General features: G+C 42.1%; 90 protein-coding genes and 3 tRNA genes (2 of these 93 running past the window's edge). 25 read left to right on the forward strand and 68 right to left on the reverse strand.

Features of this window, described 5'->3' with window-relative positions; translation table 11 throughout:
* From ABVC65_RS00555 to hpt, 4 genes are all read right to left on the reverse strand, one after another.
* Nucleotides 1-258: the 5' portion of a DUF3180 domain-containing protein gene (locus ABVC65_RS00555; protein ID WP_004122989.1), read on the reverse strand. The gene continues 252 nt to the left of window position 1, outside the view; 258 of the gene's 510 nt are visible here — the first part of the coding sequence; its start codon is at nt 256-258; its stop codon lies beyond the left edge, outside the window.
* Nucleotides 258-1,319, reverse strand: coding sequence for a dihydroneopterin aldolase (locus ABVC65_RS00560; protein ID WP_353582329.1), 1,062 nt, complete (start codon nt 1,317-1,319; stop codon nt 258-260). The genes ABVC65_RS00555 and ABVC65_RS00560 overlap by 1 nt, the downstream gene beginning before the upstream one ends.
* 96 nt (nt 1,320-1,415) lie before the next feature.
* Nucleotides 1,416-3,686 (reverse strand): ATP-dependent zinc metalloprotease FtsH, encoded by a 2,271-nt coding sequence (ftsH, locus tag ABVC65_RS00565; RefSeq protein WP_004125448.1) that lies wholly within the window; start codon nt 3,684-3,686, stop codon nt 1,416-1,418.
* Between the two features lie 191 nt (nt 3,687-3,877).
* Nucleotides 3,878-4,432, reverse strand: coding sequence for a hypoxanthine phosphoribosyltransferase (gene hpt / locus ABVC65_RS00570; protein ID WP_004112234.1), 555 nt, complete (start codon nt 4,430-4,432; stop codon nt 3,878-3,880).
* A 69-nt stretch (nt 4,433-4,501) separates the two neighbouring features.
* Between hpt and tilS the strand changes: the two genes are divergently transcribed.
* Nucleotides 4,502-5,614: a tRNA lysidine(34) synthetase TilS gene (gene tilS / locus ABVC65_RS00575; RefSeq protein WP_353582330.1), complete on the forward strand. Its 1,113-nt coding sequence runs from the start codon at nt 4,502-4,504 to the stop codon at nt 5,612-5,614.
* A 101-nt stretch (nt 5,615-5,715) separates the two neighbouring features.
* On the opposite strand, the gene ABVC65_RS00580 is transcribed toward tilS, so the two are convergent.
* The 5 genes from ABVC65_RS00580 to ABVC65_RS00600 all read right to left on the reverse strand — a co-directional run bounded on the left by ABVC65_RS00580 (nt 5,716) and on the right by ABVC65_RS00600 (nt 13,238).
* Nucleotides 5,716-7,500, reverse strand: coding sequence for a D-alanyl-D-alanine carboxypeptidase/D-alanyl-D-alanine-endopeptidase (locus tag ABVC65_RS00580; protein WP_353582331.1), 1,785 nt, complete (start codon nt 7,498-7,500; stop codon nt 5,716-5,718).
* A 133-nt stretch (nt 7,501-7,633) separates the two neighbouring features.
* A complete protein-coding gene (locus ABVC65_RS00585) occupies nt 7,634-9,286 on the reverse strand; it encodes a hypothetical protein (RefSeq protein ID WP_180964944.1) in 1,653 nt (550 codons plus the stop codon).
* Nucleotides 9,287-9,305: 19 nt separating this feature from the next.
* Nucleotides 9,306-10,178 (reverse strand): ABC transporter ATP-binding protein, encoded by an 873-nt coding sequence (locus ABVC65_RS00590; RefSeq protein ID WP_102720923.1) that lies wholly within the window; start codon nt 10,176-10,178, stop codon nt 9,306-9,308.
* Between the two features lie 244 nt (nt 10,179-10,422).
* Entirely contained in the window at nt 10,423-11,649 is a 1,227-nt protein-coding gene (locus tag ABVC65_RS00595) for a glycosyltransferase family 2 protein (RefSeq protein WP_016819220.1), read from the reverse strand.
* Nucleotides 11,646-13,238, reverse strand: coding sequence for an AI-2E family transporter (locus ABVC65_RS00600; protein WP_353582332.1), 1,593 nt, complete (start codon nt 13,236-13,238; stop codon nt 11,646-11,648). The genes ABVC65_RS00595 and ABVC65_RS00600 overlap by 4 nt, the downstream gene beginning before the upstream one ends.
* A gap of 177 nt (nt 13,239-13,415) precedes the next feature.
* Between ABVC65_RS00600 and glnA the strand changes: the two genes are divergently transcribed.
* Nucleotides 13,416-14,852 (forward strand): type I glutamate--ammonia ligase, encoded by a 1,437-nt coding sequence (gene glnA / locus ABVC65_RS00605; protein WP_016819218.1) that lies wholly within the window; start codon nt 13,416-13,418, stop codon nt 14,850-14,852.
* Nucleotides 14,853-14,921: 69 nt separating this feature from the next.
* Here glnA and ABVC65_RS00610 read toward each other — a convergent pair whose 3' ends face one another.
* From ABVC65_RS00610 to nrdD, 10 genes are all read right to left on the reverse strand, one after another.
* Nucleotides 14,922-15,575: a peptide deformylase gene (locus ABVC65_RS00610; RefSeq protein WP_004112219.1), complete on the reverse strand. Its 654-nt coding sequence runs from the start codon at nt 15,573-15,575 to the stop codon at nt 14,922-14,924.
* Between the two features lie 200 nt (nt 15,576-15,775).
* The gene (glmM, locus tag ABVC65_RS00615; RefSeq protein WP_353582333.1) at nt 15,776-17,188 is read right to left on the reverse strand and encodes a phosphoglucosamine mutase; all 1,413 of its coding nucleotides are present in this window, start codon (nt 17,186-17,188) and stop codon (nt 15,776-15,778) included.
* Between the two features lie 270 nt (nt 17,189-17,458).
* Nucleotides 17,459-17,530 (reverse strand) — tRNA-Glu (locus ABVC65_RS00620).
* A gap of 74 nt (nt 17,531-17,604) precedes the next feature.
* Nucleotides 17,605-18,513, reverse strand: a complete 909-nt coding sequence (trmB, locus tag ABVC65_RS00625; protein WP_353582334.1) for a tRNA (guanosine(46)-N7)-methyltransferase TrmB — start codon at nt 18,511-18,513, stop codon at nt 17,605-17,607.
* A 167-nt stretch (nt 18,514-18,680) separates the two neighbouring features.
* Nucleotides 18,681-18,753: transfer RNA gene (locus ABVC65_RS00630), tRNA-Phe, on the reverse strand.
* Between the two features lie 43 nt (nt 18,754-18,796).
* A tRNA-Asp gene (locus ABVC65_RS00635) sits at nt 18,797-18,870 on the reverse strand.
* 102 nt (nt 18,871-18,972) lie between these two features.
* Nucleotides 18,973-21,024 (reverse strand): ABC transporter ATP-binding protein, encoded by a 2,052-nt coding sequence (locus ABVC65_RS00640; RefSeq protein ID WP_353582335.1) that lies wholly within the window; start codon nt 21,022-21,024, stop codon nt 18,973-18,975.
* A gap of 2 nt (nt 21,025-21,026) precedes the next feature.
* The gene (locus ABVC65_RS00645; RefSeq protein ID WP_353582336.1) at nt 21,027-22,877 is read right to left on the reverse strand and encodes an ABC transporter ATP-binding protein; all 1,851 of its coding nucleotides are present in this window, start codon (nt 22,875-22,877) and stop codon (nt 21,027-21,029) included.
* Nucleotides 22,878-23,734: 857 nt separating this feature from the next.
* Nucleotides 23,735-24,442 (reverse strand): anaerobic ribonucleoside-triphosphate reductase activating protein, encoded by a 708-nt coding sequence (gene nrdG / locus ABVC65_RS00650; RefSeq protein WP_020761939.1) that lies wholly within the window; start codon nt 24,440-24,442, stop codon nt 23,735-23,737.
* Between the two features lie 216 nt (nt 24,443-24,658).
* Nucleotides 24,659-27,112: an anaerobic ribonucleoside-triphosphate reductase gene (nrdD, locus tag ABVC65_RS00655; RefSeq protein WP_004112200.1), complete on the reverse strand. Its 2,454-nt coding sequence runs from the start codon at nt 27,110-27,112 to the stop codon at nt 24,659-24,661.
* A gap of 283 nt (nt 27,113-27,395) precedes the next feature.
* Here nrdD and ABVC65_RS00660 point away from each other — a divergent pair, with 283 nt between their 5' ends.
* Nucleotides 27,396-27,818, forward strand: a complete 423-nt coding sequence (locus tag ABVC65_RS00660; protein ID WP_004112197.1) for a DUF3052 domain-containing protein — start codon at nt 27,396-27,398, stop codon at nt 27,816-27,818.
* 180 nt (nt 27,819-27,998) lie between these two features.
* Here the strand turns inward: ABVC65_RS00660 and ABVC65_RS00665 are convergent, their stop codons facing one another.
* The 5 genes from ABVC65_RS00665 to trxA all read right to left on the reverse strand — a co-directional run bounded on the left by ABVC65_RS00665 (nt 27,999) and on the right by trxA (nt 35,030).
* Entirely contained in the window at nt 27,999-29,852 is a 1,854-nt protein-coding gene (locus tag ABVC65_RS00665) for a DEAD/DEAH box helicase (RefSeq protein WP_353582337.1), read from the reverse strand.
* A gap of 270 nt (nt 29,853-30,122) precedes the next feature.
* A complete protein-coding gene (locus ABVC65_RS00670) occupies nt 30,123-30,923 on the reverse strand; it encodes a DeoR/GlpR family DNA-binding transcription regulator (RefSeq protein ID WP_004112186.1) in 801 nt (266 codons plus the stop codon).
* A 722-nt stretch (nt 30,924-31,645) separates the two neighbouring features.
* Nucleotides 31,646-33,304 carry an MDR family MFS transporter gene (locus tag ABVC65_RS00675; RefSeq protein WP_353582338.1) on the reverse strand — a complete coding sequence of 553 codons (1,659 nt, stop codon included), beginning with the start codon at nt 33,302-33,304 and terminating at the stop codon, nt 31,646-31,648.
* A gap of 201 nt (nt 33,305-33,505) precedes the next feature.
* A complete protein-coding gene (locus ABVC65_RS00680) occupies nt 33,506-34,510 on the reverse strand; it encodes a G5 domain-containing protein (RefSeq protein ID WP_004125533.1) in 1,005 nt (334 codons plus the stop codon).
* Nucleotides 34,511-34,643: 133 nt separating this feature from the next.
* A complete protein-coding gene (trxA, locus tag ABVC65_RS00685) occupies nt 34,644-35,030 on the reverse strand; it encodes a thioredoxin (protein ID WP_019261321.1) in 387 nt (128 codons plus the stop codon).
* A 78-nt stretch (nt 35,031-35,108) separates the two neighbouring features.
* Here trxA and serS point away from each other — a divergent pair, with 78 nt between their 5' ends.
* Entirely contained in the window at nt 35,109-36,395 is a 1,287-nt protein-coding gene (serS, locus tag ABVC65_RS00690) for a serine--tRNA ligase (protein ID WP_004574367.1), read from the forward strand.
* 205 nt (nt 36,396-36,600) lie between these two features.
* On the opposite strand, the gene ABVC65_RS00695 is transcribed toward serS, so the two are convergent.
* From ABVC65_RS00695 to ABVC65_RS00725, 7 genes are all read right to left on the reverse strand, one after another.
* Complete coding sequence (locus ABVC65_RS00695; RefSeq protein WP_353582904.1) at nt 36,601-37,827, reverse strand: UDP-galactopyranose/dTDP-fucopyranose mutase family protein; 1,227 nt, start codon at nt 37,825-37,827, stop codon at nt 36,601-36,603.
* 56 nt (nt 37,828-37,883) lie between these two features.
* Nucleotides 37,884-39,026, reverse strand: a complete 1,143-nt coding sequence (locus tag ABVC65_RS00700) for a glycosyltransferase family 2 protein (RefSeq protein WP_353582905.1) — start codon at nt 39,024-39,026, stop codon at nt 37,884-37,886.
* A 19-nt stretch (nt 39,027-39,045) separates the two neighbouring features.
* Nucleotides 39,046-39,942: a glycosyltransferase gene (locus ABVC65_RS00705; RefSeq protein ID WP_353582339.1), complete on the reverse strand. Its 897-nt coding sequence runs from the start codon at nt 39,940-39,942 to the stop codon at nt 39,046-39,048.
* A 1-nt stretch (nt 39,943) separates the two neighbouring features.
* Entirely contained in the window at nt 39,944-41,041 is a 1,098-nt protein-coding gene (locus ABVC65_RS00710) for an acyltransferase family protein (RefSeq protein ID WP_353582340.1), read from the reverse strand.
* Complete coding sequence (locus tag ABVC65_RS00715) at nt 41,034-42,947, reverse strand: rhamnan synthesis F family protein (protein ID WP_353582341.1); 1,914 nt, start codon at nt 42,945-42,947, stop codon at nt 41,034-41,036. The genes ABVC65_RS00710 and ABVC65_RS00715 overlap by 8 nt, the downstream gene beginning before the upstream one ends.
* Nucleotides 42,948-43,035: 88 nt before the next feature.
* On the reverse strand, nt 43,036-44,322 hold the full coding sequence (locus ABVC65_RS00720; protein WP_353582342.1) for a glycosyltransferase family 2 protein: 1,287 nt from the start codon (nt 44,320-44,322) through the stop codon (nt 43,036-43,038).
* Between the two features lie 198 nt (nt 44,323-44,520).
* Entirely contained in the window at nt 44,521-45,357 is an 837-nt protein-coding gene (locus tag ABVC65_RS00725; RefSeq protein ID WP_004125561.1) for an NAD-dependent epimerase/dehydratase family protein, read from the reverse strand.
* A gap of 290 nt (nt 45,358-45,647) precedes the next feature.
* Here ABVC65_RS00725 and ABVC65_RS00730 point away from each other — a divergent pair, with 290 nt between their 5' ends.
* The 5 genes from ABVC65_RS00730 to rfbA all read left to right on the forward strand — a co-directional run bounded on the left by ABVC65_RS00730 (nt 45,648) and on the right by rfbA (nt 50,900).
* Nucleotides 45,648-46,511: an ABC transporter permease gene (locus ABVC65_RS00730; protein WP_016828537.1), complete on the forward strand. Its 864-nt coding sequence runs from the start codon at nt 45,648-45,650 to the stop codon at nt 46,509-46,511.
* 47 nt (nt 46,512-46,558) lie between these two features.
* Entirely contained in the window at nt 46,559-47,332 is a 774-nt protein-coding gene (locus tag ABVC65_RS00735; protein WP_016828538.1) for an ABC transporter ATP-binding protein, read from the forward strand.
* 67 nt (nt 47,333-47,399) lie between these two features.
* Nucleotides 47,400-48,434 carry a dTDP-glucose 4,6-dehydratase gene (gene rfbB, locus ABVC65_RS00740; RefSeq protein ID WP_004125576.1) on the forward strand — a complete coding sequence of 345 codons (1,035 nt, stop codon included), beginning with the start codon at nt 47,400-47,402 and terminating at the stop codon, nt 48,432-48,434.
* A gap of 109 nt (nt 48,435-48,543) precedes the next feature.
* Nucleotides 48,544-49,986 (forward strand): bifunctional dTDP-4-dehydrorhamnose 3,5-epimerase family protein/NAD(P)-dependent oxidoreductase, encoded by a 1,443-nt coding sequence (locus ABVC65_RS00745; RefSeq protein ID WP_353582343.1) that lies wholly within the window; start codon nt 48,544-48,546, stop codon nt 49,984-49,986.
* 14 nt (nt 49,987-50,000) lie between these two features.
* On the forward strand, nt 50,001-50,900 hold the full coding sequence (rfbA, locus tag ABVC65_RS00750) for a glucose-1-phosphate thymidylyltransferase RfbA (protein ID WP_004112125.1): 900 nt from the start codon (nt 50,001-50,003) through the stop codon (nt 50,898-50,900).
* Nucleotides 50,901-50,957: 57 nt separating this feature from the next.
* Here rfbA and ABVC65_RS00755 read toward each other — a convergent pair whose 3' ends face one another.
* The 3 genes from ABVC65_RS00755 to ABVC65_RS00765 all read right to left on the reverse strand — a co-directional run bounded on the left by ABVC65_RS00755 (nt 50,958) and on the right by ABVC65_RS00765 (nt 54,531).
* The gene (locus ABVC65_RS00755; protein WP_353582344.1) at nt 50,958-51,650 is read right to left on the reverse strand and encodes a non-canonical purine NTP pyrophosphatase; all 693 of its coding nucleotides are present in this window, start codon (nt 51,648-51,650) and stop codon (nt 50,958-50,960) included.
* A 48-nt stretch (nt 51,651-51,698) separates the two neighbouring features.
* Nucleotides 51,699-52,463, reverse strand: a complete 765-nt coding sequence (rph, locus tag ABVC65_RS00760) for a ribonuclease PH (protein ID WP_004123212.1) — start codon at nt 52,461-52,463, stop codon at nt 51,699-51,701.
* Between the two features lie 79 nt (nt 52,464-52,542).
* A complete protein-coding gene (locus ABVC65_RS00765) occupies nt 52,543-54,531 on the reverse strand; it encodes an ABC-F family ATP-binding cassette domain-containing protein (protein ID WP_353582345.1) in 1,989 nt (662 codons plus the stop codon).
* 96 nt (nt 54,532-54,627) lie between these two features.
* Here ABVC65_RS00765 and ABVC65_RS00770 point away from each other — a divergent pair, with 96 nt between their 5' ends.
* Nucleotides 54,628-55,782, forward strand: coding sequence for a quinone-dependent dihydroorotate dehydrogenase (locus ABVC65_RS00770; RefSeq protein ID WP_353582346.1), 1,155 nt, complete (start codon nt 54,628-54,630; stop codon nt 55,780-55,782).
* A gap of 118 nt (nt 55,783-55,900) precedes the next feature.
* On the opposite strand, the gene ABVC65_RS00775 is transcribed toward ABVC65_RS00770, so the two are convergent.
* The 5 genes from ABVC65_RS00775 to ABVC65_RS00795 all read right to left on the reverse strand — a co-directional run bounded on the left by ABVC65_RS00775 (nt 55,901) and on the right by ABVC65_RS00795 (nt 64,637).
* Nucleotides 55,901-58,291: a transglycosylase domain-containing protein gene (locus ABVC65_RS00775; protein WP_064622908.1), complete on the reverse strand. Its 2,391-nt coding sequence runs from the start codon at nt 58,289-58,291 to the stop codon at nt 55,901-55,903.
* A gap of 52 nt (nt 58,292-58,343) precedes the next feature.
* Nucleotides 58,344-59,063, reverse strand: a complete 720-nt coding sequence (locus ABVC65_RS00780) for a Crp/Fnr family transcriptional regulator (RefSeq protein WP_004112109.1) — start codon at nt 59,061-59,063, stop codon at nt 58,344-58,346.
* Nucleotides 59,064-59,093: 30 nt separating this feature from the next.
* The gene (locus ABVC65_RS00785) at nt 59,094-61,595 is read right to left on the reverse strand and encodes a S9 family peptidase (RefSeq protein WP_353582347.1); all 2,502 of its coding nucleotides are present in this window, start codon (nt 61,593-61,595) and stop codon (nt 59,094-59,096) included.
* A gap of 68 nt (nt 61,596-61,663) precedes the next feature.
* On the reverse strand, nt 61,664-62,983 hold the full coding sequence (locus ABVC65_RS00790) for an App1 family protein (protein ID WP_353582348.1): 1,320 nt from the start codon (nt 62,981-62,983) through the stop codon (nt 61,664-61,666).
* A gap of 64 nt (nt 62,984-63,047) precedes the next feature.
* Nucleotides 63,048-64,637 (reverse strand): L,D-transpeptidase, encoded by a 1,590-nt coding sequence (locus ABVC65_RS00795; RefSeq protein ID WP_353582349.1) that lies wholly within the window; start codon nt 64,635-64,637, stop codon nt 63,048-63,050.
* A 263-nt stretch (nt 64,638-64,900) separates the two neighbouring features.
* On the opposite strand from ABVC65_RS00795, the gene ABVC65_RS00800 reads away from it, so the two are divergent.
* The 4 genes from ABVC65_RS00800 (at nt 64,901) to rpiA (ending at nt 69,665) form a co-directional block, all read left to right on the forward strand.
* On the forward strand, nt 64,901-66,034 hold the full coding sequence (locus ABVC65_RS00800) for a diacylglycerol/lipid kinase family protein (RefSeq protein ID WP_353582350.1): 1,134 nt from the start codon (nt 64,901-64,903) through the stop codon (nt 66,032-66,034).
* Nucleotides 66,035-66,064: 30 nt separating this feature from the next.
* Nucleotides 66,065-67,738, forward strand: coding sequence for a phosphoglucomutase (alpha-D-glucose-1,6-bisphosphate-dependent) (pgm, locus tag ABVC65_RS00805; RefSeq protein ID WP_353582351.1), 1,674 nt, complete (start codon nt 66,065-66,067; stop codon nt 67,736-67,738).
* Nucleotides 67,739-67,772: 34 nt separating this feature from the next.
* Nucleotides 67,773-68,849 (forward strand): ribonuclease H family protein, encoded by a 1,077-nt coding sequence (locus tag ABVC65_RS00810; RefSeq protein WP_032812457.1) that lies wholly within the window; start codon nt 67,773-67,775, stop codon nt 68,847-68,849.
* 117 nt (nt 68,850-68,966) lie between these two features.
* Nucleotides 68,967-69,665 carry a ribose-5-phosphate isomerase RpiA gene (gene rpiA, locus ABVC65_RS00815; RefSeq protein WP_019261899.1) on the forward strand — a complete coding sequence of 233 codons (699 nt, stop codon included), beginning with the start codon at nt 68,967-68,969 and terminating at the stop codon, nt 69,663-69,665.
* Between the two features lie 191 nt (nt 69,666-69,856).
* Here the strand turns inward: rpiA and ABVC65_RS00820 are convergent, their stop codons facing one another.
* Both ABVC65_RS00820 and ABVC65_RS00825 read right to left on the reverse strand, forming a co-directional pair.
* Nucleotides 69,857-69,946, reverse strand: a complete 90-nt coding sequence (locus ABVC65_RS00820; protein WP_004268639.1) for a 30S ribosomal protein bS22 — start codon at nt 69,944-69,946, stop codon at nt 69,857-69,859.
* Nucleotides 69,947-70,072: 126 nt separating this feature from the next.
* Nucleotides 70,073-70,702 carry a hypothetical protein gene (locus tag ABVC65_RS00825; RefSeq protein ID WP_353582352.1) on the reverse strand — a complete coding sequence of 210 codons (630 nt, stop codon included), beginning with the start codon at nt 70,700-70,702 and terminating at the stop codon, nt 70,073-70,075.
* A 93-nt stretch (nt 70,703-70,795) separates the two neighbouring features.
* Between ABVC65_RS00825 and radA the strand changes: the two genes are divergently transcribed.
* From radA to ABVC65_RS00845, 4 genes are all read left to right on the forward strand, one after another.
* Nucleotides 70,796-72,262 (forward strand): DNA repair protein RadA, encoded by a 1,467-nt coding sequence (gene radA, locus ABVC65_RS00830; protein ID WP_353582353.1) that lies wholly within the window; start codon nt 70,796-70,798, stop codon nt 72,260-72,262.
* A 33-nt stretch (nt 72,263-72,295) separates the two neighbouring features.
* Nucleotides 72,296-73,810: an adenosylhomocysteinase gene (locus ABVC65_RS00835; protein ID WP_353582354.1), complete on the forward strand. Its 1,515-nt coding sequence runs from the start codon at nt 72,296-72,298 to the stop codon at nt 73,808-73,810.
* Nucleotides 73,811-73,902: 92 nt separating this feature from the next.
* The gene (locus ABVC65_RS00840; protein WP_353582355.1) at nt 73,903-75,324 is read left to right on the forward strand and encodes an amidohydrolase family protein; all 1,422 of its coding nucleotides are present in this window, start codon (nt 73,903-73,905) and stop codon (nt 75,322-75,324) included.
* 86 nt (nt 75,325-75,410) lie between these two features.
* Nucleotides 75,411-75,959, forward strand: a complete 549-nt coding sequence (locus ABVC65_RS00845; RefSeq protein ID WP_353582356.1) for a cupin domain-containing protein — start codon at nt 75,411-75,413, stop codon at nt 75,957-75,959.
* Nucleotides 75,960-75,971: 12 nt separating this feature from the next.
* Here the strand turns inward: ABVC65_RS00845 and ABVC65_RS00850 are convergent, their stop codons facing one another.
* On the reverse strand, nt 75,972-76,838 hold the full coding sequence (locus tag ABVC65_RS00850) for a 5'-methylthioadenosine/S-adenosylhomocysteine nucleosidase (RefSeq protein ID WP_353582357.1): 867 nt from the start codon (nt 76,836-76,838) through the stop codon (nt 75,972-75,974).
* Between the two features lie 266 nt (nt 76,839-77,104).
* Here ABVC65_RS00850 and ABVC65_RS00855 point away from each other — a divergent pair, with 266 nt between their 5' ends.
* From ABVC65_RS00855 to ABVC65_RS00865, 3 genes are all read left to right on the forward strand, one after another.
* Nucleotides 77,105-77,974, forward strand: coding sequence for an ABC transporter substrate-binding protein (locus ABVC65_RS00855; protein ID WP_116692528.1), 870 nt, complete (start codon nt 77,105-77,107; stop codon nt 77,972-77,974).
* 154 nt (nt 77,975-78,128) lie between these two features.
* Nucleotides 78,129-79,079: an amino acid ABC transporter permease gene (locus tag ABVC65_RS00860; protein ID WP_004121439.1), complete on the forward strand. Its 951-nt coding sequence runs from the start codon at nt 78,129-78,131 to the stop codon at nt 79,077-79,079.
* Nucleotides 79,079-79,903 carry an amino acid ABC transporter ATP-binding protein gene (locus ABVC65_RS00865; protein ID WP_353582358.1) on the forward strand — a complete coding sequence of 275 codons (825 nt, stop codon included), beginning with the start codon at nt 79,079-79,081 and terminating at the stop codon, nt 79,901-79,903. The genes ABVC65_RS00860 and ABVC65_RS00865 overlap by 1 nt, the downstream gene beginning before the upstream one ends.
* A gap of 241 nt (nt 79,904-80,144) precedes the next feature.
* On the opposite strand, the gene ABVC65_RS00870 is transcribed toward ABVC65_RS00865, so the two are convergent.
* The 8 genes from ABVC65_RS00870 to ABVC65_RS00905 all read right to left on the reverse strand — a co-directional run bounded on the left by ABVC65_RS00870 (nt 80,145) and on the right by ABVC65_RS00905 (nt 89,527).
* Nucleotides 80,145-81,005 carry an aldo/keto reductase gene (locus ABVC65_RS00870; protein ID WP_353582359.1) on the reverse strand — a complete coding sequence of 287 codons (861 nt, stop codon included), beginning with the start codon at nt 81,003-81,005 and terminating at the stop codon, nt 80,145-80,147.
* Between the two features lie 91 nt (nt 81,006-81,096).
* The gene (gene araA / locus ABVC65_RS00875; protein ID WP_004125629.1) at nt 81,097-82,611 is read right to left on the reverse strand and encodes an L-arabinose isomerase; all 1,515 of its coding nucleotides are present in this window, start codon (nt 82,609-82,611) and stop codon (nt 81,097-81,099) included.
* A gap of 50 nt (nt 82,612-82,661) precedes the next feature.
* Nucleotides 82,662-83,354, reverse strand: coding sequence for an L-ribulose-5-phosphate 4-epimerase (locus tag ABVC65_RS00880; RefSeq protein ID WP_016817141.1), 693 nt, complete (start codon nt 83,352-83,354; stop codon nt 82,662-82,664).
* A 90-nt stretch (nt 83,355-83,444) separates the two neighbouring features.
* Nucleotides 83,445-85,058, reverse strand: coding sequence for a xylulokinase (locus ABVC65_RS00885; protein ID WP_353582360.1), 1,614 nt, complete (start codon nt 85,056-85,058; stop codon nt 83,445-83,447).
* A gap of 73 nt (nt 85,059-85,131) precedes the next feature.
* Nucleotides 85,132-85,362, reverse strand: a complete 231-nt coding sequence (locus ABVC65_RS00890) for a CDP-diacylglycerol--glycerol-3-phosphate 3-phosphatidyltransferase (RefSeq protein WP_004575083.1) — start codon at nt 85,360-85,362, stop codon at nt 85,132-85,134.
* A 138-nt stretch (nt 85,363-85,500) separates the two neighbouring features.
* The gene (mmsB, locus tag ABVC65_RS00895; RefSeq protein ID WP_004112039.1) at nt 85,501-86,721 is read right to left on the reverse strand and encodes a multiple monosaccharide ABC transporter permease; all 1,221 of its coding nucleotides are present in this window, start codon (nt 86,719-86,721) and stop codon (nt 85,501-85,503) included.
* Between the two features lie 7 nt (nt 86,722-86,728).
* Nucleotides 86,729-88,273 carry a sugar ABC transporter ATP-binding protein gene (locus ABVC65_RS00900; RefSeq protein WP_032836653.1) on the reverse strand — a complete coding sequence of 515 codons (1,545 nt, stop codon included), beginning with the start codon at nt 88,271-88,273 and terminating at the stop codon, nt 86,729-86,731.
* A 99-nt stretch (nt 88,274-88,372) separates the two neighbouring features.
* The gene (locus ABVC65_RS00905) at nt 88,373-89,527 is read right to left on the reverse strand and encodes a substrate-binding domain-containing protein (protein ID WP_004112036.1); all 1,155 of its coding nucleotides are present in this window, start codon (nt 89,525-89,527) and stop codon (nt 88,373-88,375) included.
* Between the two features lie 271 nt (nt 89,528-89,798).
* Here ABVC65_RS00905 and ABVC65_RS00910 point away from each other — a divergent pair, with 271 nt between their 5' ends.
* Nucleotides 89,799-90,977, forward strand: a complete 1,179-nt coding sequence (locus ABVC65_RS00910) for an ROK family transcriptional regulator (protein WP_032812467.1) — start codon at nt 89,799-89,801, stop codon at nt 90,975-90,977.
* Nucleotides 90,978-91,032: 55 nt separating this feature from the next.
* On the forward strand, nt 91,033-91,872 hold the full coding sequence (locus tag ABVC65_RS00915) for an ATP-binding cassette domain-containing protein (protein WP_016817146.1): 840 nt from the start codon (nt 91,033-91,035) through the stop codon (nt 91,870-91,872).
* A gap of 512 nt (nt 91,873-92,384) precedes the next feature.
* Here the strand turns inward: ABVC65_RS00915 and ABVC65_RS00920 are convergent.
* Both ABVC65_RS00920 and ABVC65_RS00925 read right to left on the reverse strand, forming a co-directional pair.
* Nucleotides 92,385-93,647 (reverse strand): hypothetical protein, encoded by a 1,263-nt coding sequence (locus tag ABVC65_RS00920; RefSeq protein ID WP_353582361.1) that lies wholly within the window; start codon nt 93,645-93,647, stop codon nt 92,385-92,387.
* Between the two features lie 742 nt (nt 93,648-94,389).
* Complete coding sequence (locus ABVC65_RS00925) at nt 94,390-95,406, reverse strand: biotin--[acetyl-CoA-carboxylase] ligase (protein WP_353582362.1); 1,017 nt, start codon at nt 95,404-95,406, stop codon at nt 94,390-94,392.
* Between the two features lie 109 nt (nt 95,407-95,515).
* Here ABVC65_RS00925 and ABVC65_RS00930 point away from each other — a divergent pair, with 109 nt between their 5' ends.
* Both ABVC65_RS00930 and ABVC65_RS00935 read left to right on the forward strand, forming a co-directional pair.
* The gene (locus ABVC65_RS00930; RefSeq protein ID WP_353582363.1) at nt 95,516-97,723 is read left to right on the forward strand and encodes a DUF6020 family protein; all 2,208 of its coding nucleotides are present in this window, start codon (nt 95,516-95,518) and stop codon (nt 97,721-97,723) included.
* A complete protein-coding gene (locus ABVC65_RS00935; protein ID WP_353582364.1) occupies nt 97,720-99,009 on the forward strand; it encodes a helix-turn-helix domain-containing protein in 1,290 nt (429 codons plus the stop codon). The genes ABVC65_RS00930 and ABVC65_RS00935 overlap by 4 nt, the downstream gene beginning before the upstream one ends.
* Before the next feature lie 103 nt (nt 99,010-99,112).
* Here ABVC65_RS00935 and rplA read toward each other — a convergent pair whose 3' ends face one another.
* The 16 genes from rplA to infB form a co-directional block, all read right to left on the reverse strand.
* The gene (gene rplA / locus ABVC65_RS00940) at nt 99,113-99,808 is read right to left on the reverse strand and encodes a 50S ribosomal protein L1 (protein ID WP_004112012.1); all 696 of its coding nucleotides are present in this window, start codon (nt 99,806-99,808) and stop codon (nt 99,113-99,115) included.
* A gap of 15 nt (nt 99,809-99,823) precedes the next feature.
* Nucleotides 99,824-100,255, reverse strand: a complete 432-nt coding sequence (gene rplK, locus ABVC65_RS00945) for a 50S ribosomal protein L11 (protein ID WP_004112010.1) — start codon at nt 100,253-100,255, stop codon at nt 99,824-99,826.
* A 540-nt stretch (nt 100,256-100,795) separates the two neighbouring features.
* On the reverse strand, nt 100,796-101,179 hold the full coding sequence (gene rplL / locus ABVC65_RS00950) for a 50S ribosomal protein L7/L12 (protein WP_004112006.1): 384 nt from the start codon (nt 101,177-101,179) through the stop codon (nt 100,796-100,798).
* 96 nt (nt 101,180-101,275) lie between these two features.
* A complete protein-coding gene (rplJ, locus tag ABVC65_RS00955; protein WP_004112001.1) occupies nt 101,276-101,797 on the reverse strand; it encodes a 50S ribosomal protein L10 in 522 nt (173 codons plus the stop codon).
* A gap of 451 nt (nt 101,798-102,248) precedes the next feature.
* Nucleotides 102,249-103,643 (reverse strand): NCS2 family permease, encoded by a 1,395-nt coding sequence (locus tag ABVC65_RS00960; protein ID WP_004118365.1) that lies wholly within the window; start codon nt 103,641-103,643, stop codon nt 102,249-102,251.
* 304 nt (nt 103,644-103,947) lie between these two features.
* Entirely contained in the window at nt 103,948-104,727 is a 780-nt protein-coding gene (gene pstB, locus ABVC65_RS00965) for a phosphate ABC transporter ATP-binding protein PstB (RefSeq protein ID WP_101888058.1), read from the reverse strand.
* A 51-nt stretch (nt 104,728-104,778) separates the two neighbouring features.
* A complete protein-coding gene (gene pstA, locus ABVC65_RS00970; RefSeq protein WP_353582365.1) occupies nt 104,779-105,813 on the reverse strand; it encodes a phosphate ABC transporter permease PstA in 1,035 nt (344 codons plus the stop codon).
* On the reverse strand, nt 105,810-106,772 hold the full coding sequence (gene pstC, locus ABVC65_RS00975; RefSeq protein WP_353582366.1) for a phosphate ABC transporter permease subunit PstC: 963 nt from the start codon (nt 106,770-106,772) through the stop codon (nt 105,810-105,812). The genes pstA and pstC overlap by 4 nt, the downstream gene beginning before the upstream one ends.
* Nucleotides 106,773-106,854: 82 nt before the next feature.
* Entirely contained in the window at nt 106,855-108,033 is a 1,179-nt protein-coding gene (pstS, locus tag ABVC65_RS00980) for a phosphate ABC transporter substrate-binding protein PstS (RefSeq protein WP_353582367.1), read from the reverse strand.
* 283 nt (nt 108,034-108,316) lie between these two features.
* Complete coding sequence (gene mtnN, locus ABVC65_RS00985) at nt 108,317-109,018, reverse strand: 5'-methylthioadenosine/S-adenosylhomocysteine nucleosidase (protein WP_353582368.1); 702 nt, start codon at nt 109,016-109,018, stop codon at nt 108,317-108,319.
* A gap of 8 nt (nt 109,019-109,026) precedes the next feature.
* On the reverse strand, nt 109,027-109,503 hold the full coding sequence (locus ABVC65_RS00990) for a hypothetical protein (RefSeq protein ID WP_353582369.1): 477 nt from the start codon (nt 109,501-109,503) through the stop codon (nt 109,027-109,029).
* 689 nt (nt 109,504-110,192) lie between these two features.
* Entirely contained in the window at nt 110,193-111,452 is a 1,260-nt protein-coding gene (locus ABVC65_RS00995) for a 3-deoxy-7-phosphoheptulonate synthase (RefSeq protein ID WP_353582370.1), read from the reverse strand.
* 113 nt (nt 111,453-111,565) lie between these two features.
* On the reverse strand, nt 111,566-112,903 hold the full coding sequence (locus tag ABVC65_RS01000) for a riboflavin kinase (RefSeq protein WP_353582906.1): 1,338 nt from the start codon (nt 112,901-112,903) through the stop codon (nt 111,566-111,568).
* 89 nt (nt 112,904-112,992) lie between these two features.
* Nucleotides 112,993-114,195, reverse strand: coding sequence for a tRNA pseudouridine(55) synthase TruB (gene truB, locus ABVC65_RS01005; protein ID WP_353582371.1), 1,203 nt, complete (start codon nt 114,193-114,195; stop codon nt 112,993-112,995).
* A gap of 36 nt (nt 114,196-114,231) precedes the next feature.
* Nucleotides 114,232-114,822, reverse strand: coding sequence for a 30S ribosome-binding factor RbfA (gene rbfA, locus ABVC65_RS01010; protein ID WP_353582372.1), 591 nt, complete (start codon nt 114,820-114,822; stop codon nt 114,232-114,234).
* Nucleotides 114,823-114,824: 2 nt separating this feature from the next.
* Nucleotides 114,825-115,343 carry the end of a translation initiation factor IF-2 gene (gene infB / locus ABVC65_RS01015; protein WP_353582373.1) on the reverse strand. The gene runs 2,403 nt beyond the window's last position, so the window shows 519 of its 2,922 coding nt (coding positions 2,404-2,922); its start codon lies off the right edge, out of view — the gene reads right to left on this strand; the stop codon is at nt 114,825-114,827.

Consider the following 115,343-nt stretch of genomic DNA (forward strand, 5'->3'; position numbering starts at 1 on the left):
AAGCATAAGAGCTGCAACAGCAAGCTGCATATTTAAATGCTTATGCTCTTCTGGCTTTGCGGTAGCATACTGATGCGTTTGCCAAGTAAGAATAAAGGTAACTATTCCACCAATTGTCATAAACGCAAGAACAACCCACGGCGCACCAGAAAGCGATATTGCACTTGATTCCGTAATAGACACCAGGAATGCGCCGAATACAAATCCGAATAGCACCCCGAGTACAAAGTACCACCAAGGCGTGCGATAAGCTTTCATCAACACTCTCCCATAATCCAACGTTCTGAATAAATACCGACTCGCGCTGCATCTGGTGCAAACGCAAGTTTGTACGCAAGTGGTTCTCCATCAATTGAAGCATCTGGCTCAATTTGCATCCATGGCTCCAATTGTGCAGCATTTAGCGGTGAATCAAGCCTATCTGAATCCATGGTCTTTGTGTTTGAGCTATCAGATCCATATTGCCTCGTGCCTAAAATTCTCAATCGCAAATTTTGTTCTTGAGAAATCTGCATTTCCTTGATCTTACGCGCTAAATCATCTTCTACCATTGTACTAGATACCACTATTATTGCGGAATATTCTTCGCCTCTATCCGAGCTTACCTGATATAACGCAGAAACGCCGTCTAATTGAGTTGAAATAGGTTCTTTCGATTGCTCCAAACTAGTGATTACATCTAGCATTGCGAATTTTGTTGACTCTGATTTTTCTCCCTGCATTGACACTACTGCAGTTGTAACAATTGGATTATAGGCAGATTGGCTATAGACAGAATTTAAAGAAGAATTAGAATCGCTGGTTGCTGGCGACTTATCTGGCGACTCATCTTTCAACTTCTCATCTTGTAATTTTTCCTTCTGCCCAGCCGCAAAAAGCGACGCGTCCGTAGGATTCGCCAATCCAAAAATCTGCGATGTTTCCACGTCATCTGCAACCCTACGAATCGTAATAGACACGCCATCTGCGTTAGGTAAATCATAAGAAGCATCATTAAAATCAGCTTTAAACTGCGCATTAACAGTAATCTCTGCCTGTTTAACAAGCCAAGATTTCATAGCTGAATCCAGTAGCCTTCCAGCCGTAAGCTCCAAACAAATCGAAGAATTCTTAGCAATATCATCATCTTGAACACACGAGTCCAAAACGCGGCTAAGTCTTTTAGAAATCTGAGCAATATCAACCGTTTGGGTAGAGTCGCCAGCAACCGCTGCCCTCAAATCTAAACTCAAAACAGCGTCAACACTAAGGCGAGTATATAAGCCAATAAAAGCATCAGTATCACTTGGTTTAATACCACTTAACTTAATTGTGTCCATAATCGCCTCCCAAAATATTATACGCGCGATGCTTTGCATAATCGCTAAACACCGCGCGTAAAATTGTCAAATTAAATTATTATTTAAATTAAATTATTATTTTAGACTTTTATTTTCATCTGTAGAATCAGCTTGCGACTTATCCTCAGTATTATCCTTAGAAGAATTACCATCAGAGGCATCACCATCAGAGGCATCATCCTTAATAACACCAATATTTCGCTTCAAGCTTTCTGGAATCTCAACAGGAGGAAGAGGCGAATCTGGACGATCCGAATTAGAAAGCCACAAATCGCGCTCTGGAGCCTTACGAATCTTAGAGAAGATTTGCTCAAGCTCTTTCTCGTTAAGCGTTTCCTTAACAAGCAACTGACGAACCAACTCATCCAAAACATCACGATTATTATTAATAATCTCCCACGCCTCAGTGTGAGCCGTTTCAATAAGCTTATGAACTTCTTCATCAATCACTTCTGCAGTTTTATTAGAGAACTTACGCGATTGCAAAGAATCCAAAGAGCCAGATGAATCCTGATCAGCGTCCATCCACTTTACGGCACCAAGCTTAGAGGAGAAGCCATATTCAACAACCATCTTACGAGCGATTGCAGTGGCCTTCTCAATATCGTTAGAAGCTCCAGTAGTTGGATCATGGAACACAACCTCTTCCGCAGTACGGCCGCCCATAGCATACGCCATTTGATCGAGCAGCTGATTTCGAGACTGGGAATAGCGGTCGCTAGTTGGCATAACAGCCGTGTATCCAAGAGCGCGTCCGCGAGGCAAAATCGTAACCTTGGTAACAGGATCCGTATGGTGCAAAGCAGCAGCAACAAGCGCGTGACCACCCTCGTGATAAGCCGTGTTACGCAACTCATCCAAAGCCATGCCCTTAGACTTCTTTCTAGGGCCAGCCTGAACGCGATCAATCGCCTCATCGATAGCACGATTGTCAATAAGCTGAGCACCAGAGCGAGCGCAAAGCAAAGCCGCCTCATTAAGCACATTAGCCAAATCCGCGCCTGTAAATCCAGGAGTTCGAACAGCAACCATATGAAGATCAACGTCTGGAACAAAAGGCTTGCCCTTAGCGTGGACCTTAAGAATCGCCTCGCGGCCTTCCAAATCTGGAGCTTCCACAGCAACCTGACGATCAAATCGACCTGGGCGCAAAAGCGCAGAATCAAGCACATCTGGTCGGTTCGTAGCAGCAATAATAATCAAATTAGTGTCATTATCGAAGCCGTCCATCTCCACAAGCAGCTGATTAAGAGTTTGCTCACGCTCATCGTGTCCGCCAGTCATACCACTACCGCGGCGGCGACCAACGGCATCAATCTCATCAATAAAGATGATTGCTGGAGCGTTCTTCTTAGCCTCATCAAACAGCTCGCGCACACGAGAAGCACCAAGACCAACAAACATCTCAACAAAGTCCGAACCAGCCATAGCATAGAACGGCACACCAGCTTCGCCTGCAATAGCACGCGCAAGAAGAGTCTTACCAGTTCCTGGAGGGCCATAAAGCAGCACACCTCGCGGAATACGCGCACCCAAAGCCTTGTAGCGAGAAGGATCCTTAAGGAATTCCTTAATCTCCTCAACTTCTTCTACAGCAGACTGCTCGCCTGCAACATCCGCAAACTTAGTCTTAGGTGTTTGACCTTCCAAAAGCTTTCCGCGACCACGGCCGCCACCCATTCCAAGCATTCCGCCGCCAGCGCTTGCCATTCTGCCAAACATAAACCAAACAAGTCCAAGCAGAATCAAAATCGGCAGCATAGATGTGATCAGATAAGAAATTATGCTAGAAGACTGCATGCTAACAGTCCAGCCATTAACTGGCTTAGCTTTTTCAATATCCTGAACAACAGTCTTACTCTGAGCAATCGTATAGTAGAATTGCACGTCTTTTCCATAATCGTGCTTCTGCTTATCGCGCTTATCGAACTTAACATACTTCTTGTCAAGCGTAAGCTTTACAAGCTGTTTGTTGTCAATAACCTCTACATAATTTGCACTACGCTTATGAAGCAACTCCAAGCCATCTTGCGTATCAATTGTTTGTGTACTGTTATGCACAAACATCTGGAATCCTGCTACAGACAATATCACAAGAAGAACAATCCAAGTCCAAGGAGATTTAAAGAACTTACGACGAGAATCAGGATTATTATCATTCTGCGAATCATTACCATTCTGATTCTTATTGTCGTTCTTATTTTTATTGTTCTTATTATTCCCACTATTCCTATTTGGATTTTTCCCAAAATTAGGCGGAAGGAACGGGTTATTCCCATTACCTCCCAAAGGACTTTTCATAGGTCCACCCATAGGTCCGCGAGGCGACATTGGAGAAGCGCCCATATAATCAGGCTCCTTTCAGGATCCTTCTGAAGGCTCCTTACATAGAAATATGCTTAAAACTAGGATTAAATCCTACTATTTAGTTTCTATTATCCAGTACTTAATTATTCAAGATTACATAAAATTAATCAAGATTTTTTAAGACTAACCAAAGTTTCTTAAGATTACTACTCAAAATCAATAAAGAATACTTAAGATTCATACACAGATGGCTTAAGAACCGCGATAGAATCAAGATTCCTATACTTTTCGTCGTAATCCATTCCAAAACCAACTACAAAAGCATCTGGAATCTCGAATCCAACGTAAGTAATATCAACTTCAACTTCGCGACGAGCAGGTTTAGTTAGAAGTGCAAACACCTTTACACTCGCAGCACCCCTGCTCTTAAGCTCTTTAACAAGCCAATCCAAAGTCTTGCCAGAATCAACAATATCTTCAACAATAAGCACGTTCCGTCCGCGAACATCAGTAGTCAAGTCCTCACGAACCGTAATCTGACCACTGCTTTTAGTGCCACTGCCATAGCTAGAAAGACTCATGAAATCCATAGGAGCATTAAGACTAAGCTCCTGCGAGAAAACAGCAAGCGTGTTCACAGCACCTTTAAGCGCTGCAACAAGCAAAATATCGCGGTTCTCGTAGTCTTTACTAACCTGAGCCGCAACCTCACGAATACGCTTCATAAGTTCTTCGTGACTGATCAATTCGTAATCAATATCATCTCTTATATCAGCAATCTGCATGCTAACTATGATTGCATAAACGAATGACGGACGTGTTACAACTTACGCATTATGATTTAGACTATAAGCATGGTTTACTCACCTAGTTGGCGTAAAGGAATTGGCGAAGTAAAACGCTGCTTCGATAATCTTGGGCTAGAAGTGCAAGGTCCACAATTCTTGCAGCACGGGCAACATTTGGCTTTACCAAACGCACCAATTGTGCTAATAGCATGCTCTGGAGGACGCGATTCGCTAGCATTAACAGCGCTGGCAGTCAAAGTATGCGCGAGCAGAGGTATTCGATGTGCGGCGGTTATAGTGAACCACAACATGCAAGAAGGATCCGCAAAAGTTGCACAAAACGCTGCTAACACTGTTGCAAGTTTAGGAGTAGATAAATCACTTATATTCGTTAAGTCTGTGCAAGTTAAAGATGGCGAAAAAGGAGAAGAATCTGCAGCAAGAGACGCTAGATACACTGCTATTATTGGCGTGGCTAAGGATTTGGGTGCATCCGCAGTTCTTTTAGCGCACACAGCTGACGACCAAGCAGAAACAGTGATTATAGGTTTACGAGACTCTGCAGGTCTGGAAGCTGTAGCTGGAATGAAAAATATTACGGTTCGATGTGGAATACGTTTTGCTAGACCGCTAATTAATATTAGAAGGCTTGAAACAACTAATATTTGCAAAGATTTGGGAATTGAGTGGTGGGATGACCCAACAAACGGCGATTTAACACAAAGCGATGTTGAACTGCCAAAGTCATACCCTCTTCGCTCAAGAATAAGACATACTCTAATGCCTTATATTTCACGGTTTTTTGCTACAGACATGACTTTACTACTTGCCAAAGGTGCCAAATTTGCACAAGACGATTTAGATTACATCAATTCTCAGGTTGACGTAATAGAAAAAGAGACGATTTTAAAGCAAAATTATGATTCTTGCGCACACGAAGTAAAAATAGCAATATCACCTTTAGCAAAACAACACACTTCTATAAGACGCAGAATAATCGCCCGCGCGCTAACCGCCGCTGGAATACGCTTTTCGTCAAATCATATAGAATCAATCGACGAATTAATTACAAAATGGCATGGTCAAAAACCTGTAGCGCTGCCTGGCGGATATGCGGCAAGCAGGAAATCACAGACTATAACTATTTGCGCGCACACTCCAACCTGCCTGAGCGCTTAGAGCGCAGCGCGCGAACGGTTTTTCCGCATTTTGTACCAAAATCCACCCAAAACACGTACAAAACACGGGAAAATCGAAGTAGATTCGCGCGGCGAACGAGGCTAAAGATTAGTCAGCTCAGCCATCATCTTATTCACGCCTGTAAAGGTGTATCCAATGTCTCCAGGCGGATTCACAACAACAGCAAAAGTTAATGCTCCACCAGATCTTCTAGAAACATTGCCAACCATAGATGACACATCACCCAGAAAACCAGTTTTAACACGCAGTAAACCAGCTGCCGAAGGATCTGACAAACGATGGCGTGCCGAAGTGCACCATACACCAGGTAAAGCTAGGCCTTCTGCTGCAGCAGCACCTTTACCGATTTTAAGATTCTGAGCCTGAACTTGCACAAGAGTCACAGCGCGAACTGCGGACTTAGGTGAAAGCCCAGAACAATCAGACATGTGCAATCCGTTTACATCAACGCCTAAATCGCGCAAAACATCGCGTACAGCATCTGTGGCACCTTCTGGAGAATTACTTTTACGCATAGCGAGCGCAGTAAGACGACCAAATTCTTCCGCAATAGAATTGTCCGAATGCCTTAGCATATATGCCATAATTTCGTTAAGTGGAGCAGAAGAAACGCGGGCTATTTGCTTAAAATCAGAGGAAATCATCGGTTTTTTAGAGCTAACATATATGGATGATAATCCATCAATCTTGGAAGTTTTGCCAATTTTTACAGAATCAGTGCTCCAAGTTCTCACGTCAATACCAAATTTTTTGAGCAGATTCGCAAAAATTAATCCCGTACTTACAGCTGGATGCCGATCTAAAAGTGGATAATCATCTGGGTCATCAGCATCATTGCCAGCAGCCACCCATGCTGCAAAATTACGATCTCTGCCTTCATCAACAGCTAAAGACGATGTTGGCGCATAAAAACGTCCTTCTTCATCGTTTTCATGAATCAAATCAGGATAGCGTTTACCTCCAAACAAGGAATCATCAACAGCAAGCTCAACAACTTTTACACCTTGTTTTTTAAGCGAATTCACTGTATTAATAGCAAGGGTTTCAAGACCAGCTCTACCATTTACATGATTTGGATCATTGGTTGCAGCACCCATCAGCATATCGCCGCCGCCATGAAGAACGAGCCTAGCAAAACCATTTTTCACACCAGATACAGCAGAATCAGCATTTCTAGAGCTTCCAACATAGTTTGCATAAACTGTTGTAGAAAGAGTCGATCCCATGTCTAGAACATGCGAGGCAGCTAGAGCCGTAAGCGTTTTCATAGTAGACGCAGGCTGCAAAGCAAGATTTTCATTTTTACCAGCTATAATCTTTCCGTTTGCATCAGCAATAACAGCTGAAGCATTAGGACCAAGACCTGGATATTCAAAAAATTCCTGCAAAATCTTTTCCGCAGATGACTTGTCAACAGGCTTATTCTTATCCACCTGCTTGAGCAAGCTGGCATATTTAGCTAATCTCTTAGGTTTTGGGCTAGTTAACTTTTGAAAAGTCTTATGATCACGCGCAGCAATTTCAAGCTGATTAATAAAACGATTTTGCAAAAGATCTTTACAATCAAACAGAATATAGCCACCCATTAAAGAAATTACGCCAATTACCGATATTAAGCAAACTAGAAAACGGTTTTTTGACATAGAGCCATTGGTGTGGTTTTCTACACTAAGTTCGGTTGCTGGCGATTCGCCTAGCGCCTCAGTTTGCTTTTCTTGCGATACTGTTGGCGAGAATACTTTTTGCGATACTTCTTGCAAACTGGACTTAAAACCAGCTTTTTCCCTAGCCTCTTTCGACGTGAAAGCATCTTCTGGAATCTCGACTATGCTATCTAGATTCTTAAGGTCTTCATCGTCTTGCATGCGCACGCCGCCTATGTGTATGTACTTAAGTTAATTGCAATTCTTTACAACTATACAAACTATACACTTGCATATGCCGAGAGTAAGTTTGTGTGCATAATATAGTTTTTTATAGAGGCGTGCGCATTAATGCTCAAGCAGTAATCGACGCAAATCTGCGCAAGTTTTCTACAATGCGAATCATGCGCTTATCCATCACTTTGCCACCAATAATTACGCCAACAACCAACACAACAAATCCGTTTACTACAAACAGAATGAATGCAATCCACAGCAGTTGCGGCGCAAGAAGCAAAAACACAATCACAGCCGCAGCCGAAGGAATCATGCATACTGCAGAAAGAAGCGAAAAACCTATTGGAGCAAAGGATCTAGCGCCTGCAGAACCTTGCGGCCTAGAAAATGGCTTTTCGATTGATGCCACAGGGTACATTGCAATGCACGAAGAAATTAAGCCTATGCCTATGGTAGCAAAAGCTACTCCGATTGGAGAAAGAGTTTGGAACATAACTGCATTCACATTTTGGTGAACATTTGCTACGAAGAAAAGGAAAGCGTAAACCCCTATTCCAAGAATTGCAAAATACACAGCGCAAATCACGGACCAAACTATTGCGTTAGCTAAGCGATCGTGCAAACCTTTTACGCCAATAATCGCATGCATAGTAAAAGCTGTGCCATCGTATGCAATATTGTTTCCAACAACCATGCCCATAAGCAAAGCAGCATACATAAGCCAGCTAGAAACGCCTATGTCCTGTGCTATAGAACCAAATCCTTTAGCATTAAAACTAGTTCCTCCTGCAACTACCAGAATAAAAAGCGGCGTAAGAAGCAAAAATAGCTGGCGCATATCTCTTCTCATAACGCTAATAATTCGCGCAATAATCGCACCAACTATGTTGTCTGGAACAAGTGCAAACAAGCCGATTCCTTTAGTTTTAACAACTGTTTTTTGCTCACCGCGCAGTAACTTCGGCTCTAATTTTGCGCAAAATACAGAGATTGCAAAGCAAGCAGCAATCGTTACAACGCAAATAAGGAAGCGAATAGCAAGAGCAAGCCAATTGCCATTAATAGCGTCAAGTGGCAAAGCGATAGCCGCACTTAACGGCGTAAAAGCGGACGCAGCGCAGAAACTCGAGCCGAACACAATTTCATTTGATGAACTACCATGCCTGTTCATTGACGAAACAAAAATCATGTACGCTACGAAAATAACAATGTAAAAAATGTTTCTTGAACGTTTGTTTATTAAAATAGTATCCAAAAGTTCAATAAGCATTTTGCTTAAAGACACTATTGTGGCAACATAAAGCGGAGCTGCGATTACGCTTACTAAAACCGGCACGATTCCAAATTTTCTGTACGCTAAAGACCACAAAGCAAGCGCGATTGTGCAGCTTATTGAAAATGCTCCAAAAAGTGAGCCAAGAAGCATGCCAGCTTGCTGCTTTACGTGAGGAATGCCATAAAGCGCAAAACTGCGCGATTTTAGTGTTGTGTCGCTGCCGAGCATAAACAGGTTTATAAACAGCGTAAAAATTGACACAATCGACGCAATCATTATTGGAACAACTTGGAATTCCTGCCAATTTTTAGTATCTGCAATCATTCCTGGATCAAGATACTTTCCCGCTTGAAAACCAGCAAAACCAAGAGCGCATATAATCGCAAGCCCAAAAACAATGACTATACCAAAGCCAATTTTTTGCCACATTGACTTTCGCATAACGGAAAAAGTAAGCGCCCAGCGAAGGCGAACCATTGTAAAAATCATAGACATGATTACTTACCGCCTTTCGTTACGCGTTTTGGTCACTTGCGATTGGTGTTGCGCTATCGCCGCCGTTAAGCCAATCAATGCGCGCAGCCGCGTGACGCCCGCCAACAAGCTCCATAAAGCGATCTTCAAGATCTTTGCCCTGAGCCACCTCTTCAAGAGTGCCAGAAGCTGCAACATGACCTTCGTTAATAATCGCCACGTGCGAGCACATTTTTTCAACCAATTCCATAACGTGCGAAGAAATAATCACCGTCCCGCCAGTAGAAACATACTCGGCTAGAATATCCTTCAAATTTGCGCTAGAAACAGGATCCACTGCCTCAAAAGGCTCATCGAGCACAAGTACGCGAGGGCTGTGAATCATAGCTGTTGCAAGGCAAATCTTCTTCGTCATACCAGTTGAATAGTCCGAAACCATGGTGTTTGCAGCTTCTGTTAAGTCGAAAGCAGAAAGCAGGTCGTTTGCACGCTTTACGGATTCCGCGCGACTCATATCGCGAAGCATGCCAGCATAAGTTAAAAGCTGAAGGCCAGTAATCGTCTTAAAAATCTCGTCTGCTTGAGGCATTAAACCGATTGCACGCTTAGCGCGATTTACATCGCTCCAAACGTCATTGCCAAAAATCGAAGCCGAGCCAGCATCTGGCATAAGCAAGCCCGTAAGCATTTTAATCGTGGTAGTTTTGCCAGCACCGTTCGGGCCAACCAAGCCGTAGAAAGAACCTGCTGGAATGTCTAGTGAAAGATTATCTACAGCAACTTTTTTGCCAAAAGTCTTAACGAATCCGCGAATAGAAACAGCTGGAACTTCTTCACTATCAGCAGCGTAAGTGTTTGCGCCAAAAACTGGAACACTGCCAGACGCATTTGCAGAAGGAACAGAATCTACCATAGAAACCTCGCAATATACATAATACATATAAACGCACGTATTGCGCCACATTATTGCGCAATCGCACGTTTACACCACGGCTTCTATTATCTCATATCTTGCGTATAAACACACTACAGATTCGTTAGATTTGTATCACTCATGAGACATTTGTAACGCTTTTTAGCTGATTTTTGTTATATTTGCATCATTGATGAGACAAATCTAACGAATCTGAGACAAAGCAAAAAGGCAGGTTGGCGCGCTACCGCCCCGTGTGATGAATCGGCTTCCACTCGCTCTTAGAGAACACAGCTTGGAACGCAATCGGCACATACGAAAGCATAAAAATCGGGAAGCTAAGAGCGTACGCAAAAAGCTCTTTGTTAGTTGCTCCAAGCTTATCGTGTTCTACAAGAATGGTAAGCGAAACAAACACCATCATACCCAAAACGCTTGTAACAGTGGTGGTTATAAAGTTAAGCGTCGAGTCAATCTGGCTTGCCCAAGTGACGAATCCAAACGCGGCAAAAATAAATCCGAGTATAAGGCGAATAATCGCAAGCACCATAAACGGGCATAGCATAAGCGTAAAGTCAACTGACGAAAAATCGCGCTCTCGGATTCCGTGGCGTATAAGAGCTGCTCCGTAATAGCGGAACACTTGCAAGAAGCCTTTACTCCAACGCAGCCTCTGCCTCCAGCTTTGCCTAAACGATACTGGCTGCTCGTCGTAGAGAACCGCCGATCCGCAATAACCCACTTTGTCGCCGTGCAAAATCGAGTCCATTGTAAACTCAAGGTCTTCTGTAAGCAAATGGAATTTCCACCCGCGATTTCTGTGCATGATTTCGCGCGAAAACATGAATCCTGTTCCGCCTGCATGGCAGCTAGACCCAAAAAGCATGCGCGAATTGTTGGTAAATCGCGATTCGCGTATAAACCACAATGCCGACCCAGAAGACACCCAATTATCCGATAAATTCACTGAGTTTCGGTAGCTTGTTAGAATCTGGTATCCTGCATGGAATCCTTTGTTCATCTCTTCAAAATAGTGCAAATCCAGCTTATTATCGGCATCGAAAACAAAGTACGCGTCGTAGTCTTTGTCTTTTCCAAGCTCCATTATGTGGTCCAAAAGGTAGCTTAAAGCGTAGCCTTTGCCAATGTGCTGCTTATCGAATCGCTCTATAACATTGCACCCGTACTCTCTTCCAACTTGCGCCGTGCTGTCGGTGCAATTGTCGGCGACTAGCCAAATGTCGATTAATTTTTGATCGTAAGTTTGGGATTGTATGCATTTTATGAGGTTTCCTATTACAGCTTCCTCATTGCGCGCGGATATTAGAACAGCGTAATACTTGTCCATTGGTGCTTGCGGAAACACAATAGGCTTTGCTACAAGCGACGCGACTGCGCAAACGCCTTGATATACAACGCTACTTACGCCAATTATGATTACTAAAACGTCGAAAATAGACAGAAGAATCATTTATTCCACCCACTTCGTGGATTACTATTTGTGTTTGTTGCTTTTTTATTTTCGTTTTTATTTTCGTTTGGAATTGTACCAGATTTATTTGTTTTTGACTTTAGTTGTTCCTTATCTCGAGCGGTTGCTGGCGACTTATCCGAATCTGAATTTTCTGCGCGTTTTTTAGCAATATCCTTATTTACAGCGTCTAAAATATCGCGTGAAATTGCCATAGTTTCAACATACCCAGAATCGTCAACTGAATTTTCATTTTCAATAGTTTCGTCTGAAGAATTATAGGCTTGCTTATACCAATACATAATGTCTTCGTTAATAGATACTCGAGATGAAGAGCCTTTCATAACTCTAAGCACACTATCTTTAACAGGTTTAACAAAACTGTTTCTTATAGCTTCAACACTCGTAACCATAATTGATTTACGATTAGGCTTTGGATCGTCCATCAATGGTGAAGAAACTAGATTGTATTGTTTTGTACAAACTTTGAGAATTGCCTGCAAACTAGCGGTTACTGGAAGTGCTAAGAATGCACCGAGAGCACCAAACACGGCGCCCATAACCAACACCGATAAAAAGGCTACGGCAGGATTTAAGTCCATGGTTTTTTCAGAAATCTTAGGGGAAATCACCATGTTTTCAATCTGTTGATAAATTGTCACAAAAATCAAAACTGCTATAGCTGATCCAAAACCGTTAGATCCCCACGCAAATAAAATTGGCAGCGCTCCACCTAAATATGTTCCTATTGTAGGAACAAATTGCGAAACGATTCCACAAAACAGTGAAAGCGGAAGCCAATATGGAACATTCATGAATATTAGGAAAATCGCAGTACCTGTTGCGTTAATTGCTGCCAAAATTGTGCGCGAAAATAGGAAGCTTGATATTTGCTCCTGTACAACGGACCAGATAAATAAAAATCGCCTCTGAGACTTAGGATTCAACAGCCTGCACAAGCTTCTGCGCATAGAAGGACCTGCTGCAGAAATGTAATAGGTCACCATAAGAATAGTGAGCAAATCAAGCAAAACCGCCAATAATCCCCAAGTTGTATTAATTGCTTGTCCAGCAAAATCTACAACCCAAGATGTTTGGACGTGTTTAAGAATTTCCATGCCGAGTTGCTCAATGTTTGGCATTTTAAAACCAGTGGAATTTAGTACAAAATGTGCAAACTGGTTGTATAAATCAGGTAGACCTAAAACCATGGAAACTGCTTGTTGCACAAAAAGATTACCAAAAAGAACAAGAAGCAAAATCACTATTGCAAGCAGCCCAAACAAGCTTGCCAAAGATGCAAAAGCTCTACTCCACCCGTGTTTTATGAGCCGCACAACAAGAGGTTCAATTGCCAACGCTATAAAAATGGATACTACAACATCGAAGACTATAAAGGCGATATTTCCCCAAGCAAACCACACAAAAATCGCTACGAACGCTGCAATAACAGCATACATAAGCGCACGGCTAAGCCAATCTGGTGGGCGCCTATCATCCCCTTTGGCTGGAAAAATCGCGGCTAAATCAAGCTTTGCACTCGTGCTGTGATTATCTATGCTGCCTTCATGTTGTTCTTTGTTATTCATAAGATACATTGTACTTTATAGCGTGAGAGCACGAGCCGCATGCAATGTTTTTGTGCATACAAACACAAATAAAGTAGCGTGTAACACAATCGTAACCAGATAGTCGAGTCGCTGAAATCCAAAATCTTATGCAACAATCTAAACTATTTACTGAGATTTTTATGAAAGGATTGTGGCATGACCACTTTACAAACTAAAGAAGATGCCGAGGCTTTGATTAAGCAAGAAGGCATTGAATATGTATCCGTTCGATTTACAGATTTGATTGGCGTTCAGCAGCATTTTACTGTGCCTGCAAGCGAGTTCTTAAACAGCGCATTTACAGATGGAATGGCTTTCGATGGCTCTTCTATGCAAGGATTCCAAGCTATTAACGAGTCCGACATGAAGCTTATTCCAGACGTTGACACCGCTTACATTGATCCATTCCGTAAGCATAAGACTTTGAACGTTGCTTTTTCGATTGTGGATCCTGTAACAGATGAGCCTTATTCTAGGGATCCTCGTCAGGTGGCAATTAAAGCCGAAGCCTATTTAAAGGCAACTGGTATCGCAGATACCGCAAGTTTTGCTCCAGAAGCCGAGTTCTTTATTTTCGACAAGGTGCGTTTTGCAAACGACATGCAGCGTTCCTTCTACGAGGTTGATTCCAACGAAGCTCCATGGAATTCTGGCATTGATACCGAAGATGATGGCAGCAACAACATTGGTTTTAAGAATCGCGTGAAGCACGGCTACTTCCCTGTTCCACCTGTTGATCACAATCAAGACTTGCGTGACGACATGGTTTACAATTTGCAGAAGGTTGGCTTGATTCTTGAACGTTCTCACCACGAGGTTGGCGGCGCAGGTCAGCAGGAAATCAACTACCGTTACAATACGCTTGTTCACGCTGGCGACGACTTGATGAAGTACAAGTATGTTGTTCACGAGACTGCTGCTTTGGCTGGCAAGGCTGCAACATTCATGCCTAAGCCAATTGCTGGAGATAACGGCACTGGTATGCACTGCCATCAGTCGCTTTGGAAGGATGGCAAGCCATTGTTCTATGCGGAAACTGGTTACGCTCAGCTTTCCGATATTGCGCGCTGGTACATTGGCGGTTTGATTAAGCACGCTTCTTCTGTGCTTGCTTTTACGAACCCTTCGCTTAACTCTTACCATCGCTTGGTTCCAGGATACGAAGCTCCTGTAAACTTGGTTTATTCGGCTCGTAACCGTTCTGCAGCTATTCGTATTCCTCTTGCTGGAGAGGCTCCTGCTGCTAAGCGTATTGAGTTCCGCGCGCCGGATCCTTCTTGCAACCCGTTCTTGGCATTCTCTGCTCAGCTTATGGCTGGCTTAGATGGCATTATGAACCACATTGAGCCTCCTGCTCCTGTTGATAAAGATCTATACGAGCTTCCTCCAGAGGAGCACGATGGCATTAAGCAGGTTCCTTCTTCGCTTGGTGAAGCTTTGCAAGCTTTGGAAGAAGACCACGACTTCCTTATGCAAGGAGATGTGTTTACTAGCGACTTGATTGAAACTTGGCTTAATCTAAAGCATGAAGAGATGGATATGGCTCGTTTGGCTCCAACGCCACTTGAGTATGAGCTTTACTTCCATATCTGATATTTGTGATTAATAAAATCCCCCGCAAGAAAACTTGTGGGGGATTTTATTTTACATTAGTCTTTTATTTTAAATCGCAAAACCGAGTGTTCTAGCAGCTGTTACAGGAACAGCTTCATCTGCCCAATAATCCTCAAGATTTTCATCTGTAGAAAGCGAGCGCATCTCAGCACGATCGATATAAAGCTCTCCGCGTAAATGATCTGTTTCATGCTGGAAAATTCTCGCTGGCCAACCATGCAAGCGTTCAGAATGCTGCTTGCCATCTTCATCTTGCCATGTAGCTTGAATATCTAACCAACGCTGACGAACCGCTTGATATCCTGCAACACTCAAGCATCCTTCGTAAAAACTGCGTGTTTGTGTTCCAATTGGTTCATAGTGGGGATTTATAATCGCCCTAAATGGCAATTCTGCAATATCCCTAGGATCATCTGCATCGTCTCGAACATGATCTTCTACAACAGCAATTGCAAGACCTAAACCAATTTGTGGAGCAGCTAAGCCAACTCCTGGTGCATCTAACATAGTGCTGTGCATAAGCGAAATAAGCTTGTTAAGAGTAGCACGTGTTAGCTGACCATCGTAAGCCACTGTTCGTTGTCTTAACACAGGCTCTCCTGCTTGAACTATAGATAGCACGCCATCATCTGTAGCGGAATCTAAAAGGCGCTCCACCGCGCGGCTAAGCTTAGTATCAACACTTGCGTGATGCGTAAACATAGGGCTCCTTTACCAAGGCTAATTCTACAAAACTTCTAAAGTAATTTACAAAGCCAACTTTGACTATTGTTGCTAAATCACATACATTCAAACAACAATACCAAAAGGATTAGTATATCAAGGTTATCTGCTTTTTGTAGCGATTCACAGTGTGTCGAGATACAAAAAGCTGAAATTCTCGCGAGAATATCGCTTGCGCGCTACAGCTTAAGATTATCCGTTACAACTTGCGCGAGTCGTGCACAAACCTCATCTGCTTGCTCTTGCGTCGCGGCTTCACACATAACGCGCACAAGTGGTTCTGTTCCGCTTGGTCGAAGAAGAACGCGCCCTGTATCACCTAGAAGCGCGCTTTCTTTTTCTACCGCTTTAAGAACAGCAGCATTAGTTTTAGACGCCATCTTATCTACATTCGGCACATTGACTAAGCATTGCGGAAGCTGAGGGAAGTCGGCAGCCATTTGCGAAAGCTTCTTTCCTTCGCGCACAACCTCGCGACACAGCGTAAGTGCTGTAAGTGTGCCATCTCCCGTGGTTGCAAACTCGCGATTAATCACATGACCCGACTGCTCACCGCCAAGAGAATAATCACCTCTAAGCATCTCTTCTAGAACGTAGCGGTCTCCGACGCTTGTTTGAACAGTGGAAATACCCATGTCTTTTAGCGCAAGCTTTAATCCAAGATTGCTCATTACTGTAACAACAAGAGTATTGTGATTCAGCTTTCCTTCGGCTTTCTTAGAACGCGCAAGAATGCCCATAATTTGGTCGCCGTTAACCATGTTTCCATTTTCGTCTACAGCTAGGCAACGGTCTGCATCACCATCGAAGGCTACTCCTAAATCGGCCTTAGACGCCTTAACCATAGCTTGCAATTGTTCTGGATGTGTGGAACCTGCGTGATCGTTAATGTTGTATCCGTCTGGAGAAGCGTTAATTACTATTACTTCTGCGCCTGCTCTTCGCAATGCTTCTGGTGCTACTACAGACGTTGCACCATTTGCGCAGTCTGCCACAACTCTTAATCCCGAAAGAGGCTTTGGACGTGTTGATGTTTCGCTGTTTAATGGAGCAACAGAAGAAACAAGATGATCAATATAAAGATTTGTAGCTGTAGTAGTATCGTGGCTGATTCGTCCAACGCCGCTGCCTGTAGGACGCTGCCATTCTTTTCCTAAAACAGCCTCAATCTCGTCTTCTTTACTATCTGGAAGTTTAAAGCCTCCGCGTGCAAAGAACTTAATGCCGTTATCTGGCATTGGGTTATGCGAAGCAGAGATCACAGCTCCCATTTCTACATTGAGCACAGAAGTTAGAAAAGCCACGCCAGGAGTTGGTATTATGCCAGCATCGATCACATCAAAACCGCCCGCACTCATTCCAGCAGCCAAAGCCGATGCTAAAAAGTCTCCAGAAACTCTAGTATCTCGCCCAACCAACGCTCTGCGTCGAGCATGCATTTTCTTTCCTGCATCTTCGTTATGCGACTCGCTACTATGCGTTGCCTCGCCTAAAACACGTACTGCAGCATCGCCTAAATCTAATGCAAGCTGCGCGGTTAAATCTCGATTGGCTAATCCCCTAACACCATCTGTTCCGAACATATTTGGCATAACCAGCCTCTTTCGTCTAACTAATAGTCATTGCTATTTACACATTTTGTATATTATCTACAAATAATCTTGTAAACACACGCTGTTCATCATTTTACCCTGCATGCCACTAAACGCGCCACTGACCACTGGCATAATCTTATTTCTTATTTGCAATTAACTTTGGTTGAATTACGGGTAATCGGGGTAATCGCTACCCTGAAATCACTACTTGCAACAAGACATTGATAATCAAAAAGCCACTTAGCAAACTAAGTGGCTTAGAATTTGTACCCCCTAAGAGAGTCGAACTCTTGTTGTCAGATTGAAAGTCTGGTGTCCTAACCGTTAGACGAAGGGGGCTTTAACCAAACCATATGATATTAACACTCATAAACTCACATAGCAAATTACGGCGTGTTGAATCATTTTGTCACTCATTTAGCAACATAAGTCAAATCGTGAATTTTTCTACCTGCTTCTAATCCTTTACGCTCAAAATTCGTCAAAACCCTACCTTCAAATCTTACAGATTCCGCGAAATCAGCATGAGGCAAATCTTTAGCATCTTGAGCATTGCCCTTACCAACATGCTCAATCGGCAAACTTACTTGTAACTTTCCATTATTTTCAAAATCTTCTCGTTCATCCATAACTTCATGAACATGTAGTGCATAATCCTCAATATCCGTAGCGATTCTCCAAACGCCTTTATCAATAAGTGCATTATGCACCGCATCCGCCAAAGAAGGCTGTACAATCCTACGCTTGTGATGTCTCATTTTAGGCCATGGATCTGGGAAGAAAGTCCAAACTTCTTTCAAAACACCATTAGAGCATGAAGCTAGAAAATCAGGTGCATTAACTTGCGCTATTCTAAGATTTTCTACACCTTGTTTTCCAGCTAATAGCATTGTGTGTGCCACTCCTGGATCATAAACTTCTAGTGCAAGAAAATTAGTATTTGGATTTGATTCGGCTGCGGCTACAATATTTTCGCCCTGACCAGATCCTATTTCTACAATAAGAGGATTCGAATTACCCCAATTTTTAGCAACCCAGTTGGAGTCTACCAACAAATCGCTTTTTACGCGTAAAGACCCTAAACTATCTTCAACATTTAATAAATATTGGCTTGAATATCGCTCTTTTGCACGCTCAAGACGCGCGTCCAAACGAGCAGACCTTCTTACAAAAGAAAGAATTACTCTAGCAGAACCATTGTCTTTATTATCTTTATCGTCTTTATTATCTTTATGCTTATTCATACCATTCAATTCATCAGATTCCAAAATATTGGATTCCAATTCGTCAGATTGCAAATTTACTATTTGAGATTCTTCCACTTTATTCCACTTCTATTCACATAAAATTGTTCAACTACGACTCATAATATCAACTCATCGTATGGTATCAAAGCAGCAAAACAGGGTGAGGATGGATAATGTAGGTAAGACGCAAAAACAAAAAAGCGCTAGAAGCAATCAAACACTTCCAGCGCTTATTTTGACAGTGGCTCCGAGCGGGATCGATCCGCTGACCTAGCGATTTTCAGTCGCTCGCTCTACCAACTGAGCTACAGAGCCAAGATGAATAAAAAACCCGGCGAACCGGGTCTCCTACTAATCGCGACCCCGGCCGGACTTGAACCGGTGACCTCCGCCGTGACAGGGCGGCGCTCTAACCAACTGAGCTACGGGGCCGTGGCTTTGTTCTCTCGAACAGCCGAGTCACTATCTTACAGAATCCTTAGCAAAATGCAAGTGCCGCGCGTGTTCGGCGTGTTGCAGCACAAAATCAAGCTATTATTCAAGCTCAGCAGCTCCAGTGCAAAGCTGATAATATTCTCCACGCTTAGCCAACAGCTCCTCGTGCGAACCACGCTCAATAATCCTGCCATGATCTAATACCATAATCACATCCGCATTGCGCACTGTAGAAAGCCTGTGCGCAATTACAAACACAGTGCGCCCTTCCATCAAAGAATCCATTCCACGCTGAACTAATTCTTCAGTATGCGTGTCAATCGATGAAGTTGCTTCATCTAAAATAAGCACCGGAGGATTTGCAACAGCCGCGCGAGCAATCGCAATAAGCTGCTTTTGACCTTGAGAAAGCCCTTCACCGCCATTGTTAAGCTGCGTATTGTATCCGTCAGGAAGATGAGAAATAAACGCGTCAGCATGAGCCAATTTTGCAGCTTGAATACAATCTTCGTCGCTAGCATCAAGATTTCCATAACGAATATTGTCCATTATTGTGCCAGTAAATAAATTCACATCTTGCAAAACAGTGCCAATAGCGTGACGCAAATCCGTTTTGCAAATATCGCGCACGTCAATGCCATCATACAAAATTTGCCCATCATCAATGTCGTAAAAACGCGTAAGAAGGTTAGCAATAGTAGTTTTTCCAGCACCTGTAGCTCCAACAAGAGCAACTTTTTGACCAGGTTTTGCAAACCACGTAATATCGTGCAAAACTGGATGATCTTCTTTGTAGCCAAACACAACATCCGTAAAACGCACGTCGCCTCGAAGCAAAGTATAACGGCCATCCTTAGAAGTGCGAGCATCTCGCTTTGCATGGCACACAATCTCTTGAGCCATTTCACTTAAGTTTTGAGCGCACTTTTTAGCTTTAGTGCCATTATCTTGCTTTGACCTTTTCCAAGCCCAATAAATATTGTTTCCTTCAGATTGTTCGTCTACTTCTTCAAGCACATCAAATGCTGATTTTTCTCCAAGATCTTCAGCAGACTGAAGTACACGCACTTTAACTAATTGCACACTGCCAGAATCAAGTTCTGGCTTTTCATCAAGTAACTCAAAAATACGAGAAGCTCCTGCAAGAGCCATCATAAGTGCGTTAGCTTGCATTGTAATTTCGCCAATAGGGTTAATAAATGCGCGCGAAAGTGCCAGCAAAGATATAAGCGTACCTAATGTAAGAGTACTAGATACAGATAATCCCAGCGTTGGCAAACCAGCTGAAGCAGCCCACGCACCAAGTAAAGCAATTAATACATAAAGCAAATAGCTTGCATTACTAATAACAGGCATTACATTATTCGCATAAGAATTGGCACTTGCAGAAATTTTTTGCACTTTTTCTATGCAATTATCTAATTTTTCAATAGAATCTGTCTCATGATTAAAAATTTTAATCACTTTGCTGCCTGTTGCAGATTCTTCAACAAACTCATTTAACTCGCCTAATGCATGCTGGAATTGCTCAAATAAACTGCCAGATTTCTTTAGCATAAAACGCACTAAATAAAGCAACATTGCAGTAAATATAGCTACAAAAACTGCAACCGGAAGCGATAGGCACATAATAGATATAAACGCTGCCAAAATCGACATTAGTGCAGAAAAAGAGTCCGGAAATGCCCACGAAATTGCCTCACGAAGAACCTCAGTATCGTTTGTGTAACGGCTCATAATATCGCCGTAACCTTGAGAATCTAAGTAACGCAATGAAAGCTTCTGCTGATGCTTAAACATAGAATCTCGCAAATCACGCATAACACTTTCAGATATATTCGCAACAAGCCTGCTCCAAAGCCAAGAACAAAACACACCAACAGCGTAAACACTTGCCATCAGAATAATCATGCGAATAAGAGGCATCCAATCCTGATTATGTTTGCCGACAAGCGGAAGAATATACAAGTCAACAAGAGATTGCAAAAACACTGCACTTACAGCTTGCACAATTGCGCTAACTATTATTGATGCAATAATTACGCAAATTTTAACTCGATACACAAGCACATAAGAGGCAAGTCTGCTAAGAGTTTTCCAACTAATAGCTGAATCTTTTTTAGAAGAGTGAGCCGTTTTATTATTAGACATTGTCACTTAGCTCCTTCTTCTTTAGTTGCGCTAGTTATGCGACTTTTTTCTTGAGAAACTGCCATATTTCTGTAAATTTCACAAGACTTAAATAATTCATCATGCGAACCTTTAGCAACAACACGACCATCTTTAAGAACAACAATAATATCTGCATGTTCAATTGAAGATATGCGCTGAGCAACGATAATTTGCGTAGAATCAGGCATAAACTTTTTCAAGCCATCGCGAATTTTACTATCCGTTTTCATATCAACCGCACTCATCGAGTCGTCGAGGATTAAAATTTTCGGCTTCCTCAAAAGTGCGCGCGCAATGCACAAACGCTGTCGTTGGCCACCGGAAACATTCTTACCACCCTGGTCAATATGCGTATTGTAGCCGTCTGGTAAATCTTTAATAAACTCATCAGCACAAGCAATTTCGCAAGCTTGACGCAAGTCATCATCGCTTGCTTCCGCTCTACCCCAGCGAAGATTTTCTGCAATTGTGCCACTAAACAAAATATTTTTTTGTAGAACAACACCAACTTCTTCACGCAAACTAGAAGAATCATAATCGCGAATATCTTTTCCGCCTACAAAAAGAGCACCAGAAGTTACGTCATAAAGTCTTGCAATTAATTGCACTAAACTTGATTTTCCAGATCCCGTTGCACCAACAACGCCAACAGTTGCTCCAGAAGGAATAGATATATTTATATCATGTAAAATTTCCTGTTCTGCTGGAGTGGATTCATCTGTATTATCTGATTGAGGATAGCGTAACGAAACATTTTCAAAACGCACAGAAGCGTCAGAAAGCTTTGTAAGTGGATGCTTGGAAACAACTTCAGTATTTCGAGATTGCAAAACATGTGAAATACGATGCATCGAAGCTCGAGCTGTTAACGACATTACAAAAACTGCAACTAAATTCGCTAAAGCAAACAAAATTTGCAAAGCATACACTACTAATGCAGCAAGATTTCCCGTTGTTAAACCAAAAGCAGGATTATTTCCTGAAGCCACAATTTCGTGCGAAGCCAACCACGCAATAAGTAGCATGCCAGAATAAAAACATAAGTTAAACAAAGGAATACTACAATTTAACACATACTCAGCTTTAATAAAATAATCATAGATTTTATGTGAAATACGCGTAAAACGACTTATTTCATAATCAGAACGCACATAAGACTTTACGACGCGAATATTATGCAAATTCTCGCCAACTCTATTATTCATCTCGTCAATCATTCGATAAATTCGAGAAAATGCTGGAGCAACTATACTAGCTCCAACAGCGCCAATTGCACCAATAATAGGCACAAATGAAAGAAAAACCCACGAGATAGCAGGGCTAATTGAAAAAGTAAACCACCAAGCAGTGATGATAATCATAACGCTGCGAATACCAGAGCGAATAATCATTTGGTAAGCAAATTGCACATTTGACACATCACTAGTCATACGCGTAACAACAGTACCGCTAGAAAACTTATCTAAATCAGAAAAACTTAAACTTTGTAAGCGTGAAAACATGTTGTGACGTAAATTTTTACCAAAACCAGCACTAGAATGAGCGCAACAAATACCAGAAATAACGCCTGCAATCATTGCAATTGCAGCAAAAATAAGCAATTGCAAACCATAATATTGCACAGCTTCTTGAGAACGTGACATAATACCAAAATCAATAAGATTTGACATTACTGTAGGGATCTCAATTTGCATAGCAGCTTCAACGAGAATAGTAACAGCCGTTAAAACGCCAAGAAAACGGTACTTTTTTAAAGATGACAGAATCGTACGCAATGCGCGAGGAGGATTATTGCTAATTTTTCGTGAATTGTTCTTCGGCTTCTCTGCCATTGCATCCCTCCACCTACATAACGTCATGTGTAGGTTTAATAATATCACTTCTTCAAATACATATTTGAATTATTGCGCATGACGCATTCCCGTATTGAGTTACTTCATTACCAAATGCATAAATAGATGAATCTTTGACATAGTAGTATACAGACAAATCACATACGAAAAAGTGCTTCTACACATTCAAATTATAAACAACGATTGATTTCATCTTATAAAAATTATACAATGAAAGAATGTATATTCGCATGTATAAAGAGGTACTGTCATGAATATAAAAAAGCTATTAATAGAATACTTACTTGCTCAGTAGCATTATCCATGTCTTTTTACTACCATTGCAAGTTCAAGCCAACACCCAAGAAGAAACTTATGAGTAACACAAGGATAGTTGGCGCTGTAGCACAGCAGAAAGGCATTCGTGTCGACTTGCAGTGAGAATTTCCACATTAATATCAACAATTATGTGAGGAACAATATGAACAGCAAACACGTAGTTCTACTGCCAATAACGCTGCTTTGTTATATTTCGTCAGCTATTTATTTCTTTAAACAATTGAAGGACTTAAAAGACGATAACACTTGTATTAATACTGTTAGTCTCACCATTCAAGCATTCGTCCTATTAATATTACTAATCTATCTTTTATATTTATGCAAAGAAAAAACATACCCAACTGTATATCGTTTAGTTACAGTATTTATGAGCATAGTTAGCATAATTCTTTTGACAGTTTGCAATACAGACGTTACTAGGTTAATTATATTTAGCTTAACATGTGTATATGTATGCATTCTTATAATCGTCCGCAAACATTGTTAAATATATCGTATGAGTGGCGCATTCAATAGGATTACGAAGCGTCACCTTCACCAACTGCTCGATCCTTGCCGTAGATTGATGGAATAAAACGCTCTTGATCGTGAAGCTTTTCCCAGATTACAGGCGGATTTTGTGGATTTTCCAGCGACTTTGGCACGTCGATAATTCGCTGATTACTAGAGCCGCGGAATTGCAATAGCGAATCGTGAAGATTCTTCATATATCGCCCGTCAACAAGAATGTCAATGTATCGCAATAACTCAAGCTTGTCAGGCGTCTCGCCTGGTCGCATAAGCTCTTCCCAAGTGTAACCAGTCCAACTCCAAATATCTTTTGTATTACCGAATTCGCTTCGAATACGCTCACATAGTGGAATCAATATACCAGTGTTAAGCAGCGGCTCACCGCCAAGAAGCGTCAATCCTTGTACATATGGTTGCGCTAAATCTTCCATAATTTGGTCTTCGAGCTTTTGAGTATAAGGGTGACCAGCGCGAAAATCCCAAATCGACTCGTTATAGCATTCAACGCAGTGGAATGGGCAGCCAGAAACGTAAAGCGAACAGCGGATTCCCTCGCCGTCTGTCATAAGAAATCGCTTATAATCCGCCACCATCCCCTTGCTCATGCGCTCACTAGACCATTGACCTGCGCGAGGATTGTTAGAAAGAGAGGTAGGAATCCACGGTCCACGGTTAACGTCTGATGGAGCAAAATCATGTAAACTTATGCGAGCCATAGTCCACCTCCTCTAGCTTTAAATATTTTATTAAATAATCTTAAATAAACTTTTGTTGAATCATATTAACTTTTGTTAGATTGTATTCACTTTTGTTAAATAAAATAAAATCCAGCCGTCAAAAAATGCTATTAACATTTTCTAACGGCTAGATATATTGCATATCACCAAATAATAAACACAAACTAAAACGTTATTTCAAGCGATTCTACGCTACTACTTGGTTTCCTCGTACCACTCGCGCGACTCGCCATTATTAAGAACAACATGGCCAGTTTCGCCCGACATGTGCTTTACGCGGTGAGCGATTTCCTCGTGGCGTCCATGAACCATTGGGCGCTGAACAGGATTGCCCAAGTATCCGCAAGTGCGCTTAGTAACATTGCACTTATCTGGGTCGCTGTTTCCGCACTCTGGGCAGCGGAAGCCTTCTTTAGTCGGCTCAAAATCGCCTTGGAATCCGCAAACGAAGCAATGATCGATTGGAGTATTCGTGCCCAAGTAGCCAATGCCAATCTTATAAGCATAATCCCACACAGCTTCCAAAGCCTTAGGATTTGCCTGCAAGCACGGGAACTCACAGTAGTTGATAAATCCGCCAGAAGCAAGATACGGGAAGTCAACCTCGTATCGAAGCTTCTCCATAGGAGTTGGCTGCAACCACACTGGGTAATGGAAGGAATTGGTGTAGAAGTCGTGATCGGTAACGCCTTCAATGCGACCAAACTTCTGACGATCCATGCGGTTAAAGCGATCCGTCAAAGACTCAGCAGGAGTTGAGTAAACGGAATAATGGTAGCCTTCAGCCTTTGACCACTGCTGGCAAAGCTGATTCATTCGGCGAACCATAGAAAGCGCAAATTGCTTACCATCCTCATTCCAACTGTGATCTTGCATCCAATCCTTGCCAAAGAACACGGATGTAGCCTCATACAAGCCAATGTAGCCCAAAGACACTGTTGCGCGCTCATTGCGGAACAGCTGATCCACGCTCTCATTAGCTTCCAAACGACCAAAAGCACCGTAGCGGAACAGCGTTGGAGCATTCACAGGAGTTGCCTGCTTGCAACGCATAATGCGGAATCGCAGAGCTTGATGAGCCACTTCCATACGCTCGTTAAAAAGCTTCCAGAATCGGTTCACGTCTCCATGAGACTCCAGCGCAATACGAGGCACGTTAACCGTTACAACGCCAAGATTCATGCGGCCGTCTTCCACATCTTTGCCAGTCTTTGGATCAATCCAACCCTGAAGGAAGGATCGGCAGCCCATAGGAGCCTTAAAGGAGCCAGTAATCTTAATAATATTCTCGTAGAACACAACGTCTGGATACATGCGCTTAGTAGAGCACTCAAGCGCAAGCTGCTTCAAATCGTAGTTAGGGTCGCCTGCATCTGCGTTTACACCATGCTTAATAGTAAACACAAGCTTAGGGAAGATAGCAGTATGACGGTCTTTACCTAATCCACGAATGCGATTAAGCAAAATAGCGCGCTGAATTTCGCGAGCAAACCAAGAAGTACCCAAGCCAAATCCAACAGTTACGAACGGAGTCTGACCGTTAGAAACGCGGTTGGAATTAATCTGATATTCCATAGTTTGCATAGCGTCGTAAATCGCCTTGCGCGTCATAATCTTTGCATAGATTTCACGAATCTGATCAAGCTCACTCAAGTTTTCATCAAAAGGAGTGTCGGCAGGAAGCGGATCCCTATCCGAACAATGAAGATTCTTAGGCTCCTGAGCCTTCAAACCGTCAATCATATCTTTGGCAACTTCGATCGGCGTAGAATCAGGAATCATGGCATGAGCCATAGCAAGATTCTTATCGTAATCGCACTTAGCGTAAGGCTCAAGCATCTCGTCTGCACGATTAACTGTTTGACCGCCGTACTGTGCGCCTGCAATATCCTTAATAATCTGCGTAACCTGAGTTGCGGCGGTGCCAATAGACTTTGGGCTATCCATCATTGCGTTACCAAGAGCAAATCCTTTAGCGAGCATATCACCAAAGTCTGGGAGCGAGCAGTTGCTCATGCACGTAAATGGCGAATAATCGGCATCATGGAAGTGAATATCACCCTTCATATGCGCGTTAGAAACTGCATGAGGAAGCATAGAAAACGCGGAAGCCTTGGAAACAGCGCCTGCAAGAAGATCGCGCTGAGTGGCGTAAACGTTGGAATCCTTGTTGGCGTTTTCGCGAACAAGCGACTCATCTCGGTTTACAAGACGATTTACTGCTTCGTTAATATCGGTTGCCTTAGCGCGGTCAATATCTCGATTTAGACGATAGCTTGTGTAGCAACGCGCAACTTCGTAAAGGTGATTTTCAATAAGACCATGCTCGACAAGAGTCTGAATATCTTCAATCTTCGCAGGTCCATTGTAACGATCCTGAATTTCAGCTTCTATATGGTCCGTAATATCGCGAATCATCTGCTCTTCTTGAGGACCGACTTCTTTGCGCAAGTCCTTAAAAGCGGCTTTGATTGCCATAATAATGTTCATTTGATCAAAATCGACAACGCGACCATCACGCTTTTCAACCTGCACACGAGACTTCTTAGAAGAATCACTATCAGAGATAGAATCAGCCATTTCTACATCAACATCGCTTAGCTGCGATTCTAAAGTCATGTCTTCTAAAGTCGTACCAGAGACCTGCATCCTACAGACCTTTCTTACATCTACAGTTTATTTATCCTGTTATCCATCCTGTTTTGAATAATGACCATTATTCAAAACAACTTGCTCAACTATAACCCAACCTCTGCACAATATCTAGGGAACTTTATTCAAAAAACAAACTATATATAGTGATTTTGGATATTTTCGCGATTTTTGAGGCGTGTCTCGATGCAACCGGAATATATATGCATTCCGTTATCAAGAAACACGCACTAAACTTAAAAATCGCACAAATTCGTGGCACTTTGATATATTGAGTCACGTGGAACAGACAGCTTTTCAACATGCAGAAGAATTTGGCTTCCAACCTGGAGATATCGTACAGCAGTGGCTGTGGGACGATGACGTTGACGATGCAATCTGCGACAATATCGAAAATCTTACTGGAGAAGATCTGGTAGATGAAGATTACGACTCATCTGTTGACGGCGTCATTATTTGGTGGCGCGATGGCGACGATGAGGATGAGTTGGCAGACACGATTATGGATGCCACAAACATGTTAGACGACGAAGCTCCAATGTGGGTTCTAACGCCTAAGCCTGGTCGCGAAGGCTCTCCAAGCTCCAGCACAGTGCAATCCGCTGCTAAAACAGCTGGCATGAATGCTGCAACTCCTTTAACCGTAAGCGAAGATTGGAACGGAATCCGCTTGCGCGCATTCGGCAAGGGTCAGAGCAAGTAACATTTTTAACACGATTGAGACAAATATAACGAATTTGGGTCAAAAAGCGTTATATTTGTCTCATCAGTGATGCAAATATAACCAAAAACAGGCAAAAAACGTTAGATTTGCATCACGAGTGATACAAATCTAACAAATCTAGAACAAAGCCACTAAGACAGGTTACATCATTTGCGCAGATTAGCTGCGCTCACGCCTGCGACCATGGTCACGACTGCTGCCACGACCATCATTGTGTCCTCTTCCTCTACCGCGTCCTCTGCTTCTTCCTCTGCCTCTGCGCTTTGGCTGCTCTGGCTCTGGCATACTCCAGCCCTCTTGCAAATCCGCCAAATCCCCAACAATTTCTTGCAAAACAGGCGAATCTGGCTTAACGTCTTCTGCCTTAGCATGAATTCCAGCGCGTCGAAGCATAGTGTGCGCCATGCGCTTTTGATTCGGCAACACAAGAGTTACGACATCGCCAGACTCCCCAGCGCGCGCAGTACGCCCAGATCTATGCAAGAACGATTTTGGATCCTCTGGAGGCTCGGTTTGCACCACAAGCGCCACATCGCTAATATCAATGCCTCGAGCCGCAACATCTGTAGCAACTAGAACGCGCACTAGCCCATCAGAAAACACAGCCAAGTGCCTATCTCTCTGATTCTGAGACAAATTTCCTTGCAAATCGACGGCTGGAATACCCTGACTAATGAACTTTTTAGCCATGTTCTTAGCTTGGTATTTTGTGCGAGTAAAGAATATAGAGCGTTTTTTACCAGACGCTAATTTGCGCAGAACCTCATACTTATCTCCTGCAGACACGCCAAACACATGATGAGTCATTGTATCTACCTGAGAATCCGCATCATCTACAGCGTGCACAACAGCATTCGGCAAGAAGCGATTTACTATAGCAGCAACTTGCTTATCCAAAGTTGCAGAAAACAGCATTCTCTGACCATTAGGATTTGTCTGCTCTAAAAGCCTTGTTACAGCTGGCAAGAATCCCATATCAGCCATTTCGTCAGCCTCATCTAAAACACTGACTTCTATGTTTTCAAGCGTTAACGCGCCCTGCTTTAGTAGATCTTCTAATCGCCCTGGGCACGCTACTATAATCTGAGCACCCTGCTTTAACGGAGCAATTTGCCTCTGATATCTTACTCCGCCGTAAATAGTAACAGTATGCATACCATATGCTGCTGCAAGAGGAGCAATCACCTCATCAATCTGATGAACAAGTTCTCGTGTTGGAGCCAAAATCATCGCATGAGGTGCTGGAATATTACTATCTTCGCGATTCTTGTTTTTTCTAGAAGTACGACCAGAATTTATTAAATCAACAAAGTTTTCAGCCAATCTTGCTACAAGAGGGATAGAAAACGCTAAAGTTTTCCCACTTCCTGTACGACCTCTACCAAGTATGTTTGCACCTTTCAAAGAGTCTGGCAGAGTAGCTTGCTGAATTGGGAAAGCTGTGTTTTTGCCATCTGCACGCAAAACATTAACCAATGGTTCTGGAACGCCAAGCTGTGCAAAAGTAACATCATCACTATAGTTTTCTCGAGATTCCACAGCTGTATCTGGAATCATTACGGAATTTTTTGTAATTTCTAGATTTTTCTTTATTGAAGACTCAGTATCAATAGTCGTCGGTTGCTGGCGACTTGTCTGGTGCCTATTGTGGCGACTATCTCTGCTCTTCTTCATATTGCGATTGTCAAAATCAAAATCACGCTTTTTTAAATCACGTTTGCCAAAATCTTGTTCAGCTTCTTTAATTGCAATCTCTTCGTATTGCAAAGCCTTCTCTCGAGCACGACTCCTAGCTTTGTCTGCCTTGCGATTACGTGCTTTACGCGCATTAAATTCGTTATTCTTACGATTTCCCTGATATTCAAATGGGTTTCTATTAGACTTATAGCCTTTTTTAGAAAAATTCTTATTAGTTCCCTGGCTTACAGCAGATCTTTTACCAGCAGATTTTTTACTAATAGTTTTCTTAGCACCTTGCGTTTTAGCAGACGCAGCATAATGAGTATGTGGCACAATAGCCTTTCGTAAATTACTTCAACATAGTTGACTATATAATGTTGACAATGCGTAATTACGAACATTCAAAGGCACAATTACAAATGTAATTGCACAAAATTAATCTACAGACTGCAAAGCAGCAAAAGTGCGCAAAACAAGCAAACCGTGAATCGCAAGCATAAGCCGCGCAACTTTAATGTGTAATCACTACAAAGTCATGAACTAACTGAGCCTAACACAAGCCCCACACAATACGCAATAAGTAATGAAATACTGATCTACAAGCTACTCTTCTTCCAAAGAATCTATTGTAGGAGCAAGAACCAAATTTTTAACAAGCTCACGCGTGCGAAGCTGAGAATCCGCATCCAGACAATCATCTGTAATAACAGTATCCACTTGGTCGAAGCGGGCAAACAGTGAAAGCGATGTGCAAGTCCATTTAGTGTGATCTGTTAAAATAATCGTACGATCCGCAATATCCATCAAAGCCATATCTGTAGCAGCTTCAAGAGAATTAGGCATTAGGAATCCACGAGGTAGACTCACGGAATGAGTGCCCAAAAACACGGTGTTTACGCGCAAAGACGAAACAACCTTATCCGCAATAGGACCAACCAGAGAATTAGATCTAGTAATAACTCCGCCAGTAACAATAACCTCAATATCTTTAGACTCAAGCGCCTGAACAAGCTCTGCAACAGGAATCGAATTGGTTAAAATCGTAATACCAGAAGCTCTACGAGACTCAAGTAGATGCTGAGCAAATACATAAGCAGTTGTACCACCACCAATAGCTATAACATCTCCAGGCTGAACATAATCCACAGCTTTGCTGGCGATTGCGTCCTTTAATCCCATATCCATCTGCGACTTTACCGAAAACAGAGGCTCAGAAAGAAGAGTGTTAGTTGTAACAGCACCACCATGAACTCTTTTTAAAAGACCTTTGTCTGAAAGCTCCGCGATATCCCTACGAATAGTCATTGCCGAAACACTTAGCTCTTTAGAAAGAGCAGTAATACGCACAGCCCCTCTAGTGCGAAGACGGCTTAAAATCAACTGCTGACGCTGAGAAGAAATCATGTGAACATTATCGCACAACTAAACGCAAAAAACAAACTCAAATGAGCGTTTCTATGTGAAAAACGTTAGGTAATTAACAAAATTCATGCAAAATATTGCAAAATTCAACAAAACGAACAAATGATTATAAAAAAAAACACGACACTATGTTCCCATGTTAGCTCACGTATTAAGTGTGATTTTGAAAACGAATGCGTGAATCTACTCGTTTCCTTCTTTGCTGTTGTGCGATTCCTATTGGGAGTTGCGTGAGGGCTGGGTGTTTCTTGTCTCACAACGCTCTGCCTATTACGTGTTATCTTGTGTTGCGGTTGTTCCGATTTGGTTTTGATTTTGTTTTTGGATTGAAGTTTGTTTGTAGTGGTTGATCATTGGATTATTTGGTATCGGCTGCCGCTCTTATATTGTTCGACCAAGAATCACCCAGCCCTCTTACGAGTCTGAACAATTGCGTATCTCTTAATCACCGAGATTCTCGATTTTTCTTGCTACTTCAGCGAATCACCATCGGAGGACTGCGAATCGACTTGCATGAGCGCTTAAAGCGTAGCGCGCGAATGCACTTCGATTCGCTGAGCTTGCTCAAAGTTGAAAGCACAGTGTGCTTTCAACGCAAGCGAAGACGTGAGCGCGCTGTAACGCGCGAGCGATACGCTTCATCCGCTGCGAAAAATCTCAAATCTCCACCACATTTGACGCAATCAATACACAAAGCTAGTAAATCAGTACTGATGATGCGTGTGATCGTGCATAACGTCTTTATGCTCCGACGCATGAGGAATATGCAAAACGCGCATACGATCAATCGCCTTACGCGCAAGCTGATGAGCAGAACCAGCCCCATCACCTTTAACCCCAAAAATCACAATTAAAGCCATAACAGCCGTAATAATCGCACTAATTCTCAAAGTCCATTGAACACCAAAAATGCTGGCTGCCAAATTATCTGCAGAACCAACTCCAGTAAGCATATGATGCCACTGAGTAAAAGTAGCCATAGTAACAACGAGCACTGGAGCACCAATAGCACCCCAAAGCTGTCTCATTGTATTAGTGACTGCAGAACCATCGCCCAACTCACTAGGTTGCAAGCAATTTAAAGACCATGTTGTAACAGGCATAAGCAAAAATCCCATGCCGATTTGTCGCGTAAACTGCCAGATTGAAATCCACCAAATCCATGTGTCTTTGTCGATAAGACTCATCATAACTGTGCCAAAAAGCAAAATAAGAGAGCCTGCCATTGCTACAGGTCGCACACCAAAACGATCGAGCATACGCCCACCAAAATATTGCGAAATTGCCATTCCAAACGCGCCAGGCAACAATACCAGACCACTCATAGTAGCTGAAAAACCACGATCTGATTGAATATACAGCGGAATAACCACCATAATTGAGCTAAACGCAAAGAATGTTAAACATGCACAAGCGGTGCCAATCGTAAAATAGCGATTCTTCAACACGCTTATTCCAAGCAATGGCTGCTTTCCTTTAACTCGCGCACGCAATTGTCTAATCACAAACCATGTTATTCCACACGCTCCAACAACCATAGGCAACCATGAAAGCGGGTTTGAAATGCCATAAGACTCAATGTTTGTGAAGCCAAACATAACTCCACCAAAGCCAATAATTGAAAGTCCAACGGAGAAGAAATCTGCTTTGGCAGAGCGATCATGTTCACCGAAATTATGTAGGAAAAATATGGAAAGAACAATAGAAATTACGCCAATAATTGTAAGAGATAAGAATATAGAACGCCAACCATTAAAATCAGTTTGCATACCACCAACTGTTGGTCCAATTGCTGGAGCAATACTCATTGCCATACCAACGCTACCCATAGCCATTCCTCTACGAGTAACTGGGTATACAGAAAACACAGTAATCTGTAGAACAGGCCACATAACTCCAGTGCCAATAGCCTCTAGAGTTCGCCCAGCTAACGCCATAATAAAATCATTACTCAGCCATGCCATAACTGAGCCTAGAGTAAAAAGAATCATGGAAGTAATAACAATTTGACGAGTAGAAAATCGTCTAGTCAAAAATGCTGTTAGCGGCACCATAATAGCCATAATCAGCTGAAAAATAAACGTAAGCCACTGTCCCGTAGTAACACTTATGTTAAACTCACGCACAATAGTAGGTAATGCAGCTGTGAGCTGCAATTGCGCAAAATTGCCAATAAAAGTTATAAAAGTTAAAATCGCCAAAGAAACCAAGGCTGCGCGAGTAAGACGATTGTTTTTATACGCTTCTTCACCAACAAGAGCATGACTAAGTTTAGACAAGTTCACGAAAGGCTTGCGTTTGGCAGACTCACTAACAAAATCATCACCCTTATTAAACCATGATTTTCTAGGCAATATTGTCACTTAAATTTCCTTCCATAATCACATAACACGCATAAAATAATCAGCGATTATCGTAAAACCAAGAAACATACTTGACTCTACGATAATCGCTTCAAAACAAATCTATAAGTCTACTCTATGAGCCTGTGCGTCTATAAATCTATAATTCTCACAAACTTACAATTGCCGCAAAATTCATAATAGTAGCAAGTATAATACAAATCAGTAGCTTCTATGAGACAACCAATGCCTGTAAGCACCCTGAATGGAACCGTAACGACCATTGCAATAATTCCAGAACCAACGAAGCTGAGTCTGATAATTAGTCGCCCAGTCAGCACCCATAGAAGACATCTTTCTTCCAGGCAAAGCCTGAGGCAAACCGTATGCACCAGAAGGATTCATAGCGTTTACGCGCCAACCTGATTCATGTGAAATAATAAACACTGTAGCAGTAAAATCAGCTTCACTATAACCGTTAGAAAGAAGCCAAGAATGCGCCCACTCCTGCATTTCACCAGCAGGAACTGTAGTACCAATAGAAGATGCAAAATCTGAATCTACGCTAGCTCCACCTGTGCCAACAAGAATGACCTTATCTTTTGGAGCTTGCTTAACAAACGATACAAAAACGTTAGACGAAACAACTTTATCACCTGCGCGAGTAACAATCTTACTTGTTTCCATCACGCCAGGAGCACCCTGATCCTTAACCTTTTCCGTGCCCTTTGGAAGAGCTGCAGTTTCCTTCTTAACCGTGTTAAAAGCAATCGGTTCATCAGAAGTTTCAAGCTTTGCGCCTGCACGCTTAATGGTGATAACCGTTGATTCGGTTACCTTGGAATCAAGTGCAGGCTCTACAACATCATTAGGCTCAAGAGTAATATCTCCAGCTTCTAGAACAGACTTAACGTTTGTAAAATCCGTGCCAAGAACAGTACGATGACTCCCATTGATATTCACAGTTATGTAAGAAGTAGCGCCTTTTTTAACACTTTTAAGCGAATTACGATACGTGCCACGCGAAACCTGATTAGCGGAATCTGTAGCAGAATAAGCAGTTATGTAAGGCTTCGCAGAATGATTCTTTGATGCCGAATAAAAGTTCCTAGACGCAATACCAAGAGTTACTACAGACACAAAACCAACAAAAATCGCTACAATTCTTGCCCACTGACGAACACTCAATGAGGTAAGTGTAACAGTTTTCCTTCGGTGACTTGTCATAACTCTCCTTGGTAGAAGTTAATGCACAAAGCGTAAATCTAAAAATAAATAATCCTCATACAGCTTTTTGCACAAAGTATATATAATTGTAGACTCATGCAAAGAGAATGGCTTAAAATCAAGGTTCTTACTACTATTCCCCATCATTTTCAGATTCACTTGATTCGCTGCCAGAATTACCTTCAGCATCTTTACTAGGATCGTAAGCCTTAGCTTGATTGACTAAATCTTCTAAATCGGCTGGCAACAAAGCCCCAGCTTGACGATAAATAACATCTCCACGTTTGATAACCATAACCGTTGGAACAGCCTTAATCGCCGCAGCACTTGCCAAATCAGGAGACTGGTCTATGTCTACCTTAACGAATGGAACATCGTCAAACTTTTCGCTAACTTGTTCAAAAATAGGACCAAAAGCTCGGCATGGTCCGCACCAAGTTGCCCAAAAATCAACAACAACTATTTCATTAGTACCAGCAATTTTCTCAAAATTATCTTGCGTAGCATGAATAACCGCCATTTTTACCCCTTTTAGTGCAATCACTTATTCATGCCATTATATATGTATCTGTCGCCTTGCGGCACTAGGCTAGAAAACATGCTTGATATCCAATTTATTCGTGAACATGCCGACGTAGTTAAGGAATCGCAGCGCAAGCGTGGCGAGTCCGTTGAGCTCGTCGATGAGGTGCTTCGTGCAGACGACTTGCGCCGCAACAGTTTAAAGGCTTTTGAAGCAGCCAGAGCAGAGCAGAAAGCAATAGGAAAAAAGGTTGCAGCTGCTCAAGATAGCGAGAAAGCCACACTTATTGCTCAGACTAAAGAACTTGCTCAAAAGGTTGCAGAATACAAGGCTGAATCTGAGCAGGCTACTGCCGACTACACTACAGCAATGTGGAAGCTTTCTAACATCGTTGAAGATGAAGCTCCAGAAGGCGGAGAAGATGACTACGTTGTAGTTAAGAAAGTTGGCACTCCTCGCGACTTTGCTGCAGAAGGCTTCGAGCCAAAGGATCATTTGACTCTTGGAACTGGCGTTGCTGGAATTGATATGCGCAGAGGCGTAAAGGTTGCAGGTTCTCGCTTCTACTTCTTGCGCGGTGCTGTGGCTAGATTGCAAATCGCAATGCTTACTATGGCTGTAGACCAAGCCGAAGAGCACGGTTTTACCCTTGCGATTACGCCAACGCTTGTGCGTCCAGAAGTTATGCGCGGAACTGGCTTCTTGAATTCTCACGCGGATGAGATTTATCGCCTGCGCGAGCCAGATGATCAGTATTTGGTTGGTACTTCCGAGGTTGCTTTGGCTGGTATGCACGAGGATGAGATTCTTGACTTAAGCAATGGTGCTTTGCGTTATTGCGGTTGGTCGAGCTGCTACCGTCGTGAAGCTGGTGCTGCTGGAAAGGATACTTCTGGTATTATTCGCGTGCATCAGTTCGATAAGGTAGAAATGTTCGTTTATTGCAAGCAGGAAGATTCTCGCGCTGAGCATCAGAAGTTGCTTGGCATGGAGCAGGAAATGCTTGCTAAGGTGGAAGTGCCTTACCGCATTATTGATACTGCTGCTGGTGACCTTGGTTCTTCTGCCGCTCGTAAGTTTGATTGCGAAGCTTGGGTTCCAACTCAGGGTCGTTACCGTGAGCTTACTTCTACTTCTAACTGCACTGAGTATCAGGCTCGCCGCTTGAATGTTCGCGAACGCATGGAAGATGGCGGAACTCGCCCAGTTAGCACACTTAACGGCACTTTGGCTACTACTCGCTGGCTTGTGGCTATTTTGGAAAATCATCAGCATGAAGATGGTTCGATTGATATTCCAAAGGCTATGCAGGCTTATATGGGTGGCAAAGAAGTTATTGAGCCTACTAAGTGGGAAGCGTGACTTTACTATAGTTTGAGTCTAAATTTTGTATCTTGACACGCGAGATCATTTAGTTTAGTATCAAATAATCTTCTCCTTTTGGGTTATATGTCAAAAAGTGTATAAAACTGTTCTGATGTATGTTCTTGAAATAGAATTTAGTCAGTTTAGTTTCATACACTTTTTGATGTATAGCTCTTTATTTTTATTAATTTATATTTTGCATTTAGTGAGCAATAAGTGGCGCTACTTGCGATTCGTAAGCGCGCAAAGCCATATCAATCACATTGTGCATATCGTAATAGCTGTAAGTGCCTAAACGTCCACCGAAAACAGTGTTAGGCTGCGCTTCCGCAAGCTGCGCATAGCGCGCATACAATGCCTTATCTTCCGCCGTATTCACTGGATAGTAAGGCTCATCTTCGCGAGTTGCAGCGCGAGAATACTCCTGCCACACAACAGTTTCCCCAGCTTTTACGCTTTTGCCCGGCACAAAAGTTGCGCAATCGCCAGCTTCACCACTAGCGACGCCCTCAACCTCCTCACGCTCTGGATTAAAGTTCTTAAACTCAATTGCGCGCGTAAATGGCACATCAGCATCCGAATAGTTCATAACTGGGCAGCCAAAGTGGTCGCTCTCCTGGTAGCGCACTTCCTTAAAATCAACGGTACGCCACTTTAACTCGCCAAGCGCGTAATCAAAATACCTGTCCACTGGCCCCGTATAAACCACTGGCACTCCAGCTTCCGCCAGCGCGCGCTTGTTAAACGGCTGCGATTCGTCGAAAAAGTCCACGCCAAGCGAAACGTGGATACGCGGATCGTCAATCATGCGCTGCATCCAAGCTGTGTAACCGTCAGTAGGCAATCCCTCCCAAGTGTCTTTAAAGTAGCGATTATTGTAGTTAAATCGCACAGGCAAGCGCTTAATAATTCCAGCAGGCAGCTTAGAAGGATCCGTTTGCCACTGTTTTGCCGTGTAATTCTTAATAAACGCCTCGTAAAGCGGACGCCCAATTAGGCTAATACCCTTATCGTTCAAATTTTGCGGATCTTTGCCAGCAAACTCCCCCGCTTGGCTTGCAATCAAAGCCTTCGCTTCTTCTGGCGTGTAATGTGCGTGGAAGAATTGGTTAATCGTACCTAAGTTGATTGGCAACGAATACACTTCGCCGTCGTGTGTTGCGTAAACGCGATGCACGTAGTTAGTAAACGTTGTAAAGCGGTTCACGTAATCCCACACACGCTTGTTGCTTGTGTGAAAAAGATGTGCGCCATACTTGTGAATTTCAATTCCCGTTCGCTCGTCAAAATACGAGTAAGCATTTCCACCAATGTGATTACGCACGTCAATAATCTCAACGCGAGCGCCAGCGCGTTCTGCAGCCTGCTGAGCTACGGTTAAGCCGAACAAGCCTGCTCCAACAACCACTAAATCTGGGTATTCGCTCATTTTTCCACTCATTTCTTGCTTTCTTATTTGCACTTACTCTTCGATTTTTAATTGCATTACTTCATATTTTTGATTTTGCAATCGTAGATTATTTTTTCAAGATTCCTAACACACGCCATAGTAAAACATTGCGCGCGCTGTAAAATCGTAAGCTTTTTAACAGCTGATTTAGCAAATTCTACGTCTTTAGCATAATTTTTTTCGTATATTTTTTGGATTTTTGCGTCGCTATTTTTTCCGCCATTAAGCGTATTTTCCCCACTTTTCAGCGCACATCGCTCATACCTTAAGTTTCCAACCATTGTGTAGTAGCTTCTTGCTGGCACAACGTTGTGTTCTAAGCACAAATCCCAATTTGCTCGCACAGCGTCAATATGATCGTGATAAAAGCCCGCGTCTCGCATTTTATGCGTTACGGAATCCGCGCGTTGCAGCCAGTAATACAGCACTGCGTCCACATGTGCTACGTAATTCATGCGCGAGTACAGCACGCTTGCCATCGCAGTATCTTGCGCAAACTTTCCTTCTGGGAATCGCACTCCTTCCCAAACCTCTCGCTTGTACAGCCTGCACCAATTAGCTTCGTTAAAGTAGCGCGCTTCGCTGTTTTTGCCCAGCTTGTTTCCGATTATTCTAAATATTTTGCAAAATACAGTTTGATACGCTTTTAGCGGATTTTTTACGATTTTTATTTGAGGCATGTTTTCTAAACGCGCGGTTGCTTGCGACTTTTCCGCACCCAAGCTATCCTCATCCAAGCCATGCGCACCCAAACCAGCTTCTTTTTTAATCTGCTCTAAGCTACTTAGCCCGAATTGCTGCCATTTCGCTTTGCTCATACTAGCTCCGCTTTGCAAAATAGCGTTTAGCAAAATCTCAATATTTTGGCAGTCTAAAATATCGTCATTGTCTGCAAACGCTATAAATTCGCCACTTGCCGCATCAAGCCCTGCGTTTTGTGCGCGAGATATTCCGCCGTTTTGTTGGTGTATTACTTTAACTCGCGAATCTTTTGATGCGTAGGAATCGCAAATTTTGCCAGAGTCGTCTTTGGATCCGTCGTCTACTAAAATCAGCTCTATGTTTTTGTACGTTTGCGCAAGAATCGAGTCCACGCATCCACTCAAATATTTTGCAGAATTGTAGACTGGCACGATTATAGAAACTAGCGGATTTTCGTTTTTAGCATAATTTTCCATTGCTATCATTTCTATCCTTTCAAACCGCGTTCTGTTCTGCTTTACAAGATGAGATTTTGCGCATTTGACGAATCTTTTTCTGCCCATCCTTAAATCCGCGTATCATTGCGCGAATTTTCGCAAATTTATTCTTTTCCCACAGCGCAACGAAAATCATATCTCGCACAACTGCACGCAACGACTTAGCATACGAGTATGTTCCCATTTTGTAATCCACTACTTGCATATTTCGCGCTATGTAATACTTGCGATTTGCGTTGTGATTCCACACGATTGGGTGTTTTATAATCAAGTTTATTGAGCGCGCTTTGCCGATTTGGTGTTCCATTATAACGTTTTGGCACTCTACGATTTTCCACCCTGCTCGCACTAGTCGCCTTGAAAAGTCGAAGTCTACTCCGTCGATTTCTAGCCATTCGTCAAATCCGCCGATTTTCTGCCACGCTTCTACGCTTGTTAAGCTTCCAGACGTTATGCATTCGTCTTCGTGGCATTTGCTGTGTAAAATCGTGCCGTCTAAACGGTTTTTTAGCAAAGAACATACAATTGCGATTTTTGAATTTTTTGCATTTTTTTGATTTACAAGATTTCCCTGACTTTCCAGGATTTTCTTGTATTCGCTAATCATGTTGCTTGGCACAACAGAATCGTCGTTAAGCGTTAGCACCCAGTTGAAACCTTGCGATTTTGCCCATTCAAACACTTGCGTTAATGCTTTTGCAAAACCAATATTTTGACTGTTTTTAACTAAAGTCACGTTTGCGTATTTGCTTACAACTTCTTGCAAACTTTTAACATTTTTAGACGCATTGTCTACGATTACTACGCGCTCTACTTGATTGCATAGCGCTTCTAAACACGTGCTTACATCTATTAAAGTTGGATTATAGGTGATTATTCCAGAACAAATACGCATGTTAGTCCAAACTGCGATTCTTGCTGCCGATTTTCACCCAACATTTGCTCACAAAACCAACAATCAACTTTGTAAAACGCTTGAGTATTACAGAAAGCACAAGAATTACCACAAACTCTGCGATTAGCAATCCGTACGCCTGCCAGCGATTAAGCCACGTAGGGTATATTACTGTAAACACTTGCATTATTAACACATGGTGTACCAAAAAAATCTGGTACGAATACGCGGATATAAACTTTGTACACGCGCTTAATGGCTTAAAACTTTTAACAAGTTCGCCAATATAAGAAAGCAGCAAAAATGCTAATATTCCTACAATCGTAACGGCAATATTTCCTTGTAAAGCATGCGTTAATTGTTGCAATGCAAGAATCACAAAAGATATTGCAGCAAGCCAATGCGGCACTTTTTTTATGAACTTTACAAAAATCATGCCAAATACTAATTCTGGCAATCTTGTTGTTAAAAGAATATCAGACGGAACTCGTGGAATCTGGTAAAAAGTAAAGAACACAACTGTTGCAGCGTATAGAGCCATCACAATGCAAACAGTTGCTATTGGCATTTTGTTTACGCCAACTCTTAAAAATGGAAACACTATGTAAAACAGTATTATGAACCCTAAGAACCATTCGCCTAGAACATAAAAAGTTCCTACACCGAATGCAGAAGCATAACCATCCATTCCAAAAAGCGAAAAAATTGCTGTTATTTTATGCCTTGGTACAAAAATATAGCCATTATTGCGAATAAATAGTAAAATATTCGCCACTATGAATGCTACCCAAAACATTGGGTATAGTGTTTTTGCACGCTTTGTGTAGAATGTGCGCAAATCCAGGCTTTCTCTATCCCCGTAGTTGTACATAAGAGCGGCGCCAGAAATAATCAAAAATAGCGATACTCCTAATCCACCAATGTAGATTCCAAACGGTCTATTTACAAAGAACCGCGTTGGCTCCAAATATGGATTGTTGAAATGAGTTACCACAATCAAAATCGCAGCTATTGCGCGAATCCAATCCAAGTAGAAAAGTCGCGGTTTTCTTGCGCGCGTAAGATTTGCTGCAGCTGTATTTACGCTTATATCACTCATCTTCTTTACCTTTACGACCAATGTGCACAATTCTTTGACCTATGTACAAAGTCTTATAAAATACGCGCTTTGCAATACTTCTTAACACTCTTAAAGCAGCGTAACGGAATCGCTTTCCGCGCATTACTTCCCTACAAGTTTCTTCCAAATTGCGTTTAATCCATGGCGTGCTCACAGATTTTGTGAGTTCTCGAACATCGAATTCTAGATTCGTCATTTCTATTCGTGCAAAGTGGTCCGAGAATATGTATGCGTCATAATATCCGTTGGCTTGCGGCACATACCCATATGCTCGCTCTATAAAGTGCAACAACGTTCCGTCTATTTTTAGCGGTTCTGCTGGAAAATCTTCGTAAGTCCACTTTCTATCCAATAGCCCGTGCAGTGCTTTCGTGCGGAACCAGAACATTGTTCCAAGAGGAGCTATAGCGTCTTTGTTTTCGTCTAACGGAACGCTAATTCCTAACGTTTTTTCTAGGAATTTCTTTGTGCCTTCAAAGTTTGGACCCCAAGTGTATGTAAATCCTGGGAAGTAGTCTGCGTGATTTGGCGGCGTTGGCATTGCCATTCCAAGTCGCGGATGCGTTTCAAACAGATTTATAACATTTTGCACATACTCTTTACTTGCAAGAATATTTTCAAAACACTTGTACGCGAATCCGTCGCCTATGCTTCGAGGCGATAATTGCGTGACTTTTTTATCGTGAGCAAAGCATACGTAATCGTACTTCATAAGATCTGCGCCGCCGCCCACTAAGAATGCGCTCACATCTCTACCGCGATTTTCAATTAACCGCACGTCTACGTTATATGGAAGATGTTCCACACGCTGTTTCACGATTTGCTGATTTTCTTTCGATCCTACAGTTAGGATAATATCCGATCCTTCTGGCATAGATTGCACATATTGAATCGTTTTTTCTAGCAAATCCATGTAATACAAGTGCATACACAACGCGACTTTTGGCTTAGCCGTAGATGTTGATGTAGCTGTTGACGAGTTTTCTACAACATGATTTTGCGGCAAAATGTATCGCAAATGAAGATTCTTCATCAAATCTGCCATATTCATGCTTCGCAAAGCATTTTCCCAAATCAAATCCGTGTTGTAATCTGTGTGGTCTTTCAAATACTCGTATAAGTCTAATGCTTGGTTTCCAACAGATTGCGTAGAAACGTCGGAGTAGTCGTGGAAGAAAGACCTGCGCTTAAAAATCGGGCAACGCTTATATTCCACAATCTGCCTTGCAGCATAAGTTATTGGGCCATAAGAATAGCCTTCTAAATCACTCGTATCAACGTATACAGACCACTTGTATCCCTTATCAGCAAATCGCTTTGTAAACACAGATTCATGCAATCCAACCGACTCAAAGTAGCTGTTGATTGGCGGAAGATTATTCCAATAATCCTGAAAATCCTTAGATTGAACAAAACTTTTTCTGTATGCGTGAAAATGCGATTGAATATGCTCTGGCAAATATCCGTACGGACTGTATCCAAACGGATCTCCATTAACTTTATGGAACTTTGTTATGCCCCAAAAATCAAGGTCTTTTGCGTTCATAGCGTTAAACATTTCGCTAAACGGATAAACTGGACCCATAATCGTAGCGTTAAATAACACTACTTCGTCAAACTTTTCCAACTCTGCCCAACCGTAAGAGTCCATTGCGGTTTTGTATGCCCACACGTCAAAACCCTTGTTTTCGCGCAAAATAAACTTGTTCGCATAGCTTTTAAGCATTGCTTTGCTTGGCTCGTCTATTTTTCCGTTTACTACAATCGCAAGCTCGTTAAAGAATGGTTTGAATCCGTCAAGCAGCGTAGACACATAATGGTCTGCGTGACCTTGCGCATCGTAGAAGAAGAAAATGCCCAAGCGCTTTGGATTTTCCAAAATCATGTTATCTCCTGATTTACCCTTAATTATCCTTGATTATTCTATTGTGTAATTTTGTAATTTGTTTAATCGCAAATTTATTTTTTAGACTTTATTTATCATTCTTTGATTTAGTTAAGTTTTTAACCATATTTTTTATCTTTTTTGCAAAACGCTTATAAGCTGGCATTGCATCATAACGTTTTTGCGCTTCGATTTGCAAACGCTTTTGTTCTTCTTCATATTTTTGCTGATGAACCTGCATAATATGCAAAGACATTAAGTCTACTTGCTTATCGTAAGTTGTGTTTTGCGGATCTTTAAAACTATCTGGTTTAATATTTCTATAAACGTTAAGAAGAACATCACATACAGAGCCGTGTTTTATTGTACAATCATCTTCTACAACTTGATTCATAAGGTCTACAAGCTTTTCTAGCACGATTGAGCACGCACGCTCTAATCCCCATGTTTCAATAACAGCGTTTATTGCTTCTTGAAAATCCTCGATTTTTAGTCTTGTAAAGAACTCATCTTTTACTATTTTTAATCCACGATTATCAAACCAGCGTGAGGCTTCTTCAATGGTTTGCTTTCGACTTTTCATCGAAGACTCTTTAGCAAAATCATTAGCAAAATCGTAAACAGTGCTTACAACATCTTTAACACTTTGTTGTTCTACAGTGAATTTTTCAACGCTTATTTTAGATCTTCCAGAAATTCCTCTGCCAATATGGTATTTAAGCGCGCGAAACGCTGTTAAGTCTTTTAAAGTTTGAGCAAAAGATGCAATAGCGAAATATTCGTAAGCATCTTCTGCTTTAGAAAGTCGTGTTGAAACTGTTTTTTTAAACGCATCTCGAACTAAGTCACCTTTAAAAAGCGCTGTTATAACATTCCAAGGTGTCCAATGCGGAAAATCACTAGAAAACGTTGACTTAACAATATTATCGCCAGTTTGATCACCATTATTTTGCGCATACATTTGATCGTAGCTGTATGCAAAATCTTCATCTGATTTGCCTTCTGGATGAATAGAAACACCAAAATGCAATATGTCTGCAGGATTATTAGTAACGTATGAGTAAAGAACTTCGCAAGCTTTAAGCTCAATCTCATCATCTGCGTCAACAAAAAGAACGTAATCCCCAATAGTTTCCTGAACACCGGTTTTACGCGCAACATGTCTGCCGCAATTATGTTCTTTAGCAATAATTTTTACTCTGGAATCTTTCTTTTCGTAATCGCGCAAAATTTGCAAAGTATTATCTGTACTAGCGTCGTCAACAACAATAATCTCAATGTTTTTAAGAGTTTGATTAACAAGAGAATCCATGCACTGCTTAATATACGGCTCCTTGTTATACGCAGGAACCACTATGGAAATTGCAGGATTCATATCGTCTCCATTGCACACTAATCGGTAAAACAGCACAAATCATATCTATTGTACTACTAAACGTAATCCTTATAGCTTGTTGTCACGCATTAAAAACCCGTGTTAATTCTCAAGCTCTTACACTGACCTGTTTTATAAAACAAAAGCCGGGGAAACGTCCCCGGCACTTAGAGCATAATTTTTGTTTATTTTTAGCTCTTATTTAGTATTCATAATCTTTTGGATTTTGCTATTATCTCCCCAAACCGCTGGAGAATCGTATGGCCTATCTGGGAATGCACCATATTCAAGCGAAATATCAAGATTATTCTCGCGAATGTAGCGCTCAACGCGATCTGCAAGCGAAACAGGCTCCCCCGTGCAGCAATTAATTACACCATTTACTTTATCTTGTAAAACGGTTGCAGCAATTTGCTTAGCTAACACGTCTACATTAATAAAGTCGTATTTGTTTTTGCCAGTAGTAAACGGAAAAGTCTTCTTTCCTTCTTGAGCAGCTTGAAGAAGCTTAGAGAAAATAGAGTTTCCACGAGCGTCGTCGCCAACAATGTAGTACGCGCGAATCCATTGAACAGTGGCGTCATACTCTTTGCCCAAAAGCAAAGTAGCTTCACGCAAAGCATTCTTAGAAATGCCATACATAGAAGCTGGCTTGCAAGGCGTGTTCTCGTCAATAGCGCCCTCCCAGTAGCCAACTTCGTGCATAGAGCCCATAACAGCAATCTGCTTTAAGCCACCTTGAAGCATAAGACGAATAAAGCGGTAATGGTTCGATAAATCTTCCATATGCGTGTCTGCAGCATGCTTAAAACCGTTGCGCCAAGCCATGTGCAAGCAAACGTCTGGAGACCCAAGCTTTGTGAACAAATCAGCATCATCGCTAAAAATATTCGCTTCAATACGCGTTGCACGCTCATCAACACCGTCTAAACGCAAATCGGAAGCAATTACGCTAGCACCTGCATCTAAAAGAGCTTTAACAACGTGACGACCAATATACCCACCAGCACCAGTAACAAGAATTCGCTTACTCATAATTTTTCAGTTTAGCAGCGTATAAAAACTTTCAAACATGCCAAAATAAATAGAACAAGATAATCACAAAATAATCACATAAAAATCACAAGATAATCACATAAACAATTAATCTAAAAGCTAAAATTATTACATATTTTTTACGTATAATATCGCGTATAATATTGCGCATAATTTAACAGAATATTTGACCGAATATTGAATCAAATATTGAATCAAATCAATCCCCAAATGTAAACTTAACAAAGTTATACGTGCATACACACTGCAAATTTGTAAGAAAGGCAGCGATGACAACAAAGTCTGACGCCATCTATCACCCTGGTAGAAGCAAAGGTCTGATTGACATTCCAAGATACCTTTATTTGCTTGACTTACTTGTAAAAAAAGAAGTACGCATAAGATATCGCGGTTCTTGGCTCGGTATGGCTTGGACGTACGTAAAGCCAATAACGCAATTTGTAGTGTTCTACGTTGCAATGGGAATTTTCTTAGGCTTAGGCCGCGGAGGCGGAATTCAAGCCTACCCACTGTACCTTTTTAGCGGAATCATAGTAACAAACTTTTTTGTAGAAGCATTCTCTAATTGCACAAGATCAATACTTTCTAATGCTGGCCTAATACAAAAAATCTATCTTCCAAGAGAGCTATTCCCACTTGCATCGCTACGAGTTGCTTTTGTACACTTTTTCCCACAAGTAATCGTGCTTATAATCGGAGCCTTATGCATGGGGTGGATCCCAGATTTTGCAGGCATAATAGTGGCAATAATCGGATTTATTAGCGTGTGCACATTTGCATTTGGTCTTGGATTATTCTTTGGAGCAATCAACGTTTTTTACCGAGATGCAGAAAACATTACAGACCTGGTAGCAATGGTTGCTGTATGGCTTGCACCATGCTTCTACACGTGGCAAATGGTTGCAGCCCACGCACCACGATGGGTTTTAGAAATGTATTATGCAAATCCTATTGCAATAAGCGTTGAAGCATTCCACCGCGGATTCTGGCTAAATGCCACAGATCGCACTTTCCAATTTGCAGGATCTTGGTCTTTAAGACTTTGCGAAAGCCTTGTAGTTGCGTTTGCTGTACTACTTATTGGCGAAATTACATTTAGACATCTTGAAGGCAAGTTTGCTCAAGAAATTTAAGCTTACTAAGATTTGGATTTTACTTTTAAAAGCAGCAGGAGTTATGTATGAATAAGTCTTCCAACACACTTCCAGAAGACGTTGTGCTAAGTGTTTCTAACGTTACTAAACGATTCTCGCTGCGAGCAAATCATTCGATTAAAGAATCGATTGTAAACCTGCTAACACCGCCGTCTAAAAAGCACAAAACACAAAACTTTACTGCTTTAAGCAACGTTAACTTTGATATTAAACGCGGAGAAACCGTTGGACTAATAGGCATGAATGGCTCTGGAAAATCCACTATGCTTAAAATGCTTTCTGGAGTTATGCAACCAGACGAAGGCGAAGTTCGTGTGCGCGGAAGAATCGCAGGACTAATCGAAGTTGGAGCAGGCTTTGCATCTGACTTAACTGGTCGCGAAAACGTGTATCTTAACGGCGCGATACTTGGAATGACAAAAGAAGAGATAGACGATAAATACCAATCAATAGTAGACTTTAGCGAAATAGAGCCTTTTATGGATACAGAAGTTAAGTTCTACTCTTCGGGAATGTTCCTTAGATTGGCGTTTTCTGTGGCAGCCCACAGCGATCCAGATATATTCTTAATCGACGAAATTCTTGCAGTTGGAGACGAAGCTTTTCAACACAAGTGCATAACAAGGCTTAAAGAGCAGCAAAAACGCGGGCAAACAATGGTGATTGTTTCTCACAGCGAAGATCAAATTAAGCAACTTTGCTCCCGTTGCATAGTGCTGTCTCATTCGCACATGATTTACGATGGCCAAACCGAGCCAGCGTTTAACGTAATGCGCGAAAGCTTAAACGAAAAGGCATAAACAAAAATCTTAAACAATAATCGCTTAAACAAAAATCAAAAATAAAAAAGGCATATAAGAGGATATTATGGAAAACATGAGTAACACAACAAACTTTGAGCCAAAAAACATAATTGTAACTGGCGGATGCGGTTTTATTGGGTCTAATTTTGTGCACTACGTAGTGAACAATCACCCAGAAACACACGTAACAGTATTAGACGCGTTAACGTACGCGGGAAATATTGAAAACATTGCAGGATTGCCAGAAGATAGAGTTGACTTTGTGCACGGCAATATTTGCGATGCCGAGCTTTTAGACAAGCTTGTTCCAGGGCACGACGCGATTGTGCACTACGCTGCAGAATCGCATAACGACAACAGCATTGCAAACCCAGAACCATTCCTTAAAACAAACGTTGAAGGCACTTTTAGACTACTCGAAGCAGTTAGAAAATACGGGATTCGCTACCACCACATTTCCACCGATGAAGTGTACGGAGATTTGGCATTAGACGACCCAGCTAAATTCACAGAAGAAACGCCATACCACCCATCCAGCCCTTACAGCTCCACAAAAGCAGCAAGCGATATGCTGGTACGCGCATGGACTCGCACATACGGTTTGCACACAACAATCAGCAATTGCTCAAACAACTATGGACCATATCAGCATGTTGAAAAGTTTATTCCGCGACAAATCACAAATATTCTAGAAGGCATTAAGCCAAAGCTATATGGTCAAGGATTAAACGTTCGAGATTGGATTCACACAGAAGACCACAGTAGTGCTGTTTGGACAATCCTAACAAAGGGAGAGCTTGGAAACACCTACTTGATTGGCGCAAATGGCGAGAAAAACAATATAACGGTTTTGCGCATGATTCTAGAAATGATGGGCAAAGATGCAAACGACTTTGAGCTTGTAAAAGACCGCCCAGGCCACGACCGCCGCTACGCGATTGACAGCACAAAGCTACAAACGCAACTCGGATGGAAGCCAAAGCACACAGACTTTACAACAGGCTTAGAGCAAACAATCAAATGGTACACAGAAAATCGCGCATGGTGGGAAGGCGCTAAAAGCGCGACTGAAGCAAAATACAAAGCTCAAGGGCAGTGATCGCCTAAAAGTCAAGTTTGCTTGTACGCAACTTGTATGCAGTAGTTTGCAAATCTAACAAAAAATCTAGTCGCAAATCTAATCAAAAATAAAGAATTTGTAGGATGCTATGGAATTTGAAAAAGAACTAAGCGTTACAAAAACCAATATTCCAGGTTTAATCGTGTTCGATCTTCCAGTACACGGAGATAACCGCGGATGGTTCAAAGAAAACTGGCAGCGCGCCAAAATGACGGCTTTAGGATTGCCAGACTTTGGGCCTGTACAAAACAACATTTCGTTCAACGAAAAACGCGGAGTAACCAGAGGCATCCACGCAGAGCCATGGGATAAATACATAAGCATTGCTACTGGCGAAGTATTTGGAGCATGGGTAGATTTAAGACCAGGTCAAAGCTTCGGTCAAGTGTACACAACCACACTAAACCCTAGCAAAGCAATCTACGTGCCTAGAGGCGTAGGAAACAGCTTCCAAGCTTTGCAAGATGGCACAGCATACACGTACTTAGTAAACGCACATTGGTCGCTAGAGCAAAAGAAAACATACACTTTTGTAAACCTTGCAGACCCAGATTTACACATTAATTGGCCAATACCTTTAGAAGAATCCGAGCGAAGCGAAGCTGACTTACATCACCCAATGCTAAAAGACGCCAAACCAATGGCACCAAAACGCACTCTTGTAACTGGATGCAACGGTCAACTTGGTCGCGCAATACAAAACTATGCTAAAGAGCATGATTTAGAAGGATTTGAGTACGTAGACTTAGATAGCTTCAACATAGCAAATAAAGACGATTACAGCCGCTACGACTGGGATTTGTACGGAACGATTATTAACACAGCAGCATACACGTCTGTAGACGGCGCACAAACGCCACAAGGAAGACGAGACGCGTGGAATAGCAACGTTAAAGGAGTGGCAAATCTTGCAAAAATAGCACAAGAACACCACATCACTCTTGTGCACATTTCAAGCGACTATGTTTTTGACGGCACTCAAGAAAATCACAAAGAAAACGAAGAATTTGCGCCACTAGGCGTGTACGGCGAAACAAAAGCTGCAGCAGACGCTCTAGTAGCAAATGTTCCACAGCATTATATTATTCGCTCAAGTTGGATTGTTGGAGAAGGACGAAACTTTGTAACGCGCATGATTGACTTTGCGAACCGTTGCAAAAATGGCGAATCTGTTAGCGTTCAAGCTCCAATAGACCAAACTGGAAGACTCACTTTTGCAAGCGACTTAGTAAAAGGCATGTTCCATCTTCTAAACACGCAATCGCAATACGGAACATACAATCTTACAGGATCAGGCAGAATCGCGTCTTGGCACGATATTGCTCAAAAAGTGTTTACACAACTTAATGTAGACACAAGCAAAATCGAAGCAAACCGAGTAGACGATTACACGCGAACATCTAATGGTTCTCCTAGACCACACAAGTGCGCGCTTGACTTGCAAAAAATCGAGTCCACTGGATTTGCGCCAGCCAATTGGGAAGATTTGCTTGAATCTTACGTAAATAGAATTGAACAAAACAACAAGTAAAGGATGTTTCAAAGATGAAAGGCATTATTCTTGCTGGCGGTTCTGGCACACGCCTATACCCACTTACTACCGTAACGTCTAAGCAGCTTTTGCCAGTGTACGACAAGCCAATGGTGTACTACCCTCTTAGCGTACTTATGATGGCTGGAATCCGAGATATTCTTGTGATTTCTACTCCTCAAGACTTGCCTAATTTTGAAAGGCTGCTTGGAAGCGGAGAACAATTTGGAATCAACTTATCTTACAAAGTTCAGCCATCGCCAGACGGTCTTGCTCAAGCATTTATACTCGGAGAAGAGTTCATAAACGGCGATTCATGCGCGCTAGTACTTGGAGACAATATATTCTACGGAAATGGCTTGGGAGCCATTCTAAAGCACGCTGCACGCGTAGAACACGGCGCTACAGTCTTTGGCTACTACGTAGACGACCCAGAAAGATACGGCGTTGTGGAATTTGATGAAAATCATAAAGCCGTTAGCATAGTAGAAAAACCAGAACACCCAGCATCTAACTATGCTGTTACAGGATTATACTTCTACGATTCCAGAGTTACAGAGTTTGCAAAACAAGTTAAGCCGAGTGCGCGCGGAGAGCTTGAGATTACAGACCTTAACAAAATGTACTTAGAAAATGGCTCGCTAAACGTTATGACTCTTGGTCGCGGATACGCGTGGCTAGACACTGGCACAATGGACTCGCTTTACGAAGCGGGCGAATTTGTGCGCACAATAGAGCGAGCGCAAGGGCTGCCAATCGCAGTGCTTGAGGAGATTGCGTACGAAAACCAGTGGATTAGTCGCGAGCGCTTACTTGAGTCGGCAGAAAAATATGGTAAAAGCAATTATGGCAAGCACTTAAAGCAGGTTGCTGAAAATCGCATTATCATATCTAAAGATTTGTTCACGGATTAAAAATCACAAATCCAATTTTACAAATCAACTAGTTTACCTCTGGTTTATTTAGTTTATTTACTTAATTTGCCCAGTAAACATCGCTTTTAACTCTGGTAAAAGCGCTCGTAACGCACTACCCCTGTGTGAAATGGCGTTCTTTTCTTCTTGACTAAGCTGAGCACTTGTCAAATCCTGCATTTGAATGCCATTTCTAACAGGCTGATTGTCTGGCACAAAAAGCGGATCGTAACCAAAACCACTCTCTCCGCGTGGAGCTCTAATCAGTCTACCAACCATTTCTCCAACGCGAACAGTTTCAAAACCATTTGTTTTCCACAGAGTGTTTTCAAGTTCTGTTTCACCACAACCCTTAGGAATGGCTAAAGCTGCAGCACAGCGGAATCGTGCTGTTCTACACTGATCTGGAATGTCTTCAAGCTGTTTAAGCAAAAGTTCATTATTCGCCTTGTCATCTCCGTGAACACCGCTCCAACGCGCAGACAATATTCCTGGAGCAGCTCCGAGAACATCTACAATCAAACCTGAATCATCTGCTATTGCAGGCAAACCAGTTCTTAAAGAAACATCTCTAGCTTTAATTAGCGCATTTTGCTCAAAAGTCACACCTGTTTCTACCGGGTCTGGAAGCCCAAGAGAACCTGCTGTAACAAGCTCAATATTTTCCGATATCTCATCAAATTCTTCGTTTAAAATACGCTTAATTTCAACGAGTTTACCCTCATTATGCGTTGCCACAACAAGTCTCACGCTCGCCACTCCTTGGTAATTTATCGAACAAACAGATATAAACTTTATTTAATTTTGACTTAAAGCAGCGCGCTGAGCAGACTGAAGCTCACGATTACCTTTAGCTGCCAAATCAAGCAAAACATTAAGCTCATCGCGATTAAACGGGCGATGCTCAGCTGTGCCCTGAATCTCAATAAAATTGCCAGAACCAGTCATAGCAACATTCATATCTGTCATTGCTTGACTATCTTCCACATACGGCAAATCAAGCATTGGAGTGCCATTAATCACGCCAACAGAAACAGCAGAAACAGAGTCTTTAAGAACGTTTTTAGCGCTACGAATATGCTTGTGCTTTTCTGCCCAATTCAAAGCATCTACAAGAGCAACATATGCGCCTGTAATCGAAGCCGTGCGCGTGCCGCCATCTGCTTGAAGAACATCGCAATCAATTTGAATAAGGCACTCGCCCATTGCCTTCATGTCTATAACACCTCTAAGGCAGCGACCAATAAGGCGACTAATCTCATGCGTTCTTCCACCGATTTTCCCCTTAACAGATTCGCGATCAGTGCGCTCAGCTGTTGCCCTTGGAAGCATTGAGTATTCAGCGGTAACCCAACCTAAACCAGTATCTCGCCTCCATCGCGGAACTCCAATAGTAAAAGTGGCAGTGCACATAACACGCGTGTTACCACACTCGATTAAAACAGAGCCTTCTGGGACATTGGTAAAATTGCGAGTTATTTTTACTGGACGCAACTCATCTACGTCTCTTCCATCAAAACGAATAGGTTTTACTGATTCCAACATATCCTTAATCTGAGCCATAATTCAACAATCTAGCACGCGGCATTAATCTTGTGCCAAATCGTGCTACAAAAACTGTAATATTTTGGATACTTTTGCATCAAATCTGCTCGCTAAGCTCAAGCCACTCTTCTTCTAACGCGCTCGACTCACTTTGATTCGCCTGCAACTTCTCATTAAGATTCTGCAAGCCTACAAAATCACTTGGATCATGGCTAGCCATTTTCTGCTCAATCTCGTTTTTTTCTTCCTCAAGCTTTTCCAATTTTCGCTCTATTGCTGAAACTCTTCTAGTAGCATCGTAATAAGCTTTTCCGCTTAATTTTGTTTCAGACTTTCGATCAGAATCTAATTCAATTCCTTCTTTAGACTCGGATTTCGTCTCAGATTCTGACACAAAACCTGCCTTAGACTCTTGCATATTTGCACGCTCGTAGTCTTCCATAATCTTTAAATATTCATCAACTCCACCTGGAAGATGACGAATTTTCCCATCAATAAGAGCAAATTGCTGGTCTGTTACACGCTCAAGCAAGTATCTGTCGTGAGATACAACAATCAAAGTACCTGGCCAAGTGTCAAGTAAATCTTCCATAACAGCAAGCATGTCCGTATCCAAGTCGTTTCCTGGCTCGTCCATTATCAACACGTTTGGCTCGTTTAAAAGAATCAGAAGCAACTGCATACGACGTTTTTGACCACCAGAAAGATCTGCTATTGGCGTCATAAGTTGTTCAGGCTTAAACCCAAGTCTTTCCATAAGTTGACCAGGAGTCACTTCTTTGCCGTCGATTATGTAGCTTGGTTTATATCTGCTCAAAACCTCTTTAACCTTATATTTTCCAAGCTTTTCAAGTTCTTCCAAACGTTGAGACAACACAGCAAACTTTACAGTTTTACCAATGTTTACATGTCCTTTAGTCGGATGCAAAGAGCCATCTATTATGTTCAAAAGCGTTGATTTTCCAGCACCATTCGCACCAACTATGCCAAATCTGTCTCCTGGACCTATCAGCCACGTTTGATTGTCTAAAAGCATACGACCTGTAATAGTTTTTTGCGATGCTGCACATGTTTCTTTTAATGGTGCTTCTGGCGATTCTTCTACAGAAATCGTAACGCTACCAACATGTGTAGGCTGAGAAAATGGTGATTTTACAATATCTGCATCGGCTCCAGCAGGATTTGACGAATCTTCAAAAATTTGCGTAACATCAATCAAATCAACAACTTGCTTACCAAGACGAGAAGTTGCCATTCTTTTTAGCTCAAGAGTATCTCGCATAGGTGGAACATCTGCTATAAGCTCGCGAGCCTGCTTAACGTGAAACTTTTGCTTAGTAGAACGCGCGCGAGCACCTCTAGAAAGCCACGCAAGCTCTTTACGCGCCAAATTCCGCCTGCGCTCCTCGCGAACATCCGCCTGACGTTCGCGCTCAACACGTTGCATCATGTACGCACTGTATCCGCCTTCAAACGGGTCGATTGCTCCATCGTGAACTTCCCACATAGAAGAGCAAACTTCGTCTAAAAACCACCTGTCGTGCGTAACGAGCAAAAGCGCGCCCTGCCCGTCTTGCCACCTGTGCAAAAGATGCTCTGCGAGCCAATGAATTGTGAGCACATCAAGATGATTCGTAGGCTCATCCAAAGCCAAAATATCCCAATCATGCAACAGCAACCTAGCCAAATCCGCACGCCTACGCTGACCTCCAGAAAGCGTACCAACTTTAGCTTCAAGATTGATTCCGCCAAGAAGAGCCTCAACAATTTCGCGAGACTTTGAATCAGCAGCCCACTCATAATCCTGTCGATTCTCCAATGCAGCTTGGCGAACTGTAGCATTATCGTCCAGTGGATCTCGCTGGCTTAAAATGCCAAATGTCAATCCGCTTCTACGCGTAACTCTGCCAGAATCTGGGTCCATACTACCCTCAAGAAGCTTAAGAAGAGTGGATTTTCCGTCTCCGTTTTTTCCAACAATTCCTATACGGTCTCCCTCAAAAACACCTTGAGTCACATTTCTAAAAATAGTTTTTGTTGCAAATTCAAGCGATACGCGTTCGAGTCCCAAATCATAAGTAGGCATAACTCACAAATATAGCTGTGCTGCTATACCATTCGCAAAAATTCACGACTTTGTAGTAAAAATTGCAAAATGCTCAAAGTTGTATAGTATTGAGTTATGAGTTATGTATCTGAAAATTCTTTACACAATGCTGTGAACAAAGCTGCAACAGACTTATTCACCTTTAGCTATAAGCATGTAATTAAGCCGCACTTAGTGTTTAACATTCCGCCAGACGAAGCTCACGATCGCATGATCACTTTCTGCAAGACGAGTGAACGCATACCAGGATTAATGTGGATGCTCAGAGAAATGTTAGACTACACGGATCCAATTTTAGAAACGCGAATTATGGGAGTGGATTTTGCGAATCCATTTGGCTTAAGCGCAGGACTCGATAAAAACTGCGACTTATGCACTGTTCTAGACAATGCTGGTTTTGGTTTTGAAACAGTAGGCTCTACAACTGCTCGCCCATGCGAAGGAAACGCTAAACCTTGGTATCATAGGCTTCCGCAATATGATTCTCTTCTTGTTCATGCCGGTCTTGCTAACGACGGTAGCGAGTTTGTGATTCCTAGAGTGGAAAAAGCGTGGACTAATGCTAAAAGCATGCGTGTTTCTGTAAGCATTGCGCGCACCAATGATAATCTTGTTGGCGATTTAGACGAAGGTATTGAAGATTATCGCATATCTATGGATCGAGCAAGTGGTAAAAGCTCCATGATTGAGGTTAACATTTCTTGTCCAAACACTATGGCTGGCGAGCCTTTTAGTGATCCAGAAGCTTTAGATAAGCTTTTTAATGTTTTAGATAAAGTTGATCGCCCTCAACCAACTCTTGTAAAAATGCCTTTGAATCTAAAAGGCGGATGGCCTCAATTTAAATCTTTGCTTGACGTTTTGAGCACGCATAAAGTTGATGGCTTGAGCATTGCAAATTTGCGCAAGAATCGAGATGGACTAGACATTCCTGCAGATTGGAAAGGTGGAATCTCAGGGGCTCCAACATTTGCCGCAAGTAATGAGCTTATTAAGCGAACTAGAAGCGAGTTCGGATCTCGCTTTGCTATTGCTGGAATAGGTGGCGTATTTACTGCAAAACAAGCTTATGAAAAGATTAGAAGTGGAGCTGACCTAGTTATGTTCGTTTCTTCTCTTATGTATAGAGGTCCTCAACAAATAACTGTTCTAAAGCGCGGACTTGCTGATTTACTCAGAAAAGATGGGTTTGAAACAGTTAAAGATGCAGTTTCAGCTGATGTAGATTAAAAAAAAAACCAGAATAGATAACAATAAATTACAATAAATCAGCTGGTATCGAAGTATTCGCACAATACCTCAATGCCAGCTGATTTTTTAATAATATTTTCAACTAACCAGATGAAGCTTAATTACCGTCAGAAGATGCGTCTCCTGTTCTATCCGTATTACCGTACGTAGAACCAGAAGATGTACTCGTTCTTCCATCGCCAGTAACCGACGATCCACCAGTCGCAGGATCTGTCGAAGCCGCACCCTGATTTGCCTGAGCCTGAGCCTGATCTTGAGCCGCCTGTCTACGAGCATCCTCATCGCGCTTACGCTGCTGCTCTGCATAATCTTCCTGACGCATTTGCGGAGTTAATGACGGCATTTTTCCGCCAGCCATATACTTTGGATCTGGTTTTCCGTAATCGTTATCCATAGGCGTGTTAGATGCCTTTAGGTACGTATCCATAAACTTTTTCCAAGCAGGCATACCAATGTAGGTACCATACCATGTGCTGTGGTAGACGCCATTAATTCTCATATTGCTAAAGCTCTTTTGTACTTCCGCATTTCCAACGGCAACAAAAGCAGAAACCTTATTTGGCACAAATCCAGCAGTAGTCATGTAGTATTGCTCGTTCGTACCTGTTTTAGCAAAAGTCTTACGACCGCCTTCTAGTTGCGCGCCATGAGCAACACCACTTGGCTGAACAACACCTTGATTCATAGCGTATGCAACAGTTTGAGCAATCTTCTTTGGAATAGCTTGATGGCAATGCGCACTAGGAACACGAAGTCGCTTGCCATTTTTGTCTACTACTCGCTTAATTGCTATAGGATCACATTGAACACCATTAGCGCCAATAGTTGCAAAAACATTAGCCATTGTTAGCGGCGAAGCTTGCACAGCACCAATCAACATAGGAGGATTGAACGAGTTCTTAGAGAACACATCTTCTTGACCCAGTGGCGAATTGTGATACCCAAGTGTTTTCGCAGCCTCTGCCACTGCACACAGCTTAAGCTGAGCACCCATAGCAGCCTGAATAGTGTTATGAGAATGAACAAGACCCATTAAAGGCGTTTCTGGGCTAACACTACCGCCACCAGAGTTTTGAACAGACCAGCGGCCAATTCCACGATACCTTGCGCAAGAAAAATCAGTGTTGTTATAAAGCATGCTTGTTCTTAGAGGCTGATTAATCGACTTTCCAGCAAGCAGCCAAGCAACAATGTTAATTGGCTTCCACGTAGAACCAATCTGCCAGCCTAAGCCGCCGCCGTCTCGCTCGTCTACAGCGTAGTTAATCGCAGTGTGCGTAGGGTCTGATTTTGCTGCATCTGTAGCATCGTAAATACGGTTGCTTCCAAATCCAAGTACTTCTCCAGTTCCAGGTTTAATAGCAGCAATCGAAACTTCAAAACCGCTTGGATCGTTTATTGGAACAGTAGCCCTAGCTGTATCCATTGCAGAAGAGTTTGCAAGAATATCCATTGTTGTGTAAATGTCTAATCCGCCTTCGTTAAGCAGCTTCTGCCTTGCTACAGTTGTTTTGCCAAATTCTCTAGAATTCAAGATTTTCTTAGTAACATAATCACAGAAGAATGCTGCATCTCCAGCAGCCTGGCAACCGACGTTAGCAACTTCATGCTGAATATTAAGAGTGCTTTTAATTGGTGTTGCAACCGCATCATCATGTTCTTTTTGACTTATAAAGTTTTGTCGAAGCATTAAATCAAGAACTATATTTCTTTGCTTCTGTGATTCAGGCTGATTTTCTTCAATAGAAGGATCGTACCTAGAAGGATTCTTTGTGATTGCTGCAATAGTCGCAGCTTGAACAAGATTAAGATTGGCTGCAGTGGTATTAAAATAGCGTTTTGCAGCAGTTTCTACACCGTAAAGATTATTACTACCAAACTGTGCAACGTTTAAATATCCCTGTAAAATCTCTAGCTTAGAGTATTTTTTCTCCATTTGTATTGCGATTAACATTTCTCGCAATTTTCTAGCAACAGTACTTTCTGCAGCATGATATTCCGAAATAGGATCATTGTCTTCTCTAGCTTTGATCATAAGAACATTCTTAACGTATTGCTGTGTTAAAGACGATCCACCTTGCATATCAGACTTTTTAATAAACGTTTGCACAAACGCACGCATAACGCCTTGCACATCAACGCCTGAATGTTCAAAGAATCTACGATCCTCACGCGCAACCATTGCCTGCTGCATGTATTGCGATATGCGTCTTAATGGCACAACAGTGCGATTTTGAGCATAAAATGTTGCTATAACTGTTTTGCCATCAGAAGCGTATAAACGCGACTTTTGAGGTAAAGCCGTAACGTCAAAATCAATGCCATCAACTCTAAGAGAAGGCACAACAGACTTGACCACACTGTTTACGCTCATCACTCCTGGCACAAATAAAATACTTGATACTACACCACCTGCAACACACAATGTGATGTACGTAAGAAACAGTGCTAACACGCGACGAGTTGTGAGGGATTTCTTCTTAGGCATGCGAACTATTCTAGAGGTTTGCCTCTACGTTGCGGCACGCAAAAATCGCGATTTATCTTTCTGCTCTGCGAATCAACATTCCAGGTTGGTAAATAATAATTGACCTACCGTGCCTTTTAATCCAACCCCTCTGAGCAAAATCCATCAACGCTTTATTAACTGTTTCTCTAGAAGACCCAACAAGTTGAGCAAGTTCTTCTTGTGTTAAATCGTGAGGAACAAGCACACCTTCCCTAACAGGTTCTCCAAACCTAGAAGCAAGGTTTAAAAGCGTTTTAGCCAATCTAGCTGGAACGTCCATAAAAACAAGATCAGAAATATGCTCATTATTTGCTCTTAAACGTGCAGCTAAAACCTGAAGCATGTCTACAGCAACCCTAGGATGATGGCCAAGCCACTTAAAAAGAACTTCGTTTTCTAGCCATAATACGCGAGTTCTATCTGTAATTGCTATTGCAGAAGCTGTACGCGGACCGCCGAACGGGTCAAAAACAGGAATCTCTCCAAGAATCTCACCGTGCGTGTGGATACTAAGCAATTGCACACGATTATCCCTTGAATGGCGTACAAGCTTAACCCGTCCACGCTCAAGCAGATACATGCGGCGATCAGTATCTCCTTCGTTAAAAATCGCCTGCCCCTTAGAAAAAACCGACTCATGCAAATGCTCGAGAAGCTCCCTCGCTTGATCGAGTGGCACTTGCTTAAATAACGCTGTATGCGTTAAAGGAAGGTCTTCCGTGTAGGGCTTATCTGGCTTAATTCTTACCACAATCAGCCTCCAATGTGTTTTAAAAATATTCTACGAAATACCCATGGCATCTAAACACCATGCGTTTTCATAGCAAACTTCCTCCCACTTTTTGTACCTGCCAGAGCTTCCACCGTGACCGCCATCTGTTTCAATGCGCGCAATCGCGTCCGCACCTGCAGCCTGCAAACGAGCAAGCCACTTAAGAGGCTCCGTAACAAGAACGCGAGTGTCGTTAATCGAAGAAGTTATAAGAATCTTTGGAAACTCACCTGGCTCAACATGTTCAGGCACATTCTCGTAAGGCGTGTAAGACTTTAAATAAGCGTAATCTTGCGCATTATGCAATGGGTCTCCCCATTCGTCCCATTCTGTAACAGTAAGCGGCAACGAGTCGTCTAGCATAGACGTAAGCGCATCAACAAACGGAACATCAGCTTCGATTCCCGCGTAGCATTGCGGAGCCATATTTGCTACAGCGCCCATAAGAAGGCCGCCTGCAGAACCACCATTTGCAACAGTCTGATTCGCATCAGCATACCCAGCTTGTTGCAAAGCGCGCGTAACGTCTACAAAATCTTCAAACGTGTGTTTTTTGTTGCGACGCCTACCATTCTCATACCACGCACGACCCATTTCTCCGCCGCCTCGCACATGCACTTGTACGAACAGCACTCCTCTATCCAGCATGCTTAGACGCGCCACAGAAAAATACGGGTCGCTGCTTATTTCATAAGCTCCGTAAGCGGTGATGAACATTGCTTGTGATTTAGCCACAGTGTTTTTACGCCACACTAGGGATACGGGTACGCGCTCTCCATCTCGGACAGTAATCCACACTCGTTTTTCTGCGTAGTCATTTTCGTTAAAATCGCCTAGAATTTTCCCACGCTTAAGCAAAACGTCTTTGCCTGTAATAGGATCTATTTCACGCAAAGACCCTAGTGTCGCATAGCTTGAACAAGAATAACGCATTCTTGGAGCTTCGTAAGAAGGATTACCAGTTGCTCCAATAAGGTAAACACGACTATTTTTAGCTTGTTCATTGGTTATTTTAGATAGTTCAATTCGAGCGGTGTTTTGATTTTGATTTTGGATAGATAAATCAGACAAATCAGACAAATTATCTTTTACAACATCGGTTGGTTGCCACTCTTCCGCTGTTTCCTTTATAAAACCTTCTGCCCCAACCCTAATAAAACGCCAAGGTCGTCCAGCATTAAAATCTTCAACAGCATTGCTTTTAGGCATAACAGCAAGCTGAGGCAAGCCATTCGCTCGGAAAGAAAGAGCCACATAATTCTTATAAACGCTTAAACCATCAATACTCAATCCGCAAGTTCCCTGTAAAATCTTAGGATTTTTGCTGTTATAATACGGTTCACTAACTGCTTTTTTGCTGGCTCCTGGTTCTAATAAATCACCATTTTTGCAGCCGTAAGGAGATCCCTGAACAACACAATCGCCTTCGCCAATGTTAAATGGCATTGATTCCATAGATCGCTTTCGCAAATCTATAACGTCAATCTGAAAATTAGGATTTTTAAGATTGTGGCTTACAAACATGAGTGGAATATCTTTACCATCATCTCCAGCATTTTCAAAGCATGCGAAAGAAACATCGTATTCCACGTTTTTTATAGGCTTTAACACCATCTTAAAATCTGCTTCTGGAGTGCTTAATGGAATCATTAATACGCGCGAAGTTGTTTTTGAGCTGCTGTTTATCATAATGCTACGTTCGTCGAAACTTTCGTAAACGCTAACAAAAAATCTCGCATCCAATTCTTCAAAAACTTTTACATCATCTTCTACAGAAGTTCCAATTTTATGTCTAAACACTTGGTATGGTCGCCATGCGCTGTCTAAAGTCACATAAAAAACCCATTTCCCGTCTGGTGTTAAAAGCGCAGAAGATATGCCTTTTATGCAATCTGGAAGTGTTATAAAATCATTGCTACTTTTGCAAAAATCACGAATATAAAAATCGAATCTTTCATCACCCTTAGTATCGACGCCAAACAACATTCTCGTGCCGTCTAAACTAATATCCATTCCTCCAAGTTGGAAGAAATCTCCACCAAATTCCGATGCCTCTTTGTTGGCGTCAAAAATAACTTCTTCGCCTTCTGTTTCTCCAGGATTTGCGCGTTCATCTATAACTGGCGGATCCCAGTCATTCTCATTTTTAACAGGCATTCGGCATTGAATCCCGTACTGTTTACCTTCTACGGTACGCACATAATACCAATATCCGTCCATTCTTGTTGGAACAGACATATCCGTTTCTTGAATACGCGATTTCATCTCATTAAACAGTTGTTTACGTAAAGAATCTAACCTAGAAACGCGTTGTTCAGTGTACTTGTTTTGAGAATCAATATATTCACGAAGTCTTTTGCTCTCTTTATCCTTCATCCAAGCATATTCATCTACAAACACATCATTGTGAAACTCACGAACATAATCAATTTTTGTAGCAGGCATAGGCTTAAAACCAGCAGCCTTATTTAAAGAATCAAACTCACCGACTTTTAGCGAACTATCTTGCATTTATAACCTTTACAACACATAGAAAACATAAAAATTCTACACAATTACACAATATCAACTACACAACATTAAACAGCATCCATAATAAATGGAATCATAATATCTTTCAAAGATTCACCATCTGGAGCTGCAAAAAATGGGACACCTTCAAAAGTTCCAGCAGCACCTTTAGCATTAACAAAATTACCATCACCAACGCTTGCAATTCTAGAAGACGCAAGAGTAACCCCAAAATCCTTCGACATTGCTCTTCTAAAATCGGTCATAGTTGAATTGACCTTAAGCTGTCTTATGCCTACCGCTAAAACCCGATTAGGGAATTTTTTTATAATACTCGCATAAGTAGCTGGATCCTTCTGACCATCATCACCAATAAGCACAAATCGCATACCTGGAAAATCATCCATAAGCTGCTGAGCAAACTCAAGCTTATGCTGAGGGCCAGTCGGCACAAAAGTCTTAGGTCTAGGATCTAAATCTCTAAGAAGAAGCGGTCCAGATGGAAAGCCTTCACGCGCAATGAAGTGTCGTATAGAAGCTTCCACATTCCAAGGAGAAGTTGAAAGATAGAAAAACGGTGTGTTAGGAACAAAATTACGAATCTTATTAAAGAAATGATTCATACCCTTAACAGCATGCCTGTGCTCTGGATTCATAATAAGCAGATTGTAAGCTGCTCTTAGCGGAGAAGGAGCCTGAGTGACCATAATAGTGTCATCAACATCGGAAATTATTCCCAAAGTAGATTTTTCAGAAATAACAAACATGCTTGCATCAACAGGCTCACGATTATCTACTTTATAAGACACTTTATGTTCACCAACATTAAGTGATCTTTCAGTAATCAAATCAAGATAACCAGAACAGTCTGAAACACAATATTCAGCACCACTGTTGAAACTAGCATCTGGCTTATCGTACACAGACGAATCACCAACTTGCGCAGATTCAACAGGAACACCATCAATGCTTAAAGAAACACGAATCCTAACAGCAGGAACAACAAGCATCGCATATATTCCGCGCTTCAAAACAGAATGATGACCAGCTTTAGGAGCAAGAACAGTACGGCAAATCAAACGAGCATAATTATCAGTTCCATAACCAATATAAGGCTCAACGCTTGGGAACCAACCCAAACGACGCATAATTTTACCGCTTACGCGCATCCAAAATCCAACGCTTGACGTAACAAATTTTCTGGCAAATCGAATAAAAGGCGGCTTTTTATCTATACGCTCTTCGTCCGAAGGAGCATCAAAAAGCGTGGCTGTAACTCGCACTTGAATAGGCGTACTGCTTATTCTTCTAGCTACAGCTGGAGAATCGCATTCTTGCTTGGCTTGTTCACCGCCTTTTACAGCGTTATTGTCATCCAATTTAGCCAAATTGTTACTCGCTTTTATGAATTTTATAACTTTTATAAAATCTATAACTCACTATTGCAATGAATTATTGACGAACTGGACCATCTGGCTGCTCACCAACCACTTGTACGATTGTTCCACGCGGGCAATTGTCGTACACCCACTTAGAATCCTGCTCGTACATATTAATGCAGCCGTGAGAACCATGCTTTGCTGGGTAGCCTTGTGCTATACCAACATCATTCCACCTTGCTGTATGGAATGAAATTCCACCGTTAAAGTAGCTAACCCAAGTAATTCCAGGCAAATAGTATCTAGAACCATCCCTATTAAATCCTTGCATAGCTTGAACGTCATAACGTAAGTAAATGTGGAATGTTCCATTTGGCGTCTCGTAATATCCATTGGAACCCGTGCAAACTGGCATTGTTCGTATTAATTGATCATCTTTGTAAACGCTTACTGTCTGCGTGGTTTTATCAACCACAATACGCATTTCAACAATCTTCTTTTCAACAGCAAACTTTACTACATTTGTTGGAACCGTAATCTTTGCGTCTGTACCCTTTTCGATAGCATCCACAACCTTGTTTGCTACATCCTTTGAATAGCGAACCTCTATGCCATTAACACCTTTAAGAGTGGTCATTATGAACTGACCCTTCTTATTATAAGTGTCTTCCTGATCTATTTTCTGCTGGTTTAGATTCTTAGCAAGCTCTTTTGAAAGCCAAGTATTTACTGCTTCCCTATCTACAGTAAACGAAATCTGCTTTCTCTGTTCATCAGCATTAACCTTAATCCAAGAGGCGATTGCAGATCTAGGTATCGTGAAATCTTTTGAATCGCCATTACTTAAAGTGATTTTCTTGGTAAGAATATTATTAAGCTGATCCACAGTTTTCTTAGCAACATCACGTTTAATCGGTGCTTCAATCCTACGAGACTCAATAGTAACTTTTACTGTTTTACCAGGATTTTCAAGCGATTTTTTAACAGCCTCACGAACAGGCAATGTTATTACTGTACGACCTGGAACACCATCTTCCACTACATAAGATTCAGAACCAGAATCGTATTTTGCCGTATAAGGCATTGCACGATCTTTATCGTTAACAAATTTCTTGATGATATACGCATCCATATCCATGTCGTTTCGCGTTGCTTGCAAAGCGACATTCTTCTGAACCCAAGGCATAAGCATTGTAAACGCGTTATCGTGCTTAGATCGCATTATATTTTTAACCGTTGCGCTCTTATCTACTTTGACATACAAGTCTTCAAAATTCGCGTTGATTGTTTTACCGCGATCATCTTTAATTTCTATTTTGGTGTTATCAACAGCATTATCTACATTTTTAGAAACCGCTGCCAACTGAGCGCCAACAATTTGATTACTTCCAGCAAAATGTACACCAGGAGCAACACGATCATGGAAATACGCTTGTGTGCCAAGAAAAGCGCAAACTATGAGTATAACGAATATAACCAAAGAATATAAAAGAACCAGTGCAGACTTGTTCGACTTATGACGATTCTTTAAAACAGCAGTCTGATTTATATTGTTATTGTCAATATTGTCATTATCTACACTGTTTACGTCTATATTATTAGCAATATGATCAATATTTTCAGACTTAAAAACGTCTGGATTATTATGTTCTAACTCGGACATACTCTTAAACCCCTGCTCGATTAATGGCACAAAAATCGCATGTGGCAAGTTTAGCACTTGCGTAGCATATAAGTCACATAAGGCATGTAAAGCTAAAACATGTAAAGCATGTAAATAGAAACAATAGAAATAAATAATAGAAATGCGAGCCAAAAATAAAAAATATGCTCGATACGTGATGAAAATGTGAAAAGTAATCAAATATTCGCAAATATTCTAAAAATAATCACCATATATTAAAGATGTGTGCAAGAATAATAAATATGCCAGATATGCCAATTCAAGCGACGATTGCGTTAATGGTGATTGTTTTTGCGCTAGTACTTGCGCCATTCATCATTATGATAGTTACGCGCGCCCTGAAAAAGCATCATTTAGCCGAAAAACTCGCAGAGCGACACGGAGATAGTGTACACTACGCTTTCATACTAAACCCGTCGAAGCCTCAAGCAGAACAATATAGGCTTGACATCAAAGAATATTGTAAATCACACAATTTCACGTACGAAATAATAGACACTCAACTAAATAAAGACGGGCGAGAATGCGCACTCGAAGCCTTAAAAAACGGCGCAAATATTGTTGTGGCAGTTGGTGGAGATGGCACTGTTAGAACGGTTGCGAGCGCGGTTTCTGGCACGAACCACGCTATGGGAATAATTCCAATTGGCACAGGGAACTTGTTTGCACGCAACATGGGCATTCCAGTAGATGATGTTCAAGCAGCACTAAGAGTTGCAACAAGTCACGGATCTAAAAAAGTTGACGTTGGGCGTGTTTTTATACTCGACAAACCGTATGAAGACCATGGTCACGCATTTTTGATTATTGCAGGAATTGGATTCGACGCTCTTATGATAGACGACACTAATCCAGCATTAAAAAAGAACATAAGTTGGTTAGCCTACTTTGTTGCAGGAGTTAAACACTTATTTGCGCCAAAATATCGAGGAGATGTGACTTTTATTAGAGAAAACGGTACAAATCACACAGCAAGAGGAATATCATTCCGCACACTTATGGCTGGTAATTGTGGACAAATACCAATGCTTTCTTTAATGCCAGAAGCCGTTTACGATGATGGAATATTAGACTTCGAAATTATTGACACATCTGGCGGATTAATTGGATGGGCTAACCTATTTGGAGATGTTGTACACCAAACTGTTACAGGAAAAGCACAGCAAAGTCCGCTTTCTACAAACTCTAAAATAGACCAATCGCAAGGTGTTGAAGCAAAAGTCAAGCTAGAACGACCTGCTCCTGTGCAAGTTGATGGAGATATTTTGGGCTACACAAAACACTTGCGTTTTAGTGTAGATAAACAGGCTCTATGCGTGCGAGTTCCAGAAAGTTTGCAATCTTCTTTGACTCAAGATAACTCTAACTTATCTTAAAATACCGTCGCCGTGGCAAAATAAAAAATTATGGTAGCAAAAAATGCGGGAATGCCCGCCACCCCAGAAGATCTAGTAGACGTCGACGCTTTAATTGGCGCTTACTACGATGAAGTTCCAAATTCCAATATTCCAGAACAGCGCGTGATTTTCGGCACATCCGGTCACCGTGGTTCTGCTTTAAAGACTTCGTTTAACGAAGCTCATATTGTGGCTATTACTCAAGCTATTGCTGAATATCGCAAGAAGGCTGGCGTAACTGGTCCTCTTTATATTGGTCGCGATACGCACGCTCTTTCTGAGCCTGCTCAAAAAACCGCTATCGAGGTTTTGGTTGCTAATGGAGTTCACGTTCGCGTGGATTCTCGCGGAGATTTCGTGCCAACTCCTGTTGTTTCTCAGGCTATTTTGACGCATAATCGCGCAGCCGATGGCACTCAGCGTTTTAGTGGAGACGGCTTGGCTGACGGCATCGTCGTCACACCTTCGCACAATCCTCCAACCGACGGTGGTTTTAAGTACGATCCTGTAACAGGCGGCCCAGCCCCTGCAGATGTAACTAACGCAATTGCAAACCGCGCAAACGAATTGCTCGATAACTACAAGTCCGTTAAGCGCGTGCCTTTCGAGGAAGCGATCAAGTCTGATTTGGTTGAAGGCTTCGATTACCGCGAGCACTACGTTAGCGATTTGGCTAATGTAATCGATTTCGATGTGATTCGCTCTAGCGGCGTGCGTTTGGGAATTGACCCACTCGGTGGCGCAAGCGTAAACTACTGGCCACTTATGAACGAAAAGTATGGTTTAAACATTGGCGTTGTGCGTCCAGAAGTTGACCCAACTTGGCGATTCATGACTATTGACCACGATGGCAAGATTCGTATGGATCCAAGCTCCCCTTACGCAATGAAGGGCTTAGTCGATCAGCTTAACGCTGGCGCTTGGGATAAGTACGATTTGGTTGGCGGCACCGATCCAGATGCTGACCGCCACGGTATTGTGTGCCCAAACTGGGGCGTTATGAACCCGAACCACTACATTGCAGTGTGCGTGGAATACTTGTTCGGCGGCGCTCGCCCAGATTGGCCAAAGAATACTGCTATCGGCAAGACTCTTGTGTCTTCTTCCTTGATTGACCGCGTAGCTGCTTCTATTAACGCTAAGCTTGTGGAAGTTCCTGTTGGCTTCAAGTGGTTCGTTGACCCACTCTTTAGTGGCGAAGTTGCTTTCGGCGGCGAGGAAAGCTCTGGCATGAGCTTCTTGCGCAAAGATGGTCGCGTGTGGACCACCGATAAGGATGGTTTGATTCCTGATTTGCTCGCTGCGGAAATTACTGCAAAAACTGGTAAGAACCCTGCTCAGCTTCACCAAGATCAGGTTGCTCGCTTTGGCGAAAGCTGGTACAAGCGCGTAGATACTCCAACCACTCTTGAGCAAAAGCAGAAGTTTGCAGCTTTGAGCGGCGACGACGTTGAAGCAACTAAGCTTGCAGGTGAAGATATTACCGCAAAGCTCACTGAGGCTCCTGGAAACGGCGCAAAAATTGGCGGCTTGAAGGTGACGACTAAGAACAACTGGTTCGCCGCTCGCCCATCTGGCACCGAGAATATTTACAAGGTTTACGCTGAGTCCTTCGTTTCTCCAGAAGCACTTGACAAGGTGCTTGAAGAAGCTACTGCCGTAGTAGATAAGGCTTTAGCGTAACGTAATAATCTTTCGTAAGTAAAGAATCTACTAACTGCGCTGGTTGCAATCTGCAGCCGGCGCATTTTTGAAAGGTTTTGTGATGATTGTTGTTTCTACCGATGGTTCAGCACTTGGAAATCCAAATGGATCAATGGGTTGGGCTTGGGCAGACCACACTGATGAAGCGGGAAGCACGCACGAGCATCAACATGCAGGAAACGCTGATGCAGGCGGAGCCACAAACGGCACAAATCAAATCGGTGAGTTATGCGCAGTACTCGAAGCGTTGAGAGCACATCCTGGCAGCGAGGATCTTACAATAGAAACTGATTCGCAATACGCTATAAACTGCTCAACCACATGGATTCACGGGTGGAAGAAGAACGGTTGGAAGAACTCCAAAAAAGAGCCTGTTAAAAACGCAGATTTGATTCGCGCAATCGATTCGGAGATTACTAAACGCGAAGGCTCTGTTAAGTTCATATGGGTTAAGGGACACGCTGGAAACGCAGGAAACGAGAAAGTTGATGAGCTGGCTAGAACTTATGCTGAAGATTGTCGCAGCAGATTGAAGGATGGATACCTGCCATTAGAAGGATGGAAATCGTTGATTTCTTCTACATATGCAGACGGTGTTGATGTACCAGAAGACGCAAAAATGCTGTTAGACGGAAAGATTTCTGATGCAGAATATCACATAGGAAGATGCGTTGGTAAGGATATTAATCCTGATTTTAAAGGCGATTCGCATCGTGAAACAAAACGTGAAACATCCGATGATAATGCCATCAAATACGACGATAACAGCGTTGCTAGCGACTCAACTACGCGTAACAGTAATACACAGGATGAATCGAAAGCCTCCAATGAGTCACGTAAAAATACGCAATCTCAAAATAAACAATCTCAAAATAAAACAGAACAAAAATATCAAGTAGTGCCAGGATTAAGCGTATCTGGAACATTACAATTCACACCTGCTCCAAACACAAGCCCAAGCTTTAATGGTCAACCACGTTACATATTAGGAAACATACAGGTAAGCGGATATGTTCAGCCAGACGGCACTCTTAAACTAGATCCAACCGAATTTTATATTCAAACAAAAGCTGCAAACAAAACAGAATAAAATCTGAACGCAGACTAATATGTAGTATGTATGAAATAAGTAGCGGTTAGTAAAAATCGCTATAAACACGCTGGTATTTTAGCCACGCCAGCAAGAAAGACAAGAAAGTAGGCACAAATGGATAAAGCACAGCAAGATGCTCTTAAGAAGGCAGCTGGCATTGAGGCAGCAAAGATTGTAAAAAATGGCATGATGGTTGGACTTGGAACTGGGTCTACTGTTCGTTTTCTTGTAGATGAACTCGGTCGCAGAGTAAAAGAAGAAGGCTTGAGCTTCACTGGTGTCACAACTTCTCGCCGCACTCAGGAACAAGCAGAAGGCTACGGAATTAAGATTCTCGACATTAACGATGTGGATCATATTGACGTTACGATTGATGGTTCTGACGAAGTAGATAAGAACTTTAACGGTATTAAGGGCGGCGGCGCAGCATTGCTCTGGGAGAAGATTGTTGCAATTAACTCCGATAAAATCGTTTGGATTGTGGACGCCAGCAAGGTTGTAGATACAATCGGCAAGTTCCCACTTCCTGTTGAGGTAATTCCATTCGGATCCGCACAAGTGATTCGCAAGTTTGAAAAGCGCGGATACAAGCCAGTTTTGCGTCTTGACGCTGATGGCAAGGAAGTGCGTACAGACGAAAATAACTTCGTTGTTGACTTGCACTTGGAGCGCATTGACCACCCACAAGAGCTTGCTAAAGATTTGATTGAAACAGTTGGCGTTGTAGAACACGGATTGTTCTTAAACATGGTCGATACTGTGATTGTTGGCGATCCAAATGGACCTCGCACACTCACAAACCCAAATAAGTAAACTGCATATCTAAATTTAACCAATCATTTCCCGAGAATGTACGTAAAATCCACTGTTTTACGTACATTTTCGGGAAATTTTTTACATTCTTCAATCATTGCAGTCTTCAATCGCAATAAAAAAAGCGCTGGAAAAATCCAACGCTTTCAAAAGTGTTACGTGCCCAAACGGGCAGGCGCGCCAAACAGCTACTACTTACGCTGATGACGAGTCTTACGCAGCAGTTTGCGGTGCTTCTTCTTGCTCATCCGCTTGCGGCGCTTCTTGATGACAGAACCCATCTGAAGCCTCCATTCATATGTAAAGTGTGCAACTTGCCTAATGTTACACCGTTTTGACGACTTTGGAAAATTTTAAAACAAAATTTTACAAAAACCCGTACAAAACAGCCTATATCACTACGAAAGTTACATTGGGAATTGCTTATAGAATCTTTCAACAGACTGTTTTAAACCAGTCACTTCAAATACAACAGTGTCATTTTGCCAGATAGCACTAGCCTTAGTTTTGCTATTATCATCTGCCTTCAAAACATAGCTTCCAGTGGCCTTACCAGCAACCTGAATCTTTCCAGAAGCAATATCACTTCCAGCTAATGCATCAGTTAAAAGCTCATATTGCTTATTTGCTAAATCACGACTACTCCATTGAGCAACAACGACTGAAACATCACTTCCAGATTCTCCCGTAGAATATCTAACAGTGTATTCTTCCAAAGGAGATGCGGAAGACCATTTAGCACTAGGAGAAGCATCAACACGCGCAAAATCAAGAACACTATCTGGCATAGATCTTAACAGCGCAGTAGATGTACTAGGTAAATCTTTAGACTTAATTGACGGAGTTTTTGCAGAAGACACCTGAGTTTTAGCAGCCTGCGGTTGCTGGCGATTTAACGCCCAGCCAGGCCATATGAATGCGGAAACTATAGCTAAAACGACCACTATTACGGCAACTATAAGAACTTTTCGTAAGTTGTTATGAGAAGCAGATACAGATGAAGTCGAGTTAGAAGGATTATTCGCATAAGAATTCATATTTTTTACCCCACATAACACTGTTCAACATACTTGGATTATCTCACAAAAGTATGACGGTAAAATGTCTACAAATGCAGCTAGCGTCAAATCATGGCTGCAAAATCTACTACTTACTACTTATGCTCCGAATGCGGTTGGAGTGGTTCAAAATGGTATGGTCGCTGTCCAGAATGCGGCGAATGGGGAACATTAAGCGAGTTTCACGAGCCTAAAGCTACAAGCGGAGTTTCACGAGCCTCCACAAGATCTAGAAATGCAAAAAATAACATTTCCACAATAACAAATCTTGATTCTAGCGTAGATGCTCAGCCAATCAGTGAAATTACAGCAGATAATGGCATGCGAATCCACACAGGATTTAGCGAATTTGACCGCGTTTTAGGAGGCGGGCTTGTTCCAGGATCAGTCACGCTTATAGCAGGCGAACCAGGAATCGGAAAATCTACTCTACTTTTAGAAACAGCAGGAAAAATTGCCAAGAATTGCAACGGATCTGCGAAAAACACTGCCGAATACACAAAAAACACTGACGAATCCGCAAAAAACTTAGTACTTTACATTTCTGGCGAAGAATCAAAGTCGCAAGTAAAATTGCGTGCATCACGCATAAATGCTATAAGTCAAAATCTTCTTCTTGCTTCTACAACAGACTTAAACACAGCTTTAGCGCTAATCGAAAAATATAAGCCAACTCTTGCAATTGTTGATTCGGCTCAAACTATTGTTTCTAGCGATGTTGAAGGAATTACAGGAGGCTCCACTCAAGTTCGAGAAGTAGCTAGCGCGCTTATAGACGTTGCTAAAACTTGCGATATTCCAATTCTTCTTGTTGGACACGTTACAAAAGACGGATCGATTGCAGGTCCTCGCACGCTTGAACATCTTGTAGACACTGTTTGCCAATTTGAAGGAGATAGTCAAACCGCATTACGCATGCTTCGCGCTGTTAAAAATCGTTTTGGACCTACAGACGAAGTTGGCTGCTTCGACATGAGTGGCGATGGCATTGAAGAGGTTCCAGATCCTTCTGGGCTGTTCCTGTCTTCTAATGGAAATTGTAAAAACGAAGGAACGTGCGTAACTTTTACTTTAGAAGGACACAGAAGCATACCTATTGAAATTCAAGCTCTTGTTACAGATTCGGTTCTACCAGCCCCTAGACGCGCAGTTTCTGGAGTAGACACAAACAGAATTGCCATGCTTACCGCTGTTTTATATAGACATGGCGGATTAAATCTTCTATCTAAAGATATTTACGTTTCTACGATTGCTGGAGCTAAGGCAAAAGAACCTGCTTGCGATTTAGCAATAGTAGCAAGTTTGGCGAGCGCAGCCAAAAATAAGGCAGTTTTACCTTTAACTTGTGCGATTGGTGAGATTAGTCTTACTGGTCAAATTCGCCCAGCTTCTAGAATGGAACCTAGAATTAGAGAAGCAGCTAGGATCGGTTATAAGCGTGCAATCGTGTGTAATATGCGAAAGAAAATTGGCATTCCCGGTATTGACATAATCGAAGTAGAGAATTTAAGAGAAGCTTTGAACGCGCTTGGATTGTAGGAATAATATAAGAGCTTTATATAGGAGTTTAATATGATTGATTTTAGCGAATGGGCTGCTATCACTTCGCAGAGAACTAACAAATCTCTTGCTGGGGCACGCGTGTTTATTGGAGATAACAATATTCAAAATGAGAATGCTAAAAATAGTGACCCAAATAGTGATGTGGAGAAATTCTTACAGAGCGCGCAATCTTGGGGAATAATTCCTACAACTTGTAAACAATATGCAGATTTTGACGCCACTAAATCTTACGAAAATATAGAAGACACTATGGTTAATGCACCTAATTTAAGCGGAAAAGACGCAATAGATTACGCGCAAAAACATATGCCAGTAATGCGCACGCTACTTAACAACTTGAAAGAAAATGGACTTGATTTAAAAGGCGTTAGAATAGCTGTTTGCCTTGTGTTGGAGCCAAAAACAGCTGTATTGCTTAGAGAATTGCACGCGCACGGAGCGATTGTTGGCGTTTTTTGCGGTCCAGATGAAACTGACCAGCGTGTAGCAGATCAGCTTAAAAAAGAAGGCATTTTAGTACAAGCAAACCGAGATTGGACACCTGAACAAACTCATGAAGGTGCGCTAAAACTCTTAGACGAAATACAACCAGACATAATAATCGACGATGGAGCTAGTTTTGCGCGCCTAGCAAGCCTGGAACGCCCGCAAATCGCAGCTAATCTAATAGGAGTTGCAGAAGAAACAACTAGCGGAGTGCGCGCTTTTGAAGCAATGCAAAAAGCAGGTCGTTTACACTACCCTGTAATCGCAGTAAATAACAGCGCTCTAAAAACCGATTTTGACAATAGACATGGAACTGGCGAAACATGTGTTACTACGATGCAACAAATTCTTGGGAGCAAATGCTTTAAAAACGCTAAAGTAACTGTTGTTGGATATGGACCAGTGGGTCGTGGATTTGCTTTAAGAATACGCGCATTGGGTGCAAAAGTTACGATTTGCGATACAAATCCTGTACAGTCCTTGCGCGCAGTTTTCGACGGTTTTGAAGCTAAAAATCTTGAATGCGCTGTTGATACAAGCAATATGATTGTTTCTGCAACAGGCGTTCGACACACGATTACATTGCAGCATATGCAAAGCATGCAAGAAAACGCGATTTTGGCTGTAATTGGCGGAATCGCAAACGAGATTGCACTAGACGAAATCCCTGATTTTAAGCCAGTTGTTGGAACTCCACAAAGAAAAATACAGATTCCAAATGGTCCGCAAATCACGCTAATAAGTGAAGGAGACGGAACAAATTACACTACTGGTGGCGGAAATCCTATTGAGATTATGGACTTTAGTTTTGCTGTTCAAGTGAGCGCCGTAGCGTATTTGCTAGAGCACAATGGAGAAAACAAGAAAAATAGCGACAAGAATCCTCTTGATTCTGGAATCTGCCAACTACCTGAAAGCTCCGACGAACAAATAGCAAACATAGCGTTAGCAGAACGCGGATATAGTGCTAGCGAATCCAATAAAAATAATGGTTACAGATGGGATTTAACAAGATTTGCCGAAGAAGAAAACATTTAGATGAAATCCAATTAACCAAATCATAATAAATCTAAGCAATAATATAGTAACAGCAACAAAATTAGTTAAACGATAATTCCATAAGGAACGCAATGCTTACAGATCCAATACGCAAACTTGCACATCCAACACCACTTAGCGAAGTCACATTATACAGTGCGGCAATGGTTATTCCAGTAACAGGTCCTATTATTCCCGAAGGAGCTGTAGCAGTATCGAATGGGCGAGTTGTACACGTTGGAACGAGACAGTGGGTATTAGACATTCTAAAAGATGAAATGCCAGACGATTCCTATAGGAAGATGTTTAACAACGAACGACATTGGCATGGTCTTATGACACCAGGTCTTATAAACGCCCACACGCATTTGCAATACACGAATATGGCAAGCGTGGGCCGCGGCGAATACCGCAATTTTCGAGACTGGGAAGAAGGATTCAATGTTGTTTATGACAAATTACAAGAAGAAAAACAAAAAAATCCATCGCTAACAACTTGGAAGACTTCTGCACAAGAAGGCGCCAGAATGATGGTGGAAGCTGGCACTACTGCAGCTGCCGACATTGTAACCGATATCGAAGCAGTTGGAGCGCTTGCGAGCCAAGGCATGCACGGCATAGCCTATTGGGAGGTAATGGGCTGGAAAAACGTTGACTGGAAGGAAGAAGGCTACGCTAAGCTGCTCGAAATGCTTGGCAAAATGATGAATAACGGCAGCGTACCGAGTATAGGAATTAGCCCACACGCACCTTACAGTCTAGAAACCGAACCTTTTGTAGATTTGCCAGACATTGCAAGGCAGCTAAACATGCGCTTGCACATACACTTAGCAGAAACACCTATGGAGGCTGGAAATCACGCCGATACACTCACCACGTATTCCGCCCCAGATTGGAATGCTAACGTTTGGGCAAGCTACAGCGAACTTAAAGCACATGGAATGACAGCTTCCGCAATTCAGTTTTTGGATCAACTCGGTTCCCTTGGACCAGACGTACATATTGCGCACGGAGTTTGGGCAGATGGCGAAGACCGCAGAATTTTGCGCCAACGCGGAGTGGGAGTGGCGTTGTGCCCAAGATCCAACCGCATTACTGTTACAGAACGAGACGCGCCAATTCGCGACTACATGGAAGAAGGAAACTTGCTTGCGATTGGTACGGATTCTCTATCTTCTTCCCCATCTCTTGATGTTTTAGACGACGCTGCAAAAGTCTATGATTTAGCAACAGCGCAAGGGTATAGAAAAGATGATTTATCTCACCGAATTATTCGAATGATGACTTTGGGCGGAGCCAGCGTTATGGGTTTGCATGTTGGACCACATAGAATAGGACAGATTAATGCTGGAGCTACAGCAGACCTTGCGTTCTTTGATATTCCAACCGATACAGAATCTCCTCAAGGAATTGAGGAAACTCTTCACAATTTTGTGCGCCATGGTGCAGGTAGTGCAAAAGCAACAGTTATCTCCGGAAATCTTGTATACAATAATAGTGCTTTTGCTCAATAATCTGATGCAAACACAGATATGACGTTTAACGAACACATTTAACGCAAATATGAACGCAAATATGAAAAATAAAAGGAGCATGCATTATGAGTGTCAGTTTAGAAAATATGAGTGATTACGCCAAAAACCTTGTTAAAGAATTACAGTTAGAAGCCCACCCAGAAGGCGGATGGTACACCCGCGACTGGCAAGCAGCGCAACTATATAGCGCAAATAACAATGCAAATACTTCAAACGCAGGCGCAAACAATACGCAAATTGACGAAAACACTGGCGCAGACGCACCAAGACCATTGGCTTCTCTTATTTACTTTCTTTTACCAGCTGGCGATTCAAGCGCATGGCATAAAGTTGATGCAGATGAAATTTGGTTATGGCACGGACCATCAAATCTTACGATTGAGCTTGGTGGATGTGGTAAAACCCCTTGTGATGAGGCAGATTTGCATCGTTTTACTCTTGGAAACTCTAAAGATTGCAATGGCTTATCCACGCGCGGACATCTTGTAATTCCTGCTGGAACATGGCAGAGAACAATACCAAGCGATGGCGATGTTCTTGTTTCTTGCGTAGTAAGCCCTGGCTTTACTTTCAGCGGCTTTGATTTAGCAGAGCAAAACGATTCAAATAAGTAAACTAGTCTGCAGTTATTTAACAAGCGCCTTCAAAACACGCAAAGTTAACGATCCTGCTTGATTCGCCGCAAGAACCAAATCATCCTTATGCGAGTCCACAGATTCGTATGATTCTCCACAACGGTTGCTCATTGAGCGAATCGCAAGGAATGGAACACCGTTTTTAGCCGCAATATGTGCAGCAGCCGCACCTTCCATCTCTTCGCAATCGCCAAAAACCGTTGCTCGCACAGCGTCTAAAATATCAGGATCTGTGTTAAATTGGTCACTTGTTGCTATGTTTCCACACATATAAGCAGCGCTATTTACATTAGACTCGTTTTGCTTAAAGTCCGAGGATAAGTCGCCAGCAACCGAAGAGGATTCTTCCAAAGACTTCTCAAGCCTAAATCCTAATAATTCTGCCTCTTTAGCAGCTAAATCGCATAATTTTGAATCTGATTCAAAAACAGATTTGTACGGAGCACACTCTGCAATAATTTGCGTATTTGTTTCTAAATAGTGAAGTTTCTTGCCTATAACAATATCTCCAACACTAAGACGCGGATTTAAAGCACCTGCGATTCCGCTAAAAATCAACACTTGTGGATTTGATTCGATTATCAACGCTTGAGCTGCAGCTGCGGCAGCGCACTTTCCCATTCCAGCAACACATATTGTAAGAGTAGGATTTTCGCCTTTGCTATTAGAAGCGATTTTGCCCTGAATAAAAGTAACCCCATACGAATCCCAAGTTTTATAATCCCCACAAAATGCTTGAAGAATAGGCTGAGCTTCTTTTTGAAGTGCAACTATAACAGCAAGTTTTGAAAGATGACTAAAATCTTTAGAACTTTCAGAAAAATCGTCAGCCGCGCTATGTTCAAAATTATTTAACATAAAATACTCCTCAAAAAGCAACACACCGTATGTAACTGACACTTAACATACTACGACTTAAGTCTAATCACCACAAAACCACGTATTAAATCAACAAAATATAGCGCGTTATAAACAATCGCGATAACAATTCTGTAACAATTAAGCCTTAAATGCTTTCAGCATCTTATAAACTATCAAATGTACGGCCGCAAAACCTACTTAAATCGCTTAAAAAAACGAATAAGCGAAAAATCTTAAGGTTTTAGCAAAAACAAGGAGAAAAAATGGCTATTTTCGTACACAACAACTTGCACACCAACCGCGTAGCAATCGCTGCTACAAAAATTGCAGCAGCAGCATTAGCAATGGCAGCAATGGTTAGCACAGCAGCATGCGGCAGCCAAAACGCACAAGATACAAACCAAAAGACGATTACTCCAGGCGTTTTGACAATCGGCACAGCTCAGCCAACTTACACACCTTGGATGTACGATAACAAGCCAGAAAACGGCAAGGGTTACGAATCTGCAGTAGCATACGCTGTTGCAAAGAAACTCGGATACGATAAAGACAAAGTAAAGTGGGTTCGCACAACCTTCGACTCCGCAGTAACCCCAGGACCAAAAGACTTTGATTTTAACCTTCAGCAGTTCTCTATTACGGAGGAACGCAAGAAGGCAGTAGACTTTTCGCCAAGTTACTACAACGCAACTCAGGGTGTTGTGGTCAAAAAAGATAGCAAGTTTGCTAACGCAAAGACCTTAGCAGACCTTAAAACCGCTACAATTGGCGCAATGGTTGGAACAACAAGCTACAGCTTTGCTAAAGACAAGATTAAGAGCGATATTCAAACCTTTAACGATAATGACGCTTTGGTTCAGGCTCTTGATTCTAAGCAGATTGACGCACTTGTTATAGATACTCCATCTTCCGTAAACATTGTGCGCAGCAAGCAGGTTAAAGAAGGTGTTGTTCTTGGACAGATTGCAGGATCGGAAGATAAGGAAGGAACTGGATTGGTACTTCCAAAAGGATCTAAGCTTACTGCAGACGTCACTAAGGCTGTGAATGCGCTAGAAAAAGATGGTACTTTGAAGAAGCTCCAAGAAAAGTGGCTTGCAGAGTACACGACTAATGTGCCAGTTCTGAAGTAAAAACTAAACCAAAAATAAAGAAAAATAAATAAAAATCGTACTAACGTCATTACCAATACGCATTATTGTAAGCAACTTGTAACCCAATCGTCACATAAAAGTGCTTACAATAGTGCGTATCATTCATTATGTCGAAAGGCTCAGGCTACCGCCAATGACAGTACTTACCGGCACTGCAACAGATTCTGCAAGCAACAAATCGAATAAGTCACTCTCCAATACACCGTCACTATCTAGCGCTAACACTGCGTTAGATGAAGGAACATACGCTTTAAGTGATATTGAGATTGAGCGCAAAGCAATACGCAAAAAGCAAAATCTTAAATCAGTTTTAACAAGCATAATAAGCACTTTAGTATTGCTTGGCGTGTGCATTGCGGCACTTGCAATGAGTCCTGGTTGGCCAAGAGTGCGCGAAACATTCTTCTCTGGCAAATACTTCATGCTATCTTTGCCATCCGTTTTGCAAGGCTTAATGCTTAATCTGCAGGTGCTAGTATTCGCTGTTATTGGAGTAGCAATACTTGGAACTTTAATTGCTGTTATTCGCACAAGCGTAAGCCCAATGCTTTTCCCTTTGCGAGCTATAGCGCAATTCTACACAACTATTATGCGCGGCATACCAATGCTTGTTGTGCTTTACTTAATCGGCTTCGGCATACCAGGATTGCAGCTTTTTGGACGAATACCACCAGCAATACTCGGCACAATCGCCATTGTTATGAGCTACTCTGCATACGTTGGAGAAGTGTTGCGCGCAGGCTTTGAAGACGTGCATCCATCTATGCGAGCATCCGCAAGGTCTCTTGGCTTAACATCTGGTCAAACTGTGCGATTAGTGGTAATTCCTCTTGGCTTAAGAAAAGTGGCTCCTGCCTTAATGAACGACTTTATATCAATGCAAAAAGATGCAGGACTCATATCGGTTTTGGGCGCTGTAGACGCTGTTCGAGCCGCTCAAATATCTGTAGCAACTTCTTATAACTTCACTCCATACGTTGTAGCAAGCGTTGTGTTTATAGCGCTGAGCATTCCGTTTATTGTTCTAAACGATTGGTATACGGCAAGGCTGCGCAAACGCGAGCTAAACGGAGGAACCGTGTGATGAATAACTTAACAAACCAGAAGGTAAGTCAGCAAATGAGCGATTACACAAACACAAGTGATCAAACGAATACAAGCGATTACACGGATTCAACACCAGTTTTGCGCTTAAGCAATATTCGCAAATCGTATAACTCAACACCTGTTCTTAAAGGCATTTCTTTTGATATTGCACCTCACGAAGTGGTAGCTCTTTTAGGACCTTCTGGAAGCGGAAAATCTACTCTTATGAAGTGCATTAATCTGCTTGAGCGAGTAGACGACGGTCAAGTTTGGCTTGGAAACACAGATATTACAGATCCTCGTATAAATCAGGATCAAATTAGATCTCAAATCGGAGTTGTGTTCCAGCAATTCAATCTTTTTACACATATGAGTGTTTTAGACAATGTAACTCTTGCTGCGCGAAAAGTTCACCATTGGGCTAAAGACCGCGCAGAAAGCCGCGCAATGGAGCTTCTATCTAGGATTAAGCTAGAAAATAAAGCAAAGTCTTACCCAGATCAGCTTTCGGGAGGCCAGCAGCAACGAGTGGCAATTGCGCGCGCGCTTATGACAAGCCCACAACTTTTGCTTTTAGACGAGATTACGTCCGCACTAGACCCAATGCTTGTTGGAGAAGTTCTAGACATGGTTGCGGAGCTAAAACAGCAAGGAACCACGATTTTAATGGCTACTCACGAGATGCATTTTGCTCACGAAGCTGCCGATAGAGTGGTTTTGCTGCGAAACGGCGTTGTTGCAGAAAATGGCACGCCATACGAGGTTATGGACGCTTGCACAGACCCAGAAACACAGAATTTCTTTAAGTCTTTCCGCCATTGATTTTTTAGGAACAAACGCGGTAATCTCGCTCGCGTAAGCGTAATCCTATTCCCGCGTTTGTTCCCAGAACCACCAAATCCGACTACAAAACCAAGAACACCTTCCCGCGTTTGTTCCCTTTTTGAGCAAATATGTAAACAAACGCGGGATAAAAGAAACAAAAACAAGAACATTTTCCCGAGATTGTTTACATATTTGGCGATTTTGGGAACAAACACGGGATAAAAGAAACGCCACACAATCATGCATAACTAAACGTTGCAGGATCGTGCCCCATGCGCTCATTAGAGTTCAAGTTATCTATTGCGCGTATTTCGTCATCCTCAAGACTAAATCCAAAAACATTAATATTTTCACGTTGCCTATTTTCTGAAACAGATTTAGGTATGATAATGTATCCATGCTCAATATGCCAGCGCAAAATCACCTGAGCACAAGTAACATCATGATTCTTAGCAATAGTTTCCAGAACACCATCGCCGATATTCAAATCACGTCCGCGCGCCAATGGAGAATACGCTTCAATAGCAATATTATGCTTCTTGCAAAAATCAACTACATTAGACTGCTGCCAGCTCGGATGCAATTCAATCTGATTCACTTGAGGCCACTGACCGACTTCATCATATAAACGCTGCAAATCAGAAGGCATAAAGTTGCATACACCAAGCGAACGTACCCTACCTTCCTCTTTCAACTTAACAAATGCTTTCCATGTTTCTGCAGAACGCCAATTAAATGGTGTAGGCCAATGAATCATATACATATCCACATAGTTCAAGCAAAGATCCGCAAGCTGAGAATCAAAAGCCTTCAAAGTATTGTCATACCCCTGCTGTGAATCTCTAACCTTTGTAGTCACCCATAGGTTTTCTCGCAATTCTCCAGTATTAAAACCAGTTGCACACAATACTTCGCCTAGTTCATTCTCATTGTTATATCCAGCTGCAGCATCAATATGTCTGTATCCTAGCGAAAGAGCGCTTTCTACAACATCATGCATACTTACTTTATCAACTCGAAGTACACCTAAACCAACTTGTGGTATAGAATTGCCATCCGATAATAAAATGTTAGGCACAATGTGCATATCTTCATTCATTAAAACACCCCTTCGCTATAATTGACCATTATTTTCAAAGGCAATAATAACACAACAAACACTCCTCACTAGAGACGCAATAACGCCAATATTACTTAACATTAAGCTTGTAATACATTTGAGAAATCTGTAGATTGCGCTCAAAATCTTGGGCATTAGTGTTTTTATCAATCACAGCTAGTTCAACACCAGAGATACGCGCAAAATCTTCCCAAACTTCTCTACCAATTGACGTTGTCATACAAGTATGATGGGATCCACCAGCCAATAACCAGCATTGCGCAGACAAAGATAGACTTGGCTGCGGTTTCCACATGGCGCGAGCGCAAGGCAAATTCTTTAAGCTTCCAGACGGCTCTACAACATCTACGACATTCATTAAAAGTCTAAATCTACTGCACATATCCGCAAGAGAAACCACAACAGCATCCTTTTTAGGAGCAGCAGTAAACACGAGTCGAACAGGATCTGATTTTCCGCCGATACCCAATGGGTATATAGCAAGACGAGGTTTTTGAATACTTCCAATAGAAGGCGAAACTTCTAACATATGTGATCCTAATATCATTTCGTTATCTGGCTCAAAATGATACGAGTAATCTTCCATAAGAGAAGCTCCACCTTCAAGACCATACCCCATAACTAATCCCAAACGAACCAATATTGCGGTTTTCCAATCCCCTTCTGCCGAGAAACCCCATCCATATTCGGAAGGAAAACGTTGAGCAGCAACTCCTGGAAGTTGAGAAAGACCACCAAGATCTTCAAAATTATCTACTGCAGCAGTAGCATCATAATCACGCATCATGGATACCATTCCAATTTCCTGCTTAGCTGCAATTAACAGAGAATCATATTTTTGATTTAATAATTCTGGATCAACATTGTATTTATTTTTATAATCTTCTATCAAATCTTTAGCTTGCTTATCTGTAGCACGATTAACATATGAATTTAATTCGTTTACAGACCAAGTATTAATAGATGCACCAAAGATTTTCTCAGCTTCAGTTTTATCTCCTTCAGTAACTGCAACGTTACGCATATTGTCTCCCCAACGCATAACGTTCATATTGTTAGACGCCCACCAGCCTAAACACGCACGAACCCAAGCATTTATGCGATCCGAAACTTCTGGATTCGTATAATGACCAACAACTATTTTTCTTCTGATACCAAGTCTAGAAACAATATAACCGAATTCTCTATCTCCATGAGCAGCTTGATTTAAATTCATAAAATCCATATCAATACTGTCCCAAGGTATTTCACGATGATACTGAGTATTCAACTGAAGCAAAGGTTTACGCAACAGTTCTAATCCGCGAATCCACATTTTTGCTGGCGAGAACGTGTGCATCCAAGCAATCACACCTATACAAGATTCTTTTGAAGAAGCATCAACCATAAAATTACGCACAGCGTCAGATGACTTTAAGGTTGGTTTCAAAACAATTTTCACAGGTATCGAATGTTTATTATTTAAATAATCTACAATTTCTCTAGCTTGTGTTGCCACTTGTTCTAGGGTTTCTGGACCATATAGTTCTTGTGAACCTACAGCAAACCACACTTCTTTGTTCTCAAAAGGATTTTCCATAGCCATTATTTACTCCTATACGACTTATATATGTAATTGTCTTTAGATTATTTTTATTAGTTTTGTCCGTAAACATTTTGATATCGTTTATTAAGCGAATTAATATCTTCTTGCTTTATATCGATTATTTTCCCTATTTGCCTAGCAGCCCACATTGTTTTGGCTACTTCTTCCGTCATAGCAGCAGCTTTCACAGCACTTTCTGCATCTTTTCCAATGACGAATGGACCGTGATTTTGCATCAAAACCGCTGGCGACTTAGGATATTTGCGTAATGTTTCAACAACGCCTTGTCCAATGGCCTCACTACCAATCAACCTGAATGGTCCAACTGGAACAGAGCCTCCAAACTCATCTCCCATCATTGTTAATCCACACGGTATATTTTCTCCAATAGCAGCCCAAGCAGTAGCGTAAGTCGAATGAGTGTGCACTACTCCAAATACTTCAGGCATATTCCTATAAATATAAGCATGCGAAGCTGTGTCAGAACTTGGAGAATAGGATCCATCAACAACATTCCCATCTAGATCACAAACAATCATTGATTCAGGAGTTAGTCTTTCGTATCGTACTCCAGAAGGCTTAATAACCATTAAATCAGCAGTATGCAAACGTTGAGAAACATTTCCCGCAGTCCACACAACTAAATTCCATTTAATAAGTTGATCATGCAAATTGGATACTAATTCGCGTACCAGTTTTACCTCAGATTGAGTTTCTTGTGAATAATCTTTTAAAGTTTTCATAATTACTATTTCTTTCTAATAAATTTTTTAAAAATATGATGAGAAAACACTATTTTTAGTCTGACTTAAGCAATCTTCTGTGCAATATTTTTACGGCATCGTAGCTATTGCTGCATGTTCTATTGGCAATGACCTCATAAATTGCTCAAAATACCTCTGGAATCCTTCCACGTCATCCTTACGAGGGAAAACGGTGACTGAATTCACATGAGCAAATACTTCATTTTGCAAAAAGTCTATTAATGTTATATTTTTTCGTCTAATGTACGATGCTAAAATCGCCATTCCCCACGATCCGCCTTCAGAAGCCGTAGGCATAGTGGTTACTGGAACACCAAACGCCGCCGAAGCAATACGCTGAGAAACTTCAGGGGTGGCAAAAATACCACCATGGCCAAGCAAAGAATCAATTTCAACATGCTCTTCTTTTGTTAAAACATTCATTCCAATAGTCACTGGACAAAATGCTCCATATAGTTGAGCACGCATAAAGTTTCCGAGTGAAAGTTTTGCTTGCGGACCGCGAGCAAATACAAATCGCCCTTCTTCCAAACCTGCTTGGAACTCTCCAGAAGAAAAACAGTAGTTAATATTTCCTCCAGCATCAAATTCAGTTCCATTATCAACAGCAGAATTAAACAGGCTTGTATATAACAAATCCATTGATATTGGTTTTCTTATTGCATCAGCAAATTGAGCGAATAAGTTAACCCAAGCATTTAAATCTGTAGTGAAATTATTAGCATGACTCATTGCAGATAAATGACCATCTGGAGTCATAACTATATCTAACTCTTTGTGAGATTTTGACAAAGGACGCTTTAAAACAACAGTTGCAAAAATAGATGTCCCAGCCGAAACATTACCAGTACCAGGCTTTAATGTATTGGTTGCAACCATACCAGTTGCCGCATCTCCTTCAGGAGGAACAAATGGTATTCCTGGATTCAAAATGCCACTAGGGTCAAGAAGAGAAACACCATCAACTGTCAATCGACCAGCAAATTCTCCAGCTGAAAGAGGTGTAGGTAAAATATCCTTCAAATTCCAAGGCTGACTAGATATTTCAGGAAGATTCTCAATTTTATTTAACGCATTCTCATCCCAGCTTAAACTGTTTGAATCCATAGGAAACATTCCAGAAGCATCCGACAATCCTAATACTTTTTTGCCAGTAAGCTTCCAATGAATATAGCCAGATAGCGTAGTAAAGAATGCTACATTATGTACATGTTCTTCCTCGTCAAGCGCACATTGATACAAGTGAGCTATCGACCAGCGCTCCGGTATATTAAGATTCAATTCACTAGAAAGAATTCTGTGAGCATCATGCGTATTAGTATTTCTCCAAGTCCTAAATGGCACAAGCAACTTATTTCTATTATCAAAGGCTAAATAACCATGCATCATTGCTGAAATACCAATGCCGCCAATATTATTTAAACGCAATTGGTAGTCTTTATTAATTTGATTACTTATCTGAGAAAAAACAGATTGTATACCATGCCAAGCATCAGATAAATCATAGGTCCACAAACCATTTTCTAGTTTGTTTTCCCACTTATAAGATCCTTCTGCAATAACTTGATATTGTCCATTAATTAAAGCACCTTTAATTCTAGTTGAACCCAACTCAATACCAAGATATGTGTTTGCATTAATAATATCTTTTTTATTAGATGATACACTCGAAATATCACACATGATGCTCCTTTGCATGCTTTTATAAGATTCATTTATTCAAATATGCAGAAAATCTTGAATACCCAATCATTTATTACTTTTTAGAATCCTCGCTCTTATCTTTACGCTCTTGACTGAATCCTTTAAAAGCGTTGTAACCGCAATAGCCGATTACAATTAATAAGCACAATGAAAAAATAAGAGTGTACCAAGCGAATAAATCACCAGACTTATAAGAACCATATAAAGACTGGAATAACCAAATCGACATAAAAAAGGTAGTTAGCGCGTACATTCTAGTCTTTTGCATATATTTTTTTGGCATATATTCCTCCTTATTGTTCTTTTATACTGATTAACACCTGTTAATAACTGACAATGACTGAACAAAATTGGGCGTACACTTTTTTGTTCACAACGTTTGTGTAATATCTGAAGCGCACGCCCAATATATACGACATTTTTAGCGCTTACGACGCTTGCTCATTATGTCAACAGCCACTGCAGCAAGTAACACAAGACCCTTAATTGTCTTCACAATTGCAGTGTCAACACCCATGATAGACAAGCCTTGATTGATCACGCCCATAACAAAAGCACCAACAACGGCTCCAGGTATAGTTCCAACACCACCAGTCACAGCTGTGCCACCGATGAAGCAGGATGCAATTGCGTCCATTTCAAATTCCATACCAGCTTGTGCAGTAGCAGATGCCAGACGAGAAAGCATAGCTACAGCAGCGATAGCAGACAAGAATCCCATATGAACAAACAAGCAGAAATCTACACGCTTAACATCAATACCAGAAAGTATTGCAGCTTTACGGTTACCTCCAACAGCATATATGTGACGTCCAAAAACTGTCTTTGTAAGAATGAAGTTGTATGCAACGACCAAAATCGCAACAATCACCAACATAATTGGAGTTCCACCCATCTCAGAATTGCCAGAGGATGCTAACAAATATGTTACAAATATGATTGCAAGAGCAGCAAATACGATCTTGCATACAGTAATCGATAGTGGTTCTGGGACTAATCCAACTTTTTCTACATGCTTACGCTTATTAATTTGGCTCCAAGCAAACAAGGCGATGCACATAAGACCAAGAACAATCGTAAGACCATCAAATGGACCCCACCAACCGAGAATATTAGGAAGATAGTTACGAGCAATTCCACGGAACGCGTCTGAAGTGATAGGCACAGATTCGCCAACTATAACCGTAGATAAACCTCGGAAGATCAGCATGCCTGCAAGAGTGGTGATGAATCCAGGAATCTCCATTCGAGCCACCCAGAAACCATGCCAGCAACCAATGAGTAAGCCAACAACAATTGATATAGCAATCGCCAGTACCCAATTAACACCATAGCGTTCCATCAACAGTGCACAAACACCACCAATAAATGCGACTAAAGATCCTACAGAAAGATCAATATGTGTAGCAATAATCACCATAACCATGCCTATTGCCAAAATAATCACATACGCATTCTGCTGAATTAAAGAAACAAAACTGTTAGGAGTTAAAAGAACACCTTTTGTGAGTATTTGGAACACAACGACAATAACGATTAAAGCTCCAACGATTCCATATTGTCTTGCATTATCGGTAATTGTCGAAAGAATACTTGATTTTTGTTCACCCTTCGTATCTTGGGCTAATCTGTTTTTGCTCATGATAACGCTAATTCCTTTCCTTAGTCATGCATTTCATCAGATATTCTTGGGTAAACCCATTCTTATTAACATCATCTGTGATAACGCCTTGACTTACGGTATAAATACGATCGCATATACCAATCAATTCTGGTAGTTCAGAAGAAATAACTATAACAGCTTTACCTTGGTCGGCAAGCTTATCGATGATTTCATAAATTTCATACTTTGCACCAACATCTATACCACGAGTTGGCTCATCGAGAATGAGTATGTCTGGATCAGAAAGAACCCATTTTGCCAATACAACTTTTTGCTGATTTCCGCCAGAAAGCGTAGAAACTTGCACATCAATGTTTTGACATTTTATATTAAAGTTCTCTCGATATGCATCAACTTCTTTTCGCTCAATGTTTCCATCAACAACACCTAATTTGCTCATTTTTGACAATGAAGCAATAGATGAATTTTCGCGAATATTCTGCAGAAGATTTAAACCATAACCTTTTCGATCTTCTGTAGCATAAGCCAAACCAGCATTAATTGCTTCTTGCACATTGCGCAATTCGACTTTTTTACCTTTAATATAAAGATCACCAGTTATATTGGAGCCATATGAGCGTCCAAAAACACTCATAGCCAATTCGGTTCTGCCAGCACCCATCAATCCAGCCAATCCAATAATTTCGCCAGAACGAACATACAAATTAGCATTATCGACTATTATTCGGCTATTATCCATTGGATGATGAACTGTCCAATTGGCTATACGAAGATATTCTTCACCAGATTGATTTGTTTCGTGCTTAGGATACAAGTTGGTTAATTCTCGACCCACCATTTTACGAATTAATTCATCGTAATCTAATGGCGTTTCTGGCGTAATATACATTTCACCAACTGTCGATCCGTCACGAATTATAGTAACGTTATCTGCTATTACAGCAACTTCATTAAGCTTGTGCGTAATTATAATGCTGGTAACGCCATGTTCATCTCTTAATTGGCGAACAAGCTGTAGTAAATGAGCAGAGTCCTCATCATTTAATGCTGCAGTTGGTTCATCAAGAATCAGCAACTTTACATTTTTAGACAAAGCCTTAGCAATCTCTACAAGCTGCTGTTTACCAACACCAATATCCATGATCTTTGTATCTGGATCTTCTGGCAAACCAACGCGTTCAAGAAGTTCTGCAGCTTTAGCGCGAGTTTCGCTCCAATCAATTACTCCATTTTTTGAGCATTCATTTCCCATGAAAATATTTTCGGAAATTGAAAGAAATGGATTTAAAGTCAGTTCCTGATGAATAATAACAATTCCATCACGTTCTGAATTTTTAATATTACTATATTTACACTCTTTTCCGTTAAATATAATCTTTCCCGTGTAAGATCCGTAAGGATAAACACCTGATAGCACATTCATTAACGTAGATTTACCAGCACCATTTTCGCCGCAAATTGCATGAATTTCACCGCGATCAACCGAAAGATTAACATCAGTAAGAGCTTTTAGTGAACCAAACGTTTTTGTGATGTGCTGCATACTCAATATTGTGTCTTTATGCGACATCATCTACTTCCAATCATTACAACGCACAGTTTCAACTAATGGGGGCACAACTATGGCACTAATCGTGCCCCCATATTAGTTCAAATTGATAGTTAATTTTTAATGTACTAACTTATCAAAGCGTTCTTGTGTTATATAGCCATCTTTCACTAAGTCAGTAAGATTATCCTTAGTAATATCTTGTGGATTTAGCAATTTAGAAGGAACGTCTATCTTGTTGTTATTGAACTTTCCGTTAATACCAGACACCTTCTTGCCTTTAGCAATTTCCAATACCATCTGATAAACGGCTTCAGCAAGCTTATTGACATTCTTAAATACTGTCTGACTCTGCTTTCCACGTGCAATTGAAGATACAGCTGACTCCATAGCATCCTGTCCAGTTATAATTGGCCAATTATCTGTACCTGGCTTTAAATCTGGACGCTTAGATTCAATGGCGTTGATAACACCAGTCGAAATACCATCATAAGGGCTTAATATTGCATGTAGTGGCTGACCTTTAGCATATGCAGAATCAATAATTGATTCCATATCCTTTTGAGCCTGTTCAGCTTTCCACCCTTGAACAGAAATCTTCTGCCAATCTTGAACCTTAAAGTCTTTATTCACGCCACCACCATGATTAGATGGGGAAACTAAGGCACCAGATTTAAAGTATGGTTGCAGCAAATCCCATGCACCCTTGAAGAAGTACTTAGCATTGTTATCATCTGGAGAACCAGTGAAAAGCTCAATATTGAATGGCCCCTTTGCACCATCCTTAAGACCCAACTTATCAATAATATAATTTGCTTCAAGAATACCAGTCTGCTCAAGCTGGAATGTTGCATAATAGTCAACAGCCTTTGTATTCATAATCAATCGATCGTAGGCAATTACTTTAGCTCCAGCATCATGAGCCTTTTCTACTGCAGGTCCTACAGCACTACCATCCTTTGCAGCAACAACAACGACCTTAGCGCCGTTGTTAATCATATTTTCAATATCTGCGTTTTGCTGAGCTGGTTTATCGTCTGCAAAGTTCAATATAACTTTATACCCAGCATCTTCTAGCTTCTTCTTTAGGTTATTGCCGTCTTTATTCCAACGTTCCTCCGACTTTGTTGGCATAGAGACACCAATGGTGGCACCTTTTTCAATTCCTTGACTTACGTTTTTGGATGCACCACCTCTTGAACCTGAACAGGCTGATAAACCAGCAACTACAGCAATACCTACAAATAAAGCGATTGCCTTTTTACCTATGTTCATCGACGCTCCTTTGCATCAAAAGGTTATTTGATATAGACAGCTACAACGCTATCTAGTTTTTTATTATAAACTATTGTGTTAAGTTGTCAAACACATAAATCAAATTTTTCTATTTTTTTGTTTAATATATAAATTTAATACAATTCTTAATCTACATGAATTAACTGCTCGTACCAATTATTTAATATAAATTCAACCAATTTAACCAATAAAGAACAAAAGTTTCAAATCAATGAATGACAATTCTTCAAAATATAGATATGCTTATATTATGTCGCATTTATTCGGATCCCAAACTTCCTTGCGAGAAGCTAATCGATCTGCATTACTTTCTTACATACGCAGATTTGGTGCAATTACGCAAATCGAGCTTGCTGAAGCGACAGGATTATCAACTGCAACCGTATCAACTCTTGTAAGACAACTTGTAAAAGAAGGGCGGTTGTACACAGAAAACACAATACATAACGGAAGAAGAGCAACACTCGTAGCCTTAGCTCGTAGAAAAGGAATAAGCGTAGGACTAAAAATTAGCAGACACTCTCTAGATCTAATTTTTATCGACTACGAACTTAACATAATCGCGGAACGAACATTACTATTACCAAAACAGCATATTCCAGATGCCACTCTCGAACGAGCAACATTACTCATAAACGAAACTTTATCCAACATAAACGCATCAGCAAAAGAACTAATAGCAATAGGCGTATCTATAACAGCTCCAATAGATAAACGTACAAAAACAATAGCAATACCTGGCATTATGCCACATTGGAACAATTTCGACATTATTTCGTATCTGCAATCAGTTTTTAATATTCCAGTTACTTTAGATAACGATGCAAACTGTTGCGCAGTATGGGAATCAAGAGCAGGATCTGTTACAAAAACCACAGATTTCATATACATAAATACAGATGACGGAGCTGGTGCCTCCATAATGGCAGATGGAAAAATATGGCGCGGCGTAACTGGAATGGCAGGCGAAATAGGGCATATTCAAGTTGACCCACTCGGAAGCATTTGCGCATGCGGAAACCGTGGATGTCTTAATACTTTTATAAATGAAGAACGAATCACATCGTTATTAAGAGTTACCCATGGAGATCTAACTGTAGAAGATCTTGTACGTTTAGCAAATGAAGGAGACCCCGGATGCAGACGTATCATAGCTGATACTGCAATACGAATAGGAACAGTAGCAGCAGAACTATGTACATCAGTAGATCCTGAGATTGTAGTTATAGGAGGACTCCTAGTGCAAAGCGGATCAGTTTTCGTAGACGCTTTTAGAGAGTCATTGCACCGCTTACTATTCCCTGATGTTTTAACTCCTATACAAGTTGTAGTTGCATCAAATCTTACTAATTGTTCTGCGCTAGGAGCAGCACTAGAAGGAATTGATGCTGCAGAAAAAATACATCACAAAACATCTCAGCACCTATAGAAATAGATTGTAATATCGATTGCAATATTATTAGCAATATCAACAAGGAGACATAATGTACGGACAAAATCCACTCCTACAGCTAAAAGATATTAGCGTAAACTTTGGTTTTACCGAAGCACTTAAATCGATAACACTCGATATTTATAGCAAAGAAATAGTGGCAATTGTTGGAGACAATGGCGTCGGAAAATCCACTCTTATTAAAACAATATCTGGTTTGATACAACCAACAAAAGGAAGAATGATCTTTGAAGATAAAGAAGTGAATTTGCACTCCATACGAGAAGCAAATGATCTTGGAATAGCAACAGTTTTTCAAGGACAAGAATTTTGCGATAATTTGGACGTTGCATCAAATCTATTCTTAGGCAAAGAGATGCGGAATAAATCATGTCATACACTCAATAAAGATGCAATGGCGTGTGAAGCTCGAAAGGCATTACAAGAACTAACATGTGCCATAAGAATACATACTCCAATACGATTACTATCAAGTGGACAACGTCAAACTGTCGCATTGGCACGAATGCTACTATCGAATCCAAAACTCATACTATTAGACGAACCTACAGCTTCATTATCTTTAACACAAACAGCTGAAACGCTATCTTATATGAAACGCCTACGATCGCAGGGTCGAACAATTATATTGGTGTGTCATAATCTTCCGGATGTATTTGCAGTTGCAACTAGGATAGTTGTACTAAGACAAGGAAAAATCGTTGGAAATCATGATGTTAGTGAAACAAATTATGTCCAGATAATCAGAGAAATGACTGGAATAGAGGATGAGGAAGACGATACAATATCTTCATCAATAATAGACAACATAAATGAGAATCAAAAACTAAGTCATAAAAGAAATGCGCTTATTAGCAGAAGTGCAAAATAAGCTATCAAGGTCAAAACATAAGAGCCTATTCCCGCGTTTGTTCCCAGAACCACTAAATCTGACTACAAAACCAAGAACACCTTCCCGCGTTTGTTTACCAAAACACCAAATATAGAAACAAATGCGGGAACACTTGCCCGTGTTTGTTTACGTATTTGGTGGTTTTGGGAACAAACTCGGGATAAAAATAAACAAACACAAAAAAGGCTCGGAGAGTTGACGCCCCTAGTAGCATCTATCTCCAAGCCCTTAATAATCACAGCACTATTACTGTCCCTAGCAAAAACAGCACTGCTAATTACCCTCAACAGTCAACTCACAAAACCAGCATCATCAGAATCCACTGCGAAAAAAGGAAATTAAGCAAAACAGTAAAAACCAGTAATACAATCCTGCAAGAAAACTTGCGGCAGAATCAAAGAAAACTACCACAGTTGAGAGCAAAATCATAGAAGTGAGCGCACTGAAAAATACGCAGCACGCTCACTGATAACACTTAACGTGCTTTTAGTTTAGTGACGCATCTTGCGAACAGCAGCACCCATACCAGCAAGCATAGAAGCAGCCAAAGCAGTCAAAGCAACACCAACACCAGCATTACCAAGCTTCTCGCCAGCCTTACCATGACCATTGCCACCCTTAGCAAGCTCACCCTTAGCAGCAGCCTTACCAGCAGCGGCTGGAGCAGCAGCACCATTTGCAGCAGCAGCTGGAGCATTCTTACCAGCCTCAGCCTTAGCCTTAGCTTCAGCAGTCTGAACAGCCTTCTGAGCAGCAGCACCAAACTTACCACTCAAAGCATCATCATAAATCTTCTTAGCCTCAGAAAGCTCTGGGAAAGCATCAGAAGCTGGATCTACAAGCGTGATCTTTGGAAGAAGATCAGGATTCACATTCAACTCAACAGCATGATTATAAGCTGCCTTGTAAGCCTCAACAGCCTTATTATAAGCAGCCTTAGCCTTATCGTTAGCATCCTGAGCTTCCCCGTAAGCTTTGCTCTTGGCAGCAAGAACAATATCATTAACTCGCTTCACATTAGCCACAGCACGATTGTAAGCAGTCGTAAGACGCTCAAGCTTTGCTGGATCCTTAACACCAGAAGCCTTGAAATCTTCCAAAGCAGCCAAAGCAGCATCCAACTTAGCCTGAGCTTCAGCAAGCTCAGCCTTAGCAGCCTTCAACTTCTTAGCAGCATCAACAAAAGTCTCATGAGTATGAGCGAAATCATTCTTAGTTTGATCAACAGTCTGCGCTGCAGCATAAACATCAGCAATAGCCTGCTTCTGCTTCTCCGCCAAGGTTGGCTCTACTGGATCTGCAACAGCATTAGCTTCAGCAGCCTTAGCAGCAAGATACTTATTCAAAAGATCCTGAACCTCAGTAGTCTTAGCAGTCTTAGCAGAGCTCTTAGTTAAGAAATCATTCTTATCCGTAGCATACTTGTAAACAGCATTTCCATCACCAGTTGCAAGCTCTTTATCAATTGCCTTATTATAAGTCTCCACCTTGCCGTTTACGAGCTTATAGTAGGCTTCTTTAGTCTTGCCCTGTGGAAGAGTAATCTGTGGCTCCGCAGGATCTGCTGGAACAGTCATCTTATCTAAAACAGCCTTAGCCTTAGTATAAGCTTCGTAAGCTGCAGCAGTCTTAGCCTTAGCAACACTCACGTAAACTACTGGAGTCTCTTCAGCCATTGCTGGGGTTGCCATTGCGAAGCCGGCAAGCAAAGTTGCGCCAGCAGCGAAAGCGGCGATAGCCTTCTTATTCATCATTTTAATTTCCTTTCTTCTTCTCCTCCACGTAAAACACGCGAAGAGAAATTTTAAACATCCAACAACATTCAAAACATTGTGGATAACCACCATCTAGAGCATCTAGCTAGCAGCTGTTATTAACATACCCCCCCCCCGTTTAAAAAAGTCAAGAGGCAACCACACAAAATAAACAGAAAAAAATAATGTTACACACAAACTAATCCACAATAAAAACTATTTTCACCATAATATTTGTGGATTAACACTAATAAAACCATAAAAACACATTGTTTCAAGGTTTTTAAAGAATTTTCCCAGACTTTTCTCAGGAAACTACTCAAACAAGAACATCAACACTATAAAACCATTGAAAAATCAACATTCCACACACATCACACACGCAACACGCCGACACCCCACCAACACCACACCAACGTCAAAGCAACACCAAACGAAATGCCACTCTACAATACAATCGCACACAACTCTTTACCCCACCACTCTTCACTCTATCTATCTCTTACCCCGCATTTGTTCCCTTTTTGAGCAAATATAGAAACAAATGCGGGAACACTTGCCCGTGTTTGTTTACGTATTTGTCGATTTTGGGAACAAACACGGGATAAAATAAACAAAACCAAGAACACCTTCCCGCGTTTGTTTACGCATTTGGTGGTTTTGGGAACAAACGCGGGATAAAAGAAACAAACACGGGCAAAGCGACTTGCATGAGCGCTTAAAGCGCAGCACACGAAGTCACCTAAATTCGCACAGCACAAACATCACCAGTGCGAACAGTTATTATCTGCCCAGAATCCTTACGCACTTGAATAGAAGCATCACGCATAAGATTTTGAGCAACTCCTTCTACACTAGTAAAACTTTTTGCACCAACATCATAAGCATCAGCGTTATTAGAATCGTCAACTCCAGCATCAATCCCCAAGCCGTCATCATTCGGCGCGCGAACAATCACCTTGCGCCCCAACGTCCAACACGCTTCGCTCGCCTCTTTAAGCAAATCCAAAGAGCATTCATTCGTATTCTTTACAAACTTCCCCAACCTAATCCTAAGATTTTCCACCAATCGCGCGGCTATATTATCCCCAAGCTCAGCAAAATCTGGCAGATTATCGTAATGCATTTTAAGCGAAGTTGCTTCCTCGATTGGAAGTGACTGCTTATCCATAAAAAGATTTAAACCAATCCCGAAAATAACTCCAATATTAGAATCGGCAATATCGCCAGCAACCGTTTTTGGAGTCAAAACAATCTCCGTTAAAACTCCACCTTCTTTACAGTCACCAATAAAAATATCATTAGGCCATTTAAGACTGATCTTGCTATAATCTGGCAATTCCCCATTTTCAATCTGCGTAGAGCCAAACTCTTTTAGCGCGCCAATAATCGAATCTCGCGCAGCAAGACCAGCAATTATAGGCAGCCAGCCATTGTAACTTGGATTCTTAACAATACTACTTGGCAAAATCGTGGCAAAAGAAGCTAGTAAACTTTCGAAGGGCTTACTAACCCATTTTCTACACAATCTTCCTTTGCCTTCTGTCTGATGGCAAGCAGCAACAACATAAATCAAAGGCAATTCGTCTTGTCTTTTTACAAAATGAGTATTGTTGCAGTCATCAGTACACCCATCACAGCGCTCATCACAGCACCCATTAGTGAGAATTTTGCGTGCATAATTCTGTGTTGAATCAATAACGTCAAAATAAGCAAAACCGTCTGCAACATTTTTAGTGCGTTCAAAAAAATTACTCATACAGAAATTATAGAAATTTTAATATAATTTAAAAAGATTGTGCAACAGGTATAATTTACAACAGTACTTTACACACATTATTTATAGGATTAAAAATCAGTAGGTCACTATGAAATTCATTAAAAATGACTATGCGAGCGCAAAAACAGTCACAGAACCTACTGATACGTGCAATGCAAAACCAGATACAAAAAACGATATAAAACCAGATGCAAAATCTGAAATGAAAATCGAGCTAAAAACAAGCTTGACAAAAACAAACGCATCAAAATCATCAGTATTTAATCTCGTAAGTCAGCTTGCGACTCAAGCACTAATACTATTTACTTGCATCTGGCTTGCTTTTTGCACGAGCTTAGGCGTGATTTACCGTAATCAAGGATCTTTAACCGATTTTAATTGGGTTAACGCACTTATTTTTGCAGCAGTATTCTGCGTTTATTACGCAATTTTAAGATACATTATTCATTTTGGGGAAAATAATAAAAACGATGAAAATAATAAAAACAGCAAAAACGACAAAATACTAAAAGTACTAAAAATTGCAACGTACAAAATCACAACTTACAAAATCACAAAACCACTTTTTCACCCATTTAAGAGCATCGCCGCTAAAAAACATAAGATAATTTTCTCAATAAAACGTACTCTAAAATGGTGTTTTTACCATTCAACTTGTAGAAAACGAAACATTTTCCTAACGCTGATTATCGGCTGGCTGTGGGCACCAGTAACACTTCTAGCAGCTTACGGAGCCGATATTTGCTCACAAATCCGAGAATACAGCTGGACCTGGAACCAAATAACTGGCATAAAACAACCATACATTGGATTCTTTAGCTTTGTTCCAGCAGACATCTACCCAACAGCACACTATCTTTGGCCGGCAAAACCTACGTATTTAAGCGACCAGCACAACATTGTTTTAACATTGATTTACGGTGCTGTAGCAGCAGTATCGCGATATTTTACAGAATCGAACGATGCTGGAATCATACTACTTGCAATTATGCAATTCGTTTTTGCAGCATGGTGTTGCGCCGCCACAGCGAACCGATTCCTAAACACACCATGGGTTAAATCTAAAACAAGCGAAACTCAAACTGCCTTACCAACACCAATCTTCTTCCGCGCAGCCGTAATAATCACATTTTTATTCAGCCCACTTGTAGTTTTTTCAACAATCGCACTAACAAAATCACCATTATTCGCATTCGCATTCGTATGGTGGTTTGGAATATCTTACGAACTACACTGCACAATACAAAACGCAAAAATCTCACGCAAACACACGATTCTTGAACTGATAATAAGCGTTTGTGTTATGCTAATCGCAGCAAAATATGCGTGGTATATTCTTGTTATCCAATTTGTACTTCTAATGTTTTACAGCATAAAACGTTGGAAAATCTGGGTTTTATGCATTCTGCTCCCAACAATTCTTATACACGGAGCCATAATTATAGCCATATCTAGTGGAGCCATAATAAACGGAGATCCTATCGAAAGCCGCGGAGTGCAACTTCAGCAGATAGCCAGAATCGCAAAACTAGATCCAAAAAGCATACCTCATAAAGCAGCACGAGAAATTGCGCCAATTTTTAATCTCAACCAAACTGCTGAAGCATACACACCTCAAGACGCGGATCCTGTAAAATCTTCTGGCTTACAGTCTAAAAAAGTGAGCTACCGTTGGCGTTACATTACAAAAGACGACATGAAAAAGTTTAACCACGCATGGTGGCTTATGGTTAAACACAGTCCAATCGTTGCAACGGACGCATTATTAGCAAAATCCTACGGTTATTTTGACATTCTAGACATTCCTTATGTTGGTCCAGAATATTACATAAATACTGACAACATAAAAAACTCAGAGTGGATACGCTACTGGCTACCAGAATGGCGTACAAGTGTTTCAAACACTGTTGAATCGTGGAGTAATACGCCGATTTTAGGATGGCCGATTCACGGAAACCTGTATGTTGTTGGCACACTGCTTATCGGAGTTGCAGAAATCGCTCTTAAACGTTGGAAAACACTCGTTTTACATATACCTCTTGCGCTGTTAATGGGAGTAATGGTGCTGGCTCCAGCAAACAATTTTGAACGACACATGCTCCCTATTACATTCGTATTCTTCTTTACAGCTCTAACATTTTTAAGAGAGTCTAAATTACTTGGCAGAGATAATATTATAGATATAACGTCAAATACAAAAATAGAAAATACTTCACAGTTGCAAAAATTGTCAGAATCATCAGAGTCGCAAAAATTGACAAAATTAAATATAGAAACGATTGGAGGTGACAAATGAACGACGAACTTTTCGATACAGCGGTTGCTGGCGACTCCACTGTTGACACAACCATCAAGCCTACCGACGTAGACTATAGTACTACTAACAACATCACAGAAGATGTTGACTTTCTAACAATTCTTACAGGAATATTGCCAAACGGAAACAATATTTATAATAAAAACTCAAACGAAGCTAAGGAAAAGTCGCAAGCAACCAGCGGTGAAAAAGCCGAAGAAACTCAAGACCAAAACCAAATAGAAACACATAAAAAACATCATCTTTTATGGCATAGAAAACAATCAAACGCAGAAACTACTGAGAAAGCTAGCACAACACCACAATTTACACAACTGCCATGCGCGCCAAAAAACGAAGACACAAGTGGAATATTTGACAATCGAGACGGAAAAATCTTCGACTCAGCAACCCGACTGCGACTACACACAATAATCGGAGCGTGCCTGATGAACGGCATTGCAGACAGCCGCGTAAGCGCACTAATGCACCTCTTGCAATGGCAAGAAAATACGCGACTCATAGCAATAGCTGGCACATACGAAACACTCGACATAAACGAAGACAGTCCAACGCGCAAAACAACAACTCACACGCCGCAAAACAACACAGACACTTTACGACGAACCATATGGACGCAACTTGGCGCATGTGGAGCATACGATGCGATAGTAGACCGCGTTCAAAAAGACGCAATTACATCTAGAACAAAAACATGGAAAATAGCCGCAAAACCGCAAGCAAAAGAAAACGATGAATTTCCCGCCCCGTCACACATAATCATCCTAGCTTTAAAAGAAAACCCAAACCAAGACGCGCTAAACAAACTTTGCGAAGTATTTACAAAATCAGGTAAGCCAATTTGCATAAGCGAAATTGCAGTCGGCGCACAAAAAATATGCGAAGAAATCACAGCAACTCTAGCAGCGCTTGCTGTTGCGCCATCTGTAACACATTTGCCACAAATAATACGCTGCGACGACGTACTGCCAGAGCGCGCGCTTATAGGCGACGAAACTGCCATAGAAACCTTATATACTAAGGTGTATCAGAGCTTGGCACCATACAACCCAGACGACCCGACTTTGCAAACTGTAGATGCTTTCTTGCGATTTGGTGGCGCATTAGACCAAACTTCACACAACCTTAATGTGCACCCAAACACAATACGATACCGACTGCGCAAAGTTGCACAAACAACAGGCTGGGACGCCACTGACCCTAGAGAAGCATACGTTTTACAAACTGCGATTACGATTGGGCGCATCCGCGATTCTGCGCGCTAAGGCAGAAAGAGCTAAAACAAAAAGCGCCGAAAACAATGCATTCTATTGAAAGAACACACTATTTTCAGCGCTAATAAAATTACTCAGCTATGCTTGGATAAAATCACGCAGCAATGCTTGCGATGTCCACTGGAACACCAGGAGCCATCGTAGAGGTAATCGTTACCTTAGTAATGTAACGACCCTTGATGGTTGTTGGCTTCAAGCGGCGAATCTCATCGGCAACAGCCTTGAAGTTCTCTTCAAGAGCCTTCTCGTCGAAGGAAAGCTTGCCAAAGAGGAAGGAAAGATTGCCCTGACGATCAACGCGGAACTCAATCTTACCACCCTTAATATCGGCAACAGCCTTGGCAACATCCATTGTAACGGTGCCAGTCTTAGGATTTGGCATCAAGCTACGAGGACCAAGCACACGACCAAGGCGACCAACCTTGCCCATCATGTCTGGGGTTGCAACAACGGCATCGAAGTCAAGGAAGCCACCGGCAACCTTCTCGATAAGCTCGTCATCACCAACGATGTCTGCGCCAGCTTCTTGAGCCTCAGTAGCCTTTGGACCACGAGCAAACACCAAAACCTTAGCGGTTTTACCAGTGCCATTAGGCAAGTTCACAACGCCACGAACCAACTGATCCGCCTTGCGAGGATCCACATTAAGGCGCATAACAGCCTCAGCAGACTCGTCAAAAGCGTGCTTTGGCATGCTCTTAAGCAAAGCAATAGCCTCAGCTGGGGTGTAAAGGTTGTTGCGGTCAATCTTCTCAGCCGCTTCACGATACTTCTTAGAACGCTTCACCATTTTTTCCACTCACTTTCAGTCGGTAACGGTAATACCCATCGAGCGAGCAGTGCCCGCGATAATCTTCATACCAGCTTCAACATCTCGTGCAGAAAGATCTGGCATCTTGATTTCGGCGATTTCGCGCACCTGAGCCTTAGTCACAGAGCCAACCTTGTGGGTCAATGGGTTCTCGGTGCCCTTAGGAATGCCAGCAGCCTTAAGCAACAAAGCAGCAGCTGGTGGAGTCTTAAGAATAAATGTGAAGGAACGATCTTCGTAAACTGTGATCTCTACTGGGACGATCTGACCCATCTTGTCCTTCGTCTGGTCGTTATAGGCCTTGCAGAAGTCCATGATGTTTACGCCGTGGGAGCCTAAAGCAGGACCCAGTGGTGGGGCTGGATTTGCTTTACCAGCCTGAATCTCGAGCTTAATAAGCGCAGAGACTTTCTTTTTTGGAGCCATAATATGGTTCTTCTTTCTTTTGAAGCGGTTCATCCGGCGCCCTAAAACGTTGATATTAAGCCGTTTTAAGGATCCTCCCGCAACTTATATTGCTGTGCTGTGCTAGCGGATTACTCCTCCAGTCACAAGCCTTCCTATTATGCCACTTTGCCGCGACGATTTGGTGACACAAGATGTAGTGCGATTGTACTGAATTTTGGTGTTTTTGTCGTTAGCGCGGTCTAAGCGCGCTAACGTCTTCGCCGCACAGAAGCAGTGCTTCTGCTTTGAGCGGCTCAGCGCTCCGAATTGCTTTTTCGCGCTACGCTTTAAGCGAAAAGGCAGGTCGTCGCGCACGTTTGTTTACGTTTTGGGTCAAATGGGAAACAAATGCGGGAATGTAGATCGTATGTTACGTACATACAAAAAGCGGCAAGGAATCCGTGAAACCACGAAAACCTTGCCGCATTCAACACGCATTCGCGACTAGCGCATTAGCAAATCGCTAACTAGCAAATTGCACTAGCAACCAGCCGCTCGCGTTAACAAAAGAGCCTAGAACTACTTAAGTTCAACAGTTGCGCCGGCTTCTTCGAGAGCAGCCTTAGCCTTGTCAGCGTCTTCCTTCTTAGCCTTCTCGAGGACTGGCTTTGGAGCATTGTCAACAATGTCCTTAGCTTCCTTCAAGCCGAGGCCAGTCAAAGCCTTAACAGCCTTGATGACGGCAACCTTCTGAGCACCTGCAGAAGCGAGGACAACGTCAAACTCGTCCTTCTCTTCCTCAGCAGCGCCAGCGGCAGCGGCTGGAGCAGCAGCAACAGCAGCTACAGGAGCAGCAGCCTCAACATCGAACTTCTCTTCAAAGGCCTTGACGAACTCAGAAAGCTCGACGAGGGTCATTTCACCGAAAGCTTCAAGAAGCTCTTCGCTAGTGAGCTTAGCCATAATGGCTTCCTTTCTTACTTGGCCAGACACACCTTGTGCCTTAGAGCCATAACATTTTTATTATTTTTTGGTCTCATGCAGCAAGCTGCAAGGGAATCAAGCGGCCTTTTCCTGCTTCTCGCGCAAAGCGTCGATAGTACGCACTGCCTTGGTTGGCAAAGCGTTGAACAGGTAGGCGGCCTTGGACATGGTGCCCTTGAGCGCGCCAGCCATCTCGGAAAGCAATTCTGGGCGAGACTTGAGGTCTGCCAGCTGCTTGGCGCCTTCGGCATCGTAAACGGTTCCATCTGCGAAACCGCCCTTGATGACGAGGGTCTTATTCTCTTTGGCAAAATCACGCAAGGTCTTAGCAGCCTCAATGAAATCGCCCTTTACAAAGGTGATTGCAGTTGGGCCAGCAAGAAGCTCATCAAGACCTTCAATGCCCGCTTCCTTAGCGGCGATGCGAGCAAGCGTATTCTTAGCCACAGAGTAGGAAGTATCGCGGCCTAGCTTTTCGCGCAGAGAAGAAATCTGCGGAACTGTAAGCCCGCGGTACTCGGTAAGGTAGACAGCGTCGGCGTTACGGAACAAATCCGTAAGCTCTGCAACTACCGCTTCCTTTTCGGGCCTCTTCATGGCGTTCCTTCCTAAATTGGCCGTCGGAATGGAAATAACATATCAAAAAAGCCCTGCGCACGGCAGAGCATCCAAAAAACACATAGTGTTAAAAAGTTTGTGACCAATCGCAAATAAATTGCAACAATCACTGCTCAACCTGTGCTGGCATGACACATCATTTTCAGGAATCTTGCGACTCCACCAACGGTCTGTGGTTTACGTTGGGTAATTTTAATACCCACACGCGACAATGTCAATATTTTTTCGCAAACTTTATAATTTATTTTTATTTAAGATTATTTATTTAAGATTATTTAAGAGCGCACTCAACACGCACGGTTGCTGGCGACTTATCCCAAACTAAAGCGGAAAAGTCGAAAGCAACCGTACGCACCAAATACGCTCTTAAAATAATTAATTAAATTAATATCTAACTAATATCTAACTTAACTAATACAAACTAACAGATTTACAAAACTGCGTTAGCAACAAAGTCAAGAATGAACAAAAGCGAAACAATCCAAAGCATTGGATGAACGTCTTTAGCACGCTTCTTGCAAGTCATAACTAAGCAATACATAATAAATCCAGCGGCAATGCCGTAAGAAATCGAGTAAGAGAACGCCATAAACACTGCGGCGAAGAACGCAGGAATAGCTTCGGAAATATCATCCCAAGCAATCTCCTTCAACGAGCTTGCCATCATGCAACCTACAACTACAAGCACGCCAGCCGTAGCAGCCGCAGGAACAGCGCTAGCCAAAGGCGCAAGCACAATCGAAAGCGCAAAGCACACAGAAACAACTACAGAAGTCAAACCAGTACGACCACCAGCACCAATACCAGCAGCAGACTCAACATAAGTAGTGGTGTTAGAAGTACCGCAAATTGCGCCAACCGAAGTTGCAATCGAATCAGCAAACAGCGCGCGATCCATCTTGGAGCTAAAGCCAGAGCCATTTTCCAAAGCCTTCTCATCTGCCTCAGAGAAAATGCCAGTTCTGCGGCCAGTGCCAATAAACGTGCCAAGAGTGTCGAAAGTATCCGACATAGAGAAGGCGAAAATAGTTACCAAAACAAGTGGAATGCGTGCTGGATTAGAGAAGAGAGCAGGGAAACCTTGCGGACCAAAAATAGCACCAAAGGTGGTTGGAAGCTGAGCAAAAGCATCCGTAACAGAAACGGCATTATTTAACGAAGTCAAGCTAAGCGGAATGCCAATTAAAGAGGTTGCAATAATCGTAATAAGCAAGCTTGCGCGAACCTTAAGAACAGTAAGAACAATAGCCAAAACAAGTCCAATAAGGAATAGCCACAAAACAGGATTGTTAATAACCGCAAGACCTGGAATAGCAGCGGTTGGCTTACTCTTAGCAGCGGCAGCAGGATCCTTGGAAGTAAAGGTGATTAAGCCAACGCTCATAATACCAACGTATGCAACGAATAAACCAATGCCACCACCAATCGCGTGTTGCAGCGAAGTTGGGATGGCACGAATAATCATCTTACGAATCTTAGTAACGGTAATAATAATGTTAATCAAACCGCACAAGAACACCATGCACATTGCTTCTTGCCACGTAAAATGCAAGCCAAAGCACACTGTGTATGTGAAGAATGCGTTAAGACCCATTCCAGCAGCTTGAGCGTAAGGCACATTGGCGAACAAGCCCATAACAAGCGTGCCAATAATTGCTGCGATGATTGTAGCGAGGAAAACGCCACCTTTAGGCATGCCAGTTTGGCTTAAAATCATTGGGTTTACAACAATAATGTACGACATTGCAAAGAATGTAGTGAGACCTGCAGTGATCTCCGTTGATACATTCGTGCCGTTTTCTTTGAGATGGAAGAACTTTTCCATAAACTCTCTGTTCCTTGGTTTACAGCGCAAAAGACCAGAAAAAGCGTGGCGATAGCACTTGAGCAATCGCGGACGCAATTACATTTGGGCATTCACGCAGAGGTTACTGCGACTCGCTCGGCGCGCAAAGCACAAGCCGAATAAACACGCTAGAAAACTCGCGAGATTAGAAACGACTTATAGAACTTTGAACAACCGAACAGGTTCGACCTTACGCGCACGTGCTGACCAAAGAAAATCAGGCAAGTGATCATTCAAAGAATCATTCAAAGAAAACGTGTAGTGAATCACACAAACGCAAAAATCACCCAAAGCGGCCAGAAATGTAGCGTTCCGCCTCCGTATTGCGCGGATTGTTGAACATAGTGGTAGTATCCGCAAAATACTCAAGATGCCCTGGTTTTCCAACCGCCTTAAGGTTAAAGAACGCAGTGTAATCGGCAACACGTGCCGCCTGTTGCATGTTGTGCGTTACGATCACAATCGTGTAATCGTGCTTAAGCTCGTTAATCAAATCTTCTACAGCAAGAGTAGAAATCGGGTCAAGAGCAGAGCAAGGCTCGTCCATAAGCAGCACTTGCGGATGCACAGCCACAGCTCGCGCAATACAAAGTCGTTGCTGCTGGCCGCCAGAAAGCCCGATTCCTGGCTTATCGAGTCTATCTTTAACTTCGTTCCACAAATTAGCGCCGCGCAAAGCCCACTCAACTAAATCGTCGGCATCTTGCTTTGAAATATGGCGATTGTTTAAGCGAACTCCTGCAAGAACGTTTTCGCGAATAGACATTGTTGGGAAAGGATTTGGGCGCTGGAACACCATTCCAACATCTCGGCGAACAGCTACAGGGTCCACATCTTTGCCATACAAATCACGGCCTTCAAGCAACACCTGACCTTCTACGCGAGCGCCTGGAGTAATCTCGTGCATGCGATCTAAAGTGCGCAAAACCGTTGATTTTCCACATCCCGAAGGCCCAATAAAAGCCGTAACCTTGTTTGGCTCAATGCTTATGTTAACGTCTTCTACTGCTAGAAAATCACCATAGTAAATGTTCAAATGCTTAACATCAATGCGCTGACCCATTTGCGCCTCACTTTCTAAAATCTATTTCGCTCTATTTCGACTTATTTCGCTCTATTTCGCTTTTACTGAAAACACGCGAGCCACAACTCGCCCAACAATATTCAATAGCAAAACAATCACAATCAAGGCAAGAGCTGCCGCCCATGCTCGCTCCATTGGAATCGTAGTAACGCACGAAGATGGCGCGTTAGCTGGGCAATTCGCCGAAAGCTTTGAATACTCTTGGTAAACATACACTGGCAAAGTGGTCATTTGTCCGTCAAAAAGATTGAAATTCGTGGATGCAATAAACCCAGCTGCCATTAAAAGCGGAGCCGTCTCTCCAATCACGCGTGCAACAGCAAGAATACAGCCAGAAACAATGCCAGGCAAAGCAGTGCGCAAAACAATTTTTGTAATCATACGCTGCTTTGTAACTCCTAGAGCAAGAGCTGCCTCTCTTAAATCATTCGGCACAATTTTTAGCATTTCTTGACACGACTTAACAACAGTTGGCAGCATAAGCAGCGAAAGCGCAACCGACCCTTCAAAACCGTTGATTGTGCCAGGACCTACAAAAATCGTAAAGCTAGAAAACGCAAACAAGCCAGCCACAATAGAAGGTATTCCGCTCATAACGTCTACAACAAGATTAATCATCCTAGCTAAGCGACTTCCTCGCGCGTACTCAATCAAATACACGGAGCACATAATTCCAATCGGAATCGAAATCAGCATTGCACCAAGCGTAATCTCCAACGTTCCAATAATTGCGTGCAAAATACCGCCATAACCGCCTGTGCCAGTAGCAGAGCCACCAACTACATACGTCATATTATGCGTTAAAAAGTCAAGGTTTAGTCGCTTAATGCCGTTTACAATAGTCGTAAAAAGCAAAGAAAGAAGCGGAATTAGAGCAACTACAAAAGACAGGAAGATTAACACGCGCATAAACGCGTCTTTTCGCTTGCGACTTGCGATTCTAGAGCGCGTTGGGCGGAACTTGTTAAAGTCGATTTTTGGAGATTCGCTGCTGGCAACAATAGATCCATCAGTCTGATTAACCTTAACAACCCCAACTTGTAACGATTCTGAATTTTGCATCATGCACTCGCCTTTCCCGTGATTTTGCGAGCAATAAGGTTTACAGCGAATGAAATAACAAACAGCACCAAACCTGTAGCAATAAGCGCACTAACACCCAATCCGTTTGCTTCTGGATATTGCGCCGCTATGTTTGCTGCGATCGTCTGGTTTTGTGAAGCTTGCAAAATGTTGAATTTAAAGGTGAATCCTGGAGACAAAATCATAAGAACTGCCATTGTTTCGCCCAAAGCGCGACCAAGACCAAGCATAGATGCGGAGACGATTCCCGACTTTGCAAACGGCAAAACCGCTAGCTTTATCATTTCCCACTTTGTTGCACCAAGAGCGAGAGCGCCTTCTTGTTGCAATCGAGGAGCTTGCTGGAAAATATCTCGAGCCATAGAAGTTATAATCGGCAAAATCATAACAGCAAGAACAATACTAACGGTTGCAGCACTACGCGAAGGGCTTGCCGCAGGGCCTGCAAAAAGCGGAATCCAGCCAAAAATGTGCGAAATAAACTTCCAGAACGGGTATACTGCTGGAACCAACACCAATCCGCCCCAAAGACCGTAGATTACGGACGGAATTGCAGCAAGCAAATCAACCACACCGCTTAAAAATGGCACTATTTTTGGCGGAGCATAGTGGCTTATAAACAGCGCGATTCCAATCGAAACAAAGAATGCAAGGAGCAGAGCGAGCGCAGACATAAGAACGGTTCCAAAAACCATCGGCGCTACGTAGCTCAGAAAATCATGCGCTTTGCCACCCGTAAAGTCCAAAAATACTTGACTTACTTGGCTTTTGTTTGCGCCTAGAATCGGCCACGCTTGAAACAGCAAGAACAGCGCCACAGCTGTAAGCACCATTAAAATCAGCAATCCGCATAAAAGCGCTACGCTTTTGAACACGCGGTCGGCAAAATGGCCACTTTTGTGCGCATCTTTACTGATTTCAGTTCTCCGTTTAGAACTCACTCATGCTCCTTTTGTAGTCATTATATAAATGCTATCAGTAGCAATATATTGACTACTCTAAAATCTTGGCAAAATACTATTTTTACTTGCTAATCGACTGAATCGACTTATTAATCCTGCCCATAAGTTTTTCTGGCAAAGGTGCGGTTCCAGCAGCACCTTGAGCCGCAGCCTGACCATCTTTGCTAACAACGTACGAAAGCCAAGACTTTGCAAATCGCGCTGTTGCAGCGTCTTTGTACGCATTGCACACAATATCGTAAGAAACTAGCACAATCGGATAAGCGCCTTTTTCTTCTGTTTTGTGGTTTATTTTAACAACAACGCGGTGCTTCGATTTTGCTGCAGCATCTTCGTCAACCTTTGAATCATTAACGGTTATAGAACCACCTTCTGGGCTAATCTCGTTGTAAGAATCTCCCACTTTTACTGCCACAGTTCCAAGCTTTCCAACTTGCGAAAAGTCCGCGTATCCAATCGCTCCGTCTGCCATGCGGATTGTGGATACAACGCCAGACGTGCCTTTTGCTCCCTGACCTACACTATTTGGCCAATTTTCGCTAAGATCGTAGGACCAATCGCTTGGAGCAACGTCTTTTATGTAGCTTAAGAAGTTCTGCGTTGTGCCAGACTTATCGGACCTGTGAACAACTGTAATCGGCTTATCTGGAAGCTTTAGCTTTGGATTTTGCGATTTAATCGCATCGTCATTCCAACGCGTAATCTTGCCGTCGAAGATTTTTGCGATTGTAGAAGCGTCCATATTTATGTGCTTTCCAGCATCCGAAACGCCTTTTAGATTAAAGATTACTGCGATTGGAGAAACGTATACTGGAACGTCGAAAGCTGTAGTGCCATTAGCGCAAACCGACTTTGATTTTTCTAGCTCATCATCGCTTAGCGATTTATCGGATCCAGCCCATGCTGTGGCTCCCGTCATAAATGTTGTAACTCCTGCGCCTGAGCCAGTTGGATTATAGGCGATTTTGGCGCCAGGATTCTTAGATTGGAATCCTGCAATCCACGCTTCTACAGCAACCTGCTGGGAAGATGCACCAGATCCTTGGAAGTTTCCTACGATTTTTGCAGAAGAATTTGTGGAGGATTGTGAACTACTTGCAGGAATATTATCTCCGCAAGCTGCAAGGCTCACTAAAGTTGCGGACGCTAACAATCCTGCTGCAACCGCGCGCATATTCCACTTTGTGTTAGATTTTATTGATTGATTTTTTACTGCATTTTTTACTGCATTTTTACGCATATTCTTCATTCCTTTCAAGAAGAATTGCCATTATGCCAGTCGATTCGCGTTTCTCGTATAACCTACCGCAAATCTTTCCTCTTAAATTAATTAAACTAATGTTCAAAACTGGCATCTTTTATTTCTTATTACCTTTTTCTTCTATTAACGATACCAATATTAAGAGGGGGGTAAAAACCTTGCCGCCAAAATCTAGTTACACCTAAAAAATGGCGGCATTTAGCGCTACTCGCCTTTTGATTGACAATGCAACGCGTCGGCGACCACATCGGCGTGTTGCATTCTACAAATTTCTAGCAATATTTACCGTCATTTTTGCGGCTGTATCCGCGTATTCGGATATGTCGAAAGTGTGAAACTCCTCGTATTTTGTGTCTGCATTGTCGCTCATTGCGCGCACAACTAACGCTGGAATGTCGTTTCTTGCAGCAACGTGAAGAATCGCAGCACCTTCCATTTCTACAGCATCCGCTTGAGTCACCTCAATTACTTCCGCCACTTTTTCGGGCGTGTCTACAAAATATCCACCAGAGGCAATTGTTCCCAAAATGTGATTAATGCCCATCTTTGTTAAAACATTGTCTGCTGTTTTAAGAAGATAATCGTCTGAATGATACTCGTTTGTAAACGGTTTCCACTGACTAATCATGCGCATGTCGGTGTCTAAATATCTTAATGTTTTTCCAAGAACAACATCATTCGTATGCAAATTTTTATTGAGATTTCCTGCAATTCCCGAAAAGATTACAGCCTGCGGCTTATACGCATCAATTAAATACTGCGCTGTTGCAGCGGCATTTACAAGTCCCATTCCGCCAACTGTTGCAGCCACTTCGATTTTTCCACCATCTTCGCATTCAAGCACACCGCAAGATACGTCAAGGCTAGCGGCATTATCATGCTTTACATTGCTAAGCGAGGCAGCAATGTGCGCAACTTCTTCTTCCATAGCGCCAATAATGGCAATTTTTGTAAATTTAGGCATTCGTCAAATCATCCTTTAATCTTGTGCGTTGCATTGCGTTTAATCAAAAATACGCTTACATAACACATAATAACAAAAGACGCGGTTGCGATTTTTAGCAAAGAGCTACACGTGAATTCAAACCAAGGATTTGTAACAGGGACATTCAAAAACTCCATGATTTGATCTTGAAGCGCCATAAACCCAAAGAAAGACGCTATTAGCAAAACGCAAATCGTAGATCCAACAACAAGACGCCATCCGCGCACAAAAACGCAAAGCACAATCAACGTAATAAACGGAACAATAACGCTAAACCATAGTGCAGAACAGGTAACAACAGTGTAGCCTTTGCTGTGAGTTCCACGATACCACGCAAACGCCAGAAGAAACGCGCCAACAAGCAGAAGTGCAAAAATCGCATATCGCGCGATTGTCAGGGCGCGGCTTAAAACGCTTTTATCTTGGGGAAGATTGTTACGCTCGGGGGCTGGCGATTCGCACATTTTGCACTCCTTTGTTCAAAAATGCTGCATATTTGAGGTTCTATTGTAATAGTTTGTAACTAAAAAAACACGGCGTGTCGTGTCGTTCGCGCAAGCTGGGTAGAGATTCGAGATTTTTCGCAGCGAATGAAGCGAACCTCAGCATGAAATGGTGATTCGCTGAAGCAGCAAGAAAAATCGAGAATCTCAGGCGACTAGCGATACGCAATTGTTCAAGCATGCAAGAGGGCTGGGTGATTCTTGGTCGAACAGTATAAGAGCGGCAGCCGATACCAAATAATCCAATGATCAACCACTACAAACAAACTTCAGCCCAAAAACAAAATCAAAGCCAAAACGGAACAACCGCAACAACAGACAACACGTAAGAGGCAGAGCGTTGTGCGAATCGACGACTTCGAGCTGCATAATGCGCGAGAAGTCACCTCGATTCGCTGAGCCGCTCAAACGTAAAGTCCAGTGGACTTTACGTGCGGCGAAGACGCGAGCGCGGCTAATCCGCGCGAGCGTAAACACCCAGCCCTCCTACAACACCAAGCAAGGGAAATCGTTCGCGCGGTCTAAGCGCGCGAACGTCTTCGCTTGCGTTGAAAGCACACTGTGCTTTCAACCTTAAGCAAGCTCAGCGCTCCGAATTGCCTTTTCGCGCTACGCTTTAAGTGAAAAGGCAGGTCGTCGCGCGCGACAAATCAAGACTTAAGTCGTCGAGCAGAAACAGCCTGCGCAAGAGTGTTAAGCAATTGCTCAGTATCTTCCCAAGAAATGCATCGATCCGTAATCGACTTTCCGTACTCAAGCTCACTCAAAGGCGCAGGATCTTGATTTCCGCCTTGCAAGAAGCTTTCCATCATAACGCCTTTAATGCCTTTTTCGCCGTGTGCAAAACGATCCGCAATATCTTGCACAACTTGAATTTGTCGATTCTCATCTTTGCCAGAGTTTCCGTGCGAGCAGTCAATTACAACGCCATTAGACGCCACGCAATTCGTGCCAAGCCTCAATCGAACTGAAGCAACGGCAGATGCAACAGAAGATGCGTCGTAGTTTGGACCCTTGCTAGAGCCGCGCAAAACAACATGACAATCAGGGTTTCCAAGTGTTTGTACAGCGCACGCACGTCCAAGATGGTCAATTCCAAAGAAAGTGTGATGCTGGCTGGCAGCTAGGCAGCCATTAACAGCAGCCGTAACAGAGCCATCCGTAGCGTTTTTAAATCCAACTGGCATAGAAAGACCGCTAGCAAGCTGGCGATGAATTTGCGATTCCGTGTTGCGCGCGCCAATCGCCCCCCAGCTAACCGCATCCGCAATAAACTGTGGGCTAGTAGGCTCCAAAAATTCGGTTGCTGCAGCCAAACCAGCGTCTAGTACTCCGAGAAGTGTGCGACGCGCTAAAAGCAAACCCTTGTGAATATCGTGCGTACCGTCAATATCTGGGTCGTTTATCAAACCTTTCCAACCAACTGTTGTGCGCGGTTTTTCAAAGTAAACGCGCATAACAATCAAAAGCTCGCCTTCGAGCTTTGCGCGCAAATCTGCCAAGCGAGACGCGTAGTCAAGAGCCGCAGCAGGGTCGTGAACCGAACAAGGTCCGACGATTACAAGCAAGCGGTCGTCGTCTCCGTTAAGGCATCTACGGATTTCATCGCGCGATTCGGCAACAATGTCTTGAGCGTATGGAGAAAGTGGCAACTCACCAAGCACTTGTGCAGGAGTGGGAAGCGGCTCCAACTCCAACACGCGACGGTTGATTATACGATCTACTCCAACCTGGTCTTCCCAGCGCTCGAATTTAGATGAATCGAGTGGATTTTTCCCTTCTTCAACAGCTTTTTTAACAGCACGAGCATCCGAGTGATTTAAGGCGTTGCTGTTAAACGATTTACAATTAAGATCACTTGTACTAGGCTCAATACCACTAATATCGCTGCTATTAATATCCAACTCCATAATCACCGCCAATCTTAAGCACAAAACACCACAGCTTCAGCCAATAATCTGATTAAATCAGATTCCAATCAAGCTAGATTAAGAAAAATCAGCCTAAACTAATCTAAACCAGCTTATCGGTTTTCAGCATCAGTTATTTCTCGCACTTTCTCAACATCGTGTCTCACAGCATCCTTAAGACTTTCAACAGAATCGAAGGCATGTTGAGAACGTAAGAATTGCGCAAATTCAATGCAAATGCGATGACCATACAAATCCTGCCACTTATCCGTTAGAGCATAAGCTTCAACCACGCGATTTTCACTATCATTAGGATACGTAGCAGAATCGTCGCCAAAATCAGAGATAGAATCAGATTCAAAGATATCGCCAGAATCACCAGAAACTACATTCTTAACAGAAGCACCTTCATTCGACTCAGCAAAAGTTGGCTTAGTTCCAATTGAAATCGCAGCAGCCCAACGCCATGGCGAATGAACTCCAAGATGCAACTCATCCTTACGCAAAACGCCAACACTCGGAATACTAGAAGAATGCAAATTATCTGCACTAGCCTCGTCCGCATCTAAATCAACAATCCAACCAGCGTAAACTCCATCAACAGGCACATACCCATCAATACGCTCACCCAAATTCACTGTTGGGAAACCGATTTCACGACCGCGCTCGGCACCATGAACCACAATACCCTCAACTCTATGCGGTTGACCAAGAACATCCCTAGCATCGCGAACCCTACCATTCGCGAGCATCCATCGCACATTCGTAGAGCTCCAAGCACGAACCTTCTTATTCGGCATACCTTTACTCCAAGCGCGATATTCCGCCTTGTTCATACCATCCGCAGGATCTTTTGGCTCCCCGTCTTCAGACGGAACTTCTGGCACAATTGGGTCTGGAACACGAACATCCCCTGGACCAAAATCGTCTACCACAACCAAATCAAAAACGCCCGTAGCTTGCGCAAGCTCCTTAATCGCATGAACATTACCAGCCCTACGCGCTCCAAGAGCTGCATCCGATCCGAGCACAAGTGCACGCATACCGAGTTTTCCAACAAGCTGGCCCAGGAAGAATCTGTATGATTTTGCAGCAAAAGCTAAGCTATATCGAACAATAATCACATGATCCACGTCTAACTGCTGCAAAACCCTAAGACGCTGACGAACACTTGTTAACGCCTGCGAATCCACTGGAATCTGCGCGTTATCTCCAAAATCGTCGAATAAATCTGGGTTTTCGTGAACCACGCTTGGTCGCGGATCAAACATTATAACCACAGAAAACGCATTGTTTTTGCGAGCAAGATCAACGGTGCGTTCAATAACTTTTCTATGCCCTAGGTGCATGCCGTCAAACACACCTATCGTAACAATCGCCTTACGCTGAGCACTTAATGTTGGCCAATTAATCATGCCGTTGGCATCTGGTCGAATGTTGATGACCTTCATCATATCCTTACTATTCGCAACTATCCGAAATAAGCAGCATTACTGCCGCGAACCCTTATTTTCACACTATTAACTATTTTACCAGCAAACTAGCTTTGTACAAATACCACAATAGGTTTAGCTTCTATTTGATTTGTGTTTTTTTCATTTTTTTCTTGTGACTTGGAGAACGCGCTGCTCCCCCCTGCGGTTGCTGGCGACTTTTCAGCGGTTTCCAGAACTGCAACAACATCGTTTTGCACATCTTTTTCGGCTTTTACGTATGCAATAATATTTTTTTCATTAATCGCAGGAATCACTATTTTTCTGCCAAAACGCAAGTCTTTAGCCTGATTTTCGCTGATTTCAACTGTTTGCATGGTTAATTTTGCGGATTCAAACATACTTAGAACACGATTTTGTAAATCATAATTTTTTTGTGCAGATTTTTTGCAAGAAGAATCTCCAGATAAGTCGCCAGCAACCGAACAGTCAGAAGCACTGCCAGAAAAATAGTCAGAAACACTATCGTGTCTGTTAGTTACAACAGCCTTTGCGCGAGTCTGAGTAACGCCATTCTTGTCCGTAAATGTACGAATCCTAGTTTCAAGCTTAAGAACCCTACTATCTTCTACCGAAAATTCGCCAATCCGCGTTCGCCTAAGACTTACTAAATGTCCTCCTACACCAAGAACACGCCCTAAGTCGCGAGCAAGTGCGCGAATATACGTGCCACTAGAACAAGAAACACTCGCACGCACATCAACAACTTTTACACCGCTTACACCAACGTTAAAACGCGCATCCAGAAGCGAAAAGTCATGAATAACAACTTCTCGCGGCTCTAAATGAACATCTTTACCTTCACGCGCTAAGTCATAAGCACGCACACCGTTTATTTTAATAGCCGAAAAAGCTGTTGGCGTTTGCATAATGTGCCCAGTAAAATTCTTAGCGACTACGCAACGCAATTCTTTAAGAATCTCATCAGTATTTGCAGAGTTTAGAATGCCATTTTCATCATTAACGCTTGAAACAACATCACCATCAGCATCATCCGTATTGGTTGATTCGCCAAGACGAATCACAGCCTCATAAGTCTTATCGTGACCAAGCAAATAGTTAAGCAAACGAGTGGCGTTACCAAAACCAAGAATCAGCAATCCTGTAGCCATTGGGTCAAGAGTTCCCGCATGACCTACGCGTTTAGTGTGCAACAATCCTCTTGCACAAGACACAACGTCATGGCTGGTAACGCCTTTCGGCTTATCTACTAATAAAATGCCTGAAGATGATGTTTGAGAACTACTCATTACTAAATTTTATTTGATTAATTATTTTATTTAAAACTATAATTCCGAATGAGCAGAATCAGCTAAATCGTCGGTTGCTGGCGACTTATCTTCTACAAAATCGTTTTCGCTGTTCTCATAATCCTCATACCCGTCAAAGTCATCAGAATCATCAGAATCATCGAAATCGTCAAAATCGTCAAAATCCTCATCTTCACGAGGCTTTTTATACGGATCCTCTTCACCAGCGTAGCGAGCATTTTCTCGCGCTTTAGCCAATTCCTCATCACGCTTACGCGCGGCGACCAAAATGTCTTCAATCTCATGAGCTTCACTAGGAACCTCATCGTAAACAAATTGGATTTGAGGAGTTAAACGCAAGCCAGCCTTAGCTCCAACTAGAGTGCGCAAACGCCCCTTAGCCTGCTGCAAAGCCTGGGCTGCACGCTGACGTTCACCCTGCTCTTTGCCAACAGTACCAAGCTGTGTCCAATACACTTTAGCGATTTGCAAGTCGTTAGTAACTCTCACTTCTGTAATAGTCACATTAACAAGTCGCTTATCGTGTAAATGAGCCTCCATGTTAGACGCAATTACTCTGTGAATCAGAGCCGCAATTCGCGCGGCTCTAGGGTTTGTTCCTGCCATAATTACTTGCGCTCAATCTGCTTCATTTCAAAGGTTTCGATTATATCGCCAAGCTCAATGTCGTTAAAGCTGCCAAGGTTGATACCTGCCTCGTAGCCTTCGCTGACGGATTGCACATCATCCTTGAACCTACGCAAGCTGGAGATTTCAAGATCGTTGACAGTAGCAACACCGTTGCGCAAGATACGGCACTTCGTACCACGCTTGACTTCGCCATCTTGAACCATAACACCAGCAATATTGCCGAACTTGGAAGAACGGAAGATTTCGCGAATCTCTGAATGAGATGTAACAACCTCTTCAAACTCTGGCTTAAGCATACCCTTCAAAGCAGCTTCGATATCTTCGATAGCCTTGTAAATAACCGAGTAGTACTTGACTTCCACACCCTCGCGGTCTGCCAAATCAGCAACCTGACGGTTTGGACGCACGTTGAAGCCAATAATCACAGCCTTATCAACTGTTGCCAAGTTCACATCGTTCTGAGTAATTGCACCAACACCGCGGTGAATAACCTGAAT

The organism is Gardnerella vaginalis (assembly GCF_040427915.1).
Lineage (GTDB): Bacteria > Actinomycetota > Actinomycetes > Actinomycetales > Bifidobacteriaceae > Bifidobacterium > Bifidobacterium vaginale_C.

Excerpts from the sequence above, each read along its gene's own strand:
- ABVC65_RS00765 (WP_353582345.1), bottom strand. The coding sequence starts at position 54,531 with ATGCCTACTTATGATTTGGGACTCGAACGCGTATCGCTTGAATTTGCA.
- ABVC65_RS00795 (WP_353582349.1), bottom strand. The coding sequence starts at position 64,637 with ATGTCCGAGTTAGAACATAATAATCCAGACGTTTTTAAGTCTGAAAAT.
- ABVC65_RS00720 (WP_353582342.1), bottom strand. The coding sequence starts at position 44,322 with ATGAATCCTGCAATTTCCATAGTGGTTCCTGCGTATAACAAGGAGCCG.
- pgm (WP_353582351.1), top strand. The coding sequence starts at position 66,065 with ATGGTAGCAAAAAATGCGGGAATGCCCGCCACCCCAGAAGATCTAGTA.
- ABVC65_RS00890 (WP_004575083.1), bottom strand. The coding sequence starts at position 85,362 with ATGCCAAAAAAATATATGCAAAAGACTAGAATGTACGCGCTAACTACC.
- ABVC65_RS00715 (WP_353582341.1), bottom strand. The coding sequence starts at position 42,947 with ATGATTTTGGAAAATCCAAAGCGCTTGGGCATTTTCTTCTTCTACGAT.
- ABVC65_RS00560 (WP_353582329.1), bottom strand. The coding sequence starts at position 1,319 with ATGGACACAATTAAGTTAAGTGGTATTAAACCAAGTGATACTGATGCT.
- rfbB (WP_004125576.1), top strand. The coding sequence starts at position 47,400 with ATGGAAAACATGAGTAACACAACAAACTTTGAGCCAAAAAACATAATT.
- nrdD (WP_004112200.1), bottom strand. The coding sequence starts at position 27,112 with ATGCAGGTCTCTGGTACGACTTTAGAAGACATGACTTTAGAATCGCAG.
- araA (WP_004125629.1), bottom strand. The coding sequence starts at position 82,611 with ATGGCTATGGAAAATCCTTTTGAGAACAAAGAAGTGTGGTTTGCTGTA.
- mmsB (WP_004112039.1), bottom strand. The coding sequence starts at position 86,721 with ATGAGCAAAAACAGATTAGCCCAAGATACGAAGGGTGAACAAAAATCA.
- ABVC65_RS00915 (WP_016817146.1), top strand. The coding sequence starts at position 91,033 with ATGTACGGACAAAATCCACTCCTACAGCTAAAAGATATTAGCGTAAAC.
- glnA (WP_016819218.1), top strand. The coding sequence starts at position 13,416 with ATGACCACTTTACAAACTAAAGAAGATGCCGAGGCTTTGATTAAGCAA.
- ABVC65_RS00770 (WP_353582346.1), top strand. The coding sequence starts at position 54,628 with ATGAGTTATGTATCTGAAAATTCTTTACACAATGCTGTGAACAAAGCT.
- ABVC65_RS00820 (WP_004268639.1), bottom strand. The coding sequence starts at position 69,946 with ATGGGTTCTGTCATCAAGAAGCGCCGCAAGCGGATGAGCAAGAAGAAG.
- ABVC65_RS00910 (WP_032812467.1), top strand. The coding sequence starts at position 89,799 with ATGTCGCATTTATTCGGATCCCAAACTTCCTTGCGAGAAGCTAATCGA.
- ABVC65_RS00705 (WP_353582339.1), bottom strand. The coding sequence starts at position 39,942 with ATGCGTATTTGTTCTGGAATAATCACCTATAATCCAACTTTAATAGAT.
- trxA (WP_019261321.1), bottom strand. The coding sequence starts at position 35,030 with ATGGCGGTTATTCATGCTACGCAAGATAATTTTGAGAAAATTGCTGGT.
- rbfA (WP_353582372.1), bottom strand. The coding sequence starts at position 114,822 with ATGGCAGGAACAAACCCTAGAGCCGCGCGAATTGCGGCTCTGATTCAC.
- ABVC65_RS00925 (WP_353582362.1), bottom strand. The coding sequence starts at position 95,406 with ATGAGTAATTTTTTTGAACGCACTAAAAATGTTGCAGACGGTTTTGCT.
- ABVC65_RS00855 (WP_116692528.1), top strand. The coding sequence starts at position 77,105 with ATGGCTATTTTCGTACACAACAACTTGCACACCAACCGCGTAGCAATC.
- ABVC65_RS00730 (WP_016828537.1), top strand. The coding sequence starts at position 45,648 with ATGACAACAAAGTCTGACGCCATCTATCACCCTGGTAGAAGCAAAGGT.
- radA (WP_353582353.1), top strand. The coding sequence starts at position 70,796 with ATGGCTGCAAAATCTACTACTTACTACTTATGCTCCGAATGCGGTTGG.
- ABVC65_RS00710 (WP_353582340.1), bottom strand. The coding sequence starts at position 41,041 with ATGAGTGATATAAGCGTAAATACAGCTGCAGCAAATCTTACGCGCGCA.
- ABVC65_RS00995 (WP_353582370.1), bottom strand. The coding sequence starts at position 111,452 with ATGGAGTTGGATATTAATAGCAGCGATATTAGTGGTATTGAGCCTAGT.
- mtnN (WP_353582368.1), bottom strand. The coding sequence starts at position 109,018 with ATGCCTAAATTTACAAAAATTGCCATTATTGGCGCTATGGAAGAAGAA.
- hpt (WP_004112234.1), bottom strand. The coding sequence starts at position 4,432 with ATGCAGATTGCTGATATAAGAGATGATATTGATTACGAATTGATCAGT.
- ABVC65_RS00865 (WP_353582358.1), top strand. The coding sequence starts at position 79,079 with ATGAATAACTTAACAAACCAGAAGGTAAGTCAGCAAATGAGCGATTAC.
- ABVC65_RS00900 (WP_032836653.1), bottom strand. The coding sequence starts at position 88,273 with ATGTCGCATAAAGACACAATATTGAGTATGCAGCACATCACAAAAACG.
- pstA (WP_353582365.1), bottom strand. The coding sequence starts at position 105,813 with ATGATGCAAAATTCAGAATCGTTACAAGTTGGGGTTGTTAAGGTTAAT.
- ABVC65_RS00700 (WP_353582905.1), bottom strand. The coding sequence starts at position 39,026 with ATGGAAAATTATGCTAAAAACGAAAATCCGCTAGTTTCTATAATCGTG.
- ABVC65_RS00825 (WP_353582352.1), bottom strand. The coding sequence starts at position 70,702 with ATGAATTCTTATGCGAATAATCCTTCTAACTCGACTTCATCTGTATCT.
- ABVC65_RS00580 (WP_353582331.1), bottom strand. The coding sequence starts at position 7,500 with ATGCAAGACGATGAAGACCTTAAGAATCTAGATAGCATAGTCGAGATT.
- rpiA (WP_019261899.1), top strand. The coding sequence starts at position 68,967 with ATGGATAAAGCACAGCAAGATGCTCTTAAGAAGGCAGCTGGCATTGAG.
- ABVC65_RS00870 (WP_353582359.1), bottom strand. The coding sequence starts at position 81,005 with ATGAATGAAGATATGCACATTGTGCCTAACATTTTATTATCGGATGGC.
- ABVC65_RS00850 (WP_353582357.1), bottom strand. The coding sequence starts at position 76,838 with ATGTTAAATAATTTTGAACATAGCGCGGCTGACGATTTTTCTGAAAGT.
- glmM (WP_353582333.1), bottom strand. The coding sequence starts at position 17,188 with ATGCCAAATATGTTCGGAACAGATGGTGTTAGGGGATTAGCCAATCGA.
- rplK (WP_004112010.1), bottom strand. The coding sequence starts at position 100,255 with ATGGCTCCAAAAAAGAAAGTCTCTGCGCTTATTAAGCTCGAGATTCAG.
- ABVC65_RS00645 (WP_353582336.1), bottom strand. The coding sequence starts at position 22,877 with ATGGCAGAGAAGCCGAAGAACAATTCACGAAAAATTAGCAATAATCCT.
- ABVC65_RS00680 (WP_004125533.1), bottom strand. The coding sequence starts at position 34,510 with ATGACAAGTCACCGAAGGAAAACTGTTACACTTACCTCATTGAGTGTT.
- ABVC65_RS00860 (WP_004121439.1), top strand. The coding sequence starts at position 78,129 with ATGACAGTACTTACCGGCACTGCAACAGATTCTGCAAGCAACAAATCG.
- nrdG (WP_020761939.1), bottom strand. The coding sequence starts at position 24,442 with ATGGCTCGCATAAGTTTACATGATTTTGCTCCATCAGACGTTAACCGT.
- ABVC65_RS00775 (WP_064622908.1), bottom strand. The coding sequence starts at position 58,291 with ATGCCTAAGAAGAAATCCCTCACAACTCGTCGCGTGTTAGCACTGTTT.
- rplJ (WP_004112001.1), bottom strand. The coding sequence starts at position 101,797 with ATGAAGAGGCCCGAAAAGGAAGCGGTAGTTGCAGAGCTTACGGATTTG.
- ABVC65_RS00640 (WP_353582335.1), bottom strand. The coding sequence starts at position 21,024 with ATGTCTAATAATAAAACGGCTCACTCTTCTAAAAAAGATTCAGCTATT.
- ABVC65_RS00880 (WP_016817141.1), bottom strand. The coding sequence starts at position 83,354 with ATGAAAACTTTAAAAGATTATTCACAAGAAACTCAATCTGAGGTAAAA.
- rph (WP_004123212.1), bottom strand. The coding sequence starts at position 52,463 with ATGGCTCAGATTAAGGATATGTTGGAATCAGTAAAACCTATTCGTTTT.
- rfbA (WP_004112125.1), top strand. The coding sequence starts at position 50,001 with ATGAAAGGCATTATTCTTGCTGGCGGTTCTGGCACACGCCTATACCCA.
- ABVC65_RS00595 (WP_016819220.1), bottom strand. The coding sequence starts at position 11,649 with ATGATTCTTCTGTCTATTTTCGACGTTTTAGTAATCATAATTGGCGTA.
- pstB (WP_101888058.1), bottom strand. The coding sequence starts at position 104,727 with ATGGGTCAGCGCATTGATGTTAAGCATTTGAACATTTACTATGGTGAT.
- rplA (WP_004112012.1), bottom strand. The coding sequence starts at position 99,808 with ATGGTGAAGCGTTCTAAGAAGTATCGTGAAGCGGCTGAGAAGATTGAC.
- ABVC65_RS00845 (WP_353582356.1), top strand. The coding sequence starts at position 75,411 with ATGAGTGTCAGTTTAGAAAATATGAGTGATTACGCCAAAAACCTTGTT.
- ABVC65_RS00670 (WP_004112186.1), bottom strand. The coding sequence starts at position 30,923 with ATGATTTCTTCTCAGCGTCAGCAGTTGATTTTAAGCCGTCTTCGCACT.
- ABVC65_RS00745 (WP_353582343.1), top strand. The coding sequence starts at position 48,544 with ATGGAATTTGAAAAAGAACTAAGCGTTACAAAAACCAATATTCCAGGT.
- ABVC65_RS00800 (WP_353582350.1), top strand. The coding sequence starts at position 64,901 with ATGCCAGATATGCCAATTCAAGCGACGATTGCGTTAATGGTGATTGTT.
- pstS (WP_353582367.1), bottom strand. The coding sequence starts at position 108,033 with ATGCGTAAAAATGCAGTAAAAAATGCAGTAAAAAATCAATCAATAAAA.
- serS (WP_004574367.1), top strand. The coding sequence starts at position 35,109 with ATGCTTGATATCCAATTTATTCGTGAACATGCCGACGTAGTTAAGGAA.
- ABVC65_RS00590 (WP_102720923.1), bottom strand. The coding sequence starts at position 10,178 with ATGGTAGATTCTGTTCCTTCTGCAAATGCGTCTGGCAGTGTTCCAGTT.
- ABVC65_RS00920 (WP_353582361.1), bottom strand. The coding sequence starts at position 93,647 with ATGATGAATAAGAAGGCTATCGCCGCTTTCGCTGCTGGCGCAACTTTG.
- ABVC65_RS00695 (WP_353582904.1), bottom strand. The coding sequence starts at position 37,827 with ATGAGCGAATACCCAGATTTAGTGGTTGTTGGAGCAGGCTTGTTCGGC.
- ABVC65_RS00725 (WP_004125561.1), bottom strand. The coding sequence starts at position 45,357 with ATGAGTAAGCGAATTCTTGTTACTGGTGCTGGTGGGTATATTGGTCGT.
- ABVC65_RS00930 (WP_353582363.1), top strand. The coding sequence starts at position 95,516 with ATGAAATTCATTAAAAATGACTATGCGAGCGCAAAAACAGTCACAGAA.
- ABVC65_RS00905 (WP_004112036.1), bottom strand. The coding sequence starts at position 89,527 with ATGAACATAGGTAAAAAGGCAATCGCTTTATTTGTAGGTATTGCTGTA.
- ABVC65_RS00935 (WP_353582364.1), top strand. The coding sequence starts at position 97,720 with ATGAACGACGAACTTTTCGATACAGCGGTTGCTGGCGACTCCACTGTT.
- ABVC65_RS00885 (WP_353582360.1), bottom strand. The coding sequence starts at position 85,058 with ATGTGTGATATTTCGAGTGTATCATCTAATAAAAAAGATATTATTAAT.
- tilS (WP_353582330.1), top strand. The coding sequence starts at position 4,502 with ATGGTTTACTCACCTAGTTGGCGTAAAGGAATTGGCGAAGTAAAACGC.
- ABVC65_RS01000 (WP_353582906.1), bottom strand. The coding sequence starts at position 112,903 with ATGAAGGTCATCAACATTCGACCAGATGCCAACGGCATGATTAATTGG.
- ABVC65_RS00585 (WP_180964944.1), bottom strand. The coding sequence starts at position 9,286 with ATGTCTATGATTTTTACAATGGTTCGCCTTCGCTGGGCGCTTACTTTT.
- ABVC65_RS00610 (WP_004112219.1), bottom strand. The coding sequence starts at position 15,575 with ATGTTTACGCATCACGCAAGTGTTGATACTAAGCTTAGCCGCGCGGTG.
- ABVC65_RS00990 (WP_353582369.1), bottom strand. The coding sequence starts at position 109,503 with ATGTGCGAATCGCCAGCCCCCGAGCGTAACAATCTTCCCCAAGATAAA.
- ftsH (WP_004125448.1), bottom strand. The coding sequence starts at position 3,686 with ATGGGCGCTTCTCCAATGTCGCCTCGCGGACCTATGGGTGGACCTATG.
- truB (WP_353582371.1), bottom strand. The coding sequence starts at position 114,195 with ATGAGTAGTTCTCAAACATCATCTTCAGGCATTTTATTAGTAGATAAG.
- rplL (WP_004112006.1), bottom strand. The coding sequence starts at position 101,179 with ATGGCTAAGCTCACTAGCGAAGAGCTTCTTGAAGCTTTCGGTGAAATG.
- ABVC65_RS00600 (WP_353582332.1), bottom strand. The coding sequence starts at position 13,238 with ATGAATAACAAAGAACAACATGAAGGCAGCATAGATAATCACAGCACG.
- ABVC65_RS00735 (WP_016828538.1), top strand. The coding sequence starts at position 46,559 with ATGAATAAGTCTTCCAACACACTTCCAGAAGACGTTGTGCTAAGTGTT.
- ABVC65_RS00960 (WP_004118365.1), bottom strand. The coding sequence starts at position 103,643 with ATGGAAAAGTTCTTCCATCTCAAAGAAAACGGCACGAATGTATCAACG.
- ABVC65_RS00835 (WP_353582354.1), top strand. The coding sequence starts at position 72,296 with ATGATTGATTTTAGCGAATGGGCTGCTATCACTTCGCAGAGAACTAAC.
- ABVC65_RS00840 (WP_353582355.1), top strand. The coding sequence starts at position 73,903 with ATGCTTACAGATCCAATACGCAAACTTGCACATCCAACACCACTTAGC.
- ABVC65_RS00785 (WP_353582347.1), bottom strand. The coding sequence starts at position 61,595 with ATGCAAGATAGTTCGCTAAAAGTCGGTGAGTTTGATTCTTTAAATAAG.